This is a genomic window from Leisingera sp. ANG-Vp (assembly GCF_000813725.1).
Lineage (GTDB): Bacteria > Pseudomonadota > Alphaproteobacteria > Rhodobacterales > Rhodobacteraceae > Leisingera.
On record NZ_JWLD01000006.1, the window covers coordinates 1 to 108,620 of the forward strand.

Sequence of the window (108,620 nt, forward strand, 5' to 3'; positions counted from 1 at the left end):
TCCAAAGCGAATACGCCCAGGCGCGGTTTGGCTTGTACGTCGATGGCTCCACCAGCGCCGGGCAGATCAACCCGATCGAGCGCAGTGCCACCCCCTGGACCAAATTCATCACCGATCAGGAGAGCGGCAAGTGACAGCTATCACCGTAGACACCCTTCGTGACACCTGCCTGCCGATTTACATCGGCGGCGAATACATGGCCTCGGCGGGGGCGCCGATTGACAGCTATGACCCGGCTACCGGCGAGGTCTGGTGCCAGGTGCCCGATTGCACCGATGCCGAGGTCGATGCGGCCGTCAAAGCCGCCAATGCGGCGATGAACAACCCGGCATGGCGCGACATGACGCAGAGCCAGCGCGGATTGCTGATGCTGAAGCTGGCGGATCTGCTGGATGCGCATGTAGAGCGGCTGGCAGAGGTCGAGACCAAGGACAACGGCAAGCTGTTGCGCGAGATGCGGGCGCTGAGCCAGGCGCTGCCGGTCGCCCTGCGCTATTTCGCCGGCATGGCCGACAAGATTGAGGGCACCACGATCCCGGTCAATAAGCCTGACATGCTGAATTTCACCGTCCGTGAGCCGCTGGGCGTGGTGGCGGTAATCATCCCCTGGAACTCGCCTTTGTACATGATGATGCGGGCGCTGGCGCCCTGCCTGGCCTGCGGCAACGCGGTGGTGGTGAAGCCGTCGGAGCACGCTTCGGCCGGCGCTGTTGCCTTTGCCGGGCTGATGAAGGAAGCGGGCTTTCCGGACGGGGTGTTCAACGTGGTGACCGGGCTGGGCCATACCGCGGGCAACGCACTGATTTCCCATACCGGCGTCAATAAGATTGATTTCACCGGCGGCCCGGCCACCGGCAAGGTGATTGCCAAGGGCGCGGCGGAGCAGCTGACCCCGGCGGCGCTGGAGCTGGGCGGCAAGTCGCCTCATGTGGTCTGCGACGACGCTGATCTGGATGCTGCCGCAAATGGCGTGGTGGCCGGGATCTTTGCCGCTGCCGGGCAGACCTGCGTGGCAGGCTCGCGCTGTTTCATCCAGGAAAGCGTCTATGACGAGGTGGTCGCCAAGATCATCGCCAAGGCCCGTGCGATCAACATCGGCGACCCGGGCCGGGACGACGTGCAACTGGGGCCGCTGGCGCTGTGGAGCCAGGTTGAAAAAGTCGAAGACTTTACCCAAAGCGCCCTGGGTGAAGGCGCCACGCTTGCCTTTGGCGGCGGCCGGCCCAAAGGGCTGGGCGACGGCTGGTTTGTCGAGCCCACGATTTTCACTGACGTCACTAACGACATGCGCATTGCCCGGGAAGAGATCTTTGGCCCGGTGCTCGCCATCCTGAAATTCCGCGACGAAGATGACCTGCTGGAAATGGCCAACGACAGCGACTTTGCGCTGGCCTCGGGCATCTGGACGCAAAACATGAACCGCGCGCTGCGCTTTATGCGCAGGATCGAGGCCGGCATGGTCTGGATCAACACCTACCGCAGCCCCTCTGTCATGTCCCCCTCCGGCGGGCACAAGGACTCGGGCTACGGAAAACACAACGGCTTTGCCGCCATCGAAGAGTTCAGCCGCATCAAGACAGTCGTGATCGACTATTCCGGCGCCCAGCAGGATGCCTTTGTGATGCGCGTCAACAAATAGGATTGTTCCCATGAAGTTCTCCATTGTCGTCAACATGGCGCGGTTCGACACCTCTAAGGGCATGGATCAGGTCGCTGCCGAAGCGCTGGATCTGGTGAAGATCGCCGACCAGGGCGGGTTCGATATCGTCTGGACCGCCGAGCATCACACGATTGAGCTCACCATCTCTCCGAACCCGTTCCAGCTCTTGTCCCACTGGGGCAACCACACCAAGAATGTACGTCTTGGCACCGGGGTCGTCGCGGCGCCTTACTGGAACCCGATCCGGCTGGCGGGCGAGGCGGCGCTTTGCGATATCCTCACCGGCGGGCGGCTGGAGCTGGGTCTGGGCCGCGGCGCCTATCAGTATGAGTTCGACCGCATGGCCGGCGGCATGCCGCAGGGCGAAGGCGGGCGGTATCTGCGCGAGATCATCCCGGCGGTACAGCGGCTGTGGGAGGGCGATTATGCCCATGAGGGCGAGATCTGGAACTTCCCCTCGGTCGCCTGTGTTCCCAAACCGCTGGGAAAAGTGCCTAGCATGTGGGTGGCGGCGCGCGACCAGAACACCTTTGAGTTTGCGCTGAAGAACAATTGCAACGTGATGTCCACCGCTCTGCGCAAGGATTTCGCCGAGGTCGAAGATCTGGAGACCAAGTTCCGCGCAGCGAAAGAGGTGGCTGGCAACCCTGCCGGTTTGTCTCACGCCACCATGCGGGTGTGCTGCGTTTATGACGATCCGTCAGTGCTGGATACGGCTGTGTCTTCGGTGGTGAATTTCGGCCGCAACTTCGAAAATCTGTTCAAGAACGCGGGCACCGTGGAAAACGGCTTCCCGGAACCGGTGGACTTTGACACCGTTGCCGCGCGCGGCGAGTACCAGCCGGAAAATCTCAAGGAAAACCTGCTGTTCGGCACGCCCGACGAGATCATCGCCAAGCTGGAACGCTATCAGGCCATCGGCATCGGCCACATCATGATCGGCCCCACCTTCGGGCTGCCGCATGAGGTGGCGCAGCGCACGGTCGAGCTGTTCGCCGACCGCGTCATCCCGCATTTCCGCGCCCAGAAAGCCGCTTAAAGACGGCCCAAGCGCATCACGCACGCTACAGTCTACCTTAGGGAGGAAATCATGACTGAACGTAAAACCGGGGCGGGCTTCAGCCGCCGCACATTCCTGACAACATCCCTGGCAGCGGGCGTTTCCGCTGCCGCATTGGCCGCTGGCACCGGCCGGGCCATGGCCGCGGCGGACCTTTCTGGCCGCGAGATGGTCTTTGCCAGCTGGGGCGGCAGCTATCAGGCGGCGCAGGAGGCTGCCTATTGCAACCCGTTCATGGAGAAAAGCGGCGCGGTAGTAATCCAGGACGGCCCGATGAGCGGCTCAAAACTGCGCACCATGGTCGAGGGCGGCCAGCCGATCTGGGATGTGGTGGATGTGACCGACACCTTCCTGTTCGCCAATGAAGAGCTGTTCGAGGATCTCGACTTCGGTATCGTCGATGCCAGCGCGCTGGATCAGGCCTATGTGCATCAGAAAGGCATCGGCTGCATCGTGTGGTCTTACAATATCGCCTTCAACACCGATGTGGTGGGTGAAAACACCCCGCAAAGCTGGGCGGATGTATTCGACGTCGAGAAATTTCCTGGCAAGCGCGCTCTGCGCGACCGCGCCTATCCGATGATGGAAATTGCGCTGATGGCCGACGGCGTTGCACCTGAAGACCTCTATCCGCTGGATATCGAGCGCGCCTACCGCAAGCTGGATACGATCAAGGACCACGTGATCTGGTACAAGTCGAACTCTGCCGCGCAGCAGCTGTTTGTGGATGGGGAGGTCGGCGTCGGCGTGCTGCTGAACGGCCGTACATTCGACGTCAACAAGAAGGGTGCGCCGGTTGACCTGACCTGGAACCAGAACATCCGCTCGATTGACTATCTGGTGATCCCCAAGGGCGCACCGAATGCCGAAGTGGCGCAGCATTTCATGAACGCCACAGTGGACGCGGACAACCAGGCGCTGATGGCCAATACGCTGGCCTATGCGCCGGTGAACCCCGCTGCCTTTGACAAGGTGGAAGACAGTGTTGTGCCGTGGCTCGCCACCACGCCGGAGAATGCCGAGAAAGGCTTCCTGATCGACGCGGCCTACTGGCGTGACAACCTTGGCCCGCTGACCGAGCGCTGGAACGAGTGGAAGCTGAGCTGATCGGCTCAGGCAAACACGGGTGCTCGGAAAAATGAACTAAGGGCAGCGCTTGACCTTGGGGAGGCGAGTAGCGCCTTCCCAGGGGGAAGGTCAGGCGCTGCCCGGCGTGCCGCCGGGCGATTCAGCCATATTATTAACTCTCTAAACAACAGGAGGCGCTGTGCGATGACGGCGGGAAACCGTACTCTCTGGCTCTTGATACCGGCAGTTCTGCTGATCGGGGTCTGTTTCCTATACCCGGTCAGCTGGCTGTTGCAGCGCAGCGTCTCCGAACCTGTCTGGGGGCTGCAGAACTACATCGCCATCTTTTCCAAGAGCATCTATCTGGGTGTGCTCTGGAATACGGTGGCGATTGCCGGGGCGACCACGATCCTCTGTGCGCTGATCGGCTTTCCGGTGGCCTATTCGATGGTCCATGCCCGGCCCTGGATCCGCAAGCTGCTGATCTTTGTGGTGCTGATCCCGTTCTGGACCTCGATCCTGGTGCGCAGCTTTGCCTGGCTGGTGATCCTGCAGCGCGGCGGCATCATCAATGACATCCTGGTTGGCATCGGCATGATCGCCGAGCCCTTGGACATCGTCTACAACCGCTTTGGCGTGCTCTTGGGGATGGTGCAGGTTCTTCTGCCTTTCATGGTCTTCCCGCTCTATTCCGTAATGGCACGGATTGACGGGTCGTTCTTCCGGGCCGCCACCAACCTGGGCGCGACGCCGGTGCGGGCCTTCTTCCGGGTCTATCTGCCGCTCTGCCTACCGGGGCTGGGCACCGGGGCGATGCTCGTCTTCATCATCGCGCTTGGCTATTTCATCACCCCGGCCCTGTTGGGCGGCCGCGGCGACATCATGATCGCGCAGCTGATCTTTGAACGCATCGACGAGTTCGGCGATTGGCCGCTGGCCTCGGCCCTGGCGATTGTGCTGCTGATCGGCACCGGGCTGCTGTTCGCAATCATCAAGGGCGTATCCAAACTGCGCCGGGGGCGGATCTGATGTTCTATTCTGCAAAATTCTGGGGCGGCCTGCGGGGCATCATCAACGTGATGCTGGTGGTCTATATGCTGGCGCCTCTGGTGATCATATTCGTGATCTCTTTCAGCTCAGCGCTGTACCTGACCTTCCCGCCGCCCGGCCTGTCGCTGCAGTGGTACGAGAAGATGTTCAGCAATCCAACCTGGACCCGGACGCTGGTTACCTCGCTCAAGATCATGGTGCCGGCAGCCATTGCCGCCACCGTGCTGGGCACCGCCGCCGCTCTGGCCTTGAGCCGGATGGACAGCAAATGGGCGCTGGCGGTCCGCGCTGTGCTGATGGCGCCGCTGGTGGTGCCGGTGATCATTACCGCCGCCGCGATCTTCGGGGTGTTCCGGATCTGGGGTCTCTATGGCTCACTCTGGGGGCTGATCCTGGCCCATGTGATCCTGACCCTGCCTTATGTGCTGTCGACGGTCAGCGCCAACCTGGCGGTGTTCGACAAGCGGCTGGAGGATGCCGCGGCCAATTGCGGTGCTCCGCCCTGGATCGCTTTCCGCCGGGTGACGCTGCCGCTGATCTCGCCTTCGGTTATGTCGGGGATGCTGTTTGCCATGGTGATCTCCTTTGACGAGCTGGTGGTGTCACTGTTCCTGTCCACCCCGCGGGTGCGCCCGGTGACGGTGCAGATGTGGTCCAACATCAAGGGCGACACCGACCCGACCATCGCCGCCATTGCCACCGTGCTGTTCCTGTTCTCCCTGCTCGCCCTCTTGGCGGACGGCATCGCCCGCCGCCGCTCGGGCCGCGAGCCCGGCCTGTAGACTTCCGAGGATACTTCGACATGACTGACCCTCTTTTGAAACTCGCCGGTCTCGGCAAAGCCTATGGCCAGGTTGACGCCGCCAAGGACATCAATCTGGATGTGGCCGACGGCGAGTTCGTGACCTTCCTGGGGCCGTCCGGCTCGGGCAAGACCACAACGCTGATGATGGTTGCGGGGTTTACCGAGCCGACTGCCGGCGGCATCAGCCTCAATGGGCAACCGCTGGATCCGATCCCGGTCTGGAAGCGCGATATCGGCATGGTGTTCCAGCATTACGCGCTGTTCCCCCATATGACCGTGGCGCAGAACATCGCCTTTCCGCTGGAGATGCGCGGGGTGGCGAAAAGCGATCGGCGTTCCAGGGTTGAAGAAGCGATGGAGATGGTCGGGCTGGCGGGCTTTGGCCAGCGCCTGCCCAAGGAGCTGTCGGGCGGCCAGCAGCAGCGGGTGGCGCTGGCGCGGGCCATGGTGTTCAAGCCGCGGCTGCTTTTGATGGACGAGCCGCTGGGCGCGCTCGACAAGAAGCTGCGCGAGCATATGCAGCTGGAAATCATGCACTTGCACAAGAACATGGGCACCACGGTGCTCTATGTGACACACGACCAGGAAGAGGCGCTGGTGATGTCCGACCGGATTGCCGTTTTCAGCAATGGCCGGATCGAGCAGGTGGGCTCGCCGCGCGAGCTGTATGAGGCGCCGCAGACCAAGTTTGTCGCGGATTTCATTGGTGAGACCAATTTCATTGCCGGCAGGGCCCAGGGCTGCAACGGGGCAGGGGCCTCGGTGCGCGGGCTGAACGGCCAGCTTGGCGCACCTCTGCAGGAGGGAGCCGACGCAGTTCTGGCGGTTCGGCCGGAACGGCTGAAGGTGATGAATGGCACCGGTGCTGCGGGGGGCAACACGCTGACTGGCACCGTGAAGGAACTGATCTATCTCGGCCAGTCGCGCAAGGCGATCATCGCGCTGGAGGACGGCACCGAGGTGGCGGCGCTGGAACAGGCCGCCCAGGCCGAGGCCACGGCGCTGGAGACGGGCAGCCAGGCGACTCTCAGTTTCCGGGCCGAGGATGCAAGGATCCTGGCCGATGTTTGAACGCTCCGCCGACGTGGCGTTGAACTACCGCGACGAAGGTGCGGGCGATCCGGTGCTGCTGATCCATGGTGTCGGCTCGGACCTGGAGAGCTGGGACGGGGTGCTGTCGCATCTGTCGCCTGACCGCCGCTACATCCGCTTTGACCTGCGCGGGCATGGGGCTTCACGGCGCTCCCCTGGGCCCTATACGCTGCAAGGCTTGGCCGATGACGCCATTGCGCTTCTTGACTACCTGGATGTGGCGTCCGCTTCGGTCATCGGATTTTCCCTCGGCGGGCTGATCGCGCAAGCAATTGCATTGAGCTACCCGGAGCGGCTGCGCTGTGTGACGCTGGTGTCTTCGGTCGGCGGGCGCACACTAGAAGAACAAGCCCGCGTCAGCGAACGTGCCGAAACCCTGGCCCGCGAAGGCGCGCTCACCCATCTGGCCAACGCAGTGGACCGCTGGTTCACGCCGGAGTTTGTTGCCGCGCACCCCGAGGTGCTGGAGGCGCGGCGGCAGAAGTCGCTGAAAAATGACCCCGATTGCTACGTTGCCGCCTACCGGGTGCTGGCGGGCAATGATCTGGGCGCCGAACTGCATAAAGTCACCGCCCCGGCGCTGGTGATGACCGGCGAGAACGACATCGGCTCCTCGCCGCGGATGTCGGAGTTCATGGCATCACAGATCCCCGATGCCCGCCTTCACATCCTGCCGCGGCTGAAACATTCGGTGCTGCTGGAAGCGCCGGAACAGGTGGCTGCCCTTATCGACCCCTTCCTTGCTGCCCATGGCGGCCCAACAGAAAAGACCAAGACATGACCCCGGAAGTCCGCAAATACGTTGCCTGGATCGAAGACATCCTGATCGAGGGCCACAAGCCTGCCAACCCGCCCCTGCGCATGGCCGCGGTGGCGGCGGTGCTGAAAAACCCCTGGTCCGGGCGGTTTGTTGAAGACCTCACCCCCGAGATCCACGCCTTTGCCCCGGTGCTGGGCGAGGAAATGGTGAACCGGCTGATGCCGCTGGTGGGCGGCGGGGACAAGGTGCAGGCCTTCGGCAAATCCGCCATCGTTGGGGTCAACGGCGAGGTCGAGCACGCCTCGGCTCTCATTCACACCCTGCGGTTTGGGAACTTTCTGCGCGACGCGGTGCAGAGCAGCGAGTTCATCCCGTTTTCGAATAAGCGCGGCGGCCCGGGCAACTCGATCACCATGCCGCTGAAGCACATCACCGAGGGCGGCGCCCGCTCGCATTTCCTGACGGTGGAGTTCAGCATCCCCGACGCGCCCGGCCCGGACGAGGTGCTGATCGCCATCGGCGTTGCCACCGGCGGGCGGCCGCACCACCGGATCGGAGACCGCTTCCAGGACATGCAGGACCTGGGTCACGATCAATCTGCGCGACCGCGGTGAGGGTCGCGCCTGATGGCAAATGAAACTTAACCCCGGCTCTCGCTTCTGGTTGAGCCAGGTGTCGTAGCGCAATGGCGGCGCCGTATCCGGCGGCCCCAAGACCTTCCCCAGCCGGTCCTGCAATTAGTTCATGATGCTGGTTGCCGGGGCACTTCACTATCCAGTGCCATCCGGGCTGCGTGCCGCTCCAGCCGCAGCCCGGCCATGGCCTTACGATTGGCCTGCAGCGCGGATGACCGGACCTTAAGAACATCAAAAGTTCGAGCTGTATCCGTGCGTGGCGCGCTGATCAGTTCACTCAATTCAGCACATCAAACTCAGAGATGGGAACGGAAGCTTTCCTGCTCGGCCGGAGAGGCGCGGAAAACGAGACGCTTGACTCAGAATTTCCGTTTTGCCATTCAGCCAGAGTGACCGGTTCCGCGAGTGTTTCAATGCGCAGCGGAAGAAATAGGGAACACGGTGCGGCGTACCCAAAAGGGACCAAATCCGTGACTGCCCCCGCAACTGTAAGCGGTGAGTGACGCTGAACACGCCACTGGGAGCTTCCCGGGAAGGCCAGCTGAACCGAGACCCGCGAGTCAGGAGACCTGCCGGACACAGGACTGAGGCTTCGCGTGCGGAGTTTCGATTCTTTTCCACCGGACGCCGGGGTGCGCGTCTGGCGCGACGGCCGTTCCGGCTTCCCGTGCCACTACTCCCCGTTGTTCATTCCTGATTGCAGGTGCGCCTGCGTCGTCGAATGAGGACGATATGAAACTGAACTACCTGGCCGCAGCTCTGGCCGTTTCCCTGCCGGTTACCGCATCGGCGCATTTCCAGCTGAACTACACCGAAAACGCGCTGATCGAGAAGCCGGGCGACGTGCCGATGGGCCTGGTGTTCTGGCACCCGATGGCAAACGGCCATGCGATGGACATGGGCAAGCCGGAAGAGTTTTTCATGATCCATAAGGGCGAGAAGACCGACCTGTCGGACCGCCTGGAGCCTGCCACCTTCAAAGGTGTTGAAAACGAAGCCTCTGCCTACAAGGCGTCCGTTCCGGTGAAGCGCTCCGGCGACTATGTCGTGGTGACAGTGCCCGCGCCTTATTACGAGGAAAGCGAGGACATCTACATCCAGCAGATCGCCAAGGTTGTGCTGAACCGCAACACCCTGCCGACCGATTGGGACCAGCCGGTTGGCCTGGCCACCGAGATCCTGCCGCTGAACAAGCCCTATAACGTCATTGTCGGCTCCACCTTCTCGGGCCAGGTCCTGGCGGACGGCAAGCCGGTTGCCGGTGCAGAAATCGAGATTGAGTTCATGGCAGCCGAGCCGGACCTGGAGAAGTTCTCCACCACCAGCCCCACCGTGGGTGAGATGCCAGGCGGTGCGATTGTTGCCATTGCCGACCAGAACGGCGTGTTCTCCTTTGGCATCCCGAAAGCCGGCTACTGGGGCTTTGCAGCTCTGGGTTCCGGCCCGGCGACCGAGCACGACGGCAAGGAACTCAGCCAGGATGCTGTGCTGTGGATCCACGCTGAAGAACTGAAGTGAAAGCAGACCGATGCATATCGTAGACGGCGCCCTGTCTAACCCTGTTGTGATCGGCGGCGCAGTTGCCGCCGTCGGCGGTATTGCCATGGGTCTGCGCAGCCTGCCGCTGGAGCGTATTCCGGCGGCGGGGGTGCTTTCGGCGAGTTTCTTTGTGGCCTCGCTGATCCATGTCCCGATCGGACCCAGTTCGGTTCATCTGATCCTGAACGGTTTGGCGGGGTTGATGCTGGGCTGGGCTGCGTTCCCGGCGTTGTTTGTGGGGCTGCTGCTGCAGGCGGTTTTCTTTGGCTTTGGCGGGCTGACCGTTCTGGGGGTGAATGCCGTCAACATCGCCTTGCCCGCGGTCCTCGTGGGCCTCATCTTCCGTCCGCTTGTGGCGCGCGGTTCGCCGCTGCAGGGGGCGATCTGGGGCGGCATCGGCGGCGGTGTGGCGGTTGCGGCGACAACCCTTGCTGTTGCGGTTTCGCTGATGCTGTCCGGCGACGAATTCGTACTCGCCGCCAAGCTAGTTTTCTTCTCCCATATTCCGGTGATGGTGATCGAAGCGCTGCTGTCCGGCGCGGCCATTTTCCTGGCCCGGCGGGTGAAACCCGAGCTGTTTGTCGACACAAAAGGAAGCCTGGCATGATCCGCTCCTGTGTTCTGATCCTCGCATTGCTGGCGCCGCTGCCGGCCTTGGCGCACAACGTAATCTCCTCGGTGTTTCCCTCCGGTTCGGACATTGAGGGCGAGGTGGGCTTCTCGAACGGGGATATGGCTGCGGATCTGCTGATCGAAGTGTTTGACGGGGCCGGTGCGAAACTGGGCGAGACCAAGACTGATGCCGATGGCTTTTTCCTGTTCACCCCGGCGGCACCGGTGACGCATGTCTTCCGCGGCGACCTGGGAGCGGGCCATGTTGCCGAAATGACCATGGAGGCGGCCGAGGTCGCGGCGATTATGGGCGAAAGCCCGGTTGAGACCGCAGCCAGCCCTGCCGCGCCTTCGGCGGCGGCCTCTGCCGGGCTGTCCGATCAATCCCGGGCAGAACTGGCACGGATGCTGCGCACCGAGCTGCGGCCGCTGCGTCAGGAACTGACTGCGTTCAAGAACAAGTCGGACTTCCAGTCCGTCCTAGGCGGCATCGGCTATATCTTCGGCCTGTTCGGCCTGGGCTTCTACATCGCTGCACGGCGCAAAATCGGCGGCAGCGCATGACCTATGTTCTGACAAGCGAAGAAAAGCCGCTTAGCGGGTTTGGGACTTTCCGTGCCAAGGTCACAGCGCTCGACCCGCGGATGCGAATTGTGATGACTGCCGTCTATGCAGTGGTCGTGGTGTCCCTCAGCAACCTTTGGGTCCTGGCGGCCGCGCTTGGTCTGTCGATGTGGCTGCTGGCCTTCTCAGGCCTGCCGTCCCGTAAAACGCTCAAGCGGATGGCGATGATGGACAGTTTCATCATCTTCATGCTGCTGATGCTGCCTTTCACAATCCCAGGGGCTCCGATTTTCTCCGTTTGGGGACTGGAAGCCAGCTGGGAAGGCTTGTGGCGTGCTGCGGAGATTGCGCTGACAGCCAATGCTGTGATCCTGGCTGTCATGACGCTGGTGGGAAGCATGGAGCCGGTTACCATGGGGCACGCGCTGTTTGCCCTCAGAACACCTGAGCGGCTGGTGCATTTGATGATGTTCACCATCCGCTACATCGATGTCCTGCGCGAGGAATACCAGCGGCTGCGCACCTCAATGAAGCTGCGCGGCTTCCGGCCTGGAACCAACTGGCACACCTATCGCAGCTACGGCTACCTGGTGGGGATGATGCTGGTGCGGGCAATTGAACGGTCGGAACGTATTCTCGCAGCCATGAAATGCCGGGGCTTTTCCGGACGCATCATCCTGCTGGAAGACTTCCGCTTCCGGCGCGCAGACCTGCTGTTTGTTCTCGCGCTTTCTTCCGCACTTGCCGCCCTGGTCTGGGCCGAGGCCGTCTATGCCGCTTCTTGAACTGAACGACATCCATTTTGCCTACCCCGGGCTGGATCCCGTGCTGCAAGGCGCCTCGATGCAGCTTGATGCCGGAGAGCGGCTGTCGATCGTCGGTCCCAACGGCGCCGGAAAATCGACGCTCCTGAAGATCATCATGGGGCTGCTCGCCCCTACCAGAGGGACCGTCTCTGCCTTTGGCAGACCTTGCGGCGCCGAGGCGGATTTTCACGATGTGCGCCGCCGCGTGGGCTTTGTGTTTCAGGATGCCGACGACCAGCTGTTTTGCCCGACTGTGGCCGAAGATGTGGCCTTTGGCCCGCTGAACCTTGGAAAGTCCAAACAGGAGGCTTTAGCGGTTGTTGACACTGTGCTGACCCGCCTGGGCCTGATGCATTTGCGCGACCGGGTCACACACAAGCTGTCGGGCGGAGAAAAGCGGCTGGTGACGCTGGCCACAGTCCTGGCCATGGAGCCGGTAGTGCTCATTCTGGATGAGCCGACCAACGCGCTGGACCCGGACAACTACGCGCGGCTGACTGAGATACTAAAAGGGCTTGATCAGGCGATCCTGCTCGTCAGCCATGACCCGGAATTCCGCGCGCAGATTGCTCCGGGCGGGTTTCAGCTGAAAGAGCGGGTGCTCGTGCGGATTTAGCACGTTCGGGCAGAGGGCCTTGCGGCAGAGGCAGGTGCCTGGCGGCATAGCCGGTCACCGCTTGCCGGTGCGGGCCGGGCCGCCGCAGGGGAAGCCCGGCTGGTTGAGGCCGCTGGTCAGCAGCGGGCAACGTTTATTACTTGCATCTGGGTATATTCCGCCAGCCCCTCGACTGATTGCTCGACGCCAAGGCCAGAGCCTTTGAAACCGGCCATCGGGATATGCGGGCCGATGTTCAGCTGCTGGTTCACCCAGATCGTTCCGGACTCGATACGCCCTGCAATTTCAGTGGCCTTGCGGGTATCGGAAGAATGCACCGAGCCGCCCAGGCCGTAGTCGGAGGCATTGGCGCGGGCGACCACATCATCGATGCTGTCAAAGCGGATCACCGGAAGGATTGGCCCGAACTGCTCCTCGTCCACGATTTTCTGCCCATCGGTGACATCGCGGACAATTGTCGGCTGTACAAAGTAGCCAGGCCCCTCCTTGACCGCTCCTCCGGCAATAATCCGGCCGCAGGCGCGGGCGTCTTCCAGGAACCCCTTGATCTTGTCGAACTGTGCCTTGTTCTGGATCGGGCCGATGGTCGTTCCCTGTTTCATGCCGTCATCAACCACCGCCTGTTTGGCGAGCGAGGCCAGTTCGGCACAGAACTCCTCGTAGATGTCGTGGTGCACATAGGCGCGTTTCACAGCCAGGCAAACCTGGCCTGCATTCAGAAACGCCCCGCCATAGACCTTTTCCGCAGCCGCTTTCACGTCCACGTCCGGCAGTACGATGGCCGGGTCATTGCCGCCCATCTCCAGGGTCACCCGCTTCATGGTGTCTGCTGCGCTGGCCATGATCCGCTTGCCGGTTTCCGAAGAGCCGGTAAAGCCGATCTTGGCCACGTCTGGATGCACGGTCAGCTTGGGGCCGAGGTCATTGTCATCGGTTATGACGTTGACCAGCCCCGGCGGAAAGATACGGGCGCAGATCTCGCCCAGCTTCAGCGCCGCAACGGGAGTGGTCGGCGCGGGTTTCAGCACAATAGCATTGCCTGCCATCAGTGCCGGGCCGATCTTCCAGCAGCACAAGAGCAGCGGAAAATTCCAGGCAATGATGCCTGCCACCACGCCCAGCGGTTTGTGACGGGTTTCGATGCGGAATTCTGCATCGTCCTGGATAACGCGGTCGGGCAGCTCCAGAGTTGCGGTGTGGGCCAGATAGCCCTGCGACCAAGCGGTCTCGCCCTGCGCTTCAGGCAGCGGCTTGCCTTGCTCCAAGGTGATCAGCCGGGCGATTTCGTCGGCTTCCGCGCCGATGGCGGCGGCCAGAGCCTCAATCTTTGCGCGCCGTTCAGCCATGGGTGTCTTTTCCCAATCCTTCTGCGCAGCCTTGGCTGCAGCAACAGCCTGGTCCATCTGCGTCTCGGAGGCATGCGGCACGCGGGCGAAAACCTCTTCTGTTGCCGGGTTGATCACCTCAATCATACGCTCCGCCGAAACCTGTTCGCCGTTGATCAGCATGCAGTAGTCCATCGCTGTCCTCCCTGTTTATCCATCAGCCGGGTTTGATTGGGAAACACCACCATGGAGCGGCGGCGGTGTCTTGGGCGGAGGCGCCGAAGAGTTTGCGTCCTGTGCCAAAGATCTGCGGCACGCCTCTGCGCTGAGGAAGCTGCGCGGCGAACAGCCGAAATGCTGCCGGAAGATTCGGTTGAAATGGGAAATATCGCCAAACCCCGCACCATAGGCGGTTTGGGCAATTGGCACCCGGCGGTCCTGCCGTGCCAAATGGCGCAGCTTGCCCGCTACTGCGGCCAGTCGTGTGCGGGTAAGGCAATCGGTAAAGGTGGTGCCGTTTTCCTGAAATTCACGCTGCAGCTGGCGGCGCGATAACCCGGTGCGGACAGCAAGAGTGTCCACAGTCAGCTTTGGATCAGTGCTGAGCAGCTGCAGCGTTTCGCAAACCTGCCTGAACCGGTGTTTTCGGCATCCAGGTCCGTTTGCGGCAGGGCGCAGTCCGGCACCGGTAAAGGCCAGTGATACCAGTTCGAAAAGATACCCGGAGCCGTCCTGTGCGCCTTCCGGCTCCAGCAGGGCGCGCATGCTGGCAAGCAGCGGATGCGGCGGGGCGATTTTGCGGCCGGCGTGCGGCATCTCCCGGCTGGCTTCCAGCACCAGCGCCCGCGGCAAGTGAGCTGACAGGAAGGCCGCCGGCCGGCCGCAGATGCTAAGCTCTGCAGAACGGGTGGAATCGAGCAGCAGAAACTCTCCTGGCTGCAGCAGCGTTTGGCGGCCCGCATGCTGGATGCCGGTTTCACCATCCAACTGGTGCAGCAGGAAGAAATGCTCCTGATCGTCGCGCAGGATGCCTTGACGTGTGCGCTCGATACGGACCGGCGCGCTGCGGATCTCGGCAACGTCGATGCTTCCGCGCCGGTGCAATTCAAACGAACCCATCCAGGCGGGAGCAGATCTGTCCGGGGCAGCGTAGTAATGGCCGCAGCTGGCACGCAGGGTGCTGTTCCAGTCGTCAAAGCAGATCATGCGGCCTGCGGACCACCCGGCACGATGCGTTCACGGCCGGTGAAGGAGGGCGCGCGCAGCATCCTTTCAACCCCGCCGTTCATGCAGGCATGGGCCAGCAGCCCGGTGAAATGCGCCGCCGCCAGGCTAGCACCGCGAACAGCTGCGCCGGGGCTGCCGGCACAAGCGCCGAACCGCGCGCCGGGCAGGTCGAGCCGCGACCATTGGGCCGGGGTGCAGCGGGCATCGCCCTGCACCGAGAAAACCTGCTCGCAGGCCGCGGGATAGACCGGCGCACCGCGCGCAGGCGCTGAGGCGGTCAGCAGTTTGCCGGCCGCCAGCACAGCTGTCACGGCCTCCGTCAGCAAATGGCTGGCGCTGGTATGGCCAAAGGAGCAGTGCACGATCTCCGCCTCGCTCTCTGCAGCCCGGTACAGCGCCTCTGCAGCAGTTGCGAGAGACGTGGACAGGCTGCCGGGAAAGATACTGATCCCAAGAAACCGGGCTGCGGGCGCATTGGCACGGATGGCGGCGGCCATGTGAGCGGCATGCAGCGCCGCCGGGCTCTCAGCGGCCCGCAGATGCAGCGCGCAGGCATCGGTGCGGGCGCTGAGACCGGGAGTGTCCGCTGCCAGCGGGCCGTCTATCAATGCAATCAGCGGAGCATGGGTCACGGGCGGGCCTCCGTCAGGGAGATTTCCATGTCAAAACTCCCGCCGGCCGCCGCGCCGTTGTGTGCAGTGAGGATACGGGTGGCATGCGGAAAGGTCTCGTCGATATAGGCGAGGATCCGGCTGGCAGTGGCAGGATCGACCTCCGACAATGCTTCATCCAGAACGAGGATGTCGAAAGGGGACAGGAGCGCGCGCAGCAGACAGAGCCGCTGGCGCTCGCCGCCGGAAAGAGTCAGCCCGTTTTCCCCCAGAAGGGTGTCCAGGCCGTCTGCGTTGCGGAACCTTTCCGCCAGGCCGAACAGGTTGAGCAGTTCCCACACTTTGGTTTCATTTCCGGCGCCGCCCCAGAAAGCCCGGGATTGGAACAGATTGTCACGCAGGCTGGCTCGCAGAGTAAATGGCCTTTGCCCAGCATAGGCCACCTGCGCAGGCAGCGGGGTTCTGCCGAGCAGGCTAAGCTCCGCACCGCCCAGGGTTGCCCGCCCAGCCAGGGGCGTGGCACGGCCGCACAGCACCTCAAGCAGCGAAGTCTTGCCGGCACCGCTGGCCCCGCTCAGCAACAAACGGGTACCTTCGGGAATGGTCAGTGTGAGCGGGCCGAGCGGGGCGGCATTGCCGCGGGCCAGGGTCACGCCGTCCAGCCGCAGCTTGTAGCCCGCGGGAGAGAAGCCGGCAGAGCGGGCAGGGGGGGCATGCATTACCGCATCAAGGCGGGCCGCGGCAACCTTGACCCGGGCTTGCGCATGCCACAGGCCCAGCAGCGACTGCATCGGCCCGGTCATGAAACCCATGTAAGCAATGAACGCGATTAGCGAGCCCAGCGGCCACTCGCCGTGGATCACCATCAGCCCGCCCGCCAGAAAAACCGCCGAGCGGGTCAGTGCTGACAGCAGCACCGGCACGGCGCGGGTGAACTCCCCCCACAGGTTCTGAGCGATCAGCCTTTGATTCAGTCCGGCATGATCGCGCAGGCTGCGCTGCTCTGCCCAGCGGAGCCCGCGCGCAACCTGCAGAGCAGGCAGGCCGAACAGGGTCTCGGACAAACCGGCGCTGTAGCGCCCTTGCGCCTCCCGCACTACTGCAGCGTGGTGTTCGGTACGCGGCCGCGCCCAGATCAGGAACAGCAGCTCAGCCGGAGCCAGCAGCGCTGTCAGCAGTCCCAGCCGCCAGTCCAGAACCATCAGCATGACCGAGCCGCCGGCCAGCCGGATCACTGCGGAGCAACCGCTCAGCACTGCGTTGAAAGCAAACTTCTGCACCTCAGCCGCGTCGCCATCAACCCGTGCCAGCAGCTCTCCCGCGCGCTGGGCAGCAAACCAATCTGAGGGCTTTGCCGCCAGCCGGGAGAGCAGTTTCTGCCGCATCCGCGCCAGCATCCGGACTGAGGCGCGCATATGCAGAATGTTGCTAAGGGCACCGGTGCCGGTGGCCAGCAGGCCAACGGCAAACAGCGCTGCAGACCAGACCAGCAGCTGTGTGGCATCTCCTGCCATCAGTCCGCGGTCGATGACCAGCTTGCTGATATAGGGCGGCAGCAGGCCAAGGGCGGCAGCGGCAAAGCTGATCAGCAAGAGCACCGCCAGCCGCCGCCGGTGCGGTTGCAAAATGGGCAGCAGCCAGGCCGCGGTCGAGGAAGTAAAAAGCACCGCACCTGCACGTGACGGCAGGTGCGGCCAGACCCGGACAGCGTCAGGGCCGTCCGGCTGGGGGGAGTATTTGGCGGCTGGCCCGTTCATCACTGCGGCACGACATGCAGGGTTGAGACCGACATGTCCCCGCCGGAGGGCATCCGGATCTCGCCCACCCGTTCCAGTGTGTCGCTGTCATAAATGCCGATGTCGTCATTGGTGCCCGCGACATAGATCTCGCGCCCGTCGCTGGAAACATTGATGACGTAGTAGGTGTGCGGCAGGTCCACCCGCTTCACCAGTTCGCGGGTCTCCAGGTTGTGCTTGGAGAGCTGGGTGTAAACTCCATAAAGGTGCTTGGGATCCGTGGCGCTGCGCACGGCTGAGAACATCAGTACCTCGAAGGAGGCAAAATCGGCGATCTCGGTTTCTCCGGTGCTCAGATCGACCGATTGATAGCCCCAGACAAAGTCCGCCAGCTCCTGCTGGGTTTCATCCGCAAAGACAGCCGCCGTGTACATCAGCAGCATCTCGTCGTTCTGGCTGCCGGTGGGCCAGAATGCCAGCACATCCGGCGGGCTGTAGGTGGGGCGGTCCCAGCTGGCGTTGGCTATTGCCACTTCGGTTGTGCCGCTGTCGGGGTCCACCCGGTAGATCTCATGCCCGGCGACATAGACCTGGCCATTGCGGTCGCTTGCCATCAGGGTGGAACGGCGCGGCGCTTCGAAGACGGCGGATGGTTCCGCTGCAAGCCCCGCACCCGCGTCATAGACGGCAAACTCCGGCTGCATCACCTCGTAGCGGTCAATCTTCTTTCGTACCGGATTGCGCACCGTGTAGATCTGACTGCCATCCTTGGACACAGCCAGCGAAGCCAGCGAGCGGCGGGTGACATCGCCTTCGGACTGGGCGGCATGGAACACTTTCTCGCAGGTTTCGATATCGACACCGACCACATCCTGCCAGTGGTTCAGCAGCACATAGGCGATGCGGTTGTCCGGCGACATGGCAATGACACCGGGTGTCACATTTTCACCCAGGTCGCAGTCGGCTTTGACCGAGCGGTCCCCGGCATCAAAGACATAAAGGTTCGAGGGCCGGGCCACCGTCACCAGAAGGTCGCCTGCGGCCAGCGGCAAAGCTGAGGCGCAGAGCGCGGCAGCAGCAAAAAACGCGGATTTCATGATGCGGGTCTCCTCAGGTTTCGGCGTCTGCAGGATAGGTGGCGCCAAGCGACCGCCAGTCCTTGGCGGCATTTGGTGCGCCCTCGTCCCAATTCGGGTGATTGACCATGATGTCGGGCACCTGAGCGGGCCACCAGCAAGGGTCGGAGCAGCCGTAAAGATCCGCTTCCATCGGCTGGCACAGGGCGGCAAGGCCGCCAAAGGGATCGACCTCCCAGCCCGGGTCGAAAGTGGTGGCACATCCGGCAGTCACGGTCTGCATGGCACGGACTTCATCCATCTGGCCTTCGGCAGCGGCCTGCTGCACGCGTTCAGCTTTTTGATTGAGCGGTTTCATTTTCCAAACGCCCTCCTCGGCGCAACATGGTGGTGGAAAAACTGCGGCGCCTGGGCGATCAGCCGGGCGTAGGCTGCGACTCCGAAATCAATCCAGTCGCGCATCAGGTCGCAGTAGTGATAGGTGGGCATCATCGGATCGCTGAAATGCGCATAGCTTTCGTGGTAACAGCCGCCGGCGCATAGATTGCGGATCCGGCAGGTGGCGCAGCCCTTTTCTGTCCGGTCGGAACGCGCCTTGATGAAACCCGAAAGTTCCTTGCGCTTGATGCCCTCATCAACGGAGCCGAACTGATCCATTTCCGAGCCGGTGAACCGGTGGCACAGGTTCAGCGCGCCATCGTGATTGACCGCCAGCATCCCAACGCCGGCTCCGCAGGGCAGTGCCTTGGAGCGACCCTCGTAGAGGTCGTTCATCATCTGATGCATGTTGGAAAAGCCGATGTTCCGGCCCTGCAGCGCCTCCTCGGCATAGCGGCGACCCAGGGATTTCATCCCCTCGAATACCTCCAGCAGTTCGGCGCCGTTGAGGTTGAACGCATCCATCTCGCCCGATGTCACCGGCGAAAACCCGACTTCGGCAAAGCCGATATCGTTTTTCAGATGGTCCCAGATCTCGACGATATTGGTGATGCCTGCGGTCAGGGTGACGCGGGCGCCCACCGGTTTTGAAGTGTAGCGCGACAGCAGCAGCCGTGCCTTGGCCGCCACCGTGTCATACGTGCCCTTGCCGCCCACCGTTTTGCGGTTCAGGTCGTGCTGCGCTTTGGGGCCGTCGATTGAGACTGTCAGCCCGAACCGGTGCGCGTCCAGCCAGTCGATCAGCGGCTCGGTCAGCAGCGTCGCATTGGTGGTGAGACTGAAATTCACTTCCTTGCCAAGCGCCGCAAAATGCGGCTCGGCCCAATCCACCACCTGGCGGATCAGCGGAAGGTTCGAAAGCGGCTCGCCGCCGAAAAACACGATGTTGTAGCTGTCCCGGTCCGGGTTTTCGGCCAGCAGCATCTCTGCCGATTTCCTGGCGGTTTCAAAGGCCATCTTCTGGCCCTTGGACGGCACTGCCAGATCCTCCTTGTAGCAATAGGAACAGGCCAGATTGCAGCCGGTGTTGACGTTCAGAACGATGGTCGTCAGCGGAAATGTCTCGATCTCGATCGGCGGCCGTTCCGGCTGCAGCGGGCGGCCGTCATTGACGATATCCAGCCGCACCAGCCCGTCGAGCCGTGCCGCGGCATCTTCAACCGCAAACCGCGCTTCAAACTCGTCCATCGAGAAGGCCTGTTCTTGCGCCGCATAATCGAGAATGTCGCGGTCTACGCTGTCCATCTCGAAAATCGAGGTGGTCGGAACATGGAACAGAACCTCGCGTCCGCCGACTTCAACCCGGTGCGCATTGGCAGGCTGATAGTGAAAGTCTTTCATGGTTTCTCTCCAGTCTCAGCGGATCGGCGGGTCGATGAAGCGCTGCACGGTGACAATCAGCATGGCTTCGGCCCGCAGGCCCATCGCCTCGGCCTGCACCTTCAATTCTCCCACATTGTTGGCGCTGAAGGGGCGGTCCGCATTGGGGCCGGCAATTGCAGGCAGGAAGATGCCGCTGGCCTGCATTTCGCCTGCATATTCGGTGTCCTTCATATGCGCCGCGTGGTCATGCGCGTTGGCCACTGACCACTGTGCGTCAACCCGGCCGATGCGCACGTCGTCCTCTGTGCCGGCTTGGCCGTCGGGGCCGTTCCACATGCCCACCGCGTTGAAATAGGCGGGCACCGCCGCAGGGCCGCTGTCGCTGCCGCCTCCGACACGGGCGATGGTGAACTCCGGTTCCACCCGGATGCTGTCGATGGAGGCATAATGCGCGATTTGCCCTTCAGCATTGCCGGTGCTGAAAGTGACGATCCCATTGCCCTCAGTTGACAGCGACAGGGCCGTGCCGAAGTCATTTGCGGCTGTACTGCCAGTCGAACTGGCAAGTGACTCCAGGCCGGTGCCAACCACCTGCACCCGGGCCTTTCCGGCAGGAACCGCAGATGGGACTGTGCCTAGAATGCTGCTGCCCGCTCCGTCTCTGACACCTGTCAGCGGTGCGCCCAGGGCATCGTTGCCGCGGTCGAACTGGCGCCCCTGCAGGCTGTTGCCGTCTTCCGACAGCGCCAGCACCTGACGGTAGGCGGTGCCGCCTATGTCCAGATTGGCCCGCCATTCATATCCGGTGTACAGGTTCATCTGGCCTGACGCGGGATGCACAGTACCATCCGCCGTCACAAATTCGCCGCTGATCTGGTAGGGTGAGTTTTCGCCGATGACCGTCAGCTTGCCGTAGGCTTCGCCGATGCCAGGAAGGTCGGTCATCACCACCCAGCCGCCCGCCACCGGCTGCTTCTCCGCGGCCCGCCAGTCCGTCCAGGCGGCAGTCTCCAGCGGGTTCTGTTCGGCCAGATAGTCTGCAATCTCGGTCCGGGCGATCTTGTACCATTCGCGGTCGCGGCCCAGTGCCTGGTATTCAATGGTCGGGAAGTGACCGACATGGAAATCCATGTGCAGTTCCCATTCCTCAGCCGTGCGGTTTTGCAGCAATCCGCGGGCGGCAGTATGGCACCGTGCGCACATCGAGGCAAAAGGCTCCTCCAGGCTTTCCTGGTAATTCGGATCTTTTTCCAGCGCATAGCGGAAGGGGGCGGCTTCCGCTGGAGCCAGGCCTTGGGTATCCGACAGATGCTGCACAACGGCGCGGCGGTCCGCGGCGCTGATGTCGAGCCCGTGCGCCTGCTGCATCCGCACAATTGTCATCATCCAGCCTTCTGGTGTTTTGCGCTGCCCGCTGATCCGGCTCAACCCGCTTTCCTCGGCGGTGTGGCAGCCGGAGCAGCTGTCCTGCAGCAGCCTCTCGCTGGCGAGCGCCGGCGCCGTGCCTGCGATCGTTATTATCAATGCGGCCGTCAGGCTGCCTGTTCGTGCTGTCATTAGATTGTCTCCCTGTTGCTGAGGTCCAAAGGGATCTGCGTCCCTTCGGTGAAACCCTGCGCGATCAGCCATTGGTGAATGGCGTTGGCGGCTTGCGGTGATGCTTCGGGCAGGACGGAGGTGTGAAACCCTGCGCGGCCGGGCAGCGGCCGCGTGCCCAGACGGCGCAGAAGCGGAATAATCTCTTGCCCGCAGGCAAAGGCGGCGCCGCCGGGGGCGTCGCGCGTAATCAGCACGTCGCGCCGTGCAAGCCGGCCGTCCTGCACAACAACCCGGCTGCTGATGTGCGGCCGGATGCCGGTATCATGGGCCGGGGTGTCATCGGGCCAAGCCGCGCGCCGGTCCCAAAACGGCGAGCCAAGCCCGGCCTCCCGGTAGAAATCGCGGCCGATCCGGGCCTGCCGCCAGAAGGTTGCGGCCACCCGGTCGCGGTAGAAATCGCGGGCGAGTGCTGTTTGGCCGTTCAGCAAGGCATTGGCGATTGGCACGGCCATCAATGCCGAAGAGACTGCCCAGAACATCCCGTGGCCCGACAGGGGGTCCAGCGCAACTGCCGCGTCGCCCAGCCGCGGACAGAGCGGGTCCAGCTCCGGCGCCGCCAGCCGGGCAGCAATGGCATGCACGGCAGGGCGGCGGGGAAGGGGGATGGAAGTTTCCTCCAGCACGGAATGCCACAGGGCACTGACCGCTGTCTTGCCGCCGGCCTTCGGGCCCAATGAATCAGCGTCTCCGACGGCCTGAAGCCACAGCTGGTTCCGGTTCACAGGGGTCGACCAGATCCACCCATTGGACCGCGCGTCGATCCGCGGCGTTTCCATGTACCCGGCGAGCGGCGGCACAATGCCGGCGACGGAAATTGTATCCGGGCCTGCGCACCTGTCCCGGCCCGACCCTGCGAATAGGCGCGGTGCGCGGCGGCCGCGTGCTTCAAACAAGAGGGCGGCTGTGATCTTCCGGCCGCCGGCGAGGCGGATGTGCCTTTTGTCCGGGCGGACAGCTGCAATAGCCGTGCAAAACACGGCGGCACCGCTGGCCCGGGCCGCCTCCAGAAGCTGGTTGTCGAAGGTGCTGCGGTCTGCCGGGTGCTCGTTGTTTTGGCCGCCCTGAAAAGCGCCCCACCGCACCTGTCGCTGCTGGGCCGTGCCAACCCCGTCCAGCGGCAGGCCGTGCCGGTGCAGAATTGAGGCCACGCGGGCAGACATGCCTTCGAACCGGGCCGCGCGCGGCGGCAGGGTGGCCAGTGCCACCCGGTACCCGGCCCGCGCCAGCAGAATGGCGGCCACCGACCCGGCTGGGCCGCCGCCTGCGATTGCAATGTCAAAGGTGCCAATTCGAGGTGCCATTTGCACAAGCTGCCCCGGTCAGGCGGTGTTTGTGGCGGACGCATCCGGACAAGAAGACGACATTTCCGGACAGAATCGGGGACAGCGGTGCAGCTTGCGGTGATTTTTCTGGAATGGCGGAAATTTGAGGTATTCTGGCGCAATCCTGAGGAAATGCGCGATGCCACACAATTATCAGCCCCGTATTTCGGCCACGACGTTGAACGATCCGCTGCGTGCGGTGGAGTTCATGAACGGCAATTCTGCTTCGATTTTCCGCAGTGCCCGGATCAGCCCTGAGGATCTGGACGGGGAGATCGGCCTGAAGAAATTCGTGGATTTCTGCGAGCACGCTGCCAATGATCTGGAACTGCCTGATTTCGGCTGGCGGGTGGGGACTGTCTTTGACCTGCAAAATCTTGGATTGCTGGGGGAATTCATCAAACAGGCACCAACGCTCGGCGCCGCCTTGCTGCTGTTCCGCAATGCCTTTCCTGCAGTGCAAAGCGACTCGGAAATGCGGCTGACCGTCGAAGCGGACAAGGCGTTTCTGACGTACCGGATCCTTGATACCGGCATCTGGCCGAGGCAGCAGGACGCGGAATTGACACTGTCCGTGTTCAATAGCCTCATAAAATCCGCAAGCGGTCCGGACTGGCGGCCGGAACTGCTGACCCTGGAGCACGAATCAAGTGCTTTGCAAGCTCAGAACACGGCAGGCCCCCGCTGTCCGGTGCAGGTCGCGGCCCCTTCAAACACGCTGGTGTTTTCCTCATGCCTGCTTGATCTGCCGCTTGCCGGCCGCGAAAATCCGGCCTTCAAGGAAGCTTCGCTGCAGATTGTAAAATTAGCCCGCCAAAGCGAGCGCGCCGCGCCGGTGACGGTGCGGGTGCGCCGGGAATTGCTGATGCGTATCGGGCGCGAAAACTTTGAACAGACCACTGTCGCATCGGCGCTGGGCATGTCGCGCCGGACGCTGCGGCGCAGGCTGGCGGATGAAGGGCAAAGGTTCTCCCGCTTGCTGGCTGATTGCCGTATGGAAATCGCCAAGCGGATGCTGCTGACACCCGGCGTGCAGCTTCAGGCCATTTCGGAGATGCTCGGATACTCCGAGGTTTCAGCTTTTGAGCGGGCATTCCGGCAGCAGGAGGGGGCTACGCCCAGCCAATACCGGAAACAAACGCCTGTCTGATATTCCCGGCCGGGGATGTGCCGCAGTGTTCGGGCTGCCGGGCGGCGCAGGGGAGGCGGTCAGCCTTCCCGGCTTGTCCCTGCAACCCAGAATTCGTTTCTTCTGGCTTGGATCCGCCCTGCCAGGAAATCGACAAAGAGCCGGACCCTTGCCGTGTTGCGCAAATCCTTGTGCAGCAGCAGCCACAGGCTGCGGTAGGGTTTGGGCTTTTGGAACGGCGCCCGGATCAGACCGGGGTGGCGGTCGCCCAGACAGCAGGCGAGATAGGCCATTCCCAGGCCTGAGGCCGCCAGGGTAATCAGCGGCACGATATCCGAGACCCGGTGGCGCAGCAGCGCTTTGGGGTAGCAGCTTTGCTGGACCCATTTGGCGGTGGTGTCCCCTTCCGGCTCGTGCCAGCCGATCAGAGACAGCCCCTCGCCGCCGTTGTCCCGTACCCGCTGCGCATAATCCTTGGAGCAATAGGCAGCCTGCGACAGTTGCACCAGCTTGCGCCCGACAACATCCTGGGTGACCTGATCGGCAATCCGCAAGGAGACATCTGCCTCGCGGCGGCTGAGATCGGCCACTTCGTTGCTGAACCGCATGTTCAGACTGATGTCGGGATAGCGTTCAGCAAACAGTGCCAGATCATCCATGACCGAGGTCATCGCCAGCCCGTGCGGCAGGGTGAGGTAGATAGTGCCGCTGGGCAGTGCGTCGCGACCGACGATGATGCGGGAAGCTGCGGTCATTTCCTCTTCGACCCGCTCGGCATAGGGCATCAGGTCCTCGCCAAGCTGAGTCAGAGCCAGCCCGGCCTTGGAGCGGTCGAACAGGCGCGAGCCGACATTCTCTTCCATCACCGCGAGGCGGCGGGCCAGCGTTGTATGGTTCACCTGGATACTGTCAGCCCCGCCCCGGAGCGTGCCGCAGCGCGCCACAGCCAGGAAGTATTTCAGATCGTCCCAATTCAGCGAATGGCTTTCCTGCAGGGTCATGTCCGCCCTCTCTGAGTGGTTCACTTTTGAGACACGGTGTTCAGTTCTACCCGTCTACAGCGCAGATCTCAACCACCCTAACTCTACTGCAAAGGCACCGGAGGCGGTGCCGCAGCCATAGAGGGAAGACTGTCATGAACACTATCCAATCCGTTCTCATCACCGGCGCCAATGCCGGCCTGGGCCGCGAAAGCGCCCGGCAGCTGGCGATGCAGGAGGGTATCCGGAAGATCTATCTGGCCTGCCGCAGCGAGGCTAAGGCAAAGGAAGCCAAGGCTCAGCTGGAAGCTGCGACCGGCCGCAAGATCTTTGAGATTATCCTGATGGACGTGATGAAGCCGGACACGGTCCGCGCAGCCGTGGCCAAGCTGGAAACGCCGGTTGATGCGGTGATCCTCAATGCCGGCGGCAGCGGCGGCACAACGCCTTTCGCAAAAACAGACAGCGGCGTCAGCCATATCTTTGCGGTCAACGTGCTGGGCCATGTGGTGCTGGTGGATGAGCTGCTGGAGCGGCAGCTGCTGACCTCCACCGTGCTTTATGCAGGCTCCGAAGCGGCCCGCGGAATTCCGAAGATGGGCATGCCGGTGCCGGAGATGAAAACCTCATCCGTAGCCGAATACGCGGCCGTGATCGACGGCAGCAGATTTGCGGACGAACCGGACCCGATGGTGGCTTACGGTTATGTCAAGCTGCAGGCGGCGATGTGGATGGCGTCGATGGCCCGCCAGCACTCCCATATCCGCTTTGTAACCATGAGCCCGGGCGGCACCACCGGTACCTCGGGCTTTGACGATTTGCCGTTTTTCAAGCGGTTGTTTTTCAAGCACATCGGCGGTGTCCTGATGCCAAGGCTCGGCATGATGCACAGGATTGAGACCGGCGCCAAACGCTATGTCGACGGATTGCTGGACGCAAAATTCAAGACCGGCCGGTTCTACGCTAGCCAGGGCAAGTTTCCGACAGGTCCGGTGGTGGATCAGGAAAGCCGGACCGCAGGTTACGGCAACCCGGAGTTCCAGGACAACGCAAACATGGCGGTGCGCCGGTTCATCTGAGCCCGCCTAGCAAAGGAGAAGAAAAATGGAACTGGCACTTCAAACCGTGATCGGACTGGGCACGCTGATGCTGGCTGGACTGGGGCTGATGTCGATGCTGAGCCCCGGCAGGATGGCCGGCATCTTTGGCGTCGGGACCACCGGACCAGTGGGGCTCAGCACCATCCGCTCGGCGATGGGCGGAATGTTTCTGTCCTGCGCCGCCATGCTTGCAGCGGGGCAGCTGACCGGTTTGACCCTGTGGTTCATCCCGGTGGCTGTGACGATGTCTGCCATTGCTGCCGGCCGGTTGATCAGCATGGCCTTTGATGGTTTCGACACGCAAGTCGTGCCGCCGCTGGTGATCGAACTGGTGCTGGCCGCCGCGCTGACCACAGCACATATGCAGGGCGCTGCGGCGTAACGGTTGCTGCAGACGGCCAGGAATTGCCAATCTTCCTGGCCGCGAACCCTGCAGAATTCCGGTGCGGCGAGCTCAGGCTGGGGCGGCGGCCGGGCTGTTGGGCAGCACCACACGCATGCCAAAGCCGCCTGCATCCTGGAACGGGATGATGTCACCGCCATGTTTGCGCACAATGCTGCGGGCAATCGACAGCCCCAGTCCGACGCTGCCATCTGTCACGTCCCGTGAACTGTCCAGCCGGGTGAAGGGCACAAAGACTTCCTCGTACATGTCTGCCGGAATGCCGGGACCGTCGTCGCAGAACTCCACTGTGACCTGCTCTGGCCCCTGCTTCAGCGCAATCCGCACCCGGGTTCCGTATTTGATGCCATTGCCTATCAGGTTGCGGAACACCCGCTTGATCGAGACTTTGCGGCAGAGCGTCACCGAGGGCACGGTCTGTACCAGCTCTGCCGCTTCGGTTTCGCGCGCCAGATCCTGCAGCATTTCCGCCAGATCGACTGGCTGAGGCTCCTCCTCGGCCGCTTCCTGGCGCGAGAAGGCCAGGTAGCTGTCGACCATGGTCCGCATTTCCTCGGCGGTTTCGATCATGTTTTCGCGCAGCTCGTCATCCTCAATAAACTCGGCCCGCAGCCGCAGCGATGTGATCGGGGTGCGCAGATCGTGATTGATCGCGGCCAGCATCGCGGTGCGGTCGCGGACAAAGCGGGTCAGCCGCTCCTGCATTTGGTTGAAGGCCTCGGCGGTTCTGCCCACTTCGGCAGGGCCGGTAACTGCAATGGGCTGGGCGGTTTCGCCCCGGCCCAGCTGTTCGGCGGCGCTGGACAGGTCGCGCAGCGGCCGGGTGATCTTGCGGGCCAGAATGGTTACACTGCCGCCGATGCCCAGCAGCGAGGTCAGCACCGACAGGGCGAAGGGCGCCAGGTAAATGCTGAAATCGGCATTGGCGAATGTGCGCACGTTCAGCCAGCTGCCGTCTGCCAGCTGCACCGAAATGGTCCAGAACGGGCACTCGGCCGCTGTCGGTGTGTCATACAGAGGCACCACGCACACTTCCGCGGCGTCGCCGAACATGATCCACCACAGGTCGGTGATATTGATTGTCCGGACTTCGGTCAGAACATTTTGCTCTCCGAAGTATTCCCGCAGCACATGGGCATCCGGGGAGTCTTCCAGGGGCACCTCACCCTGCGGAGCCGCTGCCACCCTATAGGTGGTTTCATCGTTGCTTGCCGTTTCCAGAATGCGGTTATGTGCAGATGCGGCCGAGCTGTTCAGATAGTCCGCGGTACTGACAATTTTCTGGAAAAAGTACTGGTCCTCGTATTTGTCGAACTTCTCGTCCTGATAAAACAGCAGGGCGCCGGTGATCAGCGTCTGTGTCAGCACGGTTGCGATCACCGTCGCGGCAATCAGATAGCCGGCCAGGCTGCGCGGCAGCAGCCTCATAGCTTCACCACATCGCAGGCAAAGGTATAGCCGCCGCCCCAGACCGTCTTGATGAATTCGGGCTTCTTGGGATCGTCCTCGATTTTCTTGCGCAGGCGGCTCACCTGGTTGTCGATGCTGCGGTCGAACACTGTGCCCGTACGGCCGCGCACCTGGTCCAGCAGCTGGTCGCGCGACAGCACGATGCGCGGATGCTGCAGGAAGGTGGCCAGCAGTTTGAACTCGACGCTGCTTAACTCCACGGTTTCGCCTGCGCCGCTGGTCCGCGTCAGCTGCCGCTGGCTCATGTTCAGCTGCCAGGAACCAAACTGCATGTAACCGTCGGAGAGGCCCGAGTATTGCTTGGGCAGGCTGTTCACCCGTCTGAGCACGCCGCGGATCCGGGCGAGCAGCTCGCGCGGGTTGAACGGCTTGGTGACATAGTCGTCAGCCCCCAGTTCCAGTCCGACGATACGGTCGGTCTCGTCCGTGACCGCCGTCAGCAGGATCACCGGAATGTCGCGAGTCTCGCGGATGCGGCGGCAAATATCCAAACCGCTTTCACCCGGCATCAGGATGTCCAGCACGACCAGGTCGATCTGCGCCGTTTTCAGCGCCGCATAGGCCTGGGTGCCATTGGCTGCCGTGGTGGCGCGGAAGCCGTTGCGCTTCAGGTAGTCGGCCAGCGGCTCGCGAATGTTCTTGTGGTCGTCCACGACCAGAATATGCGGCTCCTGCACGGCCATCTGCCCTAAGTTTTGCTAATTGTCCGCAGCTGAGACTAGCGCCAATGGGCAGTAAAAAGAATTGCTCAATTGTCACCAGCTGTGCCAGCCCCGCCCGTTGGCATACTTTTTTACAATTTCCCCCGCCGCTGGCACAAAACGGCGACATTGGCTGCCTACCTGCCGGACCAACGACGGCGCAACGCGCCCGGGCAGGCAAAGGACAGAGCATGGGCGGCAGCCCCAAGACAATAAGAACCCGCTCCATTTGTGCCGTGCTGGCCGCCGCCGGTTTGACGGCCTGCAGCGCATTGGAACCGGTGGCGCTTCCGCCGTCCCAGGAGGTGCTGAATGCGCCTGCGCAATTCTCAGCACTGACGCCTTCGGACGGGCAGATCACCGGCAGCTTGCTGGATCTATTTGATGACCCCGCATTGCGGGCTGCGGTTGCCCTGTCGCTAAGCGGCAACCTGGATCTCCGGCAATCGGCCAAACGGCTGGAACTGGCCGGCATCGACCTTACGGTAACTGCCGCGGATGCATGGCCGCAGCTGTCCGGCAATGTGAATGCGAGCCGCGGCAGCGGGGCAGGGGAGAGCATCTCTCCCACGCTTGATGTCCAATGGGAGGTCGATCTCTGGGGCCGCCAAGCTGACCGCCGCCGTGCCTCCCGGGCGGATCGCGCGGCTGAGGCCGCCCGTCACAAGGCCTTGCAGGATTCGATTGCAGCGCAGCTGATGCAAGCCTGGTTTGATGCGGTGGCTGCAAAGCAGCAGCAAAGCTTGGAGGCCCAGCGCCTGAAAGTCTTGCGCGCCAGTGCCGGGAACACCCGCGCCAACTTCCGTGCGGGTATCGGCACCCTGGATGACCTCTCCGCCATCGAGCGGGACGTCGCCCTGTCCCAGGCTGCCTTGGCTTTGAACGAAGGTCTGACGCATGACGCTGTGCGCACTGTGGAGCTGCTGCTGGGCCAGTATCCGGATAACGACCTTGCAATCCCGTCCCGCTTCCCGCGTCTCAAGGCAGCGCCGGCCCCGGGAGTGCCGCTTTCGGTTCTGACGGAGCGCCCCGACATGCAGGCCGCCTGGCAGGATGCGGTGGCAGCCAACCGCCGTATCGCGGTCAGCCAGAAAGAGCTTTTGCCGCAGATCTCGCTGACTGGGCAATTCGGCAGCACCAGCAATGACTTCAGTGCTCTCAGCCATGGCGCCACGGTCTGGTCGCTGGCCTCGGCGCTGACTGCGCCCATCTTTGAGGCCGGGCGGCGCAAGGCCAATATCGAGGCTTCCAAGAACCGTGCCGATCAGGCTCTGATCACCTATCTGCAAACCGCGCTGATCGCGTTTTCGGAGGTCGAGCGGGCTTTGGATCAGGAACGGATCCTGGCCCGGCGCGAGGCCCGGCTGGCGGCAGCTGTCACCCATGCCCGCGCCACCGAATCGACGTTTGAAACCCGCTACCGCTCGGGCCTTTCGACCATTCTCGACCTGCTGAGCGCCCAGGGGGCGGTCTTCGACATTCAAAGCCAGCTGCTGGCGGTTCGCAATGAACGGCTGAAGAACCGCGTCGCCCTGGGCTTGGCGCTGGGAAAAGGAGTTTAGTGCGATGCTCAAGAACTGGATTGGCGCGGCCGTGCTGACCGCTGCTGCTGCCTTTGTGGCCTATCCCGCAGACGAGATCCCGCCCGCCGGGGAAACTGAGGCGCCGCAGCAGATGCTGGCGGACGTGCACATCCTGAAACCGGAGGCGCGGCGAGCCACGGTCACCACTCACGGCCAGGTCCGTCCCCGCTGGCAAAGCCGCCTTTCGGCCGAAGTCGGCGGCCGGGTGGTTTCCGTCAGCAGCAGCCTGCTGACCGGTGCCCGCTTCCAACAGGGCGAGCTGCTGGCCCAAATCGAAGACAGCACCTACCGCAGCGCAGCCGCTTCAGCGCGCTCAGAACTGGCCACCGCGGAACGGGCGCTGCTGGAAGAGGAGCAGCGCGGCAAGCTGGCGCTGGAGAACTGGAAAGCCTCGGGGCTTGGCGGCCAGGCCTCCGGGCTGACATTGCGCCAGCCGCAGCTGGCCGAGGCCCGCGCCGCGGTTGACGCGGCCCGCGCTGCGCTGGCCCAGGCCGAATACGAGCTGCAGCAGACCCGCATCACTGCACCCTTTGACGGCGTTGTAGCCAGCCGCAGCCTGAACCCGGGCGAAGTGGTGCAGGCCGGCTCCCAGATTGCTGAAGTCTTTGACACCAGCGTGTTTGAGGCCACCGCGCCGCTCAGTGCCAGCCAGTTTGCGCAGCTGGGCACGGCAGCCGGTGCCAAGGCAGTGCTAAGCAGCGCCGAAGGGGGAACCTGGCAGGGCCAGGTGGTCCGGATTGACCCTTCGGTCGATACAGAAAACCGCTGGATCAATGCGGTCATTCAAATGCAGCCGGGTGCCAGCGTAATGCCGGGGCAGTTCGTGACTATCAAGCTGCAGGGCCGCCGCCATGACGCGCTTTACGCAGTTCCCGAGGGACTGATCTCGCCAAAGGGGCAGGTCTGGTATCTGACACCGCAGGACCGTTTGCAGGCGTTTGAGGCAGACCCCGTCTTTACCGCGAACGGCGTAGCTTACATCATACCGCCTCAAGGCGCTGCGGAAGAACTCCGGCTGGCCGCTCCGCGCAGCGGCTATCTTCGGGGCGCTGCAGTGCAGTCCCGTATCGTTTCCGAACCGCGGCCAGGTGCGGCTCTGCGCGCTGCCAGCACCGCAGAAGGATCCATGCAATGAGCGCGCGCGCGCGCTCCGAAGGCTGGATTGGCTGGTTTGCCCGGAACAGCGTCGCCGCCAATCTGCTGATGCTGATTATCCTGGCGATGGGGCTGGTCACCGGCATCGGCATGCGCACTGAAGGGTTCCCGGCCGACCCGCCGCGCAATGTCACTGTCACGGTCAGCTTCAACGGCGCCTCCCCCGAAGACGCCGAGGAAGGCGCAGCAGTGAAGGTGGAACAGGCGCTGAACGGCTTGCAGGGGATCGAAGAGATCACCTCTACCATCACCGCTGACTCCGCAGAAATCGTGGTGAAGAGCCTGCCGGACTACCCGATGGAGCGGCTGAAATCGGACGTCAAGGACCGGGTCGACGCGATCACCACCTTCCCGGCGCAGGTGGAGAGCACCACCATCGCGCTGGAGCAGGAAGAGCGCCACGTGATCTATGTGCAGCTTATGGGGGGGCAGGATCACGCTACGCTGAAGGAGGCCGCCCGCCGGACCCGTGAAATCCTGCTGGACCTGCCCACGGTCAGCAAGGTCACCACCGAAGGCGCCCGCACGTCCGAAATCACTGTTGAACTGCAGGAGGAGAAACTGCGCGCCTATGGCCTCAGCTTCGAAGAGGTTGCGCAGGCCGTGCAGGGGCAGTCGGTCAGCCTGTCGGGAGGAACCCTGGAGGCGGCAAACGGCACCCTCAGCCTGCAAAGCCGCAACCAGGCCTATTTCGGACGCGATCTGCTGGAGACCCGCATCCGGGTGTCACCTGATGGCGGCGTGGTGCGTCTGGAGGATGTCGCCCGCGTGGTGGACGGGTTTGCAGACGGCCAGGTTCTGTCGATCTACAAAGGGGAGCCCTCGATCCGGCTGGACGTGCAGCTGATCGGCAAGGATTCGATCACCGAAACCTCGGACAGCGTTCAGCAGGAACTGGAAGCCTTGCGCGCCGCCCCCTGGATGCCGGCGGACGTTACGCTGGAAACCTGGCTGGACGAGGCCCAGTCGATCCGCGACCGGCTGGGGCTGATGTCCAGGAATGCGCTGACCGGCATGGCGCTGGTTTTTGTGATGCTGGCGCTCTTCCTCGATATCCGCGTCGCCTTCTGGGTGGCGGTGGGTATCCCGGTCTCTTTTGCCGGCGCGCTTTACCTGATGGGGCCGGACTGGTTCGACTACTCGCTCAATGCGCTATCGACCTTTGGCTTCATTATCACACTGGGCATCGTTGTGGATGATGCCATCGTCACCGGTGAGAACATCTATGCTCATAAGCGCAAGCATGGCGGAGGAGTGGACACCGCCATCCGCGGCGCCCTGGAAGTGGCGACCCCGGCAACCTTTGGGGTGCTGACAACAGTGGCGGCGTTTTACCCGCTGACGACGATCTCAGGCGACTTTGGCGGCTCCTTCAAGATCATTGCCGTAGTGGTCATCCTCTGCCTGCTGTTCTCGCTGGTGGAATCCAAGTTCATTCTGCCGGCGCATCTGGCTGGTATGGATGTTTCACGGAAACCCAAAAAGCATCCGCTTGCCCGCGCCTGGCAACAGCTGCAGGCAGCCGTTGAGCAGGGAATGGCCTGGACAATTCAGTGCCTCTATCTGCCGCTTCTGCGCACCGCCCTGGCGCATCAGCTGCAAGCGGTGATGGTATTTGCGGCAAGCTTTCTGTTTGCCCTCGGTCTGATGGCGCAGGGCATTGTCGAGACCAATTTCTTCCCCGACCGGGATTCGACCCAGGTGCATATGGATGTGACCTTGGACAGCGGTGCACCGCCTGCCCGGACCCGGGAAATCGCCGGGCTGTTCGAAAGCAGCCTGCTGGAAACGGTTGAAGCCCTTGAAGCAGAGCATGGGATGCAGGACCCGCTGGTGACCAGCTACTACGTCTCCTCCACCCGGGCTGAAAAACTGGTCATTTCCGTCGGGCTGATTGACAGCACCAAACGGCCATTCGGCTCGGATGAGCTGGTCGAGCGCTGGCGTGCCGCGGCCGGGATGCCGCCTGGTGTCCGGCAGATGGAGCTGTTCTCGGACGACGATGGCGTCGAGGATCTGCGCTTTGGCCTCAGTTCGGAAGATCCGGCTGAAACCGCGGCCGCGCTGGCCAGCCTGCAACAGACCCTGCAGGGGATGCCCGAGCTTTATGATATTCTCACCGATCTCGACAATGAGACCCTCGAAATGTCCTTTGAGCTGCTGCCGGAGGGCGAGGCGCTGGGCCTGACCAACCGCGAGGTGATCACTCAGATCCGCAACGCAGTGTTCGGATTTGAGGCGCAGCGGATCCAGCGCGGAAGCGAGGAAGTGCAGGTCCGGGTCCGCTATCCGGAAAATGAGCGCGACAGCCTGAGCGATCTGAACCGCATCCGCCTGCGCACCCCGGCGGGCGGAACCGTGCCGCTGGACACGGTGGTGCGGCTGAACCAGCGCGAAACGCTGCTGGAGCTTAAACGCATCAACGGCACCCGCACACTGGAAGTCTCTGCCAAGGTTGATAAAGACCTTGCCTCGGTGACCGAAGTTGTCGAGCGGCTGGAGACCACTGTCTTTGCCCGTCTGCGTGCCGAATACAGCGGGCTGACAATCACCGTCTCGGGAGAAGCGGCGGAAGAAGAAGAGGCCACCAGCCAGCTCAGCAGCGGTTTTGTGCTGGGGATGATGCTGATCTATGCACTGCTGGCGATCCCGCTGAAGTCCTACACCCAGCCTTTCATCATCATGCTGGCGATCCCCTTCGGCATTGTCGGGGCGGTGCTGGGGCATCTTGCCACCGGTCTGCCGGTTTCGCTGTTGTCCTTCTTCGGCATCCTTGCGCTGAGCGGCGTTGTGGTGAATGACTCGCTGGTGCTGGTCAGCCGATACCATGCAGCCCGGCATGAGGGCCTGCCGGTCTATGAGGCGCTGCTTGAGGCCGGTACCTCGCGGTTCCGCGCAGTGATGCTGACCTCGATCACCACATTTTCCGGGCTGATCCCGCTGGTTCTGGAGACCTCGGAACAGGCACAGTTCCTGATCCCGATGGCGGTGTCGCTGGCCTTTGGGGTGCTGTTTGCCACCCTGATCACGCTGATCCTGATCCCGGTCCTGCTGAGCCTGAGCGCGCGTTTCCCCGCCATTCTGGACCGCCGGAACACCGGGCGGGCTGAGGCACAAACAGCACCGTGACACTTTTATACACTTTCGCCGCATCCCGGGATCATTGCGGCACACCCCGCTTTTAGATCTTCGCCCGAAATCTTCAAAAAGGATCACGCAGAAAATGAAACCTGTTCAAAAACAGATGATTGGGGCCGGGCTGTCGGCGATCTCGATTTTGGCAGCAACCCAGGTGCAGGCCGAAGGCGATTGGGAAGGCAGCATCGGTGCGGGCGTTTTCTGGGAGCCGGAATTCCTGGGCTCCAGCGAAACCACGACCTCTGGTTTCCCGATGTTTGAGCTGACCTGGCGCGACCGCCTGTTCATCGGACCGGGCGGCATCGGCGGCTATGTTTTCAACACCGAGGATTTCAGCCTTTCGGCGTCCATCGGCTATGATGACGGCCGCAAGGGAAGCGACAGCATTTTCCTGCGCGGTCTGGGCGATATCGATGGCGGCATCACCTACAACCTTGGTTTGGAATACGAGCTTGGGCCGGTCACACCCTATCTGGAAATGACCAAATATTCCAAGGGCTCCGAGGGGCTGAGCGCCACCATTGGCGTCGAAGGCATGGTGCCCTTGCGTGTCCTCACGGGGAGGGCGTCCTTTGCCGGCCTCGAGGATGGCGGTTCACCCCTGGACCTGGGGCCTGTGCTGACCGCCGGTATCTCCGCCGATTGGGGCAATGACGATTTCAATGGCACTTACTACGGGGTCACCGCGGCGCAATCCGCAGCCTCCGGTCTGGGCCAGTACACCGCTGCCAGCGGTTTCCATGCGATCAACCTGGACATTGGTATCCAGGTGCCGGTGTCGGAGCGTTTCAGTGTTGGCGGCATGGTCACCTATTCGCAGCTGACCGGTGATGCCAAGGACAGCACCATCGTGCGCGACACCAGCGGCACCTCAGTTGGCCTGTTCGGCGTCTACCGCTTCTGATCCTGCCGGCCCTTCCACCTCCAGAAAGGGGATGCTGGCGGTGGCACGCCTCCTTCTTCTCTTCGGCTTGATAATGCTGGGTTTCGCCTGCAAAGGCTGCGCAGCCATGCCGCCTGAATGTTCTTCAAGCGGAATTGCCGCGCCTGTGTGCGAGGCCGCACGGGCGGGCAGGGCGGAGAGAGAAGGGGGCGCTGCTTTTTTCCGGTAACGCTGCGCCGGCCGGGAACATAGCTGCCTGTCAGATCAGAACCATTGCCCCGGTTCCATCAGTCCCAGGTCCAGCAGTTGGCGGGAATGCCATTCAAACGGTGCTGAGTTGTGCCAGCGGAAGGTCTCGATATCAAAGGTCGAGCCCGGATTGCGCTTTAGCGCCTTGGCGGTGCGGAAGGAGCAGACCGCCGCGGTCAGGTTGTGGTGCCAGGGACAGGCATAGGTATTGTATTCCTGATCATTGAATGTGTGGTCCGGCTGCAGTTCCAGCCCAGGTTTGGCCTTGAACAGAGAAATCCGGTCGATCTTGCGGCTGGTTGCAGGGATGTGTTCCTCGAACCGCCAGCGCACGCCGCCGAAGAAATCCAGCTGCCGCTCGCGCGGGTGGCCGGTCTCTGGGTCTTTGCGCGATTGGGCGTAATAACCGGACTTGTCGAGATAGGCGGCCTCCAGAGACACCGCGGTCGGGCTGGTTTCCAGATCGCCGGCATATAGGTCGATCACATAGCTGAGCATTGCGTCACGCCGCTCTTCGGTGTGAAAGGCAAGCATTTCGCCAACGCTGCGGGTCTCGCAGAAAGGGTAGAAAAGATACTCTGCGTTGTAGCAGTAATACAGCCAGCAGCCAGGCTTCGCTGTGGCGGTAACCGCGTTGACGGCCATGGTCACCGCGCCCTCCGGGCCGCAGTCAAACGGTACCCTGTGCACTTTGCTGCGCACATCCTGCGGCAGGTCAAAGGCATCTGGCATCAGTGCAACCACAGCTTTGAAGCCGCTTTGCAAATGGTGGCGGAGGGTGGTGGCGATCTCTACTTCGTCCTCGATGAAGACCAGCGCCACCGGCCCCTTGGCCAGCAGCGCCTTGCCTTGCTTCAGGAAATCCTCCAGCGAAGAATACATCATGCCCGTGTGCCTCTGCCTTTCTGGCCTTTGCGCTCAAAATCGGGTAATTGCGGCCTCATTGCAAGCAGCGGCATTTGCCTGTATGGCAGGCCGCTGTTTACCCACCCTGGCTGGAAGGCTGACCCGCATGACCGCGCCCAAGAAGCTGTTTATCAAGACCTATGGCTGTCAGATGAATGTCTATGACAGCGAACGCATGGCCGAGGCGCTGGGCGGCGAGGGCTATGTGGAGACGAAATCGGCGGATGACGCCGACATGATCCTCCTCAATACCTGCCATATCCGGGAAAAGGCAGCCGAGAAAGTCTACTCCGAGCTTGGCCGCTTCAAGGGGCTGAAGGCCGAAAAACCGGACCTGAAGATCGGTGTCGCCGGCTGTGTCGCGCAGGCCGAGGGCGAGGAAATCATGCGCCGCCAGCCGCTGGTCGACCTGGTGGTCGGCCCGCAAAGCTACCACCGCCTGCCCGAGATGGAGGCAAAGACGCGGGAAGGGGAGAAGGTGCTCGACACAGATTTCCCCGAGGAAGACAAATTCGAAAAACTCAAGAACCGCCCCAAGGCCAAGCGCGGCCCGACGGCGTTTCTGACTGTTCAGGAAGGCTGCGACAAGTTCTGTGCCTTCTGTGTCGTTCCTTATACCCGTGGCGCCGAGGTTTCGCGTCCGGCGGACCGTATCCTGCGCGAAGCCCGGGACCTGGTGGAGCGCGGTGTGCGCGAAATCACCCTGTTAGGGCAAAATGTGAATGCCTATCACGGCGCAGGGGCCAATGGGGACCTGACCCTGGCACAGCTGATCTGGGAACTGGACAAGATCGACGGGCTGGAGCGCATCCGTTTTACCACCAGTCACCCGAACGACATGCAGGACGACCTGATTGAGGCGCATGGCACCTGCGCCAAGCTGATGCCGTATCTGCACCTGCCTGTGCAGGCGGGCTCGGATAAAATACTCAAGCGGATGAACCGCTCGCATACCGCTGAAAGCTATCTCCGTTTGATAGAGCGGATCCGTGCTGCGCGTCCTGATATCCTGATCTCCGGCGATTTCATCGTTGGCTTTCCGGAAGAGACCGAGGAGGACTTTCAGGCCACCATGGATCTGGTGGAAGAAGTCAAATACGGCACCGCCTATTCCTTCAAATACTCCACCCGCCCCGGCACCCCGGCGGCAGAGCGCGCGCAGGTGGATCCGGCGGCTGCCGATGACCGGCTGCAGCGGCTGCAGGCCCTGCTGACCAAGCAGCAGCGCGAGGTGCAGGACAGCATGGTCGGCCGCGAGGTTGGCGTCCTGTTTGAAAAGGCGGGTCGTCTGCCGGGCCAGATGGTTGGAAAATCCGACTATTTGCACGCGGTGCACGTAGCCGATTGCAGCCGCGGCGTGGGTGAGCTGGCCCGGGTGCGGATCGTGTCCTCCGGCGCCAATTCGCTGGCGGGCGAGCTGATCGGATAACACACTTCGTCCCGGCCCGAATCTCGCCGGCTGCCCGGCCCGGGCAGCCGTTTTTTCGCGTGCCTGGGCTGGGCAGGTGAGTCCTGATTGCATCGGTTTCGGGAACAATTGCCCTTAGGCGCTTTGAGTGTTCGGCGTTTGTGCTTAATCTGCGCGGAATATCGCTTAATTTAGCAGGTATACTGCATCAATTTCAGGTAGTTTGGCTCTAATGGCCTGAGCGGTGGGCAGCTTTGCGGCAAACACCCTGGGGGAACTTAGGTGAAGGAAATCTGGTTGTGTTGACACTCAAATTGAACAAGGCGATTGCGCTGGCTGCCGCGGCCGCGGCCGCGGCCGCATTCAGCATCGCTGCCGCGCCTGCCAGCGCGCAAAATCAGCGGGTCATCAAGGGCGAACGCTACATTCCCACGATCTGGGTCGATCCGGATGGCTGTGAGCACTGGGTGATGGATGATGGCGCCGAAGGATTCATGACTCCGCATGTGACCCCGGACGGCAAGCCGGTCTGCCGCCGAGGCAATATCTGCGGCGTGATGCCGACCGACCAGTTTTTTGCGACCGACAAGCACTTCATCAATGCCGCGGGCCGCAAGCGCCTGGGTGAGTTCTTCCAGCAAGCCAAGACCAACGGCGCGCGCTCCTTTGTGATCGCAGGCCACACAGACAGCCGCGCCTCGGATGAGTACAACATCCGCCTGTCCGAACGCCGCGCTAATGCGGTGGCCCAGGTGGCCCGGTCAGTCGGTGCCCGGATCAACGATGTCCGCGCCTACGGAGAGCGCGACCCGCGGGTGCCCAACACCAGCGCCGCCAACATGGCGCAGAACCGCCGCGTTGAAATTTACTGCCTGCGCTGAGGGGGAAGAGACCATGCTGATGCGTAAAACACTTGTACTCTTTGCCGCTGCCGCTGCAGTTTCGGCTTGTTCGCCAGCCTTGGACAAGACCACTGACGGGCATGTCGCTGACGGCAGATCGCTGGACTTGTCGAACCTCACAGCCGGCATCTGGGTTGACCCGCAGGGCTGCGAGCACTGGATCATTGACGACGGCCTGGAAGGCTACGCGGACCTGCGCCGCACGCCGGACGGCCTGCCGGTATGCAACAGCGACTTGCCGCCCAACGTCGCCACCGGCCCGTTCAAGGAAGGGTCGACGTTCGCCGACCCGATCTGACCAGTGCAGACCTTTCAAGCTGACAGCCGCCCCCCCCGGGGGCGGCTGTTTTGTTTCAATTGAGTGAATTTCCGCCGCGCCTGCTTGCGCAAACGGTGCGGCCCGGGCAAACTGAAAGTACAAACCCGGAATAAGGAGATCAGCTTGGCCATCGGTGCCCTGAATGACGCGCAAGACCAGACCGCCACCCATGAAGTGCTTCTGGAATTTCCCGACAACCGCTTGCTGATCGACCTCTGCGGCGAATACGACCGCAACTTGGCTGACATCGAACAGAAACTGGGCGTGCAAATTGTCCGCCGCGGCAATCAGCTGTCGGTGATGGGCGAGGATTCGGCGCGTGAACAGGCCGCGGGGGTGCTGACCGCGCTTTACGACCGGCTGGAAACAGGCCGCAGCGTTGAAAGCGGCGATATCGACCGCGAGCTGCGGATGAACCCCGATACAGATGACGCGGAACCTGACGGCCAGCTGCAGATGTTCCGCGGCGGCCGGGTCGAGATCAAGACACGCAAGAAACTGGTGGAGCCGCGCACCGAGGCGCAAAAGGCCTATGTGCATTCGCTGTTCGAAAACGAACTGGCTTTCGGCATCGGCCCGGCCGGCACCGGCAAGACATACCTGGCGGTGGCTGTCGGCGTCTCAATGTTCATCACCGGCCATGTCGACCGCATCATCCTGTCGCGGCCTGCAGTAGAGGCCGGGGAAAAGCTCGGCTACCTGCCGGGTGACATGAAAGACAAAGTCGACCCCTATATGCAGCCGCTTTACGACGCGCTGAACGACTTTCTGCCGGGCAAGCAGCTGGCCAAGCTGATCGAGGACAAGCGCATCGAAATTGCGCCTCTGGCCTTTATGCGCGGCCGCACGCTCTCGAATGCCTTTGTGGTGCTGGATGAAGCGCAGAACGCCACCACCATGCAGATGAAGATGTTTCTGACCCGTCTGGGCGAGGGCTCGCGGATGGTGATTACCGGCGACCGCTCGCAGGTCGACCTGCCTCGCGGAGTGCAGTCCGGACTGGCCGATGCCGAACGGCTGCTGAAGTCGATCCCCAAGATCAGTTTCAATTACTTCACAGCCCGCGACGTGGTCCGCCACCCCCTTGTGGCGGCGATCATCGAGGCTTATGACGCGGACTCCGAACCGGCCTGAGGCCCGAATCCGCCGCGCTCCTTTCATCTTGCCGGAAATACTCCGGGGTGCGGGGGCCGGCCCCCGCTTTGACAGGCGCGCCATGACGCTCGACATTACCATCGAAGACAGCCGCTGGCAGGACGCCGGGCTTGACGCGCTGGCCGGTGAGGCCGTGGCAGCTGTGCTGGCGCATTTTTCCTTGGACCCGGAGGAGTGCGAAATTTCGCTGCTGGCCTGTGATGACCTGCGCATCGCGGAGCTGAACGCCGAGTTCCGCGAAAAGGACAAAGCCACCAATGTCTTGAGCTGGCCAGCCGAAGATTTGGCCGCTGAGGAAGATGGCAGCGCTCCGTTGCCGCCCGAAGCTGATTTTACCGGCGAAATTGCACTGGGCGATATCGCAATCTCCTATGACACCTGCGCCCGCGAAGCTGCAGAAGCAGGCAAGCCATTGGCAGATCATACCCGCCATCTGATTGTTCACGGATTGTTGCATCTCTTGGGATACGATCACATTCGTGACCGCGATGCCGCATTGATGGAAGGGATTGAGGTCCTGGTACTTGGCAAAATGGGTATCGCGAACCCATATATGATTGAGGACGCCTCCTGAGCGGGGCTTTTGGATTGGAAAGATGGGCGACATAGAAGGCAGTTCTAACGCGGCGCAGGGCGCGCTGCAGAACGTGAACGGCACGGCGGCAGAAGCTCCGGCCACTGAAAAAACCGGTTTCTGGGCGCGGCTGTTTGGCGCGTTCACCCCTGAGACGCAGGACGAGGCGGAAGCCGGCAGCGACCAGCCTGCGCCGGGCTCCCAGCCGCATGGCATGATCAACCTGCGCCGGATGCGGGTTGAGGACGTCGCGATCCCCTCAGCCGAAATTTCCGCGGTGCCGGTCACGGTTGCCAAGGAGGATCTGGTTGGAATCTTCCGCCAAAGCGGTTTCACTAGGATCCCCGTTTACGAGGGTACGCTGGACACGCCCCTGGGCTTTGTTCACCTGAAGGACTTCTCTCTCACGCATGGCTTCAATGGCGATGGCGCAGAGTTCGAGCTTTCGCGCATGCTGCGGCCGCTGCTGTTTGTTCCGCCGTCGATGCCGATTGGTGTGCTGCTGACCAAGATGCAGGCCGAGCGCCGCCATATGGCACTGGTGATTGATGAATACGGCGGTGTCGACGGGCTTGTCACCATCGAGGACCTGATCGAACAGGTGGTGGGCGAGATCGAAGACGAGCACGACGCTGACGAATTGCAAACCTGGTTCGAGGAAAAGCCTGGCTGCTATGTGGCTCTGGCCCGCACCTCGCTGCCGGATTTCGAGGCTGAGACCGGCCATTCCCTGACCAGCCACGACGACGTGGACGAGGAGGAGATTGATACGCTCGGCGGATTGGTCTTCATGCTGTCGGGCCGTGTGCCTGCCCGCGGTGAGGTGATCGAACACCCTGAGGGTGCTGAGTTCGAAATCATGGACGCCGACCCGCGCCGGATCAAACGGCTGCGGGTGCGGCTGCCGGACGCCGCCGCATGATCTCATTAGGGCTGCGCCGGGCCGCGCGCCAGCTCCGGCTGGCGCCTGCTGCGCTGGCCTTTGGCGGCGGCGCGCTCCTGTCGCTGGCTTTGGCCCCGTGGCACATCCTGCCTGGTGTGCCCGTTGCACTGGCGCTAGCCGGCTGGCTGATCTTGAGGACCGCTTCAGCCCGCTCTGCTGCGCTGGCAGGCTGGCTGTTCGGACTGGGGTATTTTGCCTTTGGCCTGTCCTGGATCATCGAGCCGTTTCAGATCGACCCGGAACGCCACGCCTGGATGGCGCCGTTTGCGCTGGTGTTCCTGGCTGCCGGCCTGGCGCTGTTCTGGGGCGCTGCCTTTGGATTGGCGGCACGGTTCAGCGCCGGCGCATGGCGGATTCCGATGCTGATTGCCGCCTGGTCCTTGGCTGAGTTTGCCCGTGCCTACCTGCTCACCGGCTTTCCCTGGGCTGCCTTTGGCCAGTTCTGGGTGGAAACCCCGGCGGCGCATATTCTGCCCTGGGCAGGTCCGCACGGGCTTGCATTGCTGACGCTGGCCGCCTTCCTGCCGCTGGTCTTGCTGCGGCAGAATGCTGCGGCTGGCCTGATCCCGTTGGGCCTGGCAGCGGCGGCTGTTTTCGCCGTGCCTGCTCCGCCGGAGGCAGCGATGACGGGTAAAACCGTGCGAATCGTCCAGCCCAACGCCCCGCAGGACCTCAAGTGGCACCCCGACCACCGCTGGGAGTTTGTCCGGCGCGCTGTTGCCTTCTCGGAAGAGGAGCCGCGCGCGGATCTGATCGTCTGGCCGGAAACCGCAGTGCCGCAGCTCATGAACTATGCCGGAGATACGCTGCGGGCCATCTCGGAACGCGCCGCCGGGGTGCCGGTACTGCTGGGTATTCAGCGGGAGGAAGCCGGTGCCTATTACAATTCCGCTGTGCTGCTGGACGGCGAAGGAGAGGTGGCTGCTGCCTATGATAAGGCGCATCTGGTGCCCTTTGGTGAATATGTGCCTTTTGGTGATGTCATGGCCCGGTTCGGGATCTACGGCTTTGCGTCGCAGGCGGGGGCGGGATATGCCGCCGGACCGGGAGCGCAGATCATGGACCTGCCGGTTGGCACGGCGCTGCCGCTGATCTGCTACGAGGCTGTTTTTCCACAGGATGTGAATGCCGCAGCATCCCGGCCGCAGATGCTGGTGCAGATCACCAACGACGCCTGGTTCGGTACCCGCTCCGGCCCCTATCAGCATCTGGTGCAGGCGCAGATGCGGGCATTGGAACAGGGTATGCCGATGATCCGCGCCGCCAACACCGGCGTGTCGGCAATGATCGGGCCGGACGGGCGGCTGCTCGAGAGCCTGGCCCTGGGAGAGGCGGGCTCTATCGATGCGGTGCTGCCGGAACCGCTGCCGCCGACATTCTACAGCCGCAGTGGCGACTGGCCGGTTTTTCTGCTGTGTCTGTTCGGTGCAGTTGCCGCCGCTGCAAGCAGCCGCAGTCTTGCACCGCGGTCATAGCTGCTTAACTTTATCGGAATAAAGATTGACCGGCGCGGCCGCGCCGCGTAATGCGGCTTGACCCTTGCCACAACGGCTTCCTGGCGTGGCAGGCTGAACCCCAATGGAGCACATCTCACATGACCCGTTTGAACTACACTTTCACTTCGGAATCGGTTTCCGAGGGCCACCCGGATAAGGTCTGCGACCGCATTTCCGATGCCGTGCTGGACGCGTTCCTGGCGGAGGAGCCTGAAGCGCGTGTGGCGGCCGAGACATTTGCCACCACGAACCGTGTTGTCATCGGCGGTGAGGTGGGCCTCTCCGACCAGGACAAGCTGCACGACTACATGGGCAAGATCGACGAGATCACCCGTGCCTGCATCAAGGACATTGGCTACGAGCAGGACAAGTTCCACCACGAAACCGTGGAAGTGACCAACCTGCTGCATGAGCAGTCGGCGCATATCGCGCAAGGCGTGGATGCCGCGGCGGACAAGGACGAAGGTGCCGGCGACCAGGGCATCATGTTCGGCTATGCCACTACCGAGACTCCGGCGCTCATGCCGGCACCGATCCAGTATTCCCACGCGATCCTGCGCCGCCTGGCCGAAGTGCGCAAGAATGGCACCGAGCCTGCGCTTGGCCCGGACGCGAAATCGCAGCTGTCCGTGATCTATGAAGGCGGCAAGCCGGTGGGCGTGAGCTCGCTGGTGCTCTCGACCCAGCATCTGGATGAGAGCCTGACATCGGCCGATATCCGCGCGATTGTGGAACCCTATATCCGTGAAACCCTGCCTGAGGGCTGGCTGACCGATGCCACCGAATGGCATGTGAATCCCACCGGCAAATTCGTGATCGGCGGACCGGACGGCGACGCAGGCCTCACCGGGCGCAAGATCATCGTCGACACCTATGGCGGTGCGGCCCCGCATGGCGGCGGCGCCTTCTCGGGCAAGGACCCGACCAAAGTGGACCGCTCGGCGGCCTATGCTGCACGCTATCTTGCCAAGAATGTGGTGGCTGCCGGCATGGCTGAGCGCTGCACCATCCAGCTGTCCTACGCGATCGGCGTTTCCAAGCCGCTGTCGATCTATGCAGATACCCACGGCACTGGCGAAGTTGCGCCAGCGGCGATCGAGAAGGCAATCGATCAGGTGATGGATCTGACCCCGCGCGGCATCCGCCAGCATCTGGGCCTCAACAAGCCGATCTACCAGCGGACCGCGGCTTACGGTCATTTCGGCCGCGATCCGGAAGCTGACGGCGGTTTCAGCTGGGAGCGCACCGACCTGGCCGAAGCGCTGAAGAAAGCCGTTTGAAGCTGGACATTTCAAGCAAGGGGGCGGGCCGCAAGGTCCGCCCTTTTTGTTGGCAGAAAGGCACCCGCCCGGTTCGTCGCATTCAGTGAATACGCCTCACCCGTTGGGCCGGATGCTTTGCGCGCGAAATATTAGGGCAGAATGACTGACTTTCCAGGGCTGGAGTGCGCAGGCAGGACAGGCCATAGTGCGGGGGGTGTTTTGTTCGGCTGCCGGAGGTGTGATGCTGCGGGTTCTGACTGCTTTTTTCTGTTTGACCCTCGGGTCAGGCGCTGTGGCCAAAGACGGGCTGCCGCAGAAATTCAGCCTGCAGGGCCGGACGCTGGTCTATGACACGGAGACCGGGGAAGAGGGGGAGCCTGCCGAAATCTCCGATGAGGATATCGGGCGGCTGCGGGATATCCTGAAACAGAACCCGGATGTTTCTGAACTTCAGCTCAACAGCATTGGCGGCAGTGTCTTTGCGGGCGAAGAGATCGCCGGGCTGGTGCTGGAGCATGAGCTCGATACTTTGGTCGACGGCGAGTGCATCAGTGCCTGTGTCGATGTTTTCCTGGCCGGCAACCGCCGGCGGATGACAATTGGATCGCGTATCGGGTTTCATCAGCGCAGCTGGCCAGCTGCGGCAGTGCACACGTACTATCGCAGCGAGCGCAAGAGGCAGCGATGGGCGACGCCTTTCGAATTTGGCTCCTGGATTTATGTGGATACTCAGCGCGAGATGTATGACCACCTGAGCTATATGGTGTCGCGCGGGGTGGATCCGGGGTTTGCGATTGAGACGCTGCGCACGGAGCCAGGCAGCGAGTGGTTTCCAAGCCGGCTGCGGCTGATCGCGGCGGGTGTGCTGCGGGGGGTAATGACGGACCGGCAGCCGTAACCGGGACGGCGCCGGCTTGACCCTGGGGCCTGCTTGCGGCAGAGGAGCGGCCAGCCCTTTGAAGATGCCCTGAACAGGAGGCCAGACGCATGTCCGGCGACCAGAAGCCCCGCGAAGATCAATCCGCGGAAGCCAAGCCCGCAGCTGCCAATGCCGCAGACAAACACGCCAGCGGCGCACCCTGGCGGAACTTTTACGGCCGTTTCAAGGGCAAGACGCTGAAGGACAGTCAAAAGCGCTACCTGGACGAGGACCTTGCCGCTCTCAGCCCTGGCGCCGTTGGCTGGGACGAGAACCCGGACCGCCAGCCGCTGGACCTGGAGGCGCTGTTCGGCGGCAAGGACGTGTGGCTGGAGGTCGGATTTGGCGGCGGCGAGCATTTGGTGCATCAGGCTGTCAGCAATCGGGATGCCGGCATCATCGGCGCGGAGCCCTTCATCAACGGCGTGGCAATGCTGCTGGGCAAGATCCGCAACGCGGGCGCAGACAATATCGCGGTGCACCCCGGCGACGCCCGGGACCTGATGGATGTGCTGCCTGAGGCCTCTATCTCGCGCGCCTTTCTGCTCTATCCCGATCCCTGGCCCAAAGCCCGCCACCACCGCCGCCGGTTTGTGACACAGGAACATCTGGAGCCGTTGGCCCGCTGCCTGAAGCCCGGTGCGATCTTCCGGGTTGCCACCGATATTCCCGACTACGTGCGCCAGACCCTGGAAGAGGTGCCCAAGGCCGGTTTCGAATGGCTGGCCGAAGGCCCGGAGGACTGGCGGCAGCCCTGGGAAGATTGGATCTCCACCCGCTACGAGCAGAAGGCTCTGCGGGAGGGGCGCACGCCGCACTACCTGACTTTCCGCCGCCGTTGACCGGCAGGCCGGATGTGGCACTATGGCTCTGTTTTTTACGGAGCCATTTGCCATGTCCGGATCGCGGATCACCAATTGCCATATTCATTTGTTTACTGCGCAGCATGTGCCCAGGAACTTTCCTTTTGCGTGGACCAGAGTATTCCGGAAGGATCCGAGCCTGATACTGGGCTTGTCCTGGCTGGCCCGGATTGCCGGCCGCGATGAATGGGCGGATAAGCTGCACAGGCTGTACCAGTTCCAGCAGCAGGGCGCCTTGCCGGATGAGGCGAGCGTTTTTGCAGATGTTGCCGCCCATTATCCCCGTAATACGCGCTTTATTGCCTTGCCGATGGATATGCGCTGCATTGGCCACGGCGAAGTGCCGGTTAGCCTCCGTGAACAGCACGACGCGCTGGCCAGGCTGCGCAGCACCCGGCAGGCACGCGGGGCTGTTATTCCTTTTGCAACAGTGAATCCGCTGGTTCCCGGCAGCGTTGAGGAATGCAAGCGGGCACTGACCGATTTGCGGTTCGCAGGGTTGAAAATCTATCCCCGCATGGGTTTTGCCCCGGACCACCCGGACCTGATGGAGGAAATTTACCCTCTGGTCAGTGACCTCAACTTGCCGGTGATGACACATTGCTCGCGCGGCGGTGTGCAAGGGAAACGCATATGCAATTACCGCGGTGACGCCTTTACCAGGCCCAAGGCGTATCTGCCGGTGCTGCGCCGGTTTCCGCAGATGCGGATCTGCCTCGCGCATTTTGGCGGCCAGGATGACTGGGTGGACTATGCAGCAGCGCAGCCGACCCGGGGCAATGAAAACTGGATGGTGCAGATCCGCGAGATGATAGGCAGCGGGGAATTCCCAAACCTGTGGACTGACATTTCCTACACCATGTTCCACTTTCAGGATCTTGCCCCGATCCTGAAACTCATCCTGACCGGAGGCAGCCTTGAGGCTCGACGGCTTCGGTCCCGGGTTCTGTTTGGCTCGGATTTCTATATGACCCGCCAGGAAGAGCTGAGCGAAAGGGCTGTTTGCATCCGGCTGCGCGAAAAACTGGGGGAAGAGTTGTTCTGGCAGCTGGCTGAGACCGGGCCGGAAGTTTGGCTGGGTGAACGGGACGAAGACAAATCGCTCTGGACCCTTCAGGGGTGATTTTGTAGGGACTTTGCTAACGCTAGCATAGGAAAGGTCTCCTAATGTCCGGACACGGCACGCCCATCCCGATGACTTCGCACCGCTGCGGTCCGCTGACCGGTACAGCTGAGGTGCCCGGCGACAAGTCGATCTCGCACCGTTCGCTGATCCTGGGGGCCTTGTCGGTTGGCGAAACCAAGATCTCCGGCCTGCTGGAAGGCGAGGATGTTCTGGACACAGCCAAGGCGATGCAGGCCTTTGGCGCTGAGGTGGTGAACCACGGCGGCGGCAGCTGGTCGGTGTTCGGCGTGGGTGTCGGCGGCTTTGCCGAGCCGGAAAATGTGATCGATTGCGGCAACTCGGGCACCGGCGTGCGGCTGATCATGGGGGTGATGGCGACCTCTCCGATCACGGCGACCTTCACCGGTGATGCCTCGCTGAACAAACGCCCGATGGCGCGGGTGACTGACCCGCTGGCGCTGTTTGGCACCCAGTCGGTGGGCCGCTCAGGCGGCCGCCTGCCGATGACTATCGTGGGGGCCGCCGACCCGGTTCCGGTGCGCTACGAGGTGCCGGTCCCGTCCGCGCAAGTGAAATCCGCGGTGCTGTTTGCGGGCCTCAACGCGCCCGGCAAGACCGTGGTGATCGAGAAGGAAGCCACCCGCGACCACACCGAGCGGATGCTGGCCGGTTTCGGTGCCGAGATCACCACCGAGGAAACCGAAGAGGGCCGCGTCATCACCTTGACCGGCCGTCCCGAACTGACGCCGCAGGTCATCGCCGTCCCGCGCGATCCGTCCTCGGCCGCCTTTCCGGTCTGTGCGGCATTGATCACACCCGGGTCTGACGTGCTGGTGCCGAACATCGGCCTCAACCCGACCCGCGCAGGCCTGTACTATACGCTGCAGGACATGGGCGCGGATCTAACATTCGAGAACATGCGCGAAGAGGGCGGTGAGCCTGTGGCCGATCTGCGCGCCAAATACTCGCCGAATATGAAGGGCATCGAAGTGCCGCCGGAACGCGCCGCCTCGATGATCGACGAATACCCGGTTCTGTCGGTGGTTGCCTCCTTTGCGGACGGCAAGACCATGATGGCCGGCGTCAAGGAGCTGCGGGTCAAGGAAAGCGACCGGATCGACGCGATGGCCAAGGGCCTGCGCGCCAATGGCGTCACCGTCGAGGAAGGCGAGGACTGGTGGGAAGTCACTGGCCTGGGCATTGATGGCGTGTCCGGCGGCGGCACTTGCGAGAGTTTCCTGGATCACCGCATCGCCATGTCCTTCATGGTGATGGGCATGGGCGCGCAGAACGCGGTCTCCGTTGATGACGGCAGCCCGATTGCAACCTCTTTCCCGATTTTTGAAAGCCTGATGGGCAATCTGGGTGCCAAGCTGGAGCGCACATGAGCGAGAGCTTCACCATCGCCATCGACGGGCCAGCTGCTGCGGGCAAGGGGACGATCTCCAAGGCCGTGGCGGCGCATTACGGATTTGGCCATCTGGACACTGGCCTCTTGTACCGGGCTGTCGGTGCAAGGATGCTGGAGGGCGTGGCCCCCATTGAGGCGGCGCAAAATCTGACACCTGACGACCTGGCACGCGATGATCTGCGCGGGCCGGAGGTGGCTCAGGCCGCTTCCAAGGTGGCAGTGGTTGCCGAAGTGCGGGCGGCGCTGGTGGACTTCCAGCGGGCGTTTGCCCGTCGGGTGGGCGGCGCGGTGCTGGACGGGCGCGACATCGGCACCGTGATCTGCCCTTATGCGCAGGTGAAACTGTTTGTCACGGCCAGCGCCGAGGTGCGGGCGCGGCGGCGGTTCCTGGAACTGACTGCGGCGGGCAAAGTGATCTCTCTGGAAGAGGTCCTGGCTGATGTGAAGGCGCGTGATGACCGCGATATGAACCGGGCAGAGGCGCCGCTGAAACCGGCCGAGGATGCGGTGCTGATCGATACCAGCGATCTCAGCATCGAAGACGCGCTGGCCGCGGCACTGGCGGTGATCGAAGAGCGCCGCTCTGCAAGCTAATCACCCGCAGCTGATGCAGCAGCTGCGGGCGGAGGGACAGCAGGACGGAGCAGTGCTGCCGCCCCTCTGGGACACGGGTGCGCTTGGGATCAGAGCTCGCCGACGGCGGTGTGCTTGATCTGGCCCCACTGAGTGTCCGCGGTTTTGGCAGTTCCGGCCACGTCTTCCAGGAAGGCGGCGCGGGTGGCGGCGTTCAGGAACAGGAACAGCTTGCCGTCGTGCACCAGGTACTGGTCCGGGTCGCCGTCAAACTTCTTGCCGACCGACACGCCGTAGGAGCAGAAGCCGCCATGCTGCGGCAGGTATTTCGCCGGGTTGGCTTCGAAGGCGGTCTTGTTCTCTTCGGAGGCAAAGTAGTACGACGCGCCGTCCACGGTTGCAGAGTAGTTTGCCACACCTTCCACCGGGTTGCGGCTGTCGAGCAGCGCCACCAGGTCGACGCCATGGGCCGCCAGCGGCGCGCCGCCGGCCGAGATACCGTTGGAGACGTTGACCTCATCGGCGGCAAAGGCCGGGGCTGCCAGGGCGGCGGAGAGCGAAATCAGGGCGGTTGTCAGAAGCGTTTTCATGTTGATCCTCATCAGGTTCGGTTGCTGTTTCGGTTTGTTCAGGACAGGCTGTTTGGCCCGGTGATCTGAAGCTAAGTCCGCATGGCTGGACGTTTAATCTCTGATCGTTCGGGTGATTTTGCAGATCGTCCGGAACTCTGGCGTGCCTGCTTTCACGCGTGCTCACCGATCTGTGCATGGAGCCTGGGCCCGCGCGGCAGTAGCCTGAGGGTGCTTTGCTGAAGAGGAGGTGCCGACATGGCCTGGCTGCGGACATTTGTGACTGCCTGTGTATTGGCGGCGCCTGCCTGGGCGCAGGAGGCCCCTGAACCTCCTGAGGCGACCGAACCGCCGATGACCTATGAACGCCTCGGGCGGATCATCTTTGCGCTGGATGAGAATGCGCAACCGATGGGCGCGGGCTTTCAATTGTCCATTTCAGGAGTGCCGATGCTGGTGGTGACCGACCCTGCAGCGGACCGGATGCGGGCGATGGTGCCGCTGCGCCCGGCCGAGGGGCTGACAGCAGAAGAGCTGATGCGGATGATGCAGGCCAATTTCGACACGGCGCTGGATGCCCGCTATGCGGTGGCCCGCGGGCAGCTGTGGGCGGTGTTCATTCACCCGCTGTCGCCATTGGAGAAGGATCAGCTGATTTCCTCGCTGGGCCAGACCGTCAATATCGCCCGCACCTACGGCACTCTCTATACTGGCGGGGCGCTGCAATTCGGCGGTGGCGACAGCCCGGGGATCCAGCGGCAGCTGATTGAGGAACTGCTGGAAAAGGGTGAAGAAATCTAACACCTGGCATGGGTTGAATATGTCTCTGCAGTGGTACGAAATTCAGCCCGGTTGCACGGTCAGGCGATAAATTTCGTCACCTGAAAAGCGGAATAATACGCGCCAAATCGCAAATCGCAGCCTAGAGTCGCTGCAAACGGTTTGGAGAGCGCATATGACCACATTCGAGGACCGGCTGATCGCGCTGCGCCGCGATTTTCACCGCCATCCTGAGCTTGGTTTTCAGGAAGAACGCACCAAGGCCAAAGTGGCGGAGCATCTCCGCGGGCTCGGGCTGGAAGTGCATGAAGGGGCAGGGGTTGTCGGCCTGCTGCGCGCCGGACAGGGCAACAGGGCCATCGGATTGCGCGCCGACATGGACGCGCTGCCGATCACGGAAATCTCGACCCATGATTATGTCTCGGAAACGCCGGGAAAGATGCACGCCTGCGGCCATGACGGCCATATGACGATGCTGCTTGGCGCCGCTGAACGGCTGGCACAGGAACGGGATTTTGATGGCACCGCGGTGTTTATCTTCCAGCCCAACGAGGAGCACGGGCTGGGCGCGCAGGCGATGATTGCCGAGGGCGTGCTGGAGAAGTTTCCGATCGAAGAGGTTTATGCCATTCACAACCTGCCGGGCGCGCCGGCGGGGCAGGTCTCGACCCGGCCGGGACAGATCTGCAACAGCGAAAGCCTGTTTGAAATCTCGATCAAGGGGCAGGGCGGCCATGCCTCGATGCCGCAGGCGGGGGTGGATGCAATCACTGTCGGCGCCGAGATGGTGCTCGCGCTGCAGACCATTGTGTCGCGCAAACTGGCACCAGGGTCCGGGGCTGTGGTTTCGGTCACTGAGTTCCTGACCGACGGCCAGCGCAACGTGCTGCCGGGCCATGCAGTGCTGAAGGGTGATGTGCGGGCACGGGTGCCTGCGGACCGGGAGGCGGTTGAGCGCCTCATGCGCCAGATCGCGGCCGGTGTTGCCAGCACCCACGGAGTGGAAGCGGAAGTAAGCTTCAACACAGAGTTTGTTGAGGCCATCAACGCGGAAGGACCCGTTGAGGCCGTCTATCGCGCCGGCGAGGCCGCGGGCTGCGAGGTGATCCGCAACCGGCCGCCGATGAGCTTTTCCGAGGACTTTGCCCATTTCTCGGCAGCTGTGCCGGGCTGCTTCCTGCTGCTGGGCAATGGTGAAGAGGGCCCCAACGGCCAGCCGCTGCATTCGGCGGATTATGATTTCAACGATGCTCTGCTGCCGATTGGCGCAGAGTTCTGGGTGCAGCTCGTGCGTGACCGGCTGCCAGCGGGAAAGGACTGACCATGTTTGACAAATTTGCAGTGGCGATGAGCCATGCGGCAGGAAGCCCGAAGGCAGGTGAGGCGGCCTATACCGTTCTGTCCGAACAGGATTTCGGCAATGCTCAGGCGGAAATCACCGCTTGGGACGGCTATGAAGCAACGCCGCTGGTCTCGCTGGCCGGCCTGGCGGGCAAGATCGGCGTCGGCCGTATCGACTACAAGCATGAAGGGCCGCGCTTTGGCCTGGGCAGCTTCAAGGCGCTGGGCGGGTCATATGCAGCTCTGCGGGTATTGCAGCGGGAACTGAGTGCGCAGCTGGGCCAGGACGTCAGCCTGGAATCCATCCGCAAGGGCGAGCATAGGGAAGCCTGCGCCGGGATCACACTGGTGTCTGCCACCGACGGCAACCACGGCCGCTCTCTGGCATGGGGCTGCCAGCGGTTCGGCGCGCCCTGCCGGATCTACATCCACGCCGAAGTCAGCGAAGGCCGTGCCGTGGCCATGCGCGAGCTGGGTGCCGAGGTGATCCGGATCACGGGCGACTACGACGAATCCGTGCTGCTGGCCAAGAAAGAGGCAGATGAGAACGGCTGGTTCGTGGTCTCCGATACCTCCTGGGAAGGCTACACCGAGCCGCCGCGCGACGTGATGGCTGGCTACAGCGTGATGACCCGCGAGGCCTGTGAAGCTCTGGAGCATGCGCCCACACATGTGTTCCTGCAGGGCGGTGTCGGCGGCCTGGCGGCTTCGGTTGCGGCCGGTCTGCGCCAGTACTACGGGGAAAACGCCCCGCGGGTGGTGATTGTTGAACCCGAGCTGGCCGCCTGCCTGTTCGACAGCGCCCGCAACGGCAAGGCAACGAATTTTGCCATTCAGGAAGAGACCATCATGGCGGGTCTTTCCTGCGGCGAACCGTCGGAAATGGCATGGGAGATCCTGGCCGAGGAGTCTTCGGACTTCCTGACCATCCCGGACAGCATCGTGGCGCCCACGGTGCGGCTGCTGGCCAATTCTGAGACCGGCGATCCCGTGGTTGAGGCCGGCGAAAGCGCGGTGGCAGGGCTGGCCGCCGTCATCGCGGCGTGCCAGTCGGCAGAGATGAAGGGCACCCTGGGACTGGATGCAGAGTCCCGCGTGCTGCTGATCGGGTCCGAAGGTGTGACCGATCCGGCAATCTTTGCTGCGATCATGGAAGGGAAAGACCATGTCTGACGCGCCCTTGCGCGGGTTTCCGGATGCGGAATTTGCAGCCCGGACTGAAAAGGCACAGGCGTTGATGGCACAGCAGGGGCTCGACGGGCTCCTGCTGCTGACCGAGCCGGAGGTGCGCTATTTCAGCGGTTTTCACACGCTGTTCTGGCAGAGCCCGACCCGGCCCTGGTTTCTGTTTGTGCCGCCTGCGGGCAAACCGATTGCCATCATCCCGGAGATCGGCGCCGACCTGATGCGCCGCACCTGGATTGAGGACATCCGCACTTGGAGCGCGCCCGCACCCGAGGATGACGGCCTCAGCCTGCTGACCGAGCTGCTGTCGCCGATTGCCGGGCGCGGCGGCTCGATCGGGGTGATGAAGGGGCATGAAACCGCGCTGCGTATGCCGCTGGGCGACTATGAACGGCTGATGGCCGGTCTGCCGGGACTGAAGGTGGCGGATGCAACTCCGCTGGTGCGCAGCCTGCGGATGGTGAAATCCGCAGCCGAGATCGAAAAGCTGAGCCATATCTGCGGCATTGGTTCGCGGACATTTGCACGGGTGCCGGAGATTGCCCGTGAGGGGCAGCCTTTTGAAGACCTGTTCCGCGCCTTCCGCCGCGAGGCGTTGGCCCAAGGGGCAGACGATGTGCCTTATCTGGTCGGCGGCGCCGATCAGGGCGGCTATAGCGATGTGATCTCTCCGCCGACCAGCCGCCCGCTGCAGGCGGGGGATATCGTGATGCTGGATACCGGCTCCACCTGGGACGGTTACTTCTGCGACTTCGACCGCAACTTTGCCATTGGACAGGCCGATGACCTGTCGAAACGGGCCTATGATGTCCTGTGGCGGGCCACCGAAGCGGGAATCGAAGCAGCCAGGCCCGGCGCCACCTGCCGGGATCTGTTCACCGCGATGCAGTCTGTGATCGCGGAAATGGATGATCAGGGCGGCGACGTTGGACGGCTGGGCCACGGGCTGGGGATGCAGCTCACCGAATGGCCTTCGCACGCGGCGTTTGACGGCACGGTGATCGAGGAGAACATGGTGCTGACCCTGGAACCCTCGCTGGGCTATGGTGACGGCAAAATCATGGTGCATGAGGAAAACATCGTGATCCGGCCTGGCGGTGCGGAGCTGCTGACAACGCGTGCAGCACCCGAACTGCCTGTGATTTAAAGGAGGCCGCGGCCCATGAAGCTCCCTTTTGACACGGACGCAGGCATCGGCACCCGCGCCAATCTGGGCGTGATCGTGCTGGAAACCGACGAGACGCTGGAGGCAGAGTTTTCCCGGATGATGGCGCAGGAGGGTGTGGCGCTCTATCACAGCCGCATCCCTATGGTGCCGGAAATCCGCCCCGAGACCCTGGCACAGATGCAGGCGGATCTGCCGGCTTCGGTCCGGCTGTACCCGTCGTCGCTGAACTTTGACGTGATCGGCTACGGCTGCACGTCGGCTTCGACGGTGATTGGTTCGGACAAGGTCGCGGAGGCGGTTCAATCCGTCCTGCCCGGCGTCAAGGTCACGGATCCGCTGGCGGCGATCATCGCTGCGGGCAAGGCGCTGGGGGTATCCCGGTTCGGATTTGTCACCCCCTACCTGCCGGAAGTTTCCGCACAGATGCGGCAGAAGCTGGAAGACGCGGGATTTGCGATTGCCGGTTTCGGCTCGTTCGAAGAGATGGATGACCGGGTCGTCGCCCGGATTTCGGAAACGTCGATTTCGGAGGCTGCCAAGCGCGTGGCCAGGGAGCAGGATTGCGACGCCATTGTCATCTCCTGCACCAACCTGCGCTGTCTGCGCGTCATTCCGGAGATCGAAGAGGCAACTGGCGTGCCGGTGATCTCCAGCAATCAGGCGCTCGCCTGGCACATGCTGCGGCTGGCGGGGGTGGACCACGCCATGCCGCAATTCGGCAAGCTGTTCGAGCAGGCCTTGGGCCGCTGACCAGAGCTGCGGAGGCTGCGCCGGGCGGGGCGCAGCTTTCCTAAAGCACGCTTGTAATTCTTCCGCGGATCGCGACAGATTGCCTGTCAGAGTTTGATTCGCGCTTGCAAGGATGCCCGGATGCCAGCCACCCGCCCCTCCACCCGAAATGTCCTGTTCATCATCATCGACCAGCTGCGCGCCGACTGTGTTTTCGGTGGCATGTCGGAGCATGTGGAGCTGCCCAACATCCGCTCTTTCATGAAGGAGGCGGTCTCCTTCAAGCGGCATTTCTCGGTGACCAACCCCTGCGGTCCGTCGCGGGCCTCGATCCTGACCGGGCAATATGCGATGAACCACCGGTCGGCCCGCAACGGCGCGCCCTTGCGCCATGACACGCCGAACATCGCCACCGAGATGCGCAAGGCAGGCTACATGCCGATGCTGTTCGGCTATACCGACACCTCGCAGGACCCGCGCGCCTTTGAACCCAACGACCCGGCGCTCAGGACCTATGAGTTCCCGATGAACGGGTTTCACGAGATGACCGAGATGCGGATGGAGATGTCCTATCCGTGGCAGTCGCACCTTATGAACCGGGGTTATGAATTCGAGAACTATTGGGATGTCTACAAGCCGGTCTCGCCGGATGGCGGCACGCCCAAGCTGAACGATCCGGCGCTTTATGCAGCTGAGGACAGCGATACCGCCTTCCTGACCAACTCCTTCCTGGGCAAGATGACCGCCTATCACAAGGAAAGCTGGTTTGCGCATCTGACCTATATCCGCCCGCACCCGCCGCTGGTAGCGCCTGCGCCTTACAACACCATGTACGACCCGGCTTCATTGCCGCTGCCGGAGCGGCTGGTCACGCCGGAGGCAGAATGCGAGCAGCACGCCTTCTTTGATCCGGTGCTGCGCAAAAGCACCATTGCAGGTTTTGTCGAAGGCTTCCCGGAACTGGAGCCGACGGATGAGAATACCGCCACCCTGCGCTCAATTTACCTGGGGCTGGCAACCGAAGTTGATCATCACATTGGGCGGGTGGTGCAGTTCCTTAAGGACACCGGCCAGTATGACGATACCATGGTGGTGATCACAGCCGACCACGGCGAGATGCTGGGCGACCGGCATTCCTGGGGAAAGATGACGGTCTATGATGCGGCGTATCACACGCCGCTGATCATCCGGGTGCCCGGTAATGAAGAGAACGCCGGGGCTTGTCTGACCCAGATCACCGAGTCGATTGACGTGACGCCGACCATTCTGGACTGGGTCGGACAGGAAATTCCGAATTCCATGGACGGGCGGTCGCTTCTGCCGCTGCTAAAAGGGGATGTGCCGCAGGACTGGCGGCAGTATTCGTTCTCGGAGCTGGATTTTGCGGAGCCGCTGAAACCGACATTGTGGCAGCTGGCTCTGGGAACCACGCCAAGCGACAGTTGCCTTGGCATCCTGCGGGAGGAACGTTTCACCCTGGTTGAGTTTGCTGCCGACCTGCCGCCGATGCTGTTTGATACTGAAGGGCAGGGCGAACTGGAGAATGTGGCCGGAAAACCAGAGTATGCCGCTGATCTCAACCGGCTGACACGGATGATGCTGCGGCACCGGATGAAAAACATGGACCATACACTGTCGCTGACGGCTATCACACCTGAGGGGCCGCGCAGCCTGTCCCGCGGGGCTGTTCAAAAAGGCTGACGGCAGCGGAGCAATACCGCTGCCGCCGGAGTTAGGGGGCTGGGCGGATCGCCGCCCAAGCCATAACCCTTGATATTCCTTCCTGACTGATTAGAGAACAAACCAGTCCTCAGTCAGCACGTCTGTCGACTTGACGCCTTTCAAGCTTGCAATCAGCAGTGCCTCTGCGCCGCCGTCACCGTCCGCGTCATATGCGAGCCAAACAGTTTTGCCTTGAGCGCTGAGGTTCAGGCTGCCGCTGTCCAATGCGTCATCTAGATTTGTGCCCAGCTCCAGAAGCAGGTCGTCCAGAGCGAACTGGTCTCCTTCCGAGCGTTTGAAATCATTGATGATGTCGCCGGCGTCTGCGGCGGCGGTGAAAACAAAGACATCCGCATCCCTGCCGCCAGTAAGCAGGTCAACGCCGGTGCCGCCTTCGATCCAGTCCATCCCGGACCCGCCGTTCAGCCTGTCATTCCCGCTGCCGCCGCTGAGCGTGTCGTCGTCGTTGCCGCCAGTCAGCTGGTCGAGGCCGTCGCCGCCATTTAGGGAGTCGTTGCCATTGCCGCCATCCAGCTTGTCGAGACCGCCGCCAGCATTCAGGACATCATTGCCATTGCCTCCTTTCAGCTGATCGTTGCCGCTGCCAGAGCTGATCACATCATCGCCTTGGCCGCTGTCCACCCGGTTGCTGCCGTCGCCCGCATCAATCGTGTCATTGCCGTTGCCGGTTTTGATCTGGTCGCCGTCGCTGCCGCCAGTGATCATGTTGTTGCCGTCGCGAACGTCTATCCGGTTGGCGCCGTCGCCGGCATCGATGGTGTCGTCGCCGGTTCCGGTCTTGATCTGATCTTTGCCGGATCCGGTGGTGATCACATTGCTGCCGCCGCGGGTGTCCACCCGGTTGGCACCGTCGCCTGCGTCAATGGTGTCGTTGCCTTCGCCGGTCTTGATCTGGTCCTTGCCGATGCCGGTTGTGATCATGTTGCTGCCGCCGCGGGTGTCCACCCGGTTGTTGCCGTCGCCCGCATCAATGGTGTCGTCGCCTTCGCCTGTCTTGATCTGGTCATTATTGCTGCCGGCCGTGACCACGTTGCTGCCGCCGCGGATATCCACCCTGTTGGCGCCCTCTCCGGCATCAACGGTGTCGTCACCTTCGCCGGTCTTGATCTGGTCTTTGCCGCTGCCGGTTGTGATTGCGTTGCTGCCGCCGCGGGTATCCACACGGTTGTCGCCGTTGCCAGCATCAATGGTGTCGTTGCCTTCGCCGGTTCTGATCTGGTCCTTGCCTTCGCCGCTGGTGATCATATTGCTGCCGCCGCGGGTGTCCACGCGGTTATTGCCCTCGCCGGCGTTGATTGTGTCGTTCCCCTCGCTGGTCTTGATCTGATCTTTGCCGGATCCGGTGGTGATCTGGTTGTTGCCGCCACGGTCATCGACTTTGTTGTCGCCATCGCCGGCATCAATCGTGTCGTTGCCTTCGCCAGTCTTGATCTGGTCCTTGCCGCTTAAGCCGGTGATCAGGTTGTTGCCTTCGCCGTCCACCAGCTTGTTGTCGCCGCCTAAGCCGTACAGGGTGTCATCACCTGCGCCGCCATCCAGCTGATCATTTTCATGCCCTGCGGTGAGCCAGTCATTGCCATCACCTCCATACACCTTGTTTTTACCTCGGACACCATGGAGCGTGTCGTCACCCAGACCGCCCTCGATAAAGTCGTTGCCGTCGCCGCCGCTCAGGCTGTCATTGCCTGAGCCGCCATAGAGCTTGTCATTTCCTGTGCCGCCATAAATCGTGTCGTCGCCGTCGAGGCCGTAGAGAATGTCATTGCCTGCACCGCCATCGATCAGGTTGGCTTCGGCATTTCCGTATCCCTTGTCAGAACCTTTGCCCAGTATGAGGTTTTCAATCACCGTACCGTCGCTGATTGTCAGCTGCTTGGAACCGATTTTGCCGCTGACGCCGCTGGTTAGGTAGATGGTCGACCTCAGAGTCACCGTACTCAGATCAAGGGTGTCATTGCCGCCGTTCGTATCTGTGACTGTGCCCAGTAATGTGGTCCAGTTCCGCACGAAACTGTCGGAGAATTCGTAGATGTTGTCAGGTGAAGGCGGCGGCGGCGGCGGCGGTGTGTCGCCGCTGTCGATAATCTCGGCAACATCCGCATCGGCGGTAATGCCGGACAGAAAGACAAGATTGGTGCTGTTGACCCGCAGCCAAGAGCCGCCGGTGCCGGCCTGCAGCGACACGATGCCGTCGCCTGCGGCATCGCTGCCAGTGTACCCAATGGCCTGCAGCAGCGCGGTAATGTCGACCCGGTCGCCTGCTGCGAGGTCGAAATCCGTGATGGTATCGCCAGCTTCGTTCAGCGCCGTATAGACAAACCGGTCGCCGCCGGTTCCGCCGATCAGCGTATCCGCCCCGGTGCCGCCGATCAGGATGTCGTTGCCTTCCCGAGCTTCGATCCGGTCGTCGCCGCCGCCGCTTTCCAGCCTGTTGTTGGCTGCATTGCCAATGATGTAGTCGTTGCCCGAGCCGGTCACGGCGTTTTCAATGACGGTGCCGCGGGCAATCGAGAAGTTGTCAGTCGCGCCGTTGAGATCGGAAAAGGTCTCTTCCCCCAGATTCAGCGTCTGATCGCTGCTGCGCGAGCCCAGGTCGATTGTGTCGATGCCGCCGCTGTCAACGAGAGAAACCGCCCAATTGCCGTTCAGGTCCATGCCGAAGCGGCCGGTGGTTTCGTTGTCGCCATAGGTGGTGTTGCCGGTTTCCACATTCACCGGGGTGCCATAGAGGTGGTGCACCGCGGCGATGTCGGCCGATTGCGCCGTCGCCAGATAAGCAAAAGACGCGTCAATGGCGGTGTTCTCATGTTGGCTGAAGTAGGACATCACTGACATTTGCCAGCTGTCGTTGGCAAAATCCGCATCCGAACCATAGCTGGCGCTGCCGTTGTAATTGCCCGTATGGCCCAGGCCCAGGGCATGGCCGATTTCGTGGATGTAGGTCTGGTAGAAATAGTTGTCGTTGCCGTTGGACCAGCCGGAATTCACATTGACGTGGGAGCTGAGGATGGTGCCGTTGTTGACCGAGGAGCTGGCCCAGGCGCCGGATTGGTTGTCGTCAAAGGTGATCTTGGCGCTTCCCGTGGTTTCGACAAAGTCGATGCCTGTGATGGCGGTCCAGCTCTCCAGCGCCTTGCGGGCCGCGTCCTGGCCTTTTGTGTTCAGGCCGCTGAGGTTGACGGTCAGTTCGCCGCCGGTTTGCACATCAAAGGAGCGCTGGGTGCGGCCGGTGTCTTCCCAGTATCCTTGGTACAGGTATTGGGCAATCTGGTCGACGGTATAGGTCGGCTTGCCTGCGCCATCGCCGCCGCCTGAGCCTGAGCCGCTGTCGTCGGTGACTTCTGGAATTCTGTGATAGTCTCGGCCGCAAAATTCACACATGGGGTGCTTCCATCCTAGATCGTTAATTTACAAAGGAAATTCAGTGTGCCTGACCAGCTGGCCGGCAAAGTCCGAAAGGCTGTCCGGGGTCAGTTGCCCGTCCATAACCGAATGTTCGATAACCGGTCCCTGGCCGTTGCGGCCATCACTGTGCTGCCAGGCCAGATAGCCGGAAACCCAATCTGCGGACCGGGCCTGGCCGACATAGCGCAGGGTCAGATCCGGTCCGGTGCCAAAGCTGTCTGCGGCAGTCACCGCAGCGCTGGGGAACCTGCCTTGCAGCTCAACGGTCAAGGCTTCGCACAGGGGTTGCCGCAGGGGGGCATCGCATTGCAGCTGAATGGTGTGCCCGGAATTGGCAAGGGCCGTTGAGCCGGTAACCAGCAGCCAGACGGCTGCCGAGCAGCTGGACAGTTTTCCAGGTGTCGCCATTGGGGAATCGCTCGCTCAGACGGTTGAAGGATCAGGTTCAGTCCTGCGCCGTTCTGGCTGCACGTTCTCAGTTCTAGGCAGGGATTGGGGCGAAATGGCGGTTAGGAAACTGACAACATTTAGACACCGTTAACCTGCGTTAACCTTCTGGCAGCGCGGCGTGTCCGGCAGCAGGCTTGGCTGAAAGCCCTACTTGTTTTTGCAAATCATTCTCATATTTGTTGACAGTTGAGAATGATTTGCAATAACGATACGTCAACGACAGTATCAGACGGAGAATCGGATGTTACCCAACCTGCTCAAGACGGCCTCGGTCGCCGCTTTCGCCGCCGTTGCCGCCACAGGTGCCATGGCCGAAGACAAAATGAAGGTCGTTACCACCTTCACGGTGCTTGCCGACATGGCAGCCAATGTGGCGGGGGATGCTGCTGAGGTGGTCTCAGTCACCAAGCCGGGCGCCGAGATTCACGGTTACGAGCCGACCCCCCGCGATATCGTCCGGGCCTCGGATGCCGATCTGATCCTGTGGAACGGTATGAACCTGGAATTGTGGTTCGAGCAATTCCTGACCAATCTGGACGGCGTACCCTCGGTGACCTTGACCGATGGCATCAGCCCGATCCCGATCGCTGCAGGCTCTTATGAGGGCAAGCCTAACCCGCATGCCTGGATGGGGTTGGATAACGCGCTGATCTACATCGATAATATCGTCGAAGCCTTCGCCGAGCACGACCCGGAAAACGCTGCCGTCTACGTCAAGAACGCAGGCGAATACAAGGACAAGCTGCGCGCCACCATTGAGCCGCTGCGCCAGGCGATCGCCGAGATCCCCGAGGACAAGCGCTGGCTGGTGACCTGCGAGGGCGCCTTCAGCTATCTTGCCCGCGACTTTGCCATGAAAGAGCTGTATCTCTGGCCGATGAACGCCGATCAGGTCGGAACCCCGCAGCAGGTGCGTGGTGTGATCGATGGAGTGCGCGCCAACAATATCCCGGTAGTGTTCTGCGAAAGCACTGTGAACACCGCTCCGGCCGAGCAGGTTGCACGTGAAACCGGCGTGGCGTACGGCGGCGAGCTTTACGTTGACTCGCTCAGCGAAGCAGATGGCCCGGTGCCGACCTACCTCGATCTGCTCAAGGTCACCTCGCAGACTGTGGCCCGGGGCCTGACGTCGGTAACCAACTAAGCCGTTCCTATCGCATATCCTTTTGCCCCGCAGCGCAAGTTGCGGGGCGTTTCATTTCACAAAGCACATTTTCTGTGTGTAACTCTGCGGGACAGCCCATGCTTGATGCCAGCGAGACCCACGTAATGGAAACCAGCGCTCCTCCCGCAGATGGCGGGATCGCCGCCAAGAATGTCACAGTGACCTACCGAAACGGCCACACAGCGCTGTGGAATGCGAGCTTTGGCATTCCCCGGGGTACGGTGACTGCTCTGGTCGGGGTAAATGGCGCAGGCAAGTCGACTCTGTTCAAGGCGATCATGGGCTTTGTTCCGGCGGCGCAGGGGGAGATCCGCATTCTCGGCATGACGGTCAAGGACGCGCTTCGCAAGAACCTTGTCGCCTATGTCCCGCAGTCCGAGGAAGTAGACTGGGCCTTCCCCGTGCTGGTCGAGGATGTGGTGATGATGGGCCGCTACGGCCACATGGGCTTTCTGCGCCGTCCCAAGGCCGCTGATCACGAGGCCGTCGATCAGGCGCTGCGCCGGGTCAACATGCAGGACTTCCGCCACCGCCAGATCGGCGAGCTGTCGGGCGGCCAGCGCAAGCGGGTGTTTCTGGCCCGGGCTCTGGCACAGGACGGGCAGGTGATCCTGCTGGACGAGCCGTTTACCGGTGTCGATGTAAAGACCGAAGAACAGATCATCGCGCTGTTGCGCGAACTGTGCGCCGAGGGCCGGGTGATGCTGGTCTCCACCCACAACCTCGGCAGCGTGCCGGAGTTCTGCGACCGGACCGTGCTGGTCAAAGGCACCGTGCTGGGTTACGGGCCGACCGAGACCACTTTTACCCGTGCCAATCTGGAACATGCATTTGGCGGTGTGCTGCGCCACTTCACCCTGGGCGGCGATGCGCTGCATGACGACGGCGACACCCGCGAGGTCACTATCTTGACCGACGACGAGCGCCCCTTTGTCCAATACGGCGAAAAGACCCAAACCAGCGAAAGCAAAGGCGAGGGCGGGGGGCAGTCCTGATGGAATACCTGCTGGAGCCGTTTTCCTACGGCTATATGACCAACGCGATGTGGGTGTCGGCTCTGGTCGGCGGTGTCTGCGCATTCCTCTCCGCTTACCTGATGCTGAAAGGCTGGTCGCTGATTGGCGACGCGCTGTCCCATTCGGTGGTGCCCGGCGTGGCCGGCGCCTACATCCTCGGCCTGCCTTTTGCGCTGGGCGCCTTCATTGCGGGCGCATTGGCCGCGGGCGCGATGCTGTTCCTGTCGGAACGCTCCGGCCTCAAGGTCGATGTGATCATCGGCCTGATTTTCACGTCTTTCTTTGGCCTTGGCTTGTTCATCGTCTCGATCAGCCCGATGTCGGTCTCGGTGCAGACCATCACCATGGGCAACATCCTGGCGATCACGCCCGAGGACACGCTGCAATTGGCGATCATCGGTTTTGTGTCGCTGGCGGTGCTCTTGGCCAAGTGGAAGGACCTGATGGTCACTTTCTTTGACGAAAACCACGCCCGCACTATCGGGCTGCGGCCAGGGCTGCTGAAAGCGGTGTTCTTTGTGCTGTTGTCGGCCTCGGTGGTGGCCGCGATGCAGACCGTCGGCGCCTTTCTGGTGATCGCCATGGTGGTGACGCCCGGCGCCACGGCCTATCTGCTGTGCGACCGCTTCCCGCGGCTGATCATGGTCTCGGTTCTGATCGGTGCGGCCACCAGCTTCTTCGGAGCCTATGCAAGCTACTTCCTGGACGGTGCCACTGGCGGCATCATCGTGACGCTGCAGACGCTGATTTTCCTGGCAGTCTTCATTTTCGCCCCGAAACACGGGCTGCTGGCGGCCAAGCGCAAGGCGCGCGAGGCGCTGAAACGCGGCGCCATTGCACAAGAGGGAGCTGCGTGATGGACCTCGAAACTCTGCTGATGCCGTTCCAGTTTGCGTTCATGCAGAACGCGTTCCTGATTTCGCTGATCGTCTCGGTGCCCACCGCGCTGCTCTCGTGCTTCCTCGTGATGAAGGGCTGGGCTCTGATGGGGGACGCCGTCAGCCACGCGGTGCTGCCGGGGATTGTGCTGGCCTATGTGCTGGGCTTCCCGCTGCTGATCGGCGCTTTTGCGGCGGGTATGCTGTGTGCCGTGGCCACCGGCTTTCTGGCAGGCAACAGCCGGGTCAAGCAGGATACGGTGATGGGGGTGGTCTTCTCGGGCATGTTTGGATTGGGCATCGTGATGTATGTCGGGCTTGAGACCCATGCACATCTGGACCACATCCTGTTCGGCAACATGCTGGGGGTGGAGCCGGATGAGCTGTGGACCGCGGGCATTATCTCGCTGGTGGTTGGCGCGGCGCTGGTTCTGAAGTGGAAAGACCTGCTGCTGCACAGCTTTGACCCGGCGCAGGCGCAGGCTTCGGGCCTGCCGGTGACGGTGCTGCATTACGGTCTGCTGTCGGCGCTGTCGCTGACCATCGTTGCAACGCTCAAGGCAGCCGGTCTGATCCTGGCGATTGGGCTGCTGATTGCACCGGGTGCGGTGGCCTTCCTGGTGGTGCGCAAGTTCAGCACTATGCTGTGGGTCGCGGTCCTGATCTGCATGTTCTCGATGCTGGCTGGCACCTATGCGAGCTTCTTCCTCGACAGCGCGCCTGCACCGACCATCGTGCTGATCCTGACAGTGCTGTTCATCCTGGCCTTTGTGCGCAGGCTCTACCTGACCCACCGCACATCAATGCAGCGGACCAAGGACACCTCTGGTATCGCGTGAGTCACGCGGTTCCGGCGGCAACCATCTCCAAGAGCCACTGGCGTACCAATTCGGCGTTCGGAACCAGATCCTGGCTTTTGGACCAGACCAGGTAAAACCCTGCCCCGGTGGTCCAGGACCACTCTTCCCGTGCGGCGAGAAGCCCTTGTTTGATCAGCGGCTGTGTCACATGACGCCAGCCGAAGGCAAAGCCTTCGCCGGCGATCGCCGCTTGCAGAACCAGAGCATAGTCGTTCAGGCGCATGCCCGCGGCCGGCGGCCGGCCCGTGACGCCGAAATGGGCAAACCATTGCTGCCAGCTGGGACGTTCCCGGATCGGCTCCTCCAGATGGATCAGCCGCTCGTGCAGCAGGTTTGGCACTGTCGCCAGATTGACCGCCGAGGCCATCACCCGCGGGCTGGCCACCGGATAGATCACTTCGGGCGCGATCAGGGCTGAGTGGCAGTCGGGCCAGTTGCCATCCCCCCGGCGTACCGCCAGCGATATGCCTTCGGTGTTGATGTCCGGTTCCCTGTCAGAGCTTTGCAGCCGCAGGTCGATGTCCGGGTGCGCCTCATGCAGCTGGGTCAATCTTGGCATCACCCAGTAGTATGCAAAAGCTGAGGAGCAGTTGAGCGTTACATGGTCGTTCCTCCCGAATTGCCGCACCGCTTTGGCCGAGGAAAGGATGTCTTCAAGCGCCTTGGAGACATCGGTGTAAAGCCGCATGCCGGCGCCGGTCAATTCCACTCTGCGGTGGCTCCGGCGGAACAAAATAACGCCCAGCGAAGCTTCCATCTGCTTGATTGCCGCGCTGACGGCAGGCTGCTGCACATTCAGTTCCTCCGACGCGCGGGTAAAGGATCCGTGCCGGGCTGCGGCTTCGAACACGATCAAGTGGCGGGGGCTGGTGAGGAGTTTCCACAGTTCTTGCATAACTCTCAATTATCCAAACGATCAGATTTTTCAACCGTCACAAACCGGGGCGGCAGAGATAGTTTGATTCATCACTTGAAAGTTTGGAGAGCCCCATGGCCCGACGCGCCCGCGCCTCGCGCGACAGAACCACTGCCCCCGCCGGCGCCCCTGCATCGCCTTTCATCCAGCGGACGCTGCCTTTCTTTGACGTGCTGGACGAGGAGAAGCTGGTCAAGATCGAGGCCCAGGTCGACTGGATCTTCGAAGAGGTTGGCATTGCCTTCCGTGACGATCCGGAGGCGCTGCGGATCTGGAAAGAGGCAGGCGCACGGATCGAAGAGGATACCGTGCGGGCGGATGCGCAATGGATCCGGTCGCTGTGTGCGAAAGCGCCGCGGGAGTTTACCCAGCTGGCCCGCAACCCGACGCGCTCGGTCACCATCGGCGGCAACAGCCAGGTGTTCGCGCCGATCTATGGCGCGCCGTTTGTGCGCGATCTGGAAGGCGGCCGCCGCTATGGCGATATGGAGAGTTTCGAGAAGCTGGTGAAGCTCACCTACATGCATCCGAACCTGCACCATGGCGGGCTGGTGATCTGCGAGCCCTGCGATGTGCCGGTCTCCAAACGCCATTTCGATATGCTGTTTGCCCATATGACTCTGAGCGACAAGCCGCACCTGGGCGCCATCACTGAGATGTCCCGCGCGCAGGACAGTGTCGACATGGCCGAGATCGTCTTTGGCAAAGAGGTCATGGACAGCAACTGCGTAATCATGGGCAATGTGAACACCAACTCGCCGCTCTTGGTCGACAAGGTGGTGACGGAGGCCGTGCGCACCTATTCCGCCCGCGGGCAGGGAATGGTGGTTGTTCCGTTCATCCTGACAGGGGCGATGGGGCCTGTGTCGACCGCGGCGTCGGTGGCGCAGGCGATGGCCGAAGCAATGATGGTCTGCGCTTTCACACAGCTGGTCCGTCCGGGCGCCCCTTTCGTGCTGGGCAACTTCCTGTCGTCAATGTCTCTGAAGTCAGGTGCGCCGACCTTTGGTATGCCGGAACCGGTGGTGTCCAACTATGCCATCGGCCAGCTCGCACGCCGCGCAGGTTTGCCGCTGCGCTGCGGCGGCTCGCTGACCGCCTCCAAGATCGAAGACGCGCAAGCAGCCTATGAAAGCGCAGATTCCATGCACTCCACCATGCTGGCCGGCGCAAACTTTGTTTTGCACTCGGCGGGCTGGATGGAAGGCGGGCTGTGCACCGGCTTCGAAAAACTGATCATGGATGCCGACCGGCTGGGTTCCTACCAGAAAGTGCTGAGCCAGGGCCTGGACACCAGCGATGAGGCCTTTGCGCGCGACGCGTATGCCGAGGTGGAGCCGGGCGGGCATTTCTTGGGATCCGGCCATACCATGCGCAATTACCAGACCGCCTTTTATGAGCCGAAACTCAGCGACAGCGAAAATGTCGAAAGCTGGGAAGAGGGGGGCTCCAAGGACATGCGCCGCCGCGCCTATGAGCGCTGGAACCAGATGCTGAACGAGTATCAAGCGCCGCCGATGGATGAGGCGGTGAAAGAAGAGCTGGCTGCCTATGTGGCCCGGCGCAAAGAAGAAATCCCGGACGCCTGGTACTGACCAGACCGGCCTCAAGAATGACCTCGCGGCCCGGTTGCCGCCTGCCTTAAGTCAAAGGACAAACCCATGTCAGACAATTTTGCCCAATCGACGCTCAACATCCACAAAGAGGAGAGCACCGGCGACAAGAAGCTGCCGAGCCACGCCAAGGCGGTGATCATCGGCGGCGGTGTTGTTGGCTGTTCGATCCTGTTCCACCTGGCCAAATTCGGCTGGAAGGATGTGGTGCTGCTGGAACGTGATGAACTGACCTCCGGCTCGTCCTGGCACGCGGCGGGGCAGATTCATACGATCTCTTCAGACCCCAACATCTCGCGCCTGCAGTCCTATACCATCGACCTGTACAAGGAGATCGAAGAGACCTCGGGCCACAGCGTCGGCCTGCATATCACCGGCGGGTTTTATTTGGCGTCGAACAAGACCTGGTATGACTATCTGAAGCGGGAACGCTCCAAGGCGCGTTACATGGGGCTGAATCAGGAGTTCATCAGCCCCAAGGAAGTGGCGGAACGTCACCCGCTGATCGACCCGAAGCACTACCACGCGGCGCTGTGGGATGATCAGGACGGCGATCTGGACCCGTCGGGCGCGACCTATGCGTTCGCGAAATCCGCCCGTGTGCATGGGGCGCAGTATTTCACCCATACGCCGGTGACCGGCACCACCCAGCGCCCCGACGGCAGCTGGGATGTGGTGACCCCGCGCGGTGTGATCAACGCTGAGCACATCGTGAACTGCGGCGGCCTGTGGGCGCGCGAAGTCGGCCACATGCAAGGCGTCAACCTGCCGGTGCAGCCGATGGAGCACCATTACCTGATCACCGACAAGATCGACGCGGTGGCAAACCATCCGACCCGCCTGCCGGCCGGCATCGACTATGAGGCCAACATCTACTTCCGTCAGGAACGCCAGGGGATGCTGCTGGGCACCTATGAACCCAAAGGCACGCCGTGGAAGGTTGGCGGCACGCCCTGGGACTTCGGGCATGAGCTGCTGCAACCTGATCTGGACCGGATTGCCGACCGTCTGGAAATGTCGTTTGAGCGTATCCCGGCAATCGGTGAGGCCGGTATCAAGGATATGATCAACGGCCCCTTCACCTTCGGCCCCGACGGCAACCCGATGATCGGCCCGGTTCCGGGTATGAAGAACTACTGGTGCGCCGTGGGCGTGATGGCGGGCTTCTGCCAGGGCGGCGGCGTCGGCCTGACCATGGCCGAGTGGATGATCGACGGTGAGCCGTCCATCGACGTCTGGGCGATGGATGTGGCGCGCTTTGGCGACTTTGCGACCCCTGACTGGGGCACCGTGAAGTCGACCGAGAACTACGAGCGCCGCTTTGTGATGACCTTCCCGAACGAGACGCTGCCGAAGGGACGGATGCAGAAGACCACCGCGCTTTATGACCGGCTGGTCGCCAAGGGCGCGCGGATGGGTCAGGGCTTTGGCCTGGAGAATGCCCTGTGGTTTGCCGATGGCCCCGAGGACGCGCATGAGGAGCCGACCTTTGAGCGCAACCGCAGCCACGATTATGTGGCGCGCGAGGTCAAGGCGGTGCGCGAGGCGGTGGGCGGCATTGAAGTTGCCAACTTTGCCAAGCATGAGTTCAAGGGCTCAGGCGCGCGGGCCTATCTGGACCGGGTGCTGGCGGGCTATGTGCCGAAACCGGGCCGCCTGACGCTGACGCCGATGCTGACGCCGAAGGGCAAGCTTTATGGCGATCTGACCGTGGCCTGCCTGGGCGAGGATCACTTCATGCTGTTCGGTTCCGGCGCCATGCAGGAAGCGCACCGGCGCTGGTTCGAGAAGGATCTGCCAGCGGATGTCTCCTATCAGAACGTCTCCGACGACTGGCACGGCATCGCTCTGTCCGGCCCGAAATCGCGCGAGCTGCTGCAGCGGATCACCCGTGACGATGTCTCGGGCGAGGCGTTCAAATTCCGTGATCTGCGCCAGACTTTTGTGGGTGGCGTGCCGGTGATCCTGAACCGGATCAGCTTCTCGGGCGAGCTGGGCTATGAGATCTACTGCAAGCCGCAGTATCTGCTGCGTCTGGCGGAGGCGATCGAGGAGGCGGGCGCCGATCTGGGCTACCGCTGGTACGGGGCGCGGGCGCTGATGTCGATGCGTCTGGAGAAGGGCTGGGGTGTCTGGACCCTGGACTTCCGCCCCGACTTTGACGCGGCGGAAAGCGGCATGGATGTCTTCATCAACTGGAAGAAGGACTTTGTCGGCAAGGAGGCCGCGCTGACCGCCAAGGAAGCAGGCCCCAGCCGCAAGCTGGTCACCATGACCATCGACGTGGACGGCATTGATGTCTCCAACGACGAGGCGATCCTGAAGGACGGCGAAGCGGTGGGCTATATCTCCTCCGGCGGCTATGCGCATCACGCGCAGAAATCCATGGCGATGGGCTATGTCTCGGCGGAGCACGCCGAAGCAGGCACCAGGCTGCAGGTGGAGATCCTGGGCGAGATGTATGACGCCGAGGTGCTGGGCGCGCCGATCTATGACGCCAACGGCGCCAACATGCGCGCCTGATCAAAGCAGGGGAGCGGAAACCATGACCAAACCCATGCGGAAGCTCCCCGAAGCGGCTGAGGCCGTGCCGGCCTGCCGCTGCATCTTTCTGCTGCTGCCCACCTTCTCACCGCTGGATCTGTCCAGCGCGGTGGCAGCGCTGGAAGCTGCGAACAGCCACGATGGAACCGCGCGCTATGACTGGCGCGTGGTCAGTGAAGACGGCTTGCCGGTCACGGCGCCCAACGGGCTGGGCGTGTCGGTGGATGGCAGCCTGCCGGACCTGGTCCGCGGCGACATGATCTTTGTCTGCGGCGGCCAGGGGTCCGAGCCGGGCGTTTCGCTGAAGGTGCTGGGCTGGCTGCGCAAGGCGCAGCGCATGGGTGTGACCCTTGGCGCGCTGGGCGGCGGCGTGCTGGCGCTGGCGCGTTCGGGTCTGCTGGCCGGGCGCCAGGTGTCGGCCCATTGGGCGCTGCGGGCGATCCTGGCGGAGGCGCATCCGGATGTTGAGGTGAAGAGCTCGCTGTTCACTGTTGAAGGCAAGCTGATCACATGCGCGGGCGGCACCGCAACCGTCGACATGATGCTGAGCCTGATTTCGGATCATCACGGGGCCGGAGTGGCGACAGGCGCTGCCGACCTGATGGTCTGCTCCTCTGCCCGCAAGGGAAGCCAGGATCAGACCATTTCCGAGTACGGCCGTACCGGGGTGCGGCACGAGAAACTGGCTGCGGCGCTCAGCCTGATGCGCAGCAATCTAGAGGAGCCGCTGACGCCGGGAGCCATTTCCGATCTGGTTGGCCTGTCTGTGCGCCAGCTGGAGCGGTTGTTCTCGAAGTATCTGCAGACCACGCCTAAGGTCTATTACACCCGGCTGCGGCTGGACTATGCGCGCAGCCTGCTGCTGCAGACCAACATGCGGATCATCGATGTGGCGCTGGCGTCCGGCTTCAACAGCCAGACCCATTTCGCAAAGGTCTACCGCCGCTATTTCGGCAAGTCGCCGCATCAGGAACGGCCGTTTTAAGCGTTGCTCCCCAGCTGGCTAAGTTCCTGCTTCAACCGCTCATTCTCGGCCTTGAGCTGCGCCAGCTCGGCGCCGAGTGCGTTCAGATGCGGCCTCAGTTCGGCCTCGCTAAAGCGCGGTGTGATGTGGCGGGGGCAGTTCCAGTCCAGCCCCTCCACATGGATTTTCACCAATCTCTCGGGCTGGGTTTCCGCGCCCTCAGGGTACAGGTGCGCTGCCGCTTCAGCGCCCTCGGTGAACTCGGCACGGCCCAGAATCTTCAGCCTGCTCCTGCCGGCGTAATCCATCAGGATCATCGCAATCCTGTCATTCCCGTCCAGGTTGCCGCGCGAGATGTACTGGCGGTTGCCGCTGAGGTCGGCATAGGCGATGGTCCGGGCGCCCAGAACTCGCAGAAACCCGGCAGGGCCGCCGCGGAACTGCACGTAGGGCCAGCCGGTTTCCGAGACCGTCGCCTGATAGAAACCGTCCTGCGATTCGATGAAGGCCTTTTCCGAGGGGCCGATCTCATGCCCTTGCTGCGGCCCGCCCTCAATGAACTTGGAATAGCTGCGGGCCGAGCCCATGCGCGCCTGATGGGCGCGCACAGCGGGCGTAAATGTTAGCTCAGCAAAGGCGCGGGGCATGTGGTGTCTCCTGTCAGAGGCCGAGGTCGCTGAGGCCGGGATGGTCTGCCGGCCGCGGGCCCTGCGGCCAATGGAACAGGCGGTCCGCCTCGTTGATTTTCAAGTCGTTGATCGAGGCAAACCGATGCGCCATGCGGCCGTCTTCGGCAAACTCCCAGTTCTCGTTGCCATAGGAACGGTACCATTGGCCGGACGCATCATGCCACTCATAGGCGTAGCGCACGGCAATGCGGTTTTCCGTGAAAGCCCAGAGCTCCTTGATCAGCCGGTATTCCAGCTCCCGGTCCCATTTGCCGGACAGGAACGCCTGCACTTCATCGCGGCCCTGGGGGAAGTCTGTGCGGTTTCGCCATTTGCTGTCCGGAGTATAGGCCAGCGCGACGGCCTCAGGGTTGCGGCTGTTCCAGCCGTCCTCGGCGGCGCGGACCTTGGCAATTGCGGTCTCGCGGGTGAAGGGCGGCAGCGGGGGGCGGGGGGCTTCTGTCATGTTTGTGTACCGATCTGTAAACTTTCACACTGAAGGTGTACAGATCGGTAAATAAATGCAAGGGGCAGTTCGAAATTTTCAGGGCGGCAGCATCTGTGTTTGCGCTTCTCTTCCGTTGGAAAACGCTGAAATCAAATCGATAAACTTGACCGCGGCTGTGCGGCCAATGCTTACTGGACGGTGCGGAAAATCATCCTGGGGATCTCTGATGCGGCCCAACAAACGCGCCGAATTGATTCGAAAGTCATTGGAACTGTTCTATCGGAACGGCTTCCACGCCACCGGTATGGACTTGGTGGCGGCGGAAACCGGGGTTTCAAAAACTTCGATCTACAAGCACTTCCGGTCCAAGGAGGAACTGATCCTGGCAGTGCTGCAGCTCAGAGATGAGGATTTCCGCAACTGGCTGTACCGGCGGCTGGAGGAATTGGCGGATACCCCGCGCGGCCAGCTGGAAGCCTTGTTTGATGTCCTGGAGGAGTGGTTCGGGCAGCCCGGGTTCCAGGGCTGCATGTTCATCAAGGCCAGTGCCGAGTACCAATCCGGCAAGGACCCGATCAATATGCAATCGGCTGAGCATAAGCGCCTGCTGCAAGAACATTTTGCGGCTCTGGCCGCCAAGGCCGGAGCGGCGGATCCTGCAGCTCTGGCCCGGCAGCTGATGATCTTGAAGGAAGGTGCCATTGTGCTGGCGGCCATGAGCCACAGCGCCGCTCCGGCCAAGGATGGAAGGCAGGCGGCGCTGGCATTGATTAAACAGGCGGTCCGCTAGCGTTCAGACCGCAGCCATGTGCATCTGTGCTATCGTCTGCCTTTCTTCCGGTTTTTCCAGAAGGGCGGCACATCGCCGGCCATGATGCAGCCGAAGGGGTCAATGTAGTCCTCAATCTCCGCCAGATCGTAGGACTTGATCTGGGCCACGACGCTGTCCGCCTTTTTGTAGCTGGACGGCAGCTCTGAGGCATCCACCCCGCCGGCATGGAAGCGGATGTCCAGGCCTTCGGTCTCGGCTTGCAGCATCTGTTCCGCCGTCACGGAGCCCATCCGGCGTTTGTGCTCGGACCGGGAGAAGTTCCGCCCGGCGCCATGCGGGCTGAAACCCAGGCCATGTGCCGCGTCCTTGCCGCGGGCAACCAGAACCGGTTCCGACATGTTCAGCGGGATCAGGGTCAGCCCGGTGGCGTCGGCAGCATAGTCACCCCAGGCAGGCGTTGCGCCCTTTCCGTGGTAGTACAGGTCGCCGCGCTTGAAGACGAAATTATGTTCGTTCCAGTAGCGGTCGCCGACATCGCCCGTCCGTGCGGCCTCCACCGTCGCCTGATGAATGGCGTTGTGGTTGGCCTTGGTCCATTTGCGGATCAGCTGCAGCGCCTCCCAGTAGTCGCGCCCTTCCTGCGTGTCTGCCGGGATCCAGGCGTTCTGCTTGGAGGTCTCCGGCGACAGTTCCTTGCGGAAACGCTCGGCCACGGCCATGCCGTTCTTGTAGAGCACAGCCCCCGGCCCGCGGGAGCCGTGATGGGTCACAATTGCCGTCCGCCCGGTCTTGCGCGAGCGCCCGACAAACAGGAAGTGGTTGCCGTCGCCCTGGGTGCCCATGTGCTCCTGCGCCATGCGCAAGGACTTGGGGTTGTTCAGAAACGGGTTCTCCCGGAACGCATCCAGAAGCTTCAGCGAGGTTGTGAAGCGTTTGCCCTGCGGGCGGCCGCCAGGGCCGAAATGGGTGACCGATTGCGCCGCGTCCAGCACCGCCTTCGGATCCGCATTGCCCAGATCGGTGATCATCACCGAGCAGCAGATGTCTGCAGAGTGCATGCCCGGATGAATCGCGTTCCGCGCCGCGGCAATTCCGCCAACAGGGATCGTGCCCACCGGCCCGGCCGGGCAGGCGTCCGGCATGATAGCGCCGGCCTCAACCGTCGGTGTGCGCATCAGCTCGGTCATGGTCTGGCGAACCTGCGCGACATTGGTTTCCTCGTCCGGATGGGCTGCGTCGATGTTCTCCTCAAACGGCACTTCGCCGCGGGCGCGCAGGCTCATGGTGACGGGTTCAGGCGGGATCTCGCCTTCCAGCTCCTGGCGGATGCGCACCAGGCCAAAGCCCTCGGCCCGCATTTCGTTGGCCTTCTCCAGCAGAGCCGGAAACTGCTTGCCGGGGCGGTGGCCCCAGTCTTTCAGGTGCGCGCCGGTTACGGGTTCGCGTGCCAGTTCGTCAGTCATCTGTTTATCTCACTCCTCAATGGCCCCGGCGACAAGGGGGAAGAAACTGGTGGGAGGCCCGCCCCGCATCCGAATGGGCGGATGCGTTTTCCGTCTGGGCGCCGGCACGGAGGGGAATTGAACCCGCTCGGCCTGTCCCGGTTTGGTGCCATGTAGTTCCTTCGGCATTCGCCGGGGTTTTCCTTTCAATTTGGGCCAGGAGGACAATGGGGGCGGGACAGCGGACTCGAACCGCGAGGCGTGAGCCTCTCAACCAGATGATGTAGTCCCGCAGGCATTCCTCCTGCAGTATTGTGTTGGCTGGAAAGGCAGGACTCGAACCTGCAACCTGCGGCACCAAAAGCCGTTGCTCTTCCAATTGAGCTACTTTCCATTGCGGTCCCCGGCGACAAGGGGGTGGTGAAACGATCCTGCTCTACCAGACTGAGCTACGCGCCATCATGTGGTTGGCTGGCGCGGCGGGATTTGAACCCGCGACACGGGGATTAGATTCCTGTAGTTCCACCAGCATTCGCCGGGAGTGGAACCGATAACGCAGACTGGTCGGTATGGGGTCCCGCTCATGCCAGAAAGCGCCCGCAAGAGTGGAGGAGTCGAACCTCCAAGTTCCCCTGATTGTGCCCCCGCAATGTCTGCACTATTGGCTATCGCTTACTCCTTCGGTTCCATTCAAATCCGGTCAGGCGGACAAGAGATTTGCGAGACATCCGACAGGTTTCAAAGCTGTAGTCCCGCAGGCATTCCGCCTGACCTGTTTTCAAAATTCGATCTTTTCGATCTCGCCAACCCAATGGTCCGGGCCGGTCTGATCAGCTGCAAAGGCGGCGATCTGGTCAAAGACCGCATCCGAGAAGCCGCCGACGTTCAGCACATCCTTGCGCGTCTGCGCCTGGGTGGTGCCGTAGGGCGCGATGTCGATGCAGACCAGTTTGGCCTTGGGGTTGCGGCGCTTGATCCGCTCCCATTCCTGCATCATCGCCGTGCCCTGACGCCCGCCGCGGGCATCCGCCCACGACTGGTTGTCCGAGACGAACACCACCAGATCCGGCGACCGGCCGCGCTCGTTCAGCCATTTCAGCGGCGCCGAGCAGTTGGTGCCGCCGCCACCCAGCGCCGCCAGCTTTTCGGCATTGGTGAGCACAGTGTCCCGCGGCTGCAGGCGCACGCTGCGCACATCAAAGTCGAACGGCAGCACCTGGCAGCCGCGGTTCACCCGGGCAAAGGCCGCGGCAACCAGAGCGGCCACGTCCACGTGGCGCACCGCCGAGGCTGCCCCCGGACGGTAGCCGGTGACCGGCCAGGTCATCGAGCCGGACACATCCGGGCACACCACCACCTGGCCTGCAGCCTTGGGCACGTTGGCGACCGCGGTCTCCATCGCGTCATGCAGGGCATCCACGATCTGCTGCGGCATGTCGGGCGCAACATTCTGCGCTGCCACCATCAGCTGGTACGGGAATACCCGTGCCTTTGCGATGACCGCCGGGTCGCGCAGCAAGGCTGCAACGTGGTCCACGTTCTTTTGAACCTGGAATACACCGTGGCGGTGGAAGGTGTTCAGGTTCTGGCGAACCATCTGCCACGATCCCTTGCGGGCGATCCGGGCCCAGTGCTGCGGTGCCAGCGGCAGCTGGGTCAGCATCTGGAACGGCACATCCGGCACCGGCCCCTTGCCGGTTTCCTTGAACACCATCCAGTCCTGCACCACCTGCGGCAGCCGTGCCGCATTGCACGGCCGCCCGACGATCCAGGCAAACAGCGCCTCCCGCTCCGGGGTTGCCGGTTTCGGGTGCACCATCCTGATCACATCCGCCAGCGACGGGTCGTTGCCGATGTTGGCCTGCAGCAGCGCCCGGTCGGACGCCGTGTTCAGCCAGTTCTGCACCATCGCCTTGGGCGCAGAGCCCAGCGATTTGCGTCCCGTCTGGCCGGAGCGGATCACCTGCACAAAAGTGCGCAGCATCTTGCCGTTATCCACCCCCCGGCCAAAGACCGCACGGAACAGCACCGGGTCGCGGCGCGCCAGAACCGCCAGCAGCACGGCCGGCATGTCCTTCATATGCCCGTTCTTGCGGGAATAGACCGCCGCCCGGGCCAGAAACTCCGGGGGCACCGCTTCAGCGGTGTCGACAGTGTACTCCAGCTCTTCCTGAGGGCTCTGATAGTACATGCCGCCGAAGGTGCCGGTTACAGCCACCTGCGCCAAGGCATGCGCATCGGAATAAGCGTAGGCCGGCGCGCCTGCGGCGTTCCTTGTGTCTGCTTTCGGCAGCAGCCGGCCCTTCAGCGATGCAAACACGGATTTGTTTGCCATTTCTCTCGTCCTCGTTTGTTGATGGCAGAGTTTTGCCACGAGGCCCTCGAGTGAGCGAGAAAAAGCATGAAGTGATTTATGTAATTGATTTCATTTTGAAAAATCGGAAATTGCTGTTTTCCCCTCTTGATTGTACTATCCATTGGTATACCAATTTATCTAAATGGATAACACATGCGAAACATCGTCATCGGCTTTCTCGGCACCCAGCTTGATATGGGTAAAAAGCGGCGCTGGCGCCCGACGCTCAGCCTGGTTCAGCATGGCAGCTTTCATGTGGACCGGCTGGAGCTTCTGTTCGACATTAAGTTCAACCGCCTTGCTCATCAGGTGAAGCGCGAAGTTGAGGAGGCCTCGCCCGGTACGGAGGTGCTGCTGCAGGAGCTGAACCTGGACGATCCTTGGGATTTCCAGGAGGTCTATGGCAAGCTGTTCGACTTCGCCCGCGGGTATGGCTTTGATGAAGACCGGGAAAAGTACCATGTGCATCTGACCACCGGCACCCACGTGGCGCAGATCTGCTGGTTCCTGCTGACCGAAAGCCGCCATGTGCCTGCACGGCTGATCCAGACCGGCCCGCCCGGGCCGGAGGAAGCGGCCGCGAAATTCGACATCATTGACCTGGATCTCAGCCGTTACAACGCGCTGCAGCAGCGGTTCGACCAGCTGTCGCGGGAGTACAGCGATCAGCTGAAGGGCGGGATCGAAACCCGGAATCCGGCTTATAACGCCTTGATAGATCAGATTGAGCTGGTCGCAGGCAGCTCCGATGAGCCGATCCTGCTTCTGGGTGAAACCGGTACTGGTAAAAGCGAGCTGGCCGGCCGCATCTATAATCTGAAGCTGGACCGGCGCCGGGTGAAAGGGCGGCTGGTGCATGTAAATTGCGCCACGTTGAACGGGCCGGACGCGGTCGCAACGCTGTTTGGCCAGCGCCGCAGCTACCTGGGGCAGGCAGGGTCCGAGCGCAGCGGCTTGCTGCGCGAAGCTGACGGCGGAGTGCTGTTTCTCGACGAAGTGGATGAGCTGAGCCTTAGTATGCAGGCCATTCTTTTGCACGCGCTTGAAACCGGGCGGTATTATCCGCTGGGGTCGGACCATGAAGTTTCAAGCCGCTTTCAGGTTGTTGCAGGTGCCAGCCGTGATCTGCGTGCGTTGTCAGCCGAAGGGAAGTTCCGCACCGATCTGCTAGCACGGCTGGCCATGTGGAGCTTCAGTTTGCCTCCGCTGCGCGCGCGCCGGGAGGATATTGAGGCAAATCTGGTCTTTGAGCTGGCGCGCTCGGAACGGGTGCTGGGCATTCAGGTCGGTTTCAACGCCGATGCGCGGGAGAAATTCCTTCGTTTTGCCCAGGATCCAGGGACGCTGTGGCCAGCCAATTTCCGAGACTTCAGCGGATCGGTCCGGCGCCTGTGCACCCTGGCGCCCCGCGGCAGGATTACCCGGGCGATGGTTGAGGGGGAAATCTGCAGATTGCAAGCGGACTGGCAGGCCGCCAGTCCTGATGCTGATGTCAGGCTGGTGGAGCAGGTTGTGGGCGCGGAGGCGGCGGACCTTGATCCGTTCGACAGGGTGCAGCTGGCTGAAGTTGTGCGTGTCTGCCGGCGGTCGCCAAATCTAAGTGCGGCCGGCCGAAGCCTGTTTTCGGCATCGCGCCAGAAGCGCAAGATCCAGAATGACGCGGACCGGCTGCGAAAATACCTGCAAAAGTTCGGCTTGAGCTGGGAGGCTGTCACCGCGGGCCGTTTGGGCTGAGTGCTCACCAGTCAAATCCAAAGCGCGTGGTGCTGTTTGCAGTCCCTTTCCGGGAGCTGCCGTTTTGGGCCGAAAAATCAGAGTGCCAGCAGAGCCGAAAGGGGCGGTTGGGCACCCGGCTGTCTAACCGTTCCAAATCTCGGGGAAGGGTGGTAGCGGAGGAGGGACTTGAACCCCCGACACGCGGATTATGATTCCGCTGCTCTAACCAACTGAGCTACTCCGCCGCTCGCTGTGTGGGGGCGATTTACGGAATGCCGCGGGCTGGGTCAAGCGGAAAAGCAGCGGAAATGCCGATTCTCGGGAAGTTTTTCCGTGGCGCAGAGAAATGCTTTGAAAAGCAAAGGGTTGCGCAGCGCCATCGGCTGCGGTGCCTAAGGTTTATTCAAGCAGGTCATCCAGCGTGGACAGCGCGGGCAGCGGCAGCTGGTCAAGCAGCTGGAACACCAATGTGCGGCAGGATTCTCCTGTCCAGTCCGCTGGGTGGAAGCTGGCGGGCAAGTCGGGGTGGCGCAGCACCACGCGGCGCCAGCGGTGGACGGCAAGGGTGCGCAGGGTGCCTATCTGAGCAGCCGACAGGCCTGAAGGGGGCGGTGTTACCCGGCTCAGATCCTCTTGCAGCGCGGTGCAGGCCTCGCGCAGATGTTCGGGAAACAGCCGTGACTTGAGCCAGCCGGGTACGGCAATATTACTGACCTCGGCGGCCATCACGTCATTCAGATTGCGCGGCATTGGACCGTGGCCAAGCGCGGTGGTGCGGTTCACCGCCACGTAATTGGGAAGCAGCAGCACCTCGTCCAGGGTCGCCTGCCCGGTGCCATCCTCGGCAACAAGCAAGTGCCAGTCGCCGGGAACAGCCGCGCGGCGCTCATAGATCCGCGGGGTGACGGCAGCCGACTGGCTGCGCCCGTATTCAGTTAGATAATGCACCGAAGCGCGCCCGGCCCGGGCGCTTTCGATCCAGCCGTCCTTGCGCAGCCGGTGCAGGGCTACCCGGATCGCTTCAGGCTTGATTCCCATCGGCGTGATGATGCGGGTCAGTGCACCGCCGCTGATCTGGGCGCCTTTGTCCTGCGCCAAGTCACCGAACAGCGATACGATCACCGACCAGACCCGCTGGTTCTGGGGGTCGTTGAGATGCTGCACCGCAGTGTCAAACCAAGGGTTATGCTGTTCGTTCATACGGATAAACATAGTTCGCCCGGACGGGTTAGACCAGTCCGGGCGGATTAGGATGATAGCGCTAGCTGCGTCTTTTGGGCTGCCTCAAAAGGCGTTCATGGTCAGCAGCTCGTATTCTGCGGCCACTTCGCCGTCCTGATTGGTGAGGGTCACATGCCAGCGGACCTCACCGTATTCCTCGTTGCGGGGGGTCTTCTTCTTGACGGTCAGGCGCACCTTGATGCTTTCGCCGGCCTCAATCGGCTTCATGAAGCGCAGGCTGTCGAGGCCGGTGTTGGCCAGGACCGGGCCCTCGTCCGGCTGTACGAACAGGCCTGCAGCGAAAGACAGCAGCAGGTAGCCATGCGCCACGCGGCCCGGGAAGAACGGGTTCCGTTTGGCAGCTGCGTCGTCCATGTGGGCATAGAAGGTGTCGCCGGTGAAATGGGCGAAGGTCTCGATATCCTCCAGCGTCACGGTGCGTGGCGCGGTGTGCAGGGTCTCACCAATGGACAGCTCACCGAACTTGCGGGTGAAGGGGTGCGCCGGACCTTCGATCTCAGTGCCGCCGGGCACCCATTTCTCGCCGATTGCCGACAGGATGTCGGGCGAGCCTTGGATGGCAGTGCGCTGCATGTAGTGTTTGACGCCGCGCACGCCGCCCATTTCCTCGCCGCCGCCGGCCCGTCCGGGACCGCCGTGCACCATATGGGGCAGGGGGGAGCCGTGGCCAGTCGATTCCTTCATCGAATCACGGTTGTTGAAATAAAGGCGGCCGTGGTAGGCGCCGGCGCCGATGGCGACCTCGCGGGCAACGGCGGGGTCATGGGTGATGACCGAGGCCACCAGCGAGCCCTGGCCGCGGTTGGCCAGATCAATCGCGTGGTCCAGATCGCGGTAGCCCATGATGGTGGAGACGGGGCCGAAGGCCTCGGTGTCGTGCACGCGGCTGGCATTGTCCGGGTCGGCGCAGTGGAACAGCATCGGCGGCACAAAGGCGCCTTTTTCGGGGTCGGCGCCGTCGACGGTGAAACTCGCCGGGTCGCCGTGGACCAGTTCCGCCTCCTGGCCGATGATCGCGGCTTTTTCCAGCACGTCGTGTTTCTGGCTGTTCGAGACAAGCGCACCCATGCGGGTGGTTTCCAGGCGCGGGTCGCCGATGACGGTTTTCGACAGGCGGTCAGAGAGCGCCTCGATCACCGCGTCCACCTGCGCTTGCGGCGCGATGATGCGGCGGATGGCGGTGCATTTCTGACCCGCCTTGGTGGTCATCTCGCGGCTGACTTCCTTGACGAAGAGGTCAAACTCCGGCGTGCCGGGCTGCGCATCGGGGCCGAGGATGGAGGCGTTGAGGCTGTCCTGCTCGGCCACGAAACGGACCGAGTTTTCCAGGATCACCGGGTTGGCGCGCAGTTTCAGCGCGGTATTGGCCGAGCCGGTGAAGCTGACGACATCCTGCATGGTCAGATGGTCCAGCATGTCGCCGAGGCCGCCGGAGACCAGCTGCAGTGCACCTTCAGGCAGGATGCCGCTGTCGAGCATGAGTTTCACCGCCAGCTCGGTCACATAGCAGCTGTTGGTGGCGGGCTTCACGATGGCGGGCACGCCTGCCAGCAGGGTGGGCGCAAGCTTTTCCAGCATGCCCCAGACCGGGAAGTTGAAGGCGTTGATATGTACTGCAACTCCGCGCAGCGGGGTGCAGATGTGCTGGCCGAGGAAGGTGCCGTTGCGGGAAAGCTGCTCCACATCGCCGTCGAGATAGACATGGGCGTCCGGCATCTCGCGCCGCCCTTTGGAGGCGAAGACGAACATGGTTCCGATGCCGCCGTCGATGTCGATCATGTGGTCGGACTGGGTGGCGCCGGTGTTGAACGACAGATCATAGAGCGCCTGCTTGTGCTGGTTCAAATGGCCTGCCAGCGCCTTCAGCATCCGGGCGCGGTCGTGGAAGGTCAGCTTGCGCAGGTTTGCACCGCCGACAGTGCGGGCGTAGTCGAGCATTCCCTGCACGTCGAGCGCGTCATTGCCGGCGCTGGCGATCACTTCCCCGGTGATGGCGCTGGCGATGCTGCGGGCGCCTGCGCCCGGTGCGACCCATTGACCCGCTGCAAAGCTGGAAATCTCTAGAAGGCTCATCCTGTCGTCCTTTTCATCAGGCCGGGAGAAGCCGGCCGGCTGGAATCTGATGCTGAGATATATTGACCGTCCGGTCGGTTTATGCAAGAAGTTTGTCAAATGCACCGCTGACAGGGTGAGGGAGCGATGAGCGACACGATTCTGACGCAGGATCACGGGGGCTGGGTGGAGATCACCCTGAACCGCCCGGACCGTCTGAACAGTTTTAACGAGGAGATGCACCTGGCATTGCGCACCGCGCTGGAGGCCGCGCGCGATGGCGGTGCGCGGGCGGTTTTGCTGACAGGAGCAGGCCGCGGCTTTTGCGCCGGCCAGGATCTGGGTGACCGCGACCCGCGCAAAATGGACGGGCCGCCGGACCTGAGCCAGACCGTGCGGACCTTCTATGCGCCGCTGGTGCGGCTGATCCGCTCGCTGAACTTCCCGGTGATCTGCGCGGTGAACGGCGTAGCTGCGGGTGCAGGCGCCAATCTGGCGCTGGCCTGCGATATGGTGCTGGCGGGCGAAAGCGCCAAGTTCATTCAGTCGTTCTCCAAGGTCGGCCTGATCCCGGATACCGGCGGCAGCTGGCATCTGCCGCGGCTCTTGGGTGAGGCCCGCGCCAAAGGGCTGGCGCTGACAGCTGAGCCGCTGCCTGCAAAGAAGGCCGAGGATTGGGGCCTGATCTGGAAGGCTCTGCCGGATGAGGAGCTGATGGCAGAGGCGCGCGCGATGGCTGAGAAATTCGCAAACGGCCCGACGCTGGGTCTGGGGCTGACCAAGCAGTGCATCCAGGCCGCGGCCGTCAACACGCTGTCCGACCAGCTGGAGATCGAGGCGGACGCAATGAAGACCTGCGGCGAAAGCGTGGACTACGCGGAAGGCGTCGCTAGCTTCCTGGAAAAACGTGCGCCCGAATTCAAAGGCAAATGACCATGACCCCGACAGAACGTGCCGAGAAATCTGCCGCTGCCATGTGGGCTGATGACCACGCCTCGAAATGGGCGGGGATGGAGATCACCCATGTGGACGAGGGCGAGGCCACGCTGGAGCTGACCATCGCCCAGCACCATTGCAACGGGCATGGCATCTGCCATGGCGGCGTGACCTTCATGCTGGCCGACAGCGCCTTTGCCTTTGCCTGCAACAGCCGCAATCAATCGACCGTGGCGCAGCACAACGTGATCAGCTTCACCGCGCCGGGGCGGCTGGGCGACAGGCTGACGGCCAAGGCCCGCGAGATTTCCCTGACCGGGCGCAGCGGCATTTATGACGTGACAGTGACCAATCAGGACGGCCAGCAGATCGCCGAGTTCCGGGGCTTCTCCCGGGCGGTCAAAGGCCGGCTGTTTGACGAATAAGGTGTGGAGGACGCCATGGAAGACCTGAGCCCCAAGAAGGGTGAATTGGACCCGATTGAGATCGCTTCGATCGACGAAATCCGCAGCTTGCAGCTGGAGCGGCTGAAATGGTCGCTGCGCCATGCCTATGACAACGTGCCGATGTACAAGCAGCGGTTCGATGAGGCCGGCGTACACCCCGATGACCTGCAGGAGCTGAAGGACCTGGCCAAGTTCCCCTTCACCTACAAGAACGACCTGCGGGACAATTACCCCTTTGGCCTGTTTGCGGTGCCGCGCAGTGAAATCATCCGCCTGCATGCGTCCTCCGGCACCACCGGCAAGCCGACGGTGGTGGGTTATACCGCAAATGACATCAGCAATTGGGCCGATCTGGTGGCGCGGTCCTTGCGCGCCTCCGGACTGCGCAAGGGCGACATGGTGCATAACGCCTACGGCTACGGCCTGTTCACAGGCGGGCTGGGCGCGCATTACGGGATTGAACGTCTGGGCGCCACTGTGGTGCCGATGTCAGGCGGGCAGACCGAAAAGCAGGTTGGCCTGATCACAGATTTCAAACCCGACGGGATCATGGTGACGCCGTCCTACATGCTCAACATTTTAGAGCAGTACCACAAGGTCGGCATGGACCCGCGCTCCTGTTCCCTGAAAGTTGGTATCTTTGGCGCCGAACCCTGGACCGATGCGATGCGCAAGGAGGTCGAAGAGGCCTTCGATATGCACGCCGTCGATATCTACGGCCTGTCAGAGATCATGGGGCCGGGGGTGGCCAACGAATGCGTCGAGACCAAGGACGGCCCGGTGATCTGGGAAGACCACTTCCTGCCGGAAATCATCGACCCGGAAAGTGGCGAAGTGCTGCCGGATGGTGAACTGGGCGAGCTGGTGTTCACTACGCTGACCAAGGAAGGCCTGCCGATGGTGCGCTACCGCACCCGCGACCTGACCCGCCTGCTGCCGGGCACTGCACGCTCGATGCGGCGGATGGAGAAGATCACCGGGCGCAGCGACGACATGATCATCCTGCGCGGCGTTAATGTCTTCCCCAGCCAGGTGGAGGAGCAGCTGCTGGCCACCGGTGGCCTCGCGCCTTACTACCAGATCGAGCTCTATAAATCCGGCCGCATGGACGCGATGCGGGTGTTTGTGGAGGCCAATCCGGATGCTGCGGATGAGCTGAGCAGGACCGCCGCAGCGCGGATGCTGACCAAGCGGATCAAGGATATGGTTGGCGTTTCGACCGAGATCATTGTAGGCGACCCGGGGTCCGTCGAGCGCAGCCAGGGCAAGGCCAAGCGCGTTGTCGACAACCGCGGTAAGGAGTGAGCTTTGGCCCGCACGATTGCAAAAGACCATGATCAGAAGCGCGCGCAGATCCTGAAATCCGCAGCCAAAGTGTTTGCGGAGGCCGGGTACGACCGCGCGTCGATGACCCAGCTGGCGCGTGAGTGCGGGATCTCCAAGGCGAACATCTACCATTATTATGACAGCAAGGATGCCGTGCTGTTCGGCCTCCTTGATACTTACCTGAGCGAACTGCGCGACAGAGTCTGCAGCGTGGAGCTGGACGGCTATGGCCCCGAAGACCGGCTGCGCCGCATCGTGGCTGAGATCATGCTGGCCTATCAAGGCGCCGACCACGAGCACCAGGTGCAGATCGGGGCCATGGGGGCATTGCCGGAAGAGCAGCAGAAGCTGCTGCGCGGCTATCAGCGCGAGATGGTGCAATTTGTGAGCAATGCCTTGGCGGCAGTGGCGCCGGAAGTGTTTCAGGGCGACTCAGCCAAGCTGCGCGGGGCCACCATGTCACTGTTTGGCATGCTCAACTGGTACTACATGTGGAATTCCGGCGCCGGGTCTCAGGCGCGCGAGGACTACGCGCAGCTCGCCGCTGAGCTGGTTTTGAACGGAGTCAAAGGGCTTTAGCAGCTTTCGATGCCTTGCACGAAAACTTGAAGCGAATGCGTGGCAGAGTTTGTTTTGCGTTTGCGGCGGCCTGCATTAGCCTTTTGTCCCCAAATGGAGGGCGAGATGGCGAATTCCGAGAGCTTCGAAAAATTCTATTACAAGAAAGTTGGTTTGGGCGAAGGCTGCGGCTGCGCTGAGCGGGTCATCGACAATCACGAGCTTGACCGGCTGTCAGGGCGCGCTGTGATGAAATCCTTGGGAAGCAAGTTCTCGTTTCGCGCCTTTGCTCTGAAGTACGGGCTGATCTCCCGGCGCCATCCCGCACCGGACGCGGAATAGAAGTTTGCGTCAGCAAGCCGGGACGGCCCGCTGACGCGATTTCGCCTGTTTTACAGCTGCACCGGCGGCACCATGCCGACGATGTCGTAAGTCTTGCGCAGGATCGGCACGGTGATTTCCCGCGCGCGCTGCGACCCGCGGGCCAGGATGCGGTCGATTTCATCCTGATTGTCCATCAGGCGCGCCATCTCAGTGGAGATCGGCGCCAGTTTTGAGACCGCCAGATCCGCCAGCATCGGTTTGAACTCCGAGAACTGCTTGCCGCCCACATCGGCCAGAACCTGATCGACGCTCTGCTCGTTCAGGGCGGCATAGATGTTGACCAGATTGCGTGCCTCGGGGCGCTCTTCCAGGCCATTCGCCTCAGACGGCAGCGCCTCCGGGTCGGTTTTGGCCTTGCGGATCTTCTTGGCGATGGCGTCGGCATCATCGGTCAGGTTGATGCGGGAGGCATCGGAGACATCCGACTTCGACATCTTCTTGGAACCGTCTCGCAGGCTCATGACGCGGGTGGCGGCGCCTTCGATGACCGGCTCGGTCTCCGGGAAGAAATCTACGCCGTAGTCGTGGTTGAACTTGATGGCGATGTCGCGGGTCAGTTCCAGGTGCTGCTTCTGGTCCTCGCCCACCGGCACATGGGTGGCGTGGTAGACCAGAATGTCCGCCGCCATCAGCGCCGGATAGGCAAACAGGCCTAGCGAGGCGTTCTGGGCGTTCTTGCCCGCCTTGTCCTTCCACTGGGTCATCCGCTGCATCCAGCCCATGCGGGCGACGCAGTTGAAGATCCACGCCAGCTGCGCATGCTCAGGCACCTGGGACTGGTTGATCAGGATCGACTTTTCCGGATCGATGCCGGCGGCGATGAAGCCTGCGCAAAGCTCACGGGTGGATTTCATCAGGTCCTTGGGATCCTGCCAGACGGTGACCGCGTGCAGGTCGACCATGCAGTAGATGGTCTCAAAATCGGCGCCTTGCATGTCGACAAAGCGCTTCATCGCGCCGAGATAATTGCCGAGGTGCAGGTTGCCCGTGGGCTGGATGCCCGAGAACACGCGCGGGGTGAAGGCGGATTCGCTCATTTGGGCGGAACTCCCGTCTGGAAATAGCAACCCCGGTGGCTTACCCATGGGGCCAGGATAGGTCAACAGGCGCGGGGGATTCCGTGCCGCAAGGAGCCCGGATGAGCAGCCAGCCCCATAATGCCCCCGTAAACCCGCTGCCCCCCGCCGTTGTGGCGCTGGTGCTAGTCATCATGGGAGTGGAGGCCGTTTTCTCGCTAGGCGCCCGCGGCATCCTGGGCGATGCGTCGGCGATCGGCTGGCGGCTGGAGGCGGTGCAGTCTTATGCGTTCTCCAGCGAGATCTTCTGGTGGATGCAGGAAAGCGGCCGCTGGCTGCCGGAGCATCTGATACGTTTTCTCTCCTATGTCTTTGTGCACGGCGCTTTTACCCATGCGCTGTTCGTCTGCGTTTTTGTGCTGGCGATGGGCAAGATGGTCGGCGAGGTGATGGGCGATCTGGCGATGGTTATGATCTTTCTGCTGTCCGGTGCCGGTGGCGCGCTGGGCTATGCGTTGCTGATTGGCGGCGGCCAGCCTTTGGTTGGCGGCTTTCCAGCGGTCTACGGGCTGATCGGGGCCTTCACCTTTTTGCTGTGGCGGTCGCTGGCCTCGGTGGGCGCGCAGCAGAGCCGGGCGTTTTCGCTGATCGCTTTCCTGATGGGGGCGCAGCTGCTGTTCGGACTGCTGTTTGGCGGCCAGAAGGATTGGGTGGCGGATCTGGCGGGTTTTGCCACCGGCTTTGGCCTGTCGTTCTTCCTGGCGCCGGGCGGCTGGGCCCGGATCCGCAACCGGATCCGTCACGACTGACGGCGGGGGCTCCCGCCCGCTGTCAAAGCCCCTGGCGGGGCAGATCCAGCCGTTGGGCCGGGCCGCGCTGACGCGCGGCCGGAGATTCGCTGAGAAGCGTTTCAGGGGCAAGTTTGCCCTTGAAGCGCCTTGCTGTTGTAGGTTTGGCCGGTCCCGGGTTAGCCTTGTTTCTTCAGCGGGCAGGTGTTGAGGCCGATGATCCGGTAGAGCGGGCAATAGCCGGCCAGGCCGGTGGCCAGCGGCACCAGGCCAATAAGCCCCCACAGGGTTTGCGGGCCGATGAAAACCAGCGACAGCAGGGCTAGGCCGAGGAGGATGCGCAGGGAGCGGTCGAGCGGGCCTTCGTTGCGGGGCATTGCTTTGTCCTTTCGAACTCAGTTTGGAAAACGGTGAGTCCTTATTAATCCGGTGCGGCAGCCCGGTCGGTGACAGTGTCACCAAAGGTCAGCATTCATCCCTTGCAATCGTTTCCAGTCCGCCGCGGTCCACGAGGCGCAGGCTGCCGCGGCCAGTCTCCACCAGTCCCAAGCGGGCAAATTCGCGCAGCCGTCGGGTAACAAAAGCCCGCCCCGAAGCGGTTTCTGCCGCCAGCGCATCATGGGTGATACGGATGCTGTCGCTCCCCCGGGCAAGTCGCAGCAGCACGCGTGCCAAACGGGCGTCGAACCCCGTAAGAGCGACATCCTCTACCAGCTGCTCGTAGTCGGCAAAGCGGCGGGCGACAGCGGACAGGACCTCTGCCCGGAATGCATCGTCTGCAGACATCGATTTGCGGAAGTCTGCATGGGCAAGGATATCGCCTGCGAGTGCGGTCTCGGCCGTGCCCTCTGCCGAATAGGCGCGGTCTTCGGTCAGGCAGGCAAAGGTCTGCAGGCAGACATCGCCCGGTCCGACCCGGTAGAGCACCACTTCCCGGCCGTTAGCTGCGGTCAGGGTGACCTTGATGCTTCCGGAGGTGAGGCGGACAAAGCCCGGACACTCCTGCCCGGGCCTGAACAGAACAGTGCCGGCGGGGCAGGAAAGGCGGCTCATGCCTGTTTCCGGCGGCTGAGGGCGTTTCGGAATTCGGACAGGCGGAAAGCGCCAAGCGCCTGGCCGGCGGCAAAGTAGACGCATCCGCCCAAGGCAACCAGGCCGAGCAGGGAGAGGTAGCGCCAGTAGTCCAGCATGAAAAGCCAGCTGCCCCAGGTTGATACAGCATAAAGCACAGCGCCCATAACGGCAGAGGCGGCAAAGGTGCGCCAGGCCCGGCTGCGGAAACGGGCATCAAACCGGGCTTCGTCCCCCATCCGGCGGGTGCCGAGGGCCAGCAATGCCACCATGGCCCAGCCGGCAGCGGAGGCGGCAATGGCAGGAGCAATCCAGCCCAGCACCGGTTTCAAGCCAAAGGCCAGCGCGGCATTCACTGCCATCGCCACCAGCGCATAGCGGAACGGGGTTTTGGTGTCTTCGCGGGCGAAGTAGAGCGGCTGCAGGACTTTCTGCAGCATGAAGGCCGGCAGGCCCGCGCCGTAGATGGCAACTGCAAGGGCGATGGCGGCAATGTCTTCGGGACCGGTGGCACCGCGCTCATACAGGACCGAAACCAGCGGCAGCGGCACGGTCATGAAGGCCACGGCGGACGGGACTGCCAGCAGCAGGGAAAACTCGCCGGCGCGGGACAGGGCGTCCTGCGAGCCTGCACTGTCGCCTGCGCGCAGGCGGCGGGAGAGGGCGGGCAGCAATACAATGCCGACAGCAATGCCGACCACGCCCAGGGGCAGCTGATACAGCCGGTCGGCGATAAATAGCCAGCTTGCGGCTTTCTCGATGTCCGAGGCCACGTATTGGCCGACCACCAGGTTGATCTGGGTGACGCCCATCGCAAGGGCGGCGGGGACTGCAACCCTGACCAGGCTGGACATCTCACTGTTCCAGCGGGGCAGGCCGGGCCGCAGGCAGATGCCTGCGCGGGCGGCGGCAACCCAGACCAGGGCCAGCTGCGCCACGCCGGCCACCGGGATCGTCCACACCAGCCACAGGACAACATCACCGCCCAGCACTGCGCCGGCAGCCATGGCTGCGCAGGCAAAAATGTTGAGCAGAACCGGCGCGGCCGCGGCAGCAGCAAACCGGCCGGTGGCATTCAGCACGCCCGAGAACAGCGCCGCCAGCGACATGAACAGGATATAGGGAAAGACGATGTAGCCGTACCCTACAGCGATATCGAAACGCGCGTCGCCGACAAAACCGCCGGCGGTCAGCCAGACCAGCCCCGGCATGAACACCATGCCAAGCCCCACCAAAGCCAGCACCGCGGCGGCCAGCAGGTTGAAGGCCTGCTGGGCATAGGTCTTGGCGTCCTCCCCGGCTTCGTACCGCTTGGCAAAGGCCGGCACAAAGGCTGCGTTAAAGGCGCCTTCGGCAAAGAAACGGCGGAACATGTTGGGCAGGCGGAAGGCCACAATGAAGGCATCCAGCACCGGCCCCGGGCCGATGAAGGCGGCAATCAGGATCTCGCGGGCAAAGCCCAGGATACGGCTGGCCAGGGTCCAGAACCCGACGGTCAGGAAGCCCGAAAGCAGTTTGATCGGCTTCATGTATCCGCCCGTTTTGCACCCTCGGCAATCGCCTCGCGCAGTTTCTTCTCCAGCGTCCGCTGTTTGGATTCGGCATAGTATTTCAAGCCGAACATGTCCTTTACATAGAAGGTATCCACCACCTGCTCGCCATAGGTCGCAATCACTGCATTGGCGATATAGACATTGGCCGCCGCCAGCGACCGTGCCAGATCATAGAGCAGCCCGGGCCGGTCGCGGGTGTCGACCTCGATGATGGTGTAGATCTCGGAGCCGTCATTGTCGAAGGTGATATGGGTCGGCACCTTGAAGGCTTTCTCGCGCTTCTTGATCTTGTCGCGGGACTTCAGCGCGTCGCGGGTGATCACCTCGCCCTTCAGGGTCTTTTCGATCATTTGCTTGAGCCGGTGCAGGCGCAGCGGGTCGAAGGGATGGCCGTCCGCGTCCTGGATCCAGAAGGCGTCGGTCACATAGCCGTCCTTGGTGGTGTAGGACCGGGCGTCCACGACATTGGCGCCGACCAGCGCCAGGGCGCCTGCAATGCGGGCGAAGATGCCGGGATGATCCTCCATCACAAAGGTGGCACGGGTGGCGTCGCGGTCCTCGTCCGGGTAGAGCCGGATCATCACCTCGCCCGGATCGCCCTTGGTGGTGAAATCGCGGAGCATCTCGGCGAAATCCACATGCGCGGTGACATGCAGACCGTGCCAGTAGGGCGGGTAATGGCGGGCGGTCTCGGTCTTGAGGTCAGCCTTGGACCAATCCGGCAGCGCCTCGCGCAGAGCTTTCTTGGCGGCGGTGCCGCGCTGCTCGCGGTTCAATGCCTCCATGCCGCCCTCGAGTGCTGCGCGGGTGTGCTTGTACAGCGCACGCAGCAGGGCAGCTTTCCAGTTGTTCCAGGTGTCGGGGCCGACGCCGCGGATATCGCAGACGGTCAGCAGCAGCAGCAAGTCCAGCCGCTTCACAGTCTGAACAGCCTTGGCAAAATCGCGCACTGTCCGCGGATCGGCGATGTCGCGTTTCTGCGCCATGTCCGACATCAGAAGGTGATAGCGCACCAGCCATTCCACGGTCTCGCATTCGGACTGCTTCAGCCCCAGGCGCGGCGCCACTTTGCGGGCGATCTGGGCGCCGAGGATCGAGTGGTCCTGTTCCCGCCCCTTGCCGATGTCATGCAGCAGCATTGCCACCATCAGCACTTTGCGGCTGAGCCCCTTGCGCAGGATCGAGGAGGACAGCGGCAGCTCATCCTCCAGTTCGCCGCGTTCAATCGCGGCAAAGTTGGAAATCACCTGAATGGTGTGCTCATCCACTGTGTAGGAGTGATACATGTTGAACTGCATCATCGCCACGATGGGTTCAAACTCCGGCAGGAAGGCCGACAGCACGCCCAGTTCATTCATCCGCCGCAGCGCGCGTTCCGAGTTGCCGTGCTTGAGCAAAAGATCCAGGAAAATCTGCCGGGCTTCCGGGTTCTTGCGCATTTCGTCATCGATCAGATGCAGGTTTGCCGTCACCAGCCGCATCGCGTCCGGGTGGATCAGCATGCCGGTGCGCAGAGCTTCCTCGAAGATCCGCAGCAGATTCACCCGATCTGCCAGGAATTTTTCCGGGTCCAGCACGTCCAGCCGGTTGTGCACCACCTTGTAGTCCGGCTTGATCCGCGGGCCGCGGCGGAAGATCCGCTGCAGCAGCGGCGCGCCCTTTTGCTGGCTTGCCTCCAGCTTGGTCAGGAAAATACGGGTCAGGTCGCCCACGCGGGTGGCGTGGCGGAAGTATTCCTGCATGAAGACTTCCACTGCGCGGCGCCCGGCCTTGTCCTCATAGCCCATGCGGCTGGCAACCTCGACCTGCAGGTCGAAGGTCAGCTGTTCGGTGGCGCGGCCCGTCGCCAGATGCAAATGAGAGCGCACCGCCCAAAGAAAGGTCTCTGCTTTGGAAAACAGCTCCAGTTCCTCGGGGCGGAACAGGCCCAGCGGCACCAGTTCAGCGGCGTCCTGCACGTGATACAGGTACTTGGCAATCCAGTAGAGCGACTGCAGGTCGCGCAGGCCCCCTTTGCCCTCTTTCACATTGGGCTCGACCATATAGCGCTGGCCCTGTTTCACATGGCGTGCATCGCGCTCACCCAGCTTGGCCTCGATGAATTCGCGGGTGTCCTGTGAAAACAGCTCGGTCTTTAGCCGGTTGTCCAGCTCTTCCGCCAGCGGCTTGTGCCCGGCCAGGAAGCGGTGCTCCAGCATCGCGGTGCGGATGGTGTAATCTTCGCCGCCCAGCCGGATGCAATCCTTGATGGTGCGGCTGGCATGGCCGACTTTCAGGCGCAGGTCCCACAGGATGTAGAGCATGGATTCAATCACGCTCTCCGCCCAGGCGGTGATCTTGTAGGGCGTGATGAACAAGAGATCGACGTCCGAGGCCGGCGCCATCTCGCCGCGGCCGTAGCCCCCCACCGCCATCACAGCGATGCGCTCGCCCTGGGTCGGCGTTGCCAGCGGATGCAGGATGCCGCTGGAGACGTAAAGCGCCGTGGTGACCAGACCGTCAGTCAGGAAGGTGTAGGAACGGGTCAAATCGCGTGCCGCAAAGGGTTTGGCGGCAAAGGCTTCGGCAATTGCGGCGCGCCCGGCCTTATTGGCTGCGCGCAGGATCTTCACGGTTTCCCCGCGCAGGGCGGCAGGGGCGGTGTCCTCGGCCAGGGCCTCGATCTGCGCCCGCACCGCCTGGGCATCAAAGATGGCGCCGGGGTCGCAGATCAGCGGCCCCAGCGGTTCGGGAAAACCATTGGCGGAAGGCCGGGCGGCGCCGGCAGCCGGGTCAGAGCCCGGCGCCTGTAAAGCTGACTGGGGCTGGGTCAAGGATCACGACCTTCTGTTCCTGGACGGTGGCAACAGCCAGACCGCGCTCATTGGTGCCATCGGGGCGCAGGCGGAAGATGCCGCCGGCTCCCTGGAAGCCTGCACCCTGGGTCAGCGCGCCTGCGGTCAGGGCGTCGGACTGGCCTGCAGCCACCAGCGCGCCGATGGCGGCAATACCGTCATAGGCCAGGCTGCCGATCGAATGCGGCGACCCGCCGTAGTTCGCCTGGTAGCGGGCGCTGAACTGCTGCACCTTGCCCTGGTCGGGCATGGCAAACCAGCTGCCCTGCACGCCGGGCAGGGCCAGGGTCTGTGCCGGAATGTCCCAGCGGGTCAGGCCAATGTACTGTTTCTCAGCCGGATCGACACCGGCCTCAGGCATCAGCTGCGCCAGCAGCGGCAGCGCGCCGGCTGTGGTTGCGGTCAAAAAGACCGCATCGGCGCTGGAAGACTCGGTGCGGATGGTGGGGATCGCATTGATAACACCCTGTTGCGACAGCTCATAGCCGACGCTGCCGGAGACATTGGCACCGGTTTGTGCCGCGGCCCTCTGGATGGCGCTGCGCCCGGCCACGCCTGCCGCGTCATTGCCGCTGACGATCAGAATGTTGCGCTTGCCGTTGCGGGCGGCAAAGCCGGTCAGGCGCCGCGCCGTGTTGTCAAAGGTCGGCCCCAGAATGAAGACATTGCCGCCGGCAATTGCCGGGTTGTTGGAGAACGCCAAAACGTTCACCCCGCGCTGGCGGGCTGCGATGCCCGCAGCATTGGCGGCTTCGGCATAGACCGGTCCCAGGATCACCCGCGCGCCGTCCTTCAGCGCCTGCTGCGCCGCGCCGGAAGCCACTTCCGGGCTGCCCGCGGTGTCATAGACGCGCAGATCGATCTGCACACCATCGAGATCGGCAATCGCCATCCGGGCGGCGTTTTCCAGGCTCTGCGCCAGCACGCTGTCGCCCTGCTGCGCCGAGCCGCGCGGCACCAAAAGCGCGACCGGAACCGGTTTGGACGTGTTGATTGTCGGGCCGGTACCGATGGCAACCGGATCACAAGCAGTCAATGCAATTGCGGACACCGCCGCGGCGGCTGCCAATGCCGCCTTGCGGGCGCGTTTGAAAACAGCAAACATAATGGACTTGAAACTCCGTTCTCCCGGCGCCGATGCGCCGCGTGGGTTTAAAGGCAGATCATAAACGACCAAAAAGGCGGGTCCAGCGTTGAATCACCAGAATGTCATATTGTCTCCCGGGCTTTACTTTGTTGCCACGCCCATCGGCACCGCCCGCGACATTACCCTGCGTGCGCTGGATGTGCTGGCCTCGGCAGATGTGCTTGCGGCCGAGGATACACGCTCGCTGCGCAAGCTGATGGAAATACACGGCGTACCGCTGGGGGAGCGGCGGATCATCGCCTACCACGACCACAGCGGCGCCGGTGCGCGTGCCAAACTGCTGGAAGCGATCGCCGCGGGAAAATCCGTCGCTTACGCATCCGAGGCCGGGATGCCGCTGATTGCCGACCCGGGCTATGACCTCAGCCGTGCAGCATCAGAAGCAGGCCACAAGGTCACTTGCGCGCCGGGAGCCTCCGCTGCCGCAACCGCGCTGACGCTGGCAGGGCTGCCGTCCGATGCGTTTTTCTTTGCCGGTTTCCTGCCGAACGCCTCGGGCGCCCGCCGCAAACGGCTGGACGAGCTGCGGGAAGTCCCTGGCACTTTGATCTTCTATGAATCGCCCAAGCGGGTTGCGGCTTCGGTGGCGGATATGGCGGCTGTTCTGGGCAACCGTCCGGCGGCAATGGCCCGCGAGCTGACCAAAAAATTCGAAGAGGTGCGCCGCGCGCCGCTGGCGGAACTGGCTGCGGGGCTGGAGGAGAATCCGGTCAAAGGCGAGATCGTTCTGCTGGTTGACCGTGCTCAGGAAGCTGAGGTCAGCGAAGGCGATCTTGAAAGCGACCTGCAAGCGGCCCTGCAGGGGAACTCGGTCAAGGATGCGGCCGGCATCGTCGCCGAAATGCACGGGCTGCCGCGGCGCAAGGTCTACCAGCTGGCGCTGCAGCTGGCCAAAGGCGGCTGAGCGATGGCAGGCCCCCGTCAGCACCGCGGCGCCCGTGCGCATCTGGCGGGCGGGGCCGCGGAAGAGATCGTTGCCCGCCACTATGAAAACCACGGCTATACCGTGGCCGAGCGCCGCTGGCGGGGGCCGGGCGGCGAAATCGACCTGATCCTGCGCGGCCCGGATGAGCTGGTGTTTGTCGAGGTCAAGCACAGCTCCCGCGACGCGGCAGCGCTGCGGATCACGCCGAGGCAGATGGAGCGCATCTATGCCAGCGCCGGGCAATATTTGGAGAATGAACCGCAGGGCCAGCTGACACCGGTGCGCTTTGACGCGGCTCTGGTGGACGGCACCGGCGCGGTGGAGATCATCGAAAACGCCTTTGGCATGGACTGATCTGCGCCTGACCCATTGAACACAAGGCCATGCTGGGCCATGTATTCCGCCAGCACAAAAGGGATACTGCCATGAAAATCGCCTTTCAGATGGACCCGGTCATGGGCGTGGACATCAATGCGGACAGTAGCTTCCGCCTGGCTGAAGAAGCCCAGGCGCGCGGCCATGAGCTGTTCTATTACGGCCCCGATCAGCTGGCCTATCAGGAGGGCCGCATCACCGCCCGCGGCCACGACATGACCGTGCAGCGGGTCGCAGGAACCCCCGCGGTGCTGGGCGAAGAGCGCGAGGCGGATCTGGCGGATTTCGACGTGGTCTGGCTGCGCCAGGACCCGCCGTTTGACATGCATTACATCACCTCGACGCATCTTCTGGACATGCTGAAGGGCAAGGCGCTGGTGGTGAATGATCCGTTCTGGGTGCGCAACTACCCGGAAAAACTGCTGGTTCTGAACTTCCCGGAGCTGACCCCGCCGACCACCATTGCCCGCGACCTGCAGACCATCAAGGCGTTCAAGGAAAAGCATGGGGACGTGATCCTGAAGCCGCTTTACGGCAATGGCGGCGCAGGCGTGTTCCGGCTGGATGCAAACGACCGCAACCTCACCTCGCTGCATGAGCTTTTCACCGGCTTCAGCCGCGAGCCGCTGATCGTGCAGAAATTCCTGCCTGACGTCAGCAACGGCGACAAGCGCGTTATCCTGGTCGACGGCGAGCCGGTCGGCGCCATCAACCGGGTGCCGGCGGCAGGCGAGACCCGCTCCAACATGCATGTGGGCGGGCGGCCTGAGAAGATCGGTCTGAGCGACCGCGATCTGGAGATTTGCGCCGCCATTGGCCCGCTGCTGCGCGAAAAAGGTCAGATTTTTGTCGGCATCGACGTGATCGGCGACTACCTGACCGAGATCAACGTGACTTCGCCTACCGGCATTCAGGAGCTGGAGCGCTTTGACGGCGTCAACATCGCCGAGAAGGTCTGGCAGGCGATCGAAGCCAAGATCAGCTGATGAGCTGGCAGCGCCGGGCCATAAACGCGTGGATGCGCTATGGCATGAAGCCGGTGCTGCAGCACACCTCCAGCCCGGATCTGGCGCGGCGGGGGTTCGAAGCGATGGCGCCGCGCCTCTATCCGGCGCTGCCGTTCACCCGGCTGCTGCCGCGGCCGGCGCCAGTGCCGATGACGCTGATTTCCGCGGGCAGGCCGCGCCAAGGGCAAATCATCCTGTTTCTGCATGGCGGCGCCTATCTGGCCGGCAGCGCCCGCGCCTATCAGGGAATGCTGTCGCGCCTGTCGCTGGCTGCCGGGTTGGAAATTGCAGTGCCTGACTACCGGCTGATGCAGGAGGCGCCGTTTCCAGCTGCCTATGAGGACGCCATGGCAGCCTGGCAGTATCTGCGCGAAACCGGGTATGCAGCGGAAGACATTCTGATTGCAGGCGACAGCGCCGGCGGCGGGCTGGCGCTGGCTTTGCTGGCAGGCCTCTTGGCGAAGCAGGAGCGTCCTGCGGGCCTTGTTGCCTTCTCGCCCTGGTGCGATCTTACATTGAGTGGCGCCAGCATTCAGGCAAATGCGGCCAAGGACGTCATCATCCCGGCGGGCCGGATGCAGGAAGCCGTGGATCAGTACCTGGACGGCGCGAACCCGTCGGACGGGCGCGCCTCGCCGCTGTTTGCGGCATTTCCTGATCCGCCGCCGGTGCTGATCCAGGCCGGCAGCACCGAGGTGCTGCTGTCGGATTCGCAGCGGATGGCGGAGAAACTGGAGAAGGCGGGCGGAAAGGTGCGGTTTAGCCAGTGGCGCAATGTGCCGCATGTCTGGCAATTCATGGCCGGGCATTTGCCGGAAGGGCAGACGGCGCTGGAAGAGGCCGCTGAATTCATCGCCTCCGCCCTTTCAAACAGTCAGCCAGGCTAAGCGCAATGGGGAGCGCCCCCTGCGTTTATGAGGGCAGGCGGAAATGCAGGGCTTCGGCAAAATGCCGGCGCTGGACGCGTTCCTCGCAGGCCAGATCGGCAATTGTGCGTGCCACGCGCAGCACCCGGTGATAGCCGCGGGCGCTGAGGCCAAAGTGCTCGGCAGCGCGGATCAGCAGGTCGCGGCTTTCGGCATCCGGCGCGGCGATCTGCTCCAGCAGAGCCCCTTCAGCATCTGCGTTCTGACGCAGGCCTGGGTGGCCGCGGAACCGGGCGGCCTGCATTTCCCGGGCAATCGCCACCCGTTGAGCGACATCAGCTGAACCTTCGGCACTAGGCGGCAGCTCGAGTTCGGCAACGTCCACTGGCGGCACATCGAGATGCAGGTCGAACCGGTCCAGCATGGGGCCGGAAATCCGCCCAAGGTAATCTGCACCGCAGATAGGCGCGCGCGAACAGGCGCGGTTGGCATCTGCCAGATAACCGCATTTGCAGGGGTTGGCGGCAGCCACCAGCATGAACCGGCTGGGGTACTTCACATGCGCATTGGCGCGCGCCACCATCACCTCGCCGGTTTCCAGCGGCTGGCGCAGGGTTTCCAGCACCGAGCGGCCGAACTCCGGCAGTTCGTCCAAGAACAGGACGCCATTGTGGGCGAGACTGATTTCCCCAGGCTGTGCCCGCCGCCCGCCGCCGGCAATTGCCGCCATCGAAGCGGTGTGGTGCGGCTCGCGGAAGGGGCGGGCCCGGCTGATACCGCCTTCGTCGATCAGCCCGCACAAGGAATGGATCATCGAGGTTTCCAGCGCCTCGCCCGGCGTGAGCGGTGGCAGGATCGAGGGCAGCCGCGCTGCCAGCATCGACTTGCCTGAGCCTGGCGGGCCGACCATCAGCATGTGATGGCGCCCGGCAGCAGCAATCTCCAGCGCCCGCTTGGCCTGTTCCTGCCCCTTCACGTCACTCAGATCCCTGCCGCCCAGGCCGCTGACGGCCTCGCCCGGTGCGGCGGGCTCGATGCGGCGCTGGCCTGTATAGTGCTGCACCACTTCGGTCAGCGTGGCGGCGCCGATCACCTGGGCGGCATCGACCCAGGCGGCCTCCGGGCCGGAGGGCTTGGGACAGAGCAGCATCCGTTCTTCTTCTGCAGCCGTCACCGCCGCGGGCAAGGCGCCGGCCACCGGCATCAGCTGACCATCCAGCGACAGTTCCCCAAGGGAAATGGTTTCTTCGGCCTTTTCGGCAGGGACAATGCCGATGGCCGCCAGCAGCGCCAGTGCAATCGGCAGGTCGAAATGGCTGCCTTCCTTGGGCAAATCCGCGGGCGACAGGTTCACTGTGATCCGGCGGGAGGGCAGGGCGATGGACATCGCGGCAAAAGCTGCGCGGACCCGTTCGCGGGCTTCCTGCACCGCCTTGTCCGGCAAGCCAACCACTGTAAAGGCGGGCAGGCCGGGGGCGACAGAACACTGCACCTCGACCAGGCGGGCCTCGACCCCTTGAAAGGCAACTGTGTAAGAGCGTGCGGTCATTTCTCCCAGCCTCCTGCGGTTCAGGGAGAAATGCTTGTTAATCGTGGTTTCCGAGTCGTTAACGCGGGGCGCGGCCAGCCGCGAATTCACGCAGTTTTCGCGCTGGCGCTCAAATCAGCCCAGCGGCCAGGGGCGCCGCGGCAGATCCAGAGCATAGGGTTCTGGGTCATAACTGACCTCATGCGCCTGCTCCTGCCAGCGCAGGACCGCCGGGTCAGACAGCAGCAGCTTGCAATAGGACCGGGTCTCGGCTGAGACCGGCAGCCCGTATCCCATGATGCGGGCGGCCACTGGCGTATAGAAGACATCCGCCAGCGAATACGAGCCGAACAGGTAGCCTTTTGCCTGGCCTGAAATGGCGCGGGCGTGGGCAAACAAGTCCTCGATCCGGGCCAGATCCGCTTTCACCGCGGCTGAGACTTCAAATCCTTCGTACATATGCGCCAGCTGCATCGGGCACTCGCCACGCAGGGCAGAGAAGCCGCCGACCATTTCCGCCGCCAGCCAGCGGGCAGTGGCGCGATGGGCCGGATCCGAGGGCCAAAGCCCTGCTTCGGGGTGCCGCTCGGCGAGCGTCTCGGCAATGGCCAGGCTTTCCCCCACAACCGTGCCTTCGGGCGTGCGCAGCGCCGGCACCAGACGTGCCGGTGCCAGATGCGCCATATCCGACGCCATGGTTCCGGAATAGAGCCCTACCATATGCACAGTATGGGGCAGGGAGAACTTCTCGAGCATGAGCCAGCCGCGCAAAGACCAGCTGGAGAACATGCGGTCGCCAATATAGATTTCATAAGCCATGGCAGGAGGCTAGCGCAGCGCATTCCAACAGAAAATGGAATGATTGTGATGGGTGCATTCACGGCAGGTGATTGATCACACCCGTTTGCCAGCCTTCCGGTCCAAGCGAGATCTCGCTGACCGAGAGGTTGTCAATCTTGTGGCCAAAGGCCTCTTCGGCGGTCAGCCGGTGCGCCCGCTGCAGCTGGGTCAGGATCTGGCCGAAATGACCAACCACAATCAAATCGCGGCCCATGTGCGCCGTGATCAGCGCATCGATGGCTGTATCGACCCGGCTGCAGACCTGGTTCCAGCTTTCGCCGCCCGGCGGGGTCACATCCCCGGGGGCCTCCCAATAGGCGCGGATGCGCTCCGGATCTTCGGCGTCCACCTCGGCCCAGGTCCGCAGCTCCCAGGCGCCGAAATGGATCTCGCGCAGGGCCTGAACATGCGGCAGGCGGGTCCGGCTGCCCTGCAGAGCTGATGCAGTTTCCACCGCGCGGGACAGGTCGGAGGACACCACCAGCGCCTCCGCGGGCAGGTAATCCGACAGCCGTGCGAGAGCGGCAGTGTCAGACAGGTCGGCAGGCAGGTCGGACCAGCCGACCATGGATTTGGCATGGGTCGGTCCGTGCCGGATCAGGAACAGCCGGGTGATCACAGTGCCCCTTTCAGCACCAGCGGCAGCCCGGCGGTCACCTGAACAACGGTCTCCGCCCGCGCTGCCAGCGCAATGTTCAACCGCCCTTGCGCCTCGCGGAAGCGGCGGGCGAGCTTGTTTTCCGGGACGATACCCAGACCGGTTTCATTGGAGACGATCACCAGATCCGCCGCGCAGCTGTCCACAGCCGCCAGCAGGTCGGCCTGCGCCGCTTCCAGATCATGCTCTGCCAGCAGATGGTTGGTCAGCCACATGGTGGCGCAGTCCATCAGGCAGATTTGTCCCGGCGCCAGGGGCGTCAACACGCTGGCCGCGGTTTCCGGCTCCTCTACAGTGGCCCATCCGACGCCTCTTTGTTGCAAATGGCGGAACACTTTTTCGCGCATTTCTGCGTCGAAAATCTGTGCCGTTGCCCAGTAAACCTTGTCTTTTCCGGTGCTTATGCAGATTTGCTCGGCAAAGGCGGATTTGCCCGAGGCAGCACCCCCTAGAATTAAAGTTACATTTGCAGGCATTTTTTGCTAACCTGTAAGTACCGTAGCCGTTCCTGTGGGTAACCGCAGGGCCCGGTGAAGACAAGAGACCGCAGTGTCCCGGGGTTCCACTTATTAAGGCCGGGAAAGTCTGCGCAGGGGCCAAAATACAATTTAGCTTTTCCGTTTTTTGGCCCGTGGATGTGCCAAGAGTCGTATCCAGTGCGCTGATGTTAGCTGCCGGTCTGAAGAAGAACCGGGCCCATATTTGTTCCATGCGCGTCCCCAGGCGGCAGTTTGTTAATTAGTTTCCGGGGGGAAAACACATGGCACTTGATCATACACTCGAAAACCCATTGCCAAGACAGGCGATGAAGGCGGAACTGCTGGACGCAGAAACCGAGCTGCGCCTTGCCTATGCCTGGCGTGACGACCGCGACGTGAAGTCGCTGCACCGGCTCATCAATGCCTATATGCGCCTCGCGATTTCCATGGCGGCCAAGTTCAAGCGGTACGGGGCGCCGATGAACGACCTGATACAGGAGGCGGGCCTGGGCCTGATGAAGGCAGCAGACAAGTTTGATCCGGACCGCGGTGTGCGGTTCTCGACCTATGCGGTCTGGTGGATCAAGGCGTCGATTCAGGATTACGTGATGCGCAACTGGTCGATGGTGCGCACCGGCTCGACCTCGTCGCAGAAATCGTTGTTCTTCAATATGCGGCGGGTACAGGCGCAGCTGGAGCGCGAAGCGCGCGCGTCCGGCGCCCGGCTGGACCGGCACCAGCTGCACCAGAAAATTGCCACTGAAATCGGCGTGCCGCTGCGTGACGTGGAGATGATGGAGGGGCGTCTGTCCGGCGCCGATTTCTCACTCAACGCGGTGCAATCCACAGATGAAGAGGGGCGCGAGTGGATCGACGCGCTGGAGGATGACGCCACCCAGGCTGATGAATTGGTGCAGGAGCGCCACGACCGCCGCCAGTTGCGCAAATGGCTGGTTTCGGCGTTGCAGGCCTTGAATGAGCGCGAGCGTTTCATCATCACGGAGCGCAAGCTGCGCGAGCGGCCGCGGACGCTGGAAAGCCTTGGCACCGAACTGGGCCTGTCCAAAGAGCGGGTGCGCCAGCTGGAGGCGGGCGCCTTCCAGAAAATGCGCAAATGCCTTGAAAGCCAATCGCGCGAGGTGCACAGACTGCTTTCATGAGAAAGCGGTTCCAAACTCTGAAAACACTGGCAAGCGCCGCCGCTCTGGCGGTGCTTTGCTTGTCCGGCGCCCGTGCCGAAGACTTGCGGGCTGCGCTTGAGGCTTTGCGCGGAGCAGATGTCGCGATCCTCGGCGAGGTGCACGACAATCCGCATCACCATGCAAACCAGGCGGCGCTGCTGCAGTCGCTGCAGCCAAAAGCCGTAGTCTGGGAGATGATCACCGCTGAACAGGCTTCCAGGCTGGATGCGGGCAGGCTGGACGAGGCTGCCTATACGGCCGGGCAATTGGACTGGGCGCAATCCGGCTGGCCGGACTTCAGCCTCTACGCACCGGTCTTTGCCGCCGCCAAAGGCGCCCGGCAATATGGTGCGCTGGTGCCGCGGGCGGAGGCTTCCAAGGCTCTGGAACACGGGGTGGCTTCCTACTTCGGTGCCGGGCCTGCTGCCCGTTTCGGCCTGGACCGGCCCTTGCCGGGCACAGAACAGGCGGCAAGAGAAGCGGATCAGCTGGCCAATCATTGCAATGCCATGCCTGAGGAAATGCTGCCGGTGCTGGTGGATTTCCAGCGTTTGCGCGACGCGGCGCTGGCGGCGGCCGTTGACACGGCGCTGGAAGAGACCGGCGGCCCGGTTGCGGTGATCACCGGCAATGGCCATGCCAGAACCGATCGCGGCCTGCCGGTTTATCTCGCCAGGGCGCGCCCATCCCTGGCAGTCATCAGTTTGGGGCAGGGCGAGGGCGGCAGCATTTCGGGGGCATTCGACTATGTCCTTGATTCTGCAGCAGTGGAGCGTCCGGATCCCTGCCTTGCGTTCAAAAACAGCGGCTGACCAGTACCGGCTGCAAAGAAAACGGGCAGCTGATGCAAGGTACCGCGCCGGGCATAGCCCGGCGCCCGGCCCAACGCCGCTAGGCGGGGGCCTTGGCCCGGGCCGCGCGGGGGCGGGAGACTCTTGCTGCGGCAGGGAGGAGCGGGCGGCGGGAAAACCGTTTCCCTCTTCCGCCGCAGCGCAGTAAAGTTGCCTGAAACCGGGGCAAGGGTGCAAAAATGCTGGCTGGAAAACATATTCTCCTGATCATCGGCGGCGGTATTGCAGCTTATAAAACGCTTGAGCTGATCCGCCGCCTGCAGGACCAGGGCGCCCGTGTCACCCCGGTCCTGACGAAAGCCGGTGCTGAATTTGTAACGCCTCTGTCGGTTTCTGCGCTGGCTGGAACTGCAGTGCATCAGGAGCTGTTCGATCTGACGGCCGAGGCCGAGATGGGCCATATCCAGCTGTCGCGCAGCGCCGATCTGCTGGTGGCGGCGCCTGCCACAGCGGATCTGATGGCCAAGATGGCCCAGGGGCACGCCAATGACCTCGCCTCGACTCTGCTGCTGGCCACCGATACTCCGGTACTGCTGGCCCCGGCGATGAATGTGCGCATGTGGCAGCATCCGGCAACGCAGCGCAATATTGAGCTGCTGAAGGGGGATGGCGTGTCCTTTGCCGGGCCCAATGAAGGCAGCATGGCCTGCGGTGAGTTCGGGCCTGGCCGGATGGCGGAACCGGAGGAAATCCTCGCCGCCATTGCTGCCGAACTTGCGGATGGTCCGCTGCAGGGCAAACGCATTCTGGTCACCTCCGGCCCGACGCATGAGCCGATCGACCCGGTCCGCTACATCGCCAACCGCTCCTCCGGGGCGCAGGGGGCAGCAGTGGCCCGTGCTCTGCGCGCAGCAGGGGCTGAAGTGGTGTTCATCACGGGCCCGGCAGCGGTGCGCCCGCCTGAGGGGGTGCAGGTAGTCGCCGTGGAAAGCGCCCGCGAAATGGAGGCCGCAGTGCAGGCGGCTTTGCCTGCGGACGCCGGCGTCTTTGCCGCAGCGGTGGCGGATTGGCGGGTGGCCAGTGCCTCGGACCGCAAACTCAAGAAATCCAAGGACGGGCTGCCGGTGCTGGAGTTTGCCGAAAACCCGGACATTCTGAAATCCGTCTCGCAGATGAAAGAGGGCCGCCCCGGGCTGGTGGTCGGCTTTGCCGCGGAAACCAACGACGTGGTGGAAAACGCCACTGCCAAGCGCAGGCGCAAGGGCTGCGACTGGATTGTCGCCAATGACGTCTCGCCTGCCACCGGCATCATGGGCGGCAGCGAAAACGCAGTGACCCTGATCTCGGACGACGGGGCCGAGGAATGGCCGCGCATGGGCAAGGATGAAGTAGCCCGCAGACTCGCGGACCGGATTGCTGCGGCGCTGGCCGGGTGAATTTGAGTATTTTCAGCAAGATGAAAGAGGAGCCGTGATGGTAACCATCCGTGTGATCCATGACGAGGGTGCAGACAGGGATGTGCCGCTGCCTTCTTACGAAACCTCCGGAGCGGCAGGTGCGGATATCCGGGCCAACTTGCCCGATCGCGGAATGCTGACGCTGGCCCCCGGTGCAAGAGCGCTGGTGCCGACCGGGCTGCGTATCGAAATCCCGGCAGGCTATGAGGTGCAGATCCGGCCCCGCTCCGGTCTTGCGCTGAAACATGGCATTACCCTGCCCAACACCCCGGGCACCATCGACAGCGACTACCGCGGCCCGCTCGGAGTGATCCTGCTGAATGCGGGGCTGGAGCCTGTTGCAGTCAACCATGGCGACCGGATCGCACAGATGGTGGTGGCACCCGTGCTGCAGGCGCAGTTCGAGCTCGCGGATGAACTCTCCGGCACGGCCCGCGGTGCGGGCGGTTTTGGCTCCACCGGCACAGCCTGATGCTGCGCATCCTCTTTCTTGCGGCGCTGGTCTGGTGGGGCGGGCGCTACCTCCGCCTGCCGCGCAACCTGCGCATCGCCGTGCTGGCGGTTCTGTTCGCGGCGGTGATCGCGATTCAATTGACCTTGCCTGCGGGGCACCCCTTGCGCGAGGGCACCGGCGGTTCTGTGTCTTCCTGGCTGCTGCTGGGCGGCTTGGCGCTTGCGGCCGGAAGTTATGCGCGTATCGTGGCGGCTCTGAAATCCCGTGCCCAGCCTCAGGACCGCCCGATGAGCCAACCCGCCAGCACTTTCTCCGAGACCGAGCTTGACCGCTATGCCCGCCATATCGTTTTGCGGGAGCTGGGCGGCCCGGGACAGAAAAAACTGAAGCATGCCAAGGTACTGGTGATCGGGGCCGGCGGGCTGGGTGCTCCCGTTCTGCAGTATCTTGCAGCCGCCGGGGTTGGTACGATCGGCGTCATCGACGATGACACCGTCGACAATGCCAACCTGCAGCGGCAGGTGATTCACCGCGATGAGGATATCGGCAAGCCCAAGGTGTTTTCGGCCAAAACGGCGATGGAAGCGCAGAACCCTCATGCTGAGGTGCGCCCCTATAACCGCCGCCTGTCCGAAGACATGGCGGCAGAGCTGTTTGCGGATTATGATCTGATCCTCGATGGCACTGACAATTTCGAGACCCGTTACCTGGCGAACCGTACCGCTGTCGCTTTGGGAAAGCCGCTGATCTCCGGCGCACTGTCGCAATGGGAAGGCCAGCTCAGCGTCTTCGACCCGGCCCAAGGCGGCCCTTGCTACCAGTGTATCTTTCCCGAAGCACCGGCGCCCGGTCTCGCCCCCAGCTGCTCCGAGGCAGGTGTGATCGGTCCGTTGCCGGGTGTTGTGGGGGCAATGATGGCGGTTGAGGCGGTGAAGCAGATTACAGGAGCAGGCGCGGTCCTGCGCGGCGAAATGCTGATCTACGACGGACTTTATGGCGAAACCCGTAAGATCCGTTTGTCACCCCGGGCAGATTGCCCGGTTTGCGGCGCCGCCTGACCCTTAAGTTTAGCGGAACCGCCGCGCGCCGTCAGGCGCGCGGCCCGGCCCAACGCCGGGACGGGCATCTCTGATGCACGCTCCAGGGGGCGGGAGCTTCCCCCGGTTACAGCACCCGGTCCAGATCGGCGATCAGATCTTCAGCATCTTCCAGCCCAACCGACAGGCGGAATATCCCGTCGCCGGCGTAGGCGCGGTAATCGGCTTCCTGGGCTGGATCGAGCCGGAAGGAGGTTTCCATCAGCCCCGCCGTCTCCATCCAGAACACCAGCGAGCGGTGGTGGCCCAGCGACACCGCGTAGTGAATGACCTGCAGTTGGTCGATCATTTTCTGCGCTGCCGCCTGTCCCGCCGCTACATCGCCCACCTGGAAGGCAATCATGCCGGAGGTGTTAGACATCTGCGCCTGCACCAGAGCGTGCTGGGGATGGGAGACGAGGCCGGGGTACATCACCCGGGTAACCCGCGGATGCGCTTCGAGCCATTCCGCCACCGCTTGTGCACCGGCTTCATGCGCTTTCATCCGCAAGGGCAGGGTGCTCATGCCGCGCGAGATCAGCCAGGCATTGAACGGCGACAGGATGCCGCCGTGATGGATCGCGGCCTCCAGCCGCATCCTGCCGATCAGCTCAGCAGAACCGGCCACCGCACCGCCCACTGCATCGCCATGGCCGCCAATGTATTTGGTGATCGAATGCATCACCAGGTCGACACCCAACGCCTGCGTGTCCATGCCCAGAGGCGAGGCAAAGGTGGCATCGCAGCTGAGCAGCGCGCCGCCTGCATGGGCGATGTCTGCAACGGCCTTCAAGTCTGTCAGCCGCAGGATCGGGTTCACCGGGCTTTCCGAATGGATCAGCTTTGTGCTGGGACGCATAGCGGCAGAGACCGCCTCTAGGTCCGACAGGTTCACGGTGGAGACTTCGATCCCCATCCTTGGCAGCGTGTCCCGCGCCAGCTCCGCAACACCGGCATATGACACATCCGACACGATCACATGATCGCCCGCAGACAGGAACGTCAGGAAGATTGCGGTCGCTGCCGCCATGCCTGACGCGGTGCACAGGCAATCCTCGGTTCCCTGCAGGGCGGCGATCTTGGTTTCCAGCGCGGCCACGTTCGGATTGGCCCAGCGGGCATACAGGTATGGGCTGTCCTCGCCGATATCATGGGCGGAGAAGCCTGCGACATTCTCCGTCACAAAGGTCGAAGACATATACAGCGGCGGCGCGGACGCCCCCGTGGTGGGGTCCGGTGCTTCGCCTGCATGGATCGCTGTTGTCTGAATGCCCTTGTAGATGTTGCCCTTGCCCATCGAATCCTCCTGCGGCTCCGCAAATTCTGGACAGGTCTGTACGGGCATTGCAAGCCCAATTGCAGCGCCCCGGCTTTCCCGTTAGCGTTCCCGGCAAAGGAGAGCCTCACATGTCCAACCCGCTTCTGTCCCGCTGGGACACGCCGTTTGAAATTGCCCCGTTTGCGTCCATTTCCGATGAGGATTTTGCCCCTGCGCTGGAGCAGGCGCTGGAGGATCATGCCGCACAGATTGAGGCCATCGCCAGCAGCACCGAGGCACCGGATTTTGCAAATGTGATCGAGGCCCTGGAAACGCCCTGCCGCGCGCTGGAGCAGGTGCTGGGCGTGTTCTTCACCGTGGCGGGGGCCGACAGCAACCCCAAGCGGGAAGAGCTGCAGCGGGCGTTCTCGCCCAAGCTGGCCGCGCATTTCTCCGCCATCACCGCCAACAAGGCGCTTTATGCCCGGGTCAAAGCGGTCTGGGACCAGCGCGAGGACCTTGATCTGACGGATGAACAGCAGCGCGTTCTGATGCTGACCCACCGCGGCTTTGTCCGCGGCGGCGCGGCGCTGGAGGGCGCGGCCGACACGCGGATGCAGGAGATCAAGGGCCGGCTCGCAACACTTGGCACTCAGTTCACCCAGAATCTGCTGGCAGACGAGCGTGATTGGTTCATGGAGCTCACCGAAGGCGATCTTGAGGGCTTGCCGGAATTTGTTGTTAGCGCTGCCCGTACCGCGGGTGAGGAAAAGGGCACGGATGGGCCGGTGGTCACCCTGTCCCGATCGCTGATCACACCGTTCCTGCAGTTCTCCCCGCGCCGCGACCTGCGGGAAAAGGCCTTCAACGCCTGGGCTGCCCGCGGCGCCAACGGCGGCGGAACCGACAACCGCGGTATCGCTGCCGAGATTCTGAAGCTGAGGGAAGAGCGTGCGCAGCTCCTAGGGTATGAAAACTTCGCCGTCTACAAACTGGAAACGGAAATGGCCAAGACACCGGACGCGGTCCGCGGCCTTCTGATGGATGTTTGGGAGGTGGCAAAGGCGCGCGCCGATGCGGATGCTGAAGTGCTGACCGCGATGATGCAGGACGATGGCATCAACGGTGATCTGGAGCCCTGGGACTGGCGCTACTACGCCGAAAAGCGCCGCAAGGCGGAGCATGATCTGGATGAGGCGGCGCTGAAGCCGTATCTGCAGCTCGACCGGATGATCGAAGCCAGCTTTGCCTGCGCCAGCCGCCTGTTCGGACTGGAGTTTGCACCGTTGGAAGTGCCGCTCTACCACCCCGACTGCCGCGCTTGGGAAGTCACTCGTGACGGGAAGCATGTGGCAGTCTTCATCGGCGACTACTTTGCCCGCGGTTCCAAACGCTCCGGTGCCTGGTGTTCGGCGATGCGCCAGCAGGCGAAGTTTCCGGAAACCCAGGCACCGGTTGTGATCAACGTCTGCAACTTCGCCAAGGGCGATCCGGCGCTCTTGTCCTGGGACGACGCCCGCACCCTGTTCCACGAATTCGGCCACGCTCTGCATCAGATGCTGTCCAACGTGACCTATGAAAGCATCTCGGGCACCTCTGTGGCGCGCGACTTTGTCGAACTGCCCAGCCAGCTTTATGAGCACTGGCTGGAAGTGCCGGAGGTGCTGCAGAAGTTCGCCACCCATGCGGATACTGGCGAGCCGATGCCGCAGGAAATGCTGGAGAAAGTGCTGGGTGCAGCCAATTTCGACATGGGTTTCCAGACCGTTGAATATGTCGCCTCGGCCCTGGTGGATCTTGCTTTCCATGACGGTGCAGCACCAGCCGATCCGATGGCAAAACAGGCCGAAGTGCTTGCCGGAATCGGCATGCCGCGCGCCATCATCATGCGCCACGCCACCCCGCATTTTGCCCATGTCTTTGCCGGCGACGGCTATTCCTCAGGCTATTACAGCTACATGTGGTCCGAGGTGATGGACGCTGACGCTTTTGCCGCCTTCGAGGAGGCGGGCGGCGCCTTTGATGCAGAGCGTGCAAAGGCGCTGGAAGAGCATATCCTCTCCACCGGCGGG

The 108,620-nt window shown here is 62.8% G+C and carries 98 protein-coding genes, 2 tRNA genes and 2 riboswitches; of the genes, 64 read left to right on the forward strand and 36 right to left on the reverse strand.

Translation table 11 applies throughout. The features are described 5' to 3' along the window. Positions 1-130: 130 nt before the first annotated feature. The 13 genes from RA20_RS02515 to RA20_RS02575 all read left to right on the forward strand — a co-directional run bounded on the left by RA20_RS02515 (position 131) and on the right by RA20_RS02575 (position 12,267). Positions 131-1,639: an aldehyde dehydrogenase gene (locus tag RA20_RS02515; RefSeq protein ID WP_206540089.1), complete on the forward strand. Its 1,509-nt coding sequence runs from the start codon at positions 131-133 to the stop codon at positions 1,637-1,639. A gap of 10 nt (positions 1,640-1,649) precedes the next feature. Then, the gene (locus tag RA20_RS02520) at positions 1,650-2,699 is read left to right on the forward strand and encodes an LLM class flavin-dependent oxidoreductase (RefSeq protein WP_039124330.1); all 1,050 of its coding nucleotides are present in this window, start codon (positions 1,650-1,652) and stop codon (positions 2,697-2,699) included. 51 nt (positions 2,700-2,750) lie between these two features. Further along, a complete protein-coding gene (locus RA20_RS02525; RefSeq protein WP_052248790.1) occupies positions 2,751-3,827 on the forward strand; it encodes an ABC transporter substrate-binding protein in 1,077 nt (358 codons plus the stop codon). Between the two features lie 165 nt (positions 3,828-3,992). Then, entirely contained in the window at positions 3,993-4,817 is an 825-nt protein-coding gene (locus tag RA20_RS02530) for an ABC transporter permease (RefSeq protein ID WP_039124333.1), read from the forward strand. Continuing rightward, positions 4,817-5,620, forward strand: a complete 804-nt coding sequence (locus RA20_RS02535) for an ABC transporter permease (RefSeq protein WP_039124335.1) — start codon at positions 4,817-4,819, stop codon at positions 5,618-5,620. The genes RA20_RS02530 and RA20_RS02535 overlap by 1 nt, the downstream gene beginning before the upstream one ends. Positions 5,621-5,640: 20 nt before the next feature. Then, on the forward strand, positions 5,641-6,714 hold the full coding sequence (locus tag RA20_RS02540; protein ID WP_039124336.1) for an ABC transporter ATP-binding protein: 1,074 nt from the start codon (positions 5,641-5,643) through the stop codon (positions 6,712-6,714). Beyond that, positions 6,707-7,516, forward strand: coding sequence for an alpha/beta fold hydrolase (locus RA20_RS02545; protein WP_052248792.1), 810 nt, complete (start codon positions 6,707-6,709; stop codon positions 7,514-7,516). The genes RA20_RS02540 and RA20_RS02545 overlap by 8 nt, the downstream gene beginning before the upstream one ends. After that, entirely contained in the window at positions 7,513-8,109 is a 597-nt protein-coding gene (locus RA20_RS02550; RefSeq protein ID WP_039124338.1) for an amino acid synthesis family protein, read from the forward strand. The genes RA20_RS02545 and RA20_RS02550 overlap by 4 nt, the downstream gene beginning before the upstream one ends. Before the next feature lie 398 nt (positions 8,110-8,507). Further along, positions 8,508-8,721: riboswitch (cobalamin riboswitch) on the forward strand. 141 nt (positions 8,722-8,862) lie between these two features. After that, positions 8,863-9,648 (forward strand): DUF4198 domain-containing protein, encoded by a 786-nt coding sequence (locus RA20_RS02555; protein WP_039124340.1) that lies wholly within the window; start codon positions 8,863-8,865, stop codon positions 9,646-9,648. A 10-nt stretch (positions 9,649-9,658) separates the two neighbouring features. Continuing rightward, positions 9,659-10,276: a cobalt transporter CbiM gene (cbiM, locus tag RA20_RS02560; protein ID WP_039124341.1), complete on the forward strand. Its 618-nt coding sequence runs from the start codon at positions 9,659-9,661 to the stop codon at positions 10,274-10,276. Next, entirely contained in the window at positions 10,273-10,845 is a 573-nt protein-coding gene (locus tag RA20_RS02565) for a hypothetical protein (protein WP_039124343.1), read from the forward strand. Before cbiM ends, RA20_RS02565 begins: the two co-directional genes overlap by 4 nt. After that, positions 10,842-11,630, forward strand: a complete 789-nt coding sequence (gene cbiQ / locus RA20_RS02570; RefSeq protein ID WP_039124345.1) for a cobalt ECF transporter T component CbiQ — start codon at positions 10,842-10,844, stop codon at positions 11,628-11,630. The genes RA20_RS02565 and cbiQ overlap by 4 nt, the downstream gene beginning before the upstream one ends. Continuing rightward, the gene (locus RA20_RS02575; protein ID WP_039124346.1) at positions 11,617-12,267 is read left to right on the forward strand and encodes an energy-coupling factor ABC transporter ATP-binding protein; all 651 of its coding nucleotides are present in this window, start codon (positions 11,617-11,619) and stop codon (positions 12,265-12,267) included. Before cbiQ ends, RA20_RS02575 begins: the two co-directional genes overlap by 14 nt. A gap of 116 nt (positions 12,268-12,383) precedes the next feature. On the opposite strand, the gene RA20_RS02580 is transcribed toward RA20_RS02575, so the two are convergent. From RA20_RS02580 to qhpG, 9 genes are read right to left on the reverse strand one after another with little or no spacing between them, the layout of a single operon-like run. Beyond that, positions 12,384-13,787, reverse strand: a complete 1,404-nt coding sequence (locus RA20_RS02580; RefSeq protein ID WP_039124348.1) for an aldehyde dehydrogenase family protein — start codon at positions 13,785-13,787, stop codon at positions 12,384-12,386. A gap of 15 nt (positions 13,788-13,802) precedes the next feature. After that, positions 13,803-14,798 carry a helix-turn-helix domain-containing protein gene (locus tag RA20_RS02585; RefSeq protein WP_039124350.1) on the reverse strand — a complete coding sequence of 332 codons (996 nt, stop codon included), beginning with the start codon at positions 14,796-14,798 and terminating at the stop codon, positions 13,803-13,805. Then, on the reverse strand, positions 14,795-15,451 hold the full coding sequence (locus RA20_RS02590; RefSeq protein ID WP_052248793.1) for a hypothetical protein: 657 nt from the start codon (positions 15,449-15,451) through the stop codon (positions 14,795-14,797). The genes RA20_RS02585 and RA20_RS02590 overlap by 4 nt, the downstream gene beginning before the upstream one ends. Beyond that, positions 15,448-17,187: an ABC transporter ATP-binding protein gene (locus tag RA20_RS02595; RefSeq protein WP_052248794.1), complete on the reverse strand. Its 1,740-nt coding sequence runs from the start codon at positions 17,185-17,187 to the stop codon at positions 15,448-15,450. Before RA20_RS02595 ends, RA20_RS02590 begins: the two co-directional genes overlap by 4 nt. Then, a complete protein-coding gene (peaD, locus tag RA20_RS02600; protein WP_039124352.1) occupies positions 17,187-18,263 on the reverse strand; it encodes a quinohemoprotein amine dehydrogenase subunit beta in 1,077 nt (358 codons plus the stop codon). Before peaD ends, RA20_RS02595 begins: the two co-directional genes overlap by 1 nt. Before the next feature lie 13 nt (positions 18,264-18,276). Further along, a complete protein-coding gene (gene qhpC / locus RA20_RS02605; RefSeq protein WP_039124354.1) occupies positions 18,277-18,600 on the reverse strand; it encodes a quinohemoprotein amine dehydrogenase subunit gamma in 324 nt (107 codons plus the stop codon). Continuing rightward, a complete protein-coding gene (gene peaB, locus RA20_RS02610) occupies positions 18,597-20,021 on the reverse strand; it encodes a quinohemoprotein amine dehydrogenase maturation protein (protein WP_039124355.1) in 1,425 nt (474 codons plus the stop codon). Before peaB ends, qhpC begins: the two co-directional genes overlap by 4 nt. A 15-nt stretch (positions 20,022-20,036) precedes the next feature. After that, complete coding sequence (peaA, locus tag RA20_RS02615; RefSeq protein ID WP_039124357.1) at positions 20,037-21,560, reverse strand: quinohemoprotein amine dehydrogenase subunit alpha; 1,524 nt, start codon at positions 21,558-21,560, stop codon at positions 20,037-20,039. Further along, positions 21,560-22,903, reverse strand: coding sequence for a flavin-dependent monooxygenase QhpG (qhpG, locus tag RA20_RS02620; RefSeq protein WP_039124359.1), 1,344 nt, complete (start codon positions 22,901-22,903; stop codon positions 21,560-21,562). Before qhpG ends, peaA begins: the two co-directional genes overlap by 1 nt. A 160-nt stretch (positions 22,904-23,063) precedes the next feature. Between qhpG and qhpR the strand changes: the two genes are divergently transcribed. Then, a complete protein-coding gene (gene qhpR / locus RA20_RS02625; RefSeq protein WP_052248795.1) occupies positions 23,064-24,074 on the forward strand; it encodes an AraC-like transcriptional regulator QhpR in 1,011 nt (336 codons plus the stop codon). 59 nt (positions 24,075-24,133) lie between these two features. Here the strand turns inward: qhpR and RA20_RS02630 are convergent, their stop codons facing one another. Continuing rightward, positions 24,134-25,054: a LysR family transcriptional regulator gene (locus RA20_RS02630; protein WP_039124360.1), complete on the reverse strand. Its 921-nt coding sequence runs from the start codon at positions 25,052-25,054 to the stop codon at positions 24,134-24,136. Between the two features lie 134 nt (positions 25,055-25,188). On the opposite strand from RA20_RS02630, the gene RA20_RS02635 reads away from it, so the two are divergent. Further along, positions 25,189-26,112 (forward strand): SDR family NAD(P)-dependent oxidoreductase, encoded by a 924-nt coding sequence (locus RA20_RS02635; protein ID WP_039124362.1) that lies wholly within the window; start codon positions 25,189-25,191, stop codon positions 26,110-26,112. Between the two features lie 25 nt (positions 26,113-26,137). Beyond that, complete coding sequence (locus RA20_RS02640) at positions 26,138-26,515, forward strand: DUF4345 family protein (RefSeq protein ID WP_039124363.1); 378 nt, start codon at positions 26,138-26,140, stop codon at positions 26,513-26,515. A 72-nt stretch (positions 26,516-26,587) separates the two neighbouring features. Here RA20_RS02640 and RA20_RS02645 read toward each other — a convergent pair whose 3' ends face one another. Together RA20_RS02645 and RA20_RS02650 are read right to left on the reverse strand one after the other, a co-directional pair. Then, positions 26,588-27,964, reverse strand: a complete 1,377-nt coding sequence (locus RA20_RS02645) for an ATP-binding protein (RefSeq protein WP_039124365.1) — start codon at positions 27,962-27,964, stop codon at positions 26,588-26,590. After that, positions 27,961-28,689, reverse strand: coding sequence for a response regulator (locus tag RA20_RS02650; RefSeq protein WP_039124367.1), 729 nt, complete (start codon positions 28,687-28,689; stop codon positions 27,961-27,963). Before RA20_RS02650 ends, RA20_RS02645 begins: the two co-directional genes overlap by 4 nt. 209 nt (positions 28,690-28,898) lie before the next feature. Between RA20_RS02650 and RA20_RS02655 the strand changes: the two genes are divergently transcribed. From RA20_RS02655 to RA20_RS02670, 4 genes are all read left to right on the forward strand, one after another. Further along, positions 28,899-30,269: a TolC family protein gene (locus RA20_RS02655; protein ID WP_039124369.1), complete on the forward strand. Its 1,371-nt coding sequence runs from the start codon at positions 28,899-28,901 to the stop codon at positions 30,267-30,269. Between the two features lie 4 nt (positions 30,270-30,273). Beyond that, the gene (locus RA20_RS02660) at positions 30,274-31,425 is read left to right on the forward strand and encodes an efflux RND transporter periplasmic adaptor subunit (protein ID WP_052248796.1); all 1,152 of its coding nucleotides are present in this window, start codon (positions 30,274-30,276) and stop codon (positions 31,423-31,425) included. Beyond that, positions 31,422-34,574, forward strand: coding sequence for an efflux RND transporter permease subunit (locus RA20_RS02665; RefSeq protein WP_052248797.1), 3,153 nt, complete (start codon positions 31,422-31,424; stop codon positions 34,572-34,574). Before RA20_RS02660 ends, RA20_RS02665 begins: the two co-directional genes overlap by 4 nt. 94 nt (positions 34,575-34,668) lie before the next feature. Beyond that, complete coding sequence (locus tag RA20_RS02670; RefSeq protein ID WP_082017896.1) at positions 34,669-35,487, forward strand: MipA/OmpV family protein; 819 nt, start codon at positions 34,669-34,671, stop codon at positions 35,485-35,487. A 243-nt stretch (positions 35,488-35,730) separates the two neighbouring features. On the opposite strand, the gene RA20_RS02675 is transcribed toward RA20_RS02670, so the two are convergent. Further along, on the reverse strand, positions 35,731-36,600 hold the full coding sequence (locus RA20_RS02675) for a hypothetical protein (protein ID WP_039124372.1): 870 nt from the start codon (positions 36,598-36,600) through the stop codon (positions 35,731-35,733). Between the two features lie 127 nt (positions 36,601-36,727). On the opposite strand from RA20_RS02675, the gene miaB reads away from it, so the two are divergent. The 13 genes from miaB (at position 36,728) to RA20_RS02740 (ending at position 49,593) form a co-directional block, all read left to right on the forward strand. Then, entirely contained in the window at positions 36,728-38,050 is a 1,323-nt protein-coding gene (miaB, locus tag RA20_RS02680; protein WP_039124374.1) for a tRNA (N6-isopentenyl adenosine(37)-C2)-methylthiotransferase MiaB, read from the forward strand. A 278-nt stretch (positions 38,051-38,328) separates the two neighbouring features. Continuing rightward, positions 38,329-38,910, forward strand: coding sequence for an OmpA family protein (locus tag RA20_RS02685; protein WP_446720147.1), 582 nt, complete (start codon positions 38,329-38,331; stop codon positions 38,908-38,910). A gap of 13 nt (positions 38,911-38,923) precedes the next feature. Beyond that, complete coding sequence (locus tag RA20_RS02690) at positions 38,924-39,229, forward strand: hypothetical protein (RefSeq protein WP_039124379.1); 306 nt, start codon at positions 38,924-38,926, stop codon at positions 39,227-39,229. A 144-nt stretch (positions 39,230-39,373) separates the two neighbouring features. Beyond that, positions 39,374-40,384, forward strand: a complete 1,011-nt coding sequence (locus tag RA20_RS02695; RefSeq protein ID WP_039124500.1) for a PhoH family protein — start codon at positions 39,374-39,376, stop codon at positions 40,382-40,384. Between the two features lie 82 nt (positions 40,385-40,466). Further along, positions 40,467-40,979: an rRNA maturation RNase YbeY gene (gene ybeY / locus RA20_RS02700; protein WP_039124381.1), complete on the forward strand. Its 513-nt coding sequence runs from the start codon at positions 40,467-40,469 to the stop codon at positions 40,977-40,979. A gap of 22 nt (positions 40,980-41,001) precedes the next feature. Then, the gene (locus RA20_RS02705; protein WP_039124383.1) at positions 41,002-41,901 is read left to right on the forward strand and encodes a hemolysin family protein; all 900 of its coding nucleotides are present in this window, start codon (positions 41,002-41,004) and stop codon (positions 41,899-41,901) included. Then, positions 41,898-43,397 (forward strand): apolipoprotein N-acyltransferase, encoded by a 1,500-nt coding sequence (lnt, locus tag RA20_RS02710; protein WP_039124385.1) that lies wholly within the window; start codon positions 41,898-41,900, stop codon positions 43,395-43,397. Before RA20_RS02705 ends, lnt begins: the two co-directional genes overlap by 4 nt. 61 nt (positions 43,398-43,458) lie before the next feature. Continuing rightward, positions 43,459-43,508, forward strand: a riboswitch (SAM-SAH riboswitch). Between the two features lie 8 nt (positions 43,509-43,516). Beyond that, positions 43,517-44,698 carry a methionine adenosyltransferase gene (metK, locus tag RA20_RS02715; protein WP_039124386.1) on the forward strand — a complete coding sequence of 394 codons (1,182 nt, stop codon included), beginning with the start codon at positions 43,517-43,519 and terminating at the stop codon, positions 44,696-44,698. Between the two features lie 223 nt (positions 44,699-44,921). Further along, a complete protein-coding gene (locus tag RA20_RS02720; protein WP_039124388.1) occupies positions 44,922-45,578 on the forward strand; it encodes a COG3904 family protein in 657 nt (218 codons plus the stop codon). Between the two features lie 89 nt (positions 45,579-45,667). Continuing rightward, positions 45,668-46,441 (forward strand): tRNA (guanine(46)-N(7))-methyltransferase TrmB, encoded by a 774-nt coding sequence (gene trmB / locus RA20_RS02725; protein WP_039124390.1) that lies wholly within the window; start codon positions 45,668-45,670, stop codon positions 46,439-46,441. Positions 46,442-46,493: 52 nt separating this feature from the next. Further along, positions 46,494-47,585: an amidohydrolase family protein gene (locus RA20_RS02730; protein WP_193748757.1), complete on the forward strand. Its 1,092-nt coding sequence runs from the start codon at positions 46,494-46,496 to the stop codon at positions 47,583-47,585. 44 nt (positions 47,586-47,629) lie between these two features. Then, entirely contained in the window at positions 47,630-48,976 is a 1,347-nt protein-coding gene (aroA, locus tag RA20_RS02735; RefSeq protein ID WP_039124393.1) for a 3-phosphoshikimate 1-carboxyvinyltransferase, read from the forward strand. After that, entirely contained in the window at positions 48,973-49,593 is a 621-nt protein-coding gene (locus RA20_RS02740) for a (d)CMP kinase (protein ID WP_039124395.1), read from the forward strand. Before aroA ends, RA20_RS02740 begins: the two co-directional genes overlap by 4 nt. A gap of 89 nt (positions 49,594-49,682) precedes the next feature. On the opposite strand, the gene RA20_RS02745 is transcribed toward RA20_RS02740, so the two are convergent. Beyond that, complete coding sequence (locus tag RA20_RS02745; protein ID WP_039124397.1) at positions 49,683-50,162, reverse strand: YHS domain-containing (seleno)protein; 480 nt, start codon at positions 50,160-50,162, stop codon at positions 49,683-49,685. 237 nt (positions 50,163-50,399) lie between these two features. Between RA20_RS02745 and RA20_RS02750 the strand changes: the two genes are divergently transcribed. The 6 genes from RA20_RS02750 to RA20_RS02775 all read left to right on the forward strand — a co-directional run bounded on the left by RA20_RS02750 (position 50,400) and on the right by RA20_RS02775 (position 57,045). Continuing rightward, the gene (locus tag RA20_RS02750) at positions 50,400-50,942 is read left to right on the forward strand and encodes a hypothetical protein (RefSeq protein ID WP_039124399.1); all 543 of its coding nucleotides are present in this window, start codon (positions 50,400-50,402) and stop codon (positions 50,940-50,942) included. A 154-nt stretch (positions 50,943-51,096) separates the two neighbouring features. Further along, the gene (locus RA20_RS02755) at positions 51,097-52,242 is read left to right on the forward strand and encodes an amidohydrolase (protein WP_039124402.1); all 1,146 of its coding nucleotides are present in this window, start codon (positions 51,097-51,099) and stop codon (positions 52,240-52,242) included. A gap of 2 nt (positions 52,243-52,244) precedes the next feature. Then, a complete protein-coding gene (locus RA20_RS02760) occupies positions 52,245-53,435 on the forward strand; it encodes a diaminopropionate ammonia-lyase (protein WP_039124405.1) in 1,191 nt (396 codons plus the stop codon). Further along, positions 53,428-54,594, forward strand: a complete 1,167-nt coding sequence (locus RA20_RS02765) for a M24 family metallopeptidase (RefSeq protein WP_039124407.1) — start codon at positions 53,428-53,430, stop codon at positions 54,592-54,594. The genes RA20_RS02760 and RA20_RS02765 overlap by 8 nt, the downstream gene beginning before the upstream one ends. A gap of 15 nt (positions 54,595-54,609) precedes the next feature. After that, on the forward strand, positions 54,610-55,365 hold the full coding sequence (locus tag RA20_RS02770; protein WP_039124409.1) for a maleate cis-trans isomerase family protein: 756 nt from the start codon (positions 54,610-54,612) through the stop codon (positions 55,363-55,365). A gap of 120 nt (positions 55,366-55,485) precedes the next feature. Continuing rightward, positions 55,486-57,045: a sulfatase-like hydrolase/transferase gene (locus RA20_RS02775; RefSeq protein WP_039124410.1), complete on the forward strand. Its 1,560-nt coding sequence runs from the start codon at positions 55,486-55,488 to the stop codon at positions 57,043-57,045. A 90-nt stretch (positions 57,046-57,135) separates the two neighbouring features. Here the strand turns inward: RA20_RS02775 and RA20_RS02780 are convergent, their stop codons facing one another. Further along, positions 57,136-60,468: a M10 family metallopeptidase gene (locus tag RA20_RS02780; RefSeq protein ID WP_039124412.1), complete on the reverse strand. Its 3,333-nt coding sequence runs from the start codon at positions 60,466-60,468 to the stop codon at positions 57,136-57,138. 27 nt (positions 60,469-60,495) lie between these two features. After that, a complete protein-coding gene (locus RA20_RS02785) occupies positions 60,496-60,900 on the reverse strand; it encodes a hypothetical protein (RefSeq protein ID WP_039124414.1) in 405 nt (134 codons plus the stop codon). A 283-nt stretch (positions 60,901-61,183) separates the two neighbouring features. Between RA20_RS02785 and RA20_RS02790 the strand changes: the two genes are divergently transcribed. The 4 genes from RA20_RS02790 to RA20_RS02805 all read left to right on the forward strand — a co-directional run bounded on the left by RA20_RS02790 (position 61,184) and on the right by RA20_RS02805 (position 64,840). Further along, positions 61,184-62,086 carry a metal ABC transporter substrate-binding protein gene (locus RA20_RS02790; protein WP_039124416.1) on the forward strand — a complete coding sequence of 301 codons (903 nt, stop codon included), beginning with the start codon at positions 61,184-61,186 and terminating at the stop codon, positions 62,084-62,086. Between the two features lie 98 nt (positions 62,087-62,184). Next, the gene (locus RA20_RS02795; protein WP_082017898.1) at positions 62,185-63,102 is read left to right on the forward strand and encodes a manganese/iron ABC transporter ATP-binding protein; all 918 of its coding nucleotides are present in this window, start codon (positions 62,185-62,187) and stop codon (positions 63,100-63,102) included. Further along, entirely contained in the window at positions 63,102-63,980 is an 879-nt protein-coding gene (locus tag RA20_RS02800; RefSeq protein ID WP_039124418.1) for a metal ABC transporter permease, read from the forward strand. The genes RA20_RS02795 and RA20_RS02800 overlap by 1 nt, the downstream gene beginning before the upstream one ends. After that, positions 63,980-64,840, forward strand: a complete 861-nt coding sequence (locus RA20_RS02805; protein ID WP_039124420.1) for a metal ABC transporter permease — start codon at positions 63,980-63,982, stop codon at positions 64,838-64,840. The genes RA20_RS02800 and RA20_RS02805 overlap by 1 nt, the downstream gene beginning before the upstream one ends. A 1-nt stretch (position 64,841) precedes the next feature. Here the strand turns inward: RA20_RS02805 and RA20_RS02810 are convergent, their stop codons facing one another. After that, entirely contained in the window at positions 64,842-65,756 is a 915-nt protein-coding gene (locus RA20_RS02810; protein WP_039124422.1) for a LysR substrate-binding domain-containing protein, read from the reverse strand. Between the two features lie 95 nt (positions 65,757-65,851). Here RA20_RS02810 and RA20_RS02815 point away from each other — a divergent pair, with 95 nt between their 5' ends. The 3 genes from RA20_RS02815 to RA20_RS02825 all read left to right on the forward strand — a co-directional run bounded on the left by RA20_RS02815 (position 65,852) and on the right by RA20_RS02825 (position 70,919). Beyond that, positions 65,852-67,372 carry a trimethylamine methyltransferase family protein gene (locus tag RA20_RS02815; protein WP_039124424.1) on the forward strand — a complete coding sequence of 507 codons (1,521 nt, stop codon included), beginning with the start codon at positions 65,852-65,854 and terminating at the stop codon, positions 67,370-67,372. A gap of 66 nt (positions 67,373-67,438) precedes the next feature. Continuing rightward, positions 67,439-69,913 (forward strand): GcvT family protein, encoded by a 2,475-nt coding sequence (locus RA20_RS02820; RefSeq protein WP_152618420.1) that lies wholly within the window; start codon positions 67,439-67,441, stop codon positions 69,911-69,913. 22 nt (positions 69,914-69,935) lie between these two features. Next, positions 69,936-70,919, forward strand: coding sequence for a GlxA family transcriptional regulator (locus RA20_RS02825; RefSeq protein ID WP_052248798.1), 984 nt, complete (start codon positions 69,936-69,938; stop codon positions 70,917-70,919). Here RA20_RS02825 and RA20_RS02830 read toward each other — a convergent pair. Together RA20_RS02830 and RA20_RS02835 are read right to left on the reverse strand one after the other, a co-directional pair. Then, a complete protein-coding gene (locus tag RA20_RS02830) occupies positions 70,916-71,545 on the reverse strand; it encodes a pyridoxamine 5'-phosphate oxidase family protein (protein ID WP_039124426.1) in 630 nt (209 codons plus the stop codon). The two genes, RA20_RS02825 and RA20_RS02830, sit on opposite strands and share 4 nt — an antisense overlap. Before the next feature lie 13 nt (positions 71,546-71,558). Then, positions 71,559-72,032, reverse strand: coding sequence for a nuclear transport factor 2 family protein (locus RA20_RS02835; protein WP_039124428.1), 474 nt, complete (start codon positions 72,030-72,032; stop codon positions 71,559-71,561). Between the two features lie 208 nt (positions 72,033-72,240). Between RA20_RS02835 and RA20_RS02840 the strand changes: the two genes are divergently transcribed. Next, positions 72,241-72,804: a TetR/AcrR family transcriptional regulator gene (locus RA20_RS02840; protein WP_039124432.1), complete on the forward strand. Its 564-nt coding sequence runs from the start codon at positions 72,241-72,243 to the stop codon at positions 72,802-72,804. 29 nt (positions 72,805-72,833) lie between these two features. On the opposite strand, the gene RA20_RS02845 is transcribed toward RA20_RS02840, so the two are convergent. The 3 genes from RA20_RS02845 to RA20_RS02855 all read right to left on the reverse strand — a co-directional run bounded on the left by RA20_RS02845 (position 72,834) and on the right by RA20_RS02855 (position 76,563). Next, positions 72,834-74,249 carry an RtcB family protein gene (locus RA20_RS02845; RefSeq protein ID WP_039124434.1) on the reverse strand — a complete coding sequence of 472 codons (1,416 nt, stop codon included), beginning with the start codon at positions 74,247-74,249 and terminating at the stop codon, positions 72,834-72,836. A gap of 297 nt (positions 74,250-74,546) precedes the next feature. Beyond that, positions 74,547-74,622: transfer RNA gene (locus RA20_RS02850), tRNA-Gln, on the reverse strand. 384 nt (positions 74,623-75,006) lie between these two features. Next, entirely contained in the window at positions 75,007-76,563 is a 1,557-nt protein-coding gene (locus tag RA20_RS02855) for an RNA-binding protein (protein ID WP_039124436.1), read from the reverse strand. Positions 76,564-76,737: 174 nt separating this feature from the next. Between RA20_RS02855 and rtcR the strand changes: the two genes are divergently transcribed. Continuing rightward, positions 76,738-78,318, forward strand: coding sequence for an RNA repair transcriptional activator RtcR (gene rtcR / locus RA20_RS02860; RefSeq protein WP_039124438.1), 1,581 nt, complete (start codon positions 76,738-76,740; stop codon positions 78,316-78,318). A 150-nt stretch (positions 78,319-78,468) separates the two neighbouring features. Here the strand turns inward: rtcR and RA20_RS02865 are convergent. The 3 genes from RA20_RS02865 to paaZ form a co-directional block, all read right to left on the reverse strand. Continuing rightward, positions 78,469-78,545: transfer RNA gene (locus RA20_RS02865), tRNA-Met, on the reverse strand. A 154-nt stretch (positions 78,546-78,699) separates the two neighbouring features. After that, positions 78,700-79,512, reverse strand: a complete 813-nt coding sequence (locus RA20_RS02870) for a PaaX family transcriptional regulator C-terminal domain-containing protein (protein WP_241482202.1) — start codon at positions 79,510-79,512, stop codon at positions 78,700-78,702. 72 nt (positions 79,513-79,584) lie between these two features. Beyond that, on the reverse strand, positions 79,585-81,615 hold the full coding sequence (paaZ, locus tag RA20_RS02875; protein ID WP_039124440.1) for a phenylacetic acid degradation bifunctional protein PaaZ: 2,031 nt from the start codon (positions 81,613-81,615) through the stop codon (positions 79,585-79,587). Positions 81,616-81,741: 126 nt separating this feature from the next. Between paaZ and paaG the strand changes: the two genes are divergently transcribed. The 5 genes from paaG (at position 81,742) to RA20_RS02900 (ending at position 85,202) form a co-directional block, all read left to right on the forward strand. Then, complete coding sequence (paaG, locus tag RA20_RS02880) at positions 81,742-82,527, forward strand: 2-(1,2-epoxy-1,2-dihydrophenyl)acetyl-CoA isomerase PaaG (RefSeq protein ID WP_039124442.1); 786 nt, start codon at positions 81,742-81,744, stop codon at positions 82,525-82,527. Positions 82,528-82,529: 2 nt separating this feature from the next. Next, positions 82,530-82,955, forward strand: a complete 426-nt coding sequence (gene paaI, locus RA20_RS02885) for a hydroxyphenylacetyl-CoA thioesterase PaaI (protein WP_039124509.1) — start codon at positions 82,530-82,532, stop codon at positions 82,953-82,955. Positions 82,956-82,970: 15 nt separating this feature from the next. Beyond that, positions 82,971-84,281, forward strand: coding sequence for a phenylacetate--CoA ligase PaaK (gene paaK / locus RA20_RS02890; protein ID WP_039124444.1), 1,311 nt, complete (start codon positions 82,971-82,973; stop codon positions 84,279-84,281). Positions 84,282-84,284: 3 nt separating this feature from the next. Further along, complete coding sequence (locus RA20_RS02895; RefSeq protein ID WP_039124445.1) at positions 84,285-84,881, forward strand: TetR/AcrR family transcriptional regulator; 597 nt, start codon at positions 84,285-84,287, stop codon at positions 84,879-84,881. A gap of 105 nt (positions 84,882-84,986) precedes the next feature. Then, positions 84,987-85,202, forward strand: coding sequence for a hypothetical protein (locus RA20_RS02900; RefSeq protein WP_039124511.1), 216 nt, complete (start codon positions 84,987-84,989; stop codon positions 85,200-85,202). A 50-nt stretch (positions 85,203-85,252) separates the two neighbouring features. Here RA20_RS02900 and trpS read toward each other — a convergent pair whose 3' ends face one another. Continuing rightward, a complete protein-coding gene (gene trpS / locus RA20_RS02905; protein WP_039124447.1) occupies positions 85,253-86,281 on the reverse strand; it encodes a tryptophan--tRNA ligase in 1,029 nt (342 codons plus the stop codon). Positions 86,282-86,382: 101 nt separating this feature from the next. Between trpS and RA20_RS02910 the strand changes: the two genes are divergently transcribed. After that, positions 86,383-87,069: a rhomboid family intramembrane serine protease gene (locus RA20_RS02910; RefSeq protein ID WP_039124449.1), complete on the forward strand. Its 687-nt coding sequence runs from the start codon at positions 86,383-86,385 to the stop codon at positions 87,067-87,069. A gap of 158 nt (positions 87,070-87,227) precedes the next feature. On the opposite strand, the gene RA20_RS02915 is transcribed toward RA20_RS02910, so the two are convergent. From RA20_RS02915 to RA20_RS02935, 5 genes are all read right to left on the reverse strand, one after another. Further along, on the reverse strand, positions 87,228-87,425 hold the full coding sequence (locus RA20_RS02915) for a YgaP family membrane protein (RefSeq protein ID WP_039124451.1): 198 nt from the start codon (positions 87,423-87,425) through the stop codon (positions 87,228-87,230). A gap of 88 nt (positions 87,426-87,513) precedes the next feature. Continuing rightward, positions 87,514-88,101, reverse strand: a complete 588-nt coding sequence (locus tag RA20_RS02920) for a Crp/Fnr family transcriptional regulator (RefSeq protein WP_039124453.1) — start codon at positions 88,099-88,101, stop codon at positions 87,514-87,516. Next, positions 88,098-89,648, reverse strand: a complete 1,551-nt coding sequence (gene murJ / locus RA20_RS02925) for a murein biosynthesis integral membrane protein MurJ (RefSeq protein ID WP_039124455.1) — start codon at positions 89,646-89,648, stop codon at positions 88,098-88,100. Before murJ ends, RA20_RS02920 begins: the two co-directional genes overlap by 4 nt. Next, entirely contained in the window at positions 89,645-92,485 is a 2,841-nt protein-coding gene (locus RA20_RS02930; protein ID WP_082017900.1) for a [protein-PII] uridylyltransferase, read from the reverse strand. The genes murJ and RA20_RS02930 overlap by 4 nt, the downstream gene beginning before the upstream one ends. Then, the gene (locus RA20_RS02935; protein WP_039124457.1) at positions 92,445-93,611 is read right to left on the reverse strand and encodes a penicillin-binding protein activator; all 1,167 of its coding nucleotides are present in this window, start codon (positions 93,609-93,611) and stop codon (positions 92,445-92,447) included. Before RA20_RS02935 ends, RA20_RS02930 begins: the two co-directional genes overlap by 41 nt. An 88-nt stretch (positions 93,612-93,699) precedes the next feature. Here RA20_RS02935 and rsmI point away from each other — a divergent pair, with 88 nt between their 5' ends. The 4 genes from rsmI to RA20_RS02955 all read left to right on the forward strand — a co-directional run bounded on the left by rsmI (position 93,700) and on the right by RA20_RS02955 (position 96,847). Beyond that, positions 93,700-94,557 (forward strand): 16S rRNA (cytidine(1402)-2'-O)-methyltransferase, encoded by an 858-nt coding sequence (rsmI, locus tag RA20_RS02940; protein WP_039124459.1) that lies wholly within the window; start codon positions 93,700-93,702, stop codon positions 94,555-94,557. Between the two features lie 3 nt (positions 94,558-94,560). Beyond that, positions 94,561-94,932, forward strand: coding sequence for a YraN family protein (locus RA20_RS02945; RefSeq protein ID WP_039124461.1), 372 nt, complete (start codon positions 94,561-94,563; stop codon positions 94,930-94,932). Positions 94,933-95,003: 71 nt separating this feature from the next. Beyond that, positions 95,004-95,939 (forward strand): glutathione synthase, encoded by a 936-nt coding sequence (gene gshB, locus RA20_RS02950; RefSeq protein WP_039124516.1) that lies wholly within the window; start codon positions 95,004-95,006, stop codon positions 95,937-95,939. Beyond that, positions 95,939-96,847, forward strand: a complete 909-nt coding sequence (locus RA20_RS02955; RefSeq protein WP_039124463.1) for an alpha/beta hydrolase fold domain-containing protein — start codon at positions 95,939-95,941, stop codon at positions 96,845-96,847. The genes gshB and RA20_RS02955 overlap by 1 nt, the downstream gene beginning before the upstream one ends. 25 nt (positions 96,848-96,872) lie before the next feature. Here RA20_RS02955 and RA20_RS02960 read toward each other — a convergent pair whose 3' ends face one another. The 4 genes from RA20_RS02960 to cobU form a co-directional block, all read right to left on the reverse strand. Next, positions 96,873-98,375 (reverse strand): YifB family Mg chelatase-like AAA ATPase, encoded by a 1,503-nt coding sequence (locus RA20_RS02960; protein ID WP_039124465.1) that lies wholly within the window; start codon positions 98,373-98,375, stop codon positions 96,873-96,875. 114 nt (positions 98,376-98,489) lie between these two features. Continuing rightward, entirely contained in the window at positions 98,490-99,173 is a 684-nt protein-coding gene (locus RA20_RS02965) for a glutathione S-transferase (RefSeq protein ID WP_039124467.1), read from the reverse strand. Between the two features lie 58 nt (positions 99,174-99,231). Next, complete coding sequence (locus RA20_RS02970; RefSeq protein WP_039124469.1) at positions 99,232-99,813, reverse strand: histidine phosphatase family protein; 582 nt, start codon at positions 99,811-99,813, stop codon at positions 99,232-99,234. Continuing rightward, positions 99,810-100,328 (reverse strand): bifunctional adenosylcobinamide kinase/adenosylcobinamide-phosphate guanylyltransferase, encoded by a 519-nt coding sequence (gene cobU, locus RA20_RS02975; protein ID WP_039124471.1) that lies wholly within the window; start codon positions 100,326-100,328, stop codon positions 99,810-99,812. The genes RA20_RS02970 and cobU overlap by 4 nt, the downstream gene beginning before the upstream one ends. 284 nt (positions 100,329-100,612) lie before the next feature. Between cobU and RA20_RS02980 the strand changes: the two genes are divergently transcribed. The 5 genes from RA20_RS02980 to RA20_RS03000 all read left to right on the forward strand — a co-directional run bounded on the left by RA20_RS02980 (position 100,613) and on the right by RA20_RS03000 (position 105,272). After that, on the forward strand, positions 100,613-101,491 hold the full coding sequence (locus RA20_RS02980; RefSeq protein ID WP_039124473.1) for an RNA polymerase factor sigma-32: 879 nt from the start codon (positions 100,613-100,615) through the stop codon (positions 101,489-101,491). After that, complete coding sequence (locus tag RA20_RS02985) at positions 101,488-102,324, forward strand: ChaN family lipoprotein (protein ID WP_039124475.1); 837 nt, start codon at positions 101,488-101,490, stop codon at positions 102,322-102,324. The genes RA20_RS02980 and RA20_RS02985 overlap by 4 nt, the downstream gene beginning before the upstream one ends. A 218-nt stretch (positions 102,325-102,542) precedes the next feature. Beyond that, positions 102,543-103,739: a bifunctional phosphopantothenoylcysteine decarboxylase/phosphopantothenate--cysteine ligase CoaBC gene (gene coaBC, locus RA20_RS02990; protein WP_039124477.1), complete on the forward strand. Its 1,197-nt coding sequence runs from the start codon at positions 102,543-102,545 to the stop codon at positions 103,737-103,739. Positions 103,740-103,776: 37 nt separating this feature from the next. Then, positions 103,777-104,232, forward strand: coding sequence for a dUTP diphosphatase (gene dut, locus RA20_RS02995; RefSeq protein ID WP_039124517.1), 456 nt, complete (start codon positions 103,777-103,779; stop codon positions 104,230-104,232). Next, a complete protein-coding gene (locus RA20_RS03000; protein WP_039124479.1) occupies positions 104,232-105,272 on the forward strand; it encodes a HesA/MoeB/ThiF family protein in 1,041 nt (346 codons plus the stop codon). The genes dut and RA20_RS03000 overlap by 1 nt, the downstream gene beginning before the upstream one ends. Positions 105,273-105,378: 106 nt before the next feature. Here RA20_RS03000 and RA20_RS03005 read toward each other — a convergent pair whose 3' ends face one another. Continuing rightward, entirely contained in the window at positions 105,379-106,587 is a 1,209-nt protein-coding gene (locus RA20_RS03005; RefSeq protein ID WP_039124481.1) for a trans-sulfuration enzyme family protein, read from the reverse strand. 110 nt (positions 106,588-106,697) lie between these two features. Between RA20_RS03005 and RA20_RS03010 the strand changes: the two genes are divergently transcribed. Beyond that, positions 106,698-108,620: M3 family metallopeptidase (locus RA20_RS03010; RefSeq protein ID WP_039124483.1), on the forward strand; the 1,923-nt coding region annotated here is incomplete at its 3' end.

What these genes read in the sequence shown, in the direction of transcription:
- RA20_RS02830 (WP_039124426.1), bottom strand. Translation starts at nt 71,545, where the DNA reads ATGCCCCGCGCCTTTGCTGAGCTAACATTTACGCCCGCTGTGCGCGCC.
- RA20_RS02770 (WP_039124409.1), top strand. Translation starts at nt 54,610, where the DNA reads ATGAAGCTCCCTTTTGACACGGACGCAGGCATCGGCACCCGCGCCAAT.
- RA20_RS02655 (WP_039124369.1), top strand. Translation starts at nt 28,899, where the DNA reads ATGGGCGGCAGCCCCAAGACAATAAGAACCCGCTCCATTTGTGCCGTG.
- RA20_RS02910 (WP_039124449.1), top strand. Translation starts at nt 86,383, where the DNA reads ATGAGCAGCCAGCCCCATAATGCCCCCGTAAACCCGCTGCCCCCCGCC.
- RA20_RS02565 (WP_039124343.1), top strand. Translation starts at nt 10,273, where the DNA reads ATGATCCGCTCCTGTGTTCTGATCCTCGCATTGCTGGCGCCGCTGCCG.
- peaB (WP_039124355.1), bottom strand. Translation starts at nt 20,021, where the DNA reads ATGAAAGACTTTCACTATCAGCCTGCCAATGCGCACCGGGTTGAAGTC.
- RA20_RS02955 (WP_039124463.1), top strand. Translation starts at nt 95,939, where the DNA reads ATGAGCTGGCAGCGCCGGGCCATAAACGCGTGGATGCGCTATGGCATG.
- RA20_RS02720 (WP_039124388.1), top strand. Translation starts at nt 44,922, where the DNA reads ATGCTGCGGGTTCTGACTGCTTTTTTCTGTTTGACCCTCGGGTCAGGC.
- RA20_RS02555 (WP_039124340.1), top strand. Translation starts at nt 8,863, where the DNA reads ATGAAACTGAACTACCTGGCCGCAGCTCTGGCCGTTTCCCTGCCGGTT.
- RA20_RS02670 (WP_082017896.1), top strand. Translation starts at nt 34,669, where the DNA reads ATGAAACCTGTTCAAAAACAGATGATTGGGGCCGGGCTGTCGGCGATC.
- RA20_RS02960 (WP_039124465.1), bottom strand. Translation starts at nt 98,375, where the DNA reads ATGACCGCACGCTCTTACACAGTTGCCTTTCAAGGGGTCGAGGCCCGC.
- RA20_RS02820 (WP_152618420.1), top strand. Translation starts at nt 67,439, where the DNA reads ATGTCAGACAATTTTGCCCAATCGACGCTCAACATCCACAAAGAGGAG.
- metK (WP_039124386.1), top strand. Translation starts at nt 43,517, where the DNA reads ATGACCCGTTTGAACTACACTTTCACTTCGGAATCGGTTTCCGAGGGC.
- RA20_RS02945 (WP_039124461.1), top strand. Translation starts at nt 94,561, where the DNA reads ATGGCAGGCCCCCGTCAGCACCGCGGCGCCCGTGCGCATCTGGCGGGC.
- RA20_RS02745 (WP_039124397.1), bottom strand. Translation starts at nt 50,162, where the DNA reads ATGAAAACGCTTCTGACAACCGCCCTGATTTCGCTCTCCGCCGCCCTG.
- qhpR (WP_052248795.1), top strand. Translation starts at nt 23,064, where the DNA reads ATGCCACACAATTATCAGCCCCGTATTTCGGCCACGACGTTGAACGAT.
- paaZ (WP_039124440.1), bottom strand. Translation starts at nt 81,615, where the DNA reads ATGAGCCTTCTAGAGATTTCCAGCTTTGCAGCGGGTCAATGGGTCGCA.
- RA20_RS02665 (WP_052248797.1), top strand. Translation starts at nt 31,422, where the DNA reads ATGAGCGCGCGCGCGCGCTCCGAAGGCTGGATTGGCTGGTTTGCCCGG.
- RA20_RS02920 (WP_039124453.1), bottom strand. Translation starts at nt 88,101, where the DNA reads ATGAGCCGCCTTTCCTGCCCCGCCGGCACTGTTCTGTTCAGGCCCGGG.
- RA20_RS02835 (WP_039124428.1), bottom strand. Translation starts at nt 72,032, where the DNA reads ATGACAGAAGCCCCCCGCCCCCCGCTGCCGCCCTTCACCCGCGAGACC.
- RA20_RS02780 (WP_039124412.1), bottom strand. Translation starts at nt 60,468, where the DNA reads ATGTGTGAATTTTGCGGCCGAGACTATCACAGAATTCCAGAAGTCACC.
- RA20_RS02825 (WP_052248798.1), top strand. Translation starts at nt 69,936, where the DNA reads ATGACCAAACCCATGCGGAAGCTCCCCGAAGCGGCTGAGGCCGTGCCG.
- RA20_RS02535 (WP_039124335.1), top strand. Translation starts at nt 4,817, where the DNA reads ATGTTCTATTCTGCAAAATTCTGGGGCGGCCTGCGGGGCATCATCAAC.
- cbiQ (WP_039124345.1), top strand. Translation starts at nt 10,842, where the DNA reads ATGACCTATGTTCTGACAAGCGAAGAAAAGCCGCTTAGCGGGTTTGGG.
- RA20_RS03005 (WP_039124481.1), bottom strand. Translation starts at nt 106,587, where the DNA reads ATGGGCAAGGGCAACATCTACAAGGGCATTCAGACAACAGCGATCCAT.
- RA20_RS02530 (WP_039124333.1), top strand. Translation starts at nt 3,993, where the DNA reads ATGACGGCGGGAAACCGTACTCTCTGGCTCTTGATACCGGCAGTTCTG.
- RA20_RS02580 (WP_039124348.1), bottom strand. Translation starts at nt 13,787, where the DNA reads ATGGACTACTGCATGCTGATCAACGGCGAACAGGTTTCGGCGGAGCGT.
- RA20_RS03000 (WP_039124479.1), top strand. Translation starts at nt 104,232, where the DNA reads ATGCTGCGCATCCTCTTTCTTGCGGCGCTGGTCTGGTGGGGCGGGCGC.
- RA20_RS02980 (WP_039124473.1), top strand. Translation starts at nt 100,613, where the DNA reads ATGGCACTTGATCATACACTCGAAAACCCATTGCCAAGACAGGCGATG.
- murJ (WP_039124455.1), bottom strand. Translation starts at nt 89,648, where the DNA reads ATGAAGCCGATCAAACTGCTTTCGGGCTTCCTGACCGTCGGGTTCTGG.
- RA20_RS02595 (WP_052248794.1), bottom strand. Translation starts at nt 17,187, where the DNA reads ATGAACGGGCCAGCCGCCAAATACTCCCCCCAGCCGGACGGCCCTGAC.
- RA20_RS02540 (WP_039124336.1), top strand. Translation starts at nt 5,641, where the DNA reads ATGACTGACCCTCTTTTGAAACTCGCCGGTCTCGGCAAAGCCTATGGC.
- paaG (WP_039124442.1), top strand. Translation starts at nt 81,742, where the DNA reads ATGAGCGACACGATTCTGACGCAGGATCACGGGGGCTGGGTGGAGATC.
- RA20_RS02915 (WP_039124451.1), bottom strand. Translation starts at nt 87,425, where the DNA reads ATGCCCCGCAACGAAGGCCCGCTCGACCGCTCCCTGCGCATCCTCCTC.
- peaD (WP_039124352.1), bottom strand. Translation starts at nt 18,263, where the DNA reads ATGAAATCCGCGTTTTTTGCTGCTGCCGCGCTCTGCGCCTCAGCTTTG.
- RA20_RS02635 (WP_039124362.1), top strand. Translation starts at nt 25,189, where the DNA reads ATGAACACTATCCAATCCGTTCTCATCACCGGCGCCAATGCCGGCCTG.
- RA20_RS02840 (WP_039124432.1), top strand. Translation starts at nt 72,241, where the DNA reads ATGCGGCCCAACAAACGCGCCGAATTGATTCGAAAGTCATTGGAACTG.
- lnt (WP_039124385.1), top strand. Translation starts at nt 41,898, where the DNA reads ATGATCTCATTAGGGCTGCGCCGGGCCGCGCGCCAGCTCCGGCTGGCG.
- RA20_RS02900 (WP_039124511.1), top strand. Translation starts at nt 84,987, where the DNA reads ATGGCGAATTCCGAGAGCTTCGAAAAATTCTATTACAAGAAAGTTGGT.
- RA20_RS02520 (WP_039124330.1), top strand. Translation starts at nt 1,650, where the DNA reads ATGAAGTTCTCCATTGTCGTCAACATGGCGCGGTTCGACACCTCTAAG.
- RA20_RS02755 (WP_039124402.1), top strand. Translation starts at nt 51,097, where the DNA reads ATGACCACATTCGAGGACCGGCTGATCGCGCTGCGCCGCGATTTTCAC.
- miaB (WP_039124374.1), top strand. Translation starts at nt 36,728, where the DNA reads ATGACCGCGCCCAAGAAGCTGTTTATCAAGACCTATGGCTGTCAGATG.
- gshB (WP_039124516.1), top strand. Translation starts at nt 95,004, where the DNA reads ATGAAAATCGCCTTTCAGATGGACCCGGTCATGGGCGTGGACATCAAT.
- RA20_RS02760 (WP_039124405.1), top strand. Translation starts at nt 52,245, where the DNA reads ATGTTTGACAAATTTGCAGTGGCGATGAGCCATGCGGCAGGAAGCCCG.
- paaI (WP_039124509.1), top strand. Translation starts at nt 82,530, where the DNA reads ATGACCCCGACAGAACGTGCCGAGAAATCTGCCGCTGCCATGTGGGCT.
- RA20_RS02585 (WP_039124350.1), bottom strand. Translation starts at nt 14,798, where the DNA reads ATGATCTGCTTTGACGACTGGAACAGCACCCTGCGTGCCAGCTGCGGC.
- RA20_RS02660 (WP_052248796.1), top strand. Translation starts at nt 30,274, where the DNA reads ATGCTCAAGAACTGGATTGGCGCGGCCGTGCTGACCGCTGCTGCTGCC.
- RA20_RS02690 (WP_039124379.1), top strand. Translation starts at nt 38,924, where the DNA reads ATGCTGATGCGTAAAACACTTGTACTCTTTGCCGCTGCCGCTGCAGTT.
- RA20_RS02870 (WP_241482202.1), bottom strand. Translation starts at nt 79,512, where the DNA reads ATGTTTATCCGTATGAACGAACAGCATAACCCTTGGTTTGACACTGCG.
- trpS (WP_039124447.1), bottom strand. Translation starts at nt 86,281, where the DNA reads ATGAGCGAATCCGCCTTCACCCCGCGCGTGTTCTCGGGCATCCAGCCC.
- cbiM (WP_039124341.1), top strand. Translation starts at nt 9,659, where the DNA reads ATGCATATCGTAGACGGCGCCCTGTCTAACCCTGTTGTGATCGGCGGC.
- qhpC (WP_039124354.1), bottom strand. Translation starts at nt 18,600, where the DNA reads ATGAAACCGCTCAATCAAAAAGCTGAACGCGTGCAGCAGGCCGCTGCC.
- RA20_RS02640 (WP_039124363.1), top strand. Translation starts at nt 26,138, where the DNA reads ATGGAACTGGCACTTCAAACCGTGATCGGACTGGGCACGCTGATGCTG.
- RA20_RS02790 (WP_039124416.1), top strand. Translation starts at nt 61,184, where the DNA reads ATGTTACCCAACCTGCTCAAGACGGCCTCGGTCGCCGCTTTCGCCGCC.
- RA20_RS02645 (WP_039124365.1), bottom strand. Translation starts at nt 27,964, where the DNA reads ATGAGGCTGCTGCCGCGCAGCCTGGCCGGCTATCTGATTGCCGCGACG.
- RA20_RS02785 (WP_039124414.1), bottom strand. Translation starts at nt 60,900, where the DNA reads ATGGCGACACCTGGAAAACTGTCCAGCTGCTCGGCAGCCGTCTGGCTG.
- trmB (WP_039124390.1), top strand. Translation starts at nt 45,668, where the DNA reads ATGTCCGGCGACCAGAAGCCCCGCGAAGATCAATCCGCGGAAGCCAAG.
- RA20_RS02545 (WP_052248792.1), top strand. Translation starts at nt 6,707, where the DNA reads ATGTTTGAACGCTCCGCCGACGTGGCGTTGAACTACCGCGACGAAGGT.
- RA20_RS02705 (WP_039124383.1), top strand. Translation starts at nt 41,002, where the DNA reads ATGGGCGACATAGAAGGCAGTTCTAACGCGGCGCAGGGCGCGCTGCAG.
- dut (WP_039124517.1), top strand. Translation starts at nt 103,777, where the DNA reads ATGGTAACCATCCGTGTGATCCATGACGAGGGTGCAGACAGGGATGTG.
- RA20_RS02810 (WP_039124422.1), bottom strand. Translation starts at nt 65,756, where the DNA reads ATGCAAGAACTGTGGAAACTCCTCACCAGCCCCCGCCACTTGATCGTG.
- peaA (WP_039124357.1), bottom strand. Translation starts at nt 21,560, where the DNA reads ATGACAGCACGAACAGGCAGCCTGACGGCCGCATTGATAATAACGATC.
- RA20_RS02815 (WP_039124424.1), top strand. Translation starts at nt 65,852, where the DNA reads ATGGCCCGACGCGCCCGCGCCTCGCGCGACAGAACCACTGCCCCCGCC.
- RA20_RS02805 (WP_039124420.1), top strand. Translation starts at nt 63,980, where the DNA reads ATGGACCTCGAAACTCTGCTGATGCCGTTCCAGTTTGCGTTCATGCAG.
- paaK (WP_039124444.1), top strand. Translation starts at nt 82,971, where the DNA reads ATGGAAGACCTGAGCCCCAAGAAGGGTGAATTGGACCCGATTGAGATC.
- RA20_RS02675 (WP_039124372.1), bottom strand. Translation starts at nt 36,600, where the DNA reads ATGATGTATTCTTCGCTGGAGGATTTCCTGAAGCAAGGCAAGGCGCTG.
- RA20_RS02935 (WP_039124457.1), bottom strand. Translation starts at nt 93,611, where the DNA reads ATGTTTGCTGTTTTCAAACGCGCCCGCAAGGCGGCATTGGCAGCCGCC.
- RA20_RS02985 (WP_039124475.1), top strand. Translation starts at nt 101,488, where the DNA reads ATGAGAAAGCGGTTCCAAACTCTGAAAACACTGGCAAGCGCCGCCGCT.
- RA20_RS02550 (WP_039124338.1), top strand. Translation starts at nt 7,513, where the DNA reads ATGACCCCGGAAGTCCGCAAATACGTTGCCTGGATCGAAGACATCCTG.
- RA20_RS02650 (WP_039124367.1), bottom strand. Translation starts at nt 28,689, where the DNA reads ATGGCCGTGCAGGAGCCGCATATTCTGGTCGTGGACGACCACAAGAAC.
- cobU (WP_039124471.1), bottom strand. Translation starts at nt 100,328, where the DNA reads ATGCCTGCAAATGTAACTTTAATTCTAGGGGGTGCTGCCTCGGGCAAA.
- RA20_RS02575 (WP_039124346.1), top strand. Translation starts at nt 11,617, where the DNA reads ATGCCGCTTCTTGAACTGAACGACATCCATTTTGCCTACCCCGGGCTG.
- ybeY (WP_039124381.1), top strand. Translation starts at nt 40,467, where the DNA reads ATGACGCTCGACATTACCATCGAAGACAGCCGCTGGCAGGACGCCGGG.
- qhpG (WP_039124359.1), bottom strand. Translation starts at nt 22,903, where the DNA reads ATGGCACCTCGAATTGGCACCTTTGACATTGCAATCGCAGGCGGCGGC.
- RA20_RS02525 (WP_052248790.1), top strand. Translation starts at nt 2,751, where the DNA reads ATGACTGAACGTAAAACCGGGGCGGGCTTCAGCCGCCGCACATTCCTG.
- aroA (WP_039124393.1), top strand. Translation starts at nt 47,630, where the DNA reads ATGTCCGGACACGGCACGCCCATCCCGATGACTTCGCACCGCTGCGGT.
- RA20_RS02800 (WP_039124418.1), top strand. Translation starts at nt 63,102, where the DNA reads ATGGAATACCTGCTGGAGCCGTTTTCCTACGGCTATATGACCAACGCG.
- RA20_RS02795 (WP_082017898.1), top strand. Translation starts at nt 62,185, where the DNA reads ATGCTTGATGCCAGCGAGACCCACGTAATGGAAACCAGCGCTCCTCCC.
- RA20_RS02855 (WP_039124436.1), bottom strand. Translation starts at nt 76,563, where the DNA reads ATGGCAAACAAATCCGTGTTTGCATCGCTGAAGGGCCGGCTGCTGCCG.
- RA20_RS02845 (WP_039124434.1), bottom strand. Translation starts at nt 74,249, where the DNA reads ATGACTGACGAACTGGCACGCGAACCCGTAACCGGCGCGCACCTGAAA.
- rtcR (WP_039124438.1), top strand. Translation starts at nt 76,738, where the DNA reads ATGCGAAACATCGTCATCGGCTTTCTCGGCACCCAGCTTGATATGGGT.
- RA20_RS02965 (WP_039124467.1), bottom strand. Translation starts at nt 99,173, where the DNA reads ATGGCTTATGAAATCTATATTGGCGACCGCATGTTCTCCAGCTGGTCT.
- RA20_RS02730 (WP_193748757.1), top strand. Translation starts at nt 46,494, where the DNA reads ATGTCCGGATCGCGGATCACCAATTGCCATATTCATTTGTTTACTGCG.
- RA20_RS02740 (WP_039124395.1), top strand. Translation starts at nt 48,973, where the DNA reads ATGAGCGAGAGCTTCACCATCGCCATCGACGGGCCAGCTGCTGCGGGC.
- RA20_RS02775 (WP_039124410.1), top strand. Translation starts at nt 55,486, where the DNA reads ATGCCAGCCACCCGCCCCTCCACCCGAAATGTCCTGTTCATCATCATC.
- RA20_RS02630 (WP_039124360.1), bottom strand. Translation starts at nt 25,054, where the DNA reads ATGACCCTGCAGGAAAGCCATTCGCTGAATTGGGACGATCTGAAATAC.
- coaBC (WP_039124477.1), top strand. Translation starts at nt 102,543, where the DNA reads ATGCTGGCTGGAAAACATATTCTCCTGATCATCGGCGGCGGTATTGCA.
- RA20_RS02765 (WP_039124407.1), top strand. Translation starts at nt 53,428, where the DNA reads ATGTCTGACGCGCCCTTGCGCGGGTTTCCGGATGCGGAATTTGCAGCC.
- RA20_RS02750 (WP_039124399.1), top strand. Translation starts at nt 50,400, where the DNA reads ATGGCCTGGCTGCGGACATTTGTGACTGCCTGTGTATTGGCGGCGCCT.